General features: G+C 45.1%; 74 protein-coding genes and 1 other RNA gene. 49 read left to right on the top strand and 26 right to left on the bottom strand.

Going from position 1 to position 103,781, the window contains the following annotated elements; translation table 11 throughout:
- The 6 genes from Q5076_RS06665 to Q5076_RS06690 form a co-directional block, all read left to right on the top strand.
- Positions 1 to 1,199: S1 RNA-binding domain-containing protein (locus Q5076_RS06665; protein ID WP_303011884.1), on the top strand; the 1,199-nt coding region annotated here is incomplete at its 5' end.
- Positions 1,200 to 1,326: 127 nt separating this feature from the next.
- Entirely contained in the window at positions 1,327 to 2,259 is a 933-nt protein-coding gene (locus Q5076_RS06670) for a ribonuclease Z (protein ID WP_303011885.1), read from the top strand.
- A complete protein-coding gene (locus Q5076_RS06675; RefSeq protein ID WP_303011887.1) occupies positions 2,256 to 3,803 on the top strand; it encodes a L,D-transpeptidase family protein in 1,548 nt (515 codons plus the stop codon). The genes Q5076_RS06670 and Q5076_RS06675 overlap by 4 nt, the downstream gene beginning before the upstream one ends.
- Positions 3,804 to 3,828: 25 nt before the next feature.
- Positions 3,829 to 4,380, top strand: coding sequence for an RNA polymerase sigma factor (locus tag Q5076_RS06680; RefSeq protein WP_303011889.1), 552 nt, complete (start codon positions 3,829 to 3,831; stop codon positions 4,378 to 4,380).
- Positions 4,381 to 4,428: 48 nt separating this feature from the next.
- A complete protein-coding gene (locus Q5076_RS06685; RefSeq protein ID WP_303011890.1) occupies positions 4,429 to 4,809 on the top strand; it encodes a hypothetical protein in 381 nt (126 codons plus the stop codon).
- Between the two features lie 25 nt (positions 4,810 to 4,834).
- On the top strand, positions 4,835 to 5,305 hold the full coding sequence (locus Q5076_RS06690; RefSeq protein WP_303011891.1) for a hypothetical protein: 471 nt from the start codon (positions 4,835 to 4,837) through the stop codon (positions 5,303 to 5,305).
- Positions 5,306 to 5,546: 241 nt separating this feature from the next.
- Here the strand turns inward: Q5076_RS06690 and mazG are convergent, their stop codons facing one another.
- From mazG to Q5076_RS06725, 7 genes are all read right to left on the bottom strand, one after another.
- A complete protein-coding gene (mazG, locus tag Q5076_RS06695; protein WP_303011892.1) occupies positions 5,547 to 6,353 on the bottom strand; it encodes a nucleoside triphosphate pyrophosphohydrolase in 807 nt (268 codons plus the stop codon).
- A gap of 260 nt (positions 6,354 to 6,613) precedes the next feature.
- Positions 6,614 to 7,879 (bottom strand): DUF5074 domain-containing protein, encoded by a 1,266-nt coding sequence (locus Q5076_RS06700; protein WP_303011893.1) that lies wholly within the window; start codon positions 7,877 to 7,879, stop codon positions 6,614 to 6,616.
- Between the two features lie 21 nt (positions 7,880 to 7,900).
- Positions 7,901 to 9,370 (bottom strand): DUF5074 domain-containing protein, encoded by a 1,470-nt coding sequence (locus Q5076_RS06705; RefSeq protein WP_303011894.1) that lies wholly within the window; start codon positions 9,368 to 9,370, stop codon positions 7,901 to 7,903.
- 37 nt (positions 9,371 to 9,407) lie between these two features.
- On the bottom strand, positions 9,408 to 10,436 hold the full coding sequence (locus Q5076_RS06710; protein ID WP_303011896.1) for a PKD domain-containing protein: 1,029 nt from the start codon (positions 10,434 to 10,436) through the stop codon (positions 9,408 to 9,410).
- A gap of 30 nt (positions 10,437 to 10,466) precedes the next feature.
- Positions 10,467 to 11,615 (bottom strand): YncE family protein, encoded by a 1,149-nt coding sequence (locus tag Q5076_RS06715; RefSeq protein WP_303011898.1) that lies wholly within the window; start codon positions 11,613 to 11,615, stop codon positions 10,467 to 10,469.
- Positions 11,616 to 11,627: 12 nt separating this feature from the next.
- Positions 11,628 to 13,634: a TonB-dependent receptor gene (locus Q5076_RS06720; RefSeq protein WP_303011900.1), complete on the bottom strand. Its 2,007-nt coding sequence runs from the start codon at positions 13,632 to 13,634 to the stop codon at positions 11,628 to 11,630.
- A 512-nt stretch (positions 13,635 to 14,146) separates the two neighbouring features.
- Positions 14,147 to 15,199, bottom strand: a complete 1,053-nt coding sequence (locus Q5076_RS06725; RefSeq protein WP_303011902.1) for a DUF3810 domain-containing protein — start codon at positions 15,197 to 15,199, stop codon at positions 14,147 to 14,149.
- Between the two features lie 236 nt (positions 15,200 to 15,435).
- Here Q5076_RS06725 and Q5076_RS06730 point away from each other — a divergent pair, with 236 nt between their 5' ends.
- From Q5076_RS06730 to Q5076_RS06740, 3 genes are all read left to right on the top strand, one after another.
- The gene (locus tag Q5076_RS06730; protein WP_303011904.1) at positions 15,436 to 16,074 is read left to right on the top strand and encodes a hypothetical protein; all 639 of its coding nucleotides are present in this window, start codon (positions 15,436 to 15,438) and stop codon (positions 16,072 to 16,074) included.
- Positions 16,075 to 16,137: 63 nt separating this feature from the next.
- Complete coding sequence (locus Q5076_RS06735) at positions 16,138 to 18,774, top strand: valine--tRNA ligase (RefSeq protein ID WP_303011905.1); 2,637 nt, start codon at positions 16,138 to 16,140, stop codon at positions 18,772 to 18,774.
- Between the two features lie 115 nt (positions 18,775 to 18,889).
- Positions 18,890 to 20,788: an ATP-binding protein gene (locus tag Q5076_RS06740; protein WP_303011907.1), complete on the top strand. Its 1,899-nt coding sequence runs from the start codon at positions 18,890 to 18,892 to the stop codon at positions 20,786 to 20,788.
- A gap of 255 nt (positions 20,789 to 21,043) precedes the next feature.
- Here the strand turns inward: Q5076_RS06740 and Q5076_RS06745 are convergent, their stop codons facing one another.
- Positions 21,044 to 21,619: an RNA polymerase sigma-70 factor gene (locus Q5076_RS06745; protein ID WP_303011908.1), complete on the bottom strand. Its 576-nt coding sequence runs from the start codon at positions 21,617 to 21,619 to the stop codon at positions 21,044 to 21,046.
- Between the two features lie 136 nt (positions 21,620 to 21,755).
- Between Q5076_RS06745 and Q5076_RS06750 the strand changes: the two genes are divergently transcribed.
- From Q5076_RS06750 to Q5076_RS06785, 8 genes are all read left to right on the top strand, one after another.
- Positions 21,756 to 22,772, top strand: a complete 1,017-nt coding sequence (locus Q5076_RS06750; protein ID WP_303011909.1) for a FecR domain-containing protein — start codon at positions 21,756 to 21,758, stop codon at positions 22,770 to 22,772.
- 171 nt (positions 22,773 to 22,943) lie between these two features.
- Entirely contained in the window at positions 22,944 to 26,327 is a 3,384-nt protein-coding gene (locus Q5076_RS06755; RefSeq protein WP_303011910.1) for a TonB-dependent receptor, read from the top strand.
- Positions 26,328 to 26,333: 6 nt separating this feature from the next.
- Positions 26,334 to 27,878: a RagB/SusD family nutrient uptake outer membrane protein gene (locus Q5076_RS06760; protein WP_303011911.1), complete on the top strand. Its 1,545-nt coding sequence runs from the start codon at positions 26,334 to 26,336 to the stop codon at positions 27,876 to 27,878.
- 53 nt (positions 27,879 to 27,931) lie between these two features.
- Positions 27,932 to 29,290: an FISUMP domain-containing protein gene (locus Q5076_RS06765; protein ID WP_303011912.1), complete on the top strand. Its 1,359-nt coding sequence runs from the start codon at positions 27,932 to 27,934 to the stop codon at positions 29,288 to 29,290.
- A 76-nt stretch (positions 29,291 to 29,366) separates the two neighbouring features.
- Positions 29,367 to 30,899: a DUF4874 domain-containing protein gene (locus Q5076_RS06770; RefSeq protein ID WP_303011914.1), complete on the top strand. Its 1,533-nt coding sequence runs from the start codon at positions 29,367 to 29,369 to the stop codon at positions 30,897 to 30,899.
- A 125-nt stretch (positions 30,900 to 31,024) separates the two neighbouring features.
- Positions 31,025 to 32,596: a beta-N-acetylhexosaminidase gene (locus tag Q5076_RS06775; RefSeq protein WP_303011916.1), complete on the top strand. Its 1,572-nt coding sequence runs from the start codon at positions 31,025 to 31,027 to the stop codon at positions 32,594 to 32,596.
- A gap of 4 nt (positions 32,597 to 32,600) precedes the next feature.
- A complete protein-coding gene (locus Q5076_RS06780) occupies positions 32,601 to 35,732 on the top strand; it encodes a hypothetical protein (RefSeq protein ID WP_303011918.1) in 3,132 nt (1,043 codons plus the stop codon).
- Between the two features lie 117 nt (positions 35,733 to 35,849).
- Complete coding sequence (locus Q5076_RS06785; protein WP_303011990.1) at positions 35,850 to 38,033, top strand: alpha-N-acetylglucosaminidase; 2,184 nt, start codon at positions 35,850 to 35,852, stop codon at positions 38,031 to 38,033.
- A gap of 443 nt (positions 38,034 to 38,476) precedes the next feature.
- Here the strand turns inward: Q5076_RS06785 and Q5076_RS06790 are convergent, their stop codons facing one another.
- From Q5076_RS06790 to Q5076_RS06810, 5 genes are all read right to left on the bottom strand, one after another.
- Positions 38,477 to 38,923 carry a hypothetical protein gene (locus Q5076_RS06790; RefSeq protein ID WP_303011919.1) on the bottom strand — a complete coding sequence of 149 codons (447 nt, stop codon included), beginning with the start codon at positions 38,921 to 38,923 and terminating at the stop codon, positions 38,477 to 38,479.
- A gap of 60 nt (positions 38,924 to 38,983) precedes the next feature.
- Positions 38,984 to 40,090: a DUF6340 family protein gene (locus Q5076_RS06795; RefSeq protein WP_303011920.1), complete on the bottom strand. Its 1,107-nt coding sequence runs from the start codon at positions 40,088 to 40,090 to the stop codon at positions 38,984 to 38,986.
- Between the two features lie 241 nt (positions 40,091 to 40,331).
- Positions 40,332 to 43,652, bottom strand: coding sequence for a preprotein translocase subunit SecA (gene secA / locus Q5076_RS06800; protein WP_303011921.1), 3,321 nt, complete (start codon positions 43,650 to 43,652; stop codon positions 40,332 to 40,334).
- 194 nt (positions 43,653 to 43,846) lie between these two features.
- On the bottom strand, positions 43,847 to 45,421 hold the full coding sequence (locus tag Q5076_RS06805; RefSeq protein WP_303011922.1) for an alkaline phosphatase family protein: 1,575 nt from the start codon (positions 45,419 to 45,421) through the stop codon (positions 43,847 to 43,849).
- Positions 45,421 to 46,536 carry a DUF4105 domain-containing protein gene (locus tag Q5076_RS06810; protein ID WP_303011991.1) on the bottom strand — a complete coding sequence of 372 codons (1,116 nt, stop codon included), beginning with the start codon at positions 46,534 to 46,536 and terminating at the stop codon, positions 45,421 to 45,423. The genes Q5076_RS06805 and Q5076_RS06810 overlap by 1 nt, the downstream gene beginning before the upstream one ends.
- A 522-nt stretch (positions 46,537 to 47,058) precedes the next feature.
- On the opposite strand from Q5076_RS06810, the gene Q5076_RS06815 reads away from it, so the two are divergent.
- From Q5076_RS06815 to Q5076_RS06885, 15 genes are all read left to right on the top strand, one after another.
- Complete coding sequence (locus Q5076_RS06815; protein ID WP_303011923.1) at positions 47,059 to 47,790, top strand: type III pantothenate kinase; 732 nt, start codon at positions 47,059 to 47,061, stop codon at positions 47,788 to 47,790.
- Positions 47,777 to 49,063, top strand: a complete 1,287-nt coding sequence (locus tag Q5076_RS06820; protein ID WP_303011924.1) for an OmpP1/FadL family transporter — start codon at positions 47,777 to 47,779, stop codon at positions 49,061 to 49,063. Before Q5076_RS06815 ends, Q5076_RS06820 begins: the two co-directional genes overlap by 14 nt.
- A 117-nt stretch (positions 49,064 to 49,180) precedes the next feature.
- Positions 49,181 to 50,506: a M48 family metallopeptidase gene (locus Q5076_RS06825; protein ID WP_303011925.1), complete on the top strand. Its 1,326-nt coding sequence runs from the start codon at positions 49,181 to 49,183 to the stop codon at positions 50,504 to 50,506.
- Positions 50,507 to 50,549: 43 nt separating this feature from the next.
- The gene (gene lptC / locus Q5076_RS06830; RefSeq protein WP_303011927.1) at positions 50,550 to 51,167 is read left to right on the top strand and encodes an LPS export ABC transporter periplasmic protein LptC; all 618 of its coding nucleotides are present in this window, start codon (positions 50,550 to 50,552) and stop codon (positions 51,165 to 51,167) included.
- A gap of 3 nt (positions 51,168 to 51,170) precedes the next feature.
- On the top strand, positions 51,171 to 52,427 hold the full coding sequence (locus tag Q5076_RS06835; protein WP_303011929.1) for a hemolysin family protein: 1,257 nt from the start codon (positions 51,171 to 51,173) through the stop codon (positions 52,425 to 52,427).
- 119 nt (positions 52,428 to 52,546) lie between these two features.
- Positions 52,547 to 54,688, top strand: a complete 2,142-nt coding sequence (locus Q5076_RS06840) for a peptidylprolyl isomerase (protein ID WP_303011931.1) — start codon at positions 52,547 to 52,549, stop codon at positions 54,686 to 54,688.
- Positions 54,689 to 54,921: 233 nt separating this feature from the next.
- Complete coding sequence (gene rlmN / locus Q5076_RS06845) at positions 54,922 to 55,956, top strand: 23S rRNA (adenine(2503)-C(2))-methyltransferase RlmN (protein WP_303011933.1); 1,035 nt, start codon at positions 54,922 to 54,924, stop codon at positions 55,954 to 55,956.
- Between the two features lie 16 nt (positions 55,957 to 55,972).
- Entirely contained in the window at positions 55,973 to 57,013 is a 1,041-nt protein-coding gene (locus tag Q5076_RS06850) for a DUF4837 family protein (protein WP_303011936.1), read from the top strand.
- Positions 57,014 to 57,017: 4 nt separating this feature from the next.
- Positions 57,018 to 58,112 (top strand): 4-hydroxythreonine-4-phosphate dehydrogenase PdxA, encoded by a 1,095-nt coding sequence (pdxA, locus tag Q5076_RS06855; RefSeq protein ID WP_303011937.1) that lies wholly within the window; start codon positions 57,018 to 57,020, stop codon positions 58,110 to 58,112.
- 39 nt (positions 58,113 to 58,151) lie between these two features.
- Positions 58,152 to 59,393 carry a sigma-54-dependent Fis family transcriptional regulator gene (locus Q5076_RS06860; RefSeq protein WP_303011938.1) on the top strand — a complete coding sequence of 414 codons (1,242 nt, stop codon included), beginning with the start codon at positions 58,152 to 58,154 and terminating at the stop codon, positions 59,391 to 59,393.
- Positions 59,380 to 59,910 carry an LptE family protein gene (gene lptE / locus Q5076_RS06865; protein ID WP_303011939.1) on the top strand — a complete coding sequence of 177 codons (531 nt, stop codon included), beginning with the start codon at positions 59,380 to 59,382 and terminating at the stop codon, positions 59,908 to 59,910. Before Q5076_RS06860 ends, lptE begins: the two co-directional genes overlap by 14 nt.
- 5 nt (positions 59,911 to 59,915) lie before the next feature.
- Positions 59,916 to 60,668 carry a tetratricopeptide repeat protein gene (locus tag Q5076_RS06870; RefSeq protein ID WP_303011940.1) on the top strand — a complete coding sequence of 251 codons (753 nt, stop codon included), beginning with the start codon at positions 59,916 to 59,918 and terminating at the stop codon, positions 60,666 to 60,668.
- Between the two features lie 6 nt (positions 60,669 to 60,674).
- Positions 60,675 to 61,097 carry a preprotein translocase subunit SecG gene (gene secG, locus Q5076_RS06875; RefSeq protein WP_303011941.1) on the top strand — a complete coding sequence of 141 codons (423 nt, stop codon included), beginning with the start codon at positions 60,675 to 60,677 and terminating at the stop codon, positions 61,095 to 61,097.
- A gap of 247 nt (positions 61,098 to 61,344) precedes the next feature.
- Positions 61,345 to 62,730 (top strand): MFS transporter, encoded by a 1,386-nt coding sequence (locus Q5076_RS06880; protein ID WP_303011943.1) that lies wholly within the window; start codon positions 61,345 to 61,347, stop codon positions 62,728 to 62,730.
- Positions 62,731 to 62,769: 39 nt separating this feature from the next.
- Positions 62,770 to 63,120 carry a PqqD family protein gene (locus tag Q5076_RS06885; protein WP_303011944.1) on the top strand — a complete coding sequence of 117 codons (351 nt, stop codon included), beginning with the start codon at positions 62,770 to 62,772 and terminating at the stop codon, positions 63,118 to 63,120.
- A gap of 268 nt (positions 63,121 to 63,388) precedes the next feature.
- Here the strand turns inward: Q5076_RS06885 and Q5076_RS06890 are convergent, their stop codons facing one another.
- The 3 genes from Q5076_RS06890 to Q5076_RS06900 form a co-directional block, all read right to left on the bottom strand.
- Positions 63,389 to 63,673 (bottom strand): hypothetical protein, encoded by a 285-nt coding sequence (locus Q5076_RS06890; protein ID WP_303011945.1) that lies wholly within the window; start codon positions 63,671 to 63,673, stop codon positions 63,389 to 63,391.
- A 23-nt stretch (positions 63,674 to 63,696) separates the two neighbouring features.
- A complete protein-coding gene (locus tag Q5076_RS06895; RefSeq protein ID WP_303011947.1) occupies positions 63,697 to 64,767 on the bottom strand; it encodes a DUF4831 family protein in 1,071 nt (356 codons plus the stop codon).
- 145 nt (positions 64,768 to 64,912) lie between these two features.
- Positions 64,913 to 66,424, bottom strand: a complete 1,512-nt coding sequence (locus tag Q5076_RS06900; RefSeq protein WP_303011948.1) for an NAD(P)H-hydrate dehydratase — start codon at positions 66,422 to 66,424, stop codon at positions 64,913 to 64,915.
- 177 nt (positions 66,425 to 66,601) lie between these two features.
- Between Q5076_RS06900 and Q5076_RS06905 the strand changes: the two genes are divergently transcribed.
- Positions 66,602 to 68,146: a peptide MFS transporter gene (locus tag Q5076_RS06905; RefSeq protein WP_303011950.1), complete on the top strand. Its 1,545-nt coding sequence runs from the start codon at positions 66,602 to 66,604 to the stop codon at positions 68,144 to 68,146.
- 219 nt (positions 68,147 to 68,365) lie between these two features.
- On the opposite strand, the gene Q5076_RS06910 is transcribed toward Q5076_RS06905, so the two are convergent.
- The gene (locus tag Q5076_RS06910; RefSeq protein WP_303011952.1) at positions 68,366 to 68,941 is read right to left on the bottom strand and encodes an RNA polymerase sigma-70 factor; all 576 of its coding nucleotides are present in this window, start codon (positions 68,939 to 68,941) and stop codon (positions 68,366 to 68,368) included.
- A 137-nt stretch (positions 68,942 to 69,078) separates the two neighbouring features.
- On the opposite strand from Q5076_RS06910, the gene Q5076_RS06915 reads away from it, so the two are divergent.
- The 9 genes from Q5076_RS06915 to Q5076_RS06955 all read left to right on the top strand — a co-directional run bounded on the left by Q5076_RS06915 (position 69,079) and on the right by Q5076_RS06955 (position 82,265).
- Positions 69,079 to 70,095, top strand: a complete 1,017-nt coding sequence (locus Q5076_RS06915; RefSeq protein ID WP_303011954.1) for a FecR family protein — start codon at positions 69,079 to 69,081, stop codon at positions 70,093 to 70,095.
- A gap of 172 nt (positions 70,096 to 70,267) precedes the next feature.
- Positions 70,268 to 73,795, top strand: coding sequence for a TonB-dependent receptor (locus tag Q5076_RS06920; RefSeq protein WP_303011956.1), 3,528 nt, complete (start codon positions 70,268 to 70,270; stop codon positions 73,793 to 73,795).
- A gap of 10 nt (positions 73,796 to 73,805) precedes the next feature.
- Positions 73,806 to 75,824, top strand: a complete 2,019-nt coding sequence (locus tag Q5076_RS06925; RefSeq protein ID WP_303011957.1) for a RagB/SusD family nutrient uptake outer membrane protein — start codon at positions 73,806 to 73,808, stop codon at positions 75,822 to 75,824.
- Positions 75,825 to 75,938: 114 nt separating this feature from the next.
- Positions 75,939 to 77,417, top strand: a complete 1,479-nt coding sequence (locus tag Q5076_RS06930) for a sulfatase (protein ID WP_303011993.1) — start codon at positions 75,939 to 75,941, stop codon at positions 77,415 to 77,417.
- A 310-nt stretch (positions 77,418 to 77,727) separates the two neighbouring features.
- A complete protein-coding gene (gene hpt / locus Q5076_RS06935) occupies positions 77,728 to 78,264 on the top strand; it encodes a hypoxanthine phosphoribosyltransferase (protein ID WP_303011958.1) in 537 nt (178 codons plus the stop codon).
- Positions 78,265 to 78,297: 33 nt separating this feature from the next.
- The gene (locus tag Q5076_RS06940) at positions 78,298 to 78,867 is read left to right on the top strand and encodes an adenylate kinase (RefSeq protein WP_303011959.1); all 570 of its coding nucleotides are present in this window, start codon (positions 78,298 to 78,300) and stop codon (positions 78,865 to 78,867) included.
- A 21-nt stretch (positions 78,868 to 78,888) separates the two neighbouring features.
- The gene (obgE, locus tag Q5076_RS06945) at positions 78,889 to 80,046 is read left to right on the top strand and encodes a GTPase ObgE (RefSeq protein WP_303011960.1); all 1,158 of its coding nucleotides are present in this window, start codon (positions 78,889 to 78,891) and stop codon (positions 80,044 to 80,046) included.
- A complete protein-coding gene (pgeF, locus tag Q5076_RS06950) occupies positions 80,043 to 80,867 on the top strand; it encodes a peptidoglycan editing factor PgeF (RefSeq protein WP_303011962.1) in 825 nt (274 codons plus the stop codon). Before obgE ends, pgeF begins: the two co-directional genes overlap by 4 nt.
- Positions 80,868 to 81,602: 735 nt before the next feature.
- Positions 81,603 to 82,265, top strand: a complete 663-nt coding sequence (locus tag Q5076_RS06955) for a B3/4 domain-containing protein (protein WP_303011964.1) — start codon at positions 81,603 to 81,605, stop codon at positions 82,263 to 82,265.
- Positions 82,266 to 82,570: 305 nt separating this feature from the next.
- Here the strand turns inward: Q5076_RS06955 and Q5076_RS06960 are convergent, their stop codons facing one another.
- Positions 82,571 to 83,752 carry a lactonase family protein gene (locus tag Q5076_RS06960; protein ID WP_303011966.1) on the bottom strand — a complete coding sequence of 394 codons (1,182 nt, stop codon included), beginning with the start codon at positions 83,750 to 83,752 and terminating at the stop codon, positions 82,571 to 82,573.
- Positions 83,753 to 83,778: 26 nt separating this feature from the next.
- Positions 83,779 to 86,619, bottom strand: a complete 2,841-nt coding sequence (locus tag Q5076_RS06965) for a beta-glucosidase (protein ID WP_303011968.1) — start codon at positions 86,617 to 86,619, stop codon at positions 83,779 to 83,781.
- A 152-nt stretch (positions 86,620 to 86,771) separates the two neighbouring features.
- Here Q5076_RS06965 and ssrA point away from each other — a divergent pair.
- Positions 86,772 to 87,168: a transfer-messenger RNA gene (gene ssrA / locus Q5076_RS06970) on the top strand.
- A gap of 263 nt (positions 87,169 to 87,431) precedes the next feature.
- On the opposite strand, the gene Q5076_RS06975 is transcribed toward ssrA, so the two are convergent.
- On the bottom strand, positions 87,432 to 88,208 hold the full coding sequence (locus tag Q5076_RS06975) for a bifunctional 2-polyprenyl-6-hydroxyphenol methylase/3-demethylubiquinol 3-O-methyltransferase UbiG (protein WP_303011970.1): 777 nt from the start codon (positions 88,206 to 88,208) through the stop codon (positions 87,432 to 87,434).
- A gap of 75 nt (positions 88,209 to 88,283) precedes the next feature.
- A complete protein-coding gene (locus Q5076_RS06980; protein WP_303011972.1) occupies positions 88,284 to 89,771 on the bottom strand; it encodes a sigma-70 family RNA polymerase sigma factor in 1,488 nt (495 codons plus the stop codon).
- Positions 89,772 to 90,132: 361 nt separating this feature from the next.
- Here Q5076_RS06980 and Q5076_RS06985 point away from each other — a divergent pair, with 361 nt between their 5' ends.
- The 5 genes from Q5076_RS06985 to Q5076_RS07005 all read left to right on the top strand — a co-directional run bounded on the left by Q5076_RS06985 (position 90,133) and on the right by Q5076_RS07005 (position 96,225).
- On the top strand, positions 90,133 to 90,696 hold the full coding sequence (locus tag Q5076_RS06985; RefSeq protein WP_303011974.1) for a Crp/Fnr family transcriptional regulator: 564 nt from the start codon (positions 90,133 to 90,135) through the stop codon (positions 90,694 to 90,696).
- Between the two features lie 114 nt (positions 90,697 to 90,810).
- Positions 90,811 to 91,959 carry an acyltransferase gene (locus tag Q5076_RS06990; protein WP_303011975.1) on the top strand — a complete coding sequence of 383 codons (1,149 nt, stop codon included), beginning with the start codon at positions 90,811 to 90,813 and terminating at the stop codon, positions 91,957 to 91,959.
- A gap of 334 nt (positions 91,960 to 92,293) precedes the next feature.
- On the top strand, positions 92,294 to 93,385 hold the full coding sequence (gene dinB, locus Q5076_RS06995) for a DNA polymerase IV (protein ID WP_303011977.1): 1,092 nt from the start codon (positions 92,294 to 92,296) through the stop codon (positions 93,383 to 93,385).
- A gap of 156 nt (positions 93,386 to 93,541) precedes the next feature.
- A complete protein-coding gene (locus Q5076_RS07000) occupies positions 93,542 to 95,476 on the top strand; it encodes a heparinase II/III family protein (protein WP_303011979.1) in 1,935 nt (644 codons plus the stop codon).
- Positions 95,477 to 95,523: 47 nt separating this feature from the next.
- The gene (locus Q5076_RS07005) at positions 95,524 to 96,225 is read left to right on the top strand and encodes a DUF4627 domain-containing protein (RefSeq protein WP_303011980.1); all 702 of its coding nucleotides are present in this window, start codon (positions 95,524 to 95,526) and stop codon (positions 96,223 to 96,225) included.
- Between the two features lie 112 nt (positions 96,226 to 96,337).
- Here Q5076_RS07005 and Q5076_RS07010 read toward each other — a convergent pair whose 3' ends face one another.
- Positions 96,338 to 97,516: a C1 family peptidase gene (locus tag Q5076_RS07010; protein WP_303011982.1), complete on the bottom strand. Its 1,179-nt coding sequence runs from the start codon at positions 97,514 to 97,516 to the stop codon at positions 96,338 to 96,340.
- Positions 97,517 to 97,614: 98 nt separating this feature from the next.
- Positions 97,615 to 97,752 carry a hypothetical protein gene (locus Q5076_RS07015; RefSeq protein ID WP_303011983.1) on the bottom strand — a complete coding sequence of 46 codons (138 nt, stop codon included), beginning with the start codon at positions 97,750 to 97,752 and terminating at the stop codon, positions 97,615 to 97,617.
- Positions 97,753 to 98,046: 294 nt separating this feature from the next.
- Between Q5076_RS07015 and Q5076_RS07020 the strand changes: the two genes are divergently transcribed.
- Positions 98,047 to 100,827: a transglutaminase domain-containing protein gene (locus tag Q5076_RS07020; protein ID WP_303011985.1), complete on the top strand. Its 2,781-nt coding sequence runs from the start codon at positions 98,047 to 98,049 to the stop codon at positions 100,825 to 100,827.
- Here the strand turns inward: Q5076_RS07020 and Q5076_RS07025 are convergent.
- The 3 genes from Q5076_RS07025 to Q5076_RS07035 form a co-directional block, all read right to left on the bottom strand.
- Positions 100,822 to 101,580 carry a copper homeostasis protein CutC gene (locus Q5076_RS07025; RefSeq protein ID WP_303011987.1) on the bottom strand — a complete coding sequence of 253 codons (759 nt, stop codon included), beginning with the start codon at positions 101,578 to 101,580 and terminating at the stop codon, positions 100,822 to 100,824. The two genes, Q5076_RS07020 and Q5076_RS07025, sit on opposite strands and share 6 nt — an antisense overlap.
- Positions 101,581 to 101,771: 191 nt before the next feature.
- Complete coding sequence (rny, locus tag Q5076_RS07030) at positions 101,772 to 103,307, bottom strand: ribonuclease Y (protein ID WP_303011988.1); 1,536 nt, start codon at positions 103,305 to 103,307, stop codon at positions 101,772 to 101,774.
- 116 nt (positions 103,308 to 103,423) lie between these two features.
- Entirely contained in the window at positions 103,424 to 103,714 is a 291-nt protein-coding gene (locus Q5076_RS07035) for a cell division protein ZapA (protein ID WP_303011989.1), read from the bottom strand.
- Between the last annotated feature and the right edge of the window lie 67 nt (positions 103,715 to 103,781).

Genomic DNA, 103,781 nt, shown 5'->3' on the forward strand with positions numbered 1-103,781 from the left:
TGGAACAACAGAAGAAAGAAATTATCGGTAAACTTGAAAAAGGACAAGTTCTTGAGGGAACTGTCAAAAATATCACCTCTTACGGTGTATTCATCGACTTGGGCGGCGTAGACGGTTTGATTCATATTACCGACCTTTCTTGGGGACGTGTCAGCGATCCGAAGGAAGTTGTAGAACTGGATCAGAAACTGAACGTTGTTATCCTTGACTTTGACGATGAAAAGAAACGCATCGCTCTCGGTTTGAAACAACTGACTCCGCATCCTTGGGATGCTCTTGACCCGGATTTGAAGGTCGGTGACAAGGTGAAAGGTAAAGTTGTCGTTATGGCCGATTATGGTGCCTTCATCGAAATCGCTCCGGGTGTGGAAGGTTTGATTCACGTTTCGGAAATGTCTTGGAGCCAGCATTTGCGCTCTGCGCAGGACTTCATGAAAGTCGGTGACGAGGTAGAAGCTGTCGTGCTTACGCTTGACCGTGAAGAACGTAAGATGTCTCTGGGTATCAAACAGTTGAAACAAGACCCATGGGAAACTATCGAAGAGAAATATCCTGTAGGTTCCAAACATACTGCAAAAGTCCGTAACTTCACTAACTTCGGCGTATTCGTAGAAATCGAAGAAGGCGTTGACGGTTTGATTCACATCTCCGACCTCTCTTGGACTAAGAAGGTGAAACATCCTTCGGAATTCACGCAGATTGGTGCTGATATCGAAGTACAGGTATTGGAAATCGACAAGGAAAACCGTCGTTTGAGCCTTGGACACAAACAACTCGAAGAAAATCCTTGGGATGTATTTGAAACAGTATTCACTGTAGGTTCCGTACATGAAGGTACTATCATCGAAATGTTGGATAAAGGTGCGGTTGTCGCTCTTCCTTACGGTGTAGAAGGATTTGCAACTCCGAAACACCTTGTAAAAGAAGACGGTTCACAAGCACAGTTGGACGAAAAACTTCCGTTCAAGGTAATTGAGTTCAACAAAGATGCCAAGAGAATTATCCTGTCTCATAGCCGTATCTTCGAAGATGTAGCTAAAGCGGAAGAAAGAGCAGAAAAGAAAGCGGCTTCTAACGCTAAGAAATCATCCGGTAAGAGAGAAGATACTCCGATGATTCAGAATCAGGCAGCTTCAACTACGCTGGGCGATATTGACGCTCTCGCTGCATTGAAAGAACAGTTGGAAGGAAAGAAATAATCAGAATAGAATATTTCCGACGAAGGCGTCCTTGTTATAGGGACGCCTTTTTTGTTTGCTTTTTTGTGGTGAAATATTTCCCGTTCCTTTGCCGGATTGAATTTGAAATGCTTTATCTTTGCATAGAATGGAAAAATTTGAACTACACATATTAGGATGCGGTTCCGCTCTGCCTACTACACGCCATTTCGCGACTTCCCAAGTCGTGAATTTGCGTGAGAAGTTATTTATGATTGATTGCGGCGAAGGCGCGCAGATGCAGTTACGCCGTTCGCGGTTGAAGTTTTCCCGTCTGAACCATATCTTTATTTCTCATTTGCATGGAGACCATTGTTTCGGTTTGCCGGGATTAATCTCCACATTCGGGTTGTTGGGCAGAACTGCCGATTTGTATATCCATTCTCCCAGAGGGCTTGAAGAACTGTTCGCCCCGATGCTCGCTTTCTTCTGTAAGACATTGGCTTTTAAAGTCTTTTTTCATGAATTTGAAACGCAAAAGCCGGTGCTTGTGTATGAGGACCGTTCGTTGACGGTAACCACCATACCTTTGAAACACCGTATCCCTTGTTGCGGCTTTTTGTTTGAGGAAAAAAAATGCCCGAATCATATCGTCAGAGATATGGTTGATTTCTATCAAGTACCCGTTTACGAACTGAACCGGATAAAAAACGGGGCGGATTTCACAACCCCTGAAGGTGAAGTGATTCCCAATTCACGACTGACCCGCCCTTCGGCTCCGGCAAGAAAATATGCTTATTGTTCCGATACGATATATTTACCGGAAATTGCCGGGCAGATAAACGGAGTCGATTTGCTTTTCCATGAGTCTACGTTCGCACAGGCGGAACAGGCGAGAGCAAGAGAAACTTTTCACACAACGGCGGCACAAGCGGCGCAATTAGCCTTAGATGCCCATGTAAAACAATTGGTCATCGGCCATTTTTCTGCCCGTTATGAAGATGAATCAGTGTTGTTTCAAGAAGCGTCGGCCATTTTCCCGCAGACAATTTTAGCGAAAGAGAATTTGTGTATCGATATTGACGGAAGGGGGAACAAATGAAAACGAAGAGGCTTCTCCGGGGAATGATAGCGGGATTTCTTATTATCCTTGCAGCTTGCCAGAAAGAAAAAGTACAGCCGTCGCCCGTACCGGATTCGTTGGCCTCTTTTCAGGAACTGATAAATCCGGCTTATCGGATTAGCGCGGATAGTATCAACGAAGCCATTCATGCCCATTTGGCTGAGAATAAGCGGTTGACTCCCTGGGATTCGGTTCTGGTGGAGCATTACCGGAAAAAAGGAGAATACTTTTGGTTAAATGATTCATTAGTTTCCGACAAGGCAACTGTACAGGTGGCAGATTCCATGTTATATTGGCTGGAGAATATTTCAAGGCATGGCATTAATCCGGATTCTTACCCGGTAGACAGTATCCGTGAGGCATTGCAGCAGATACGGACCTTGCGTTTTCAGAAAGGAAGTACGATGAACCGATTGATGGCTGATGTGGAATACCGGCTTACGGCAGCTTATTTGTCTTATGTATGCCGGCTTCAGTTTGGCTTCCTGCCTCCCGAAAGGAGATGGAATGATTCGATAAATCGTATTCCTTTGAAACATTGTGGCAGGGAATTTGCGATGGCGGCCCTTGATTCTTTACGGGCGGATGCGAATGCGGCTTTTCGTCGCGCGCAACCTTCTTCGGGTCTTTACAAGAGGATGCAGGAAGAATTGGAACGTGTGAATAGTTGGGGAGATACGGATACTACAGATTATTATAGAAACCGGTTACTTGTAAATATGGAACGGGCCCGCTGGCAATACGCTTTGGAGCGGGGAAAGAAATATGTGATAGCTAATACTGCAGCTTTTATGTTGCAGGCAGTCAATGAAGAAACGGACTCTATTCTGGAAATGCGCATTTGTGTCGGAACCGTGAAAAATAAAACTCCGTTGTTGTCAAGCAGAATCTACTATATGGAGTTGAATCCGTATTGGAATGTCCCGCAAAGTATCATCAGGAAAGAAATTATCCCGGCTTATCGGAGAGATACTACTTACTTTACCCGCAATCGGATGAAAGTTTACGATATGAACGGCAACCGGGTGAATCCTCATACGGTCGGTTGGGCTAAATATGCGGGAAGGGGAGTGCCTTATACGGTAAAGCAAGATAATAAGAACGGCAATTCTTTGGGACGCATCATTTTTCGTTTTCCCAATCCGTATTCGGTCTATTTGCATGATACCCCTTCCCGCTGGGCTTTCAGCCGGAAGAACCGCGCAGTGAGCCATGGCTGCGTCCGGCTTCAGAAGGCTCTTGACTTTGCTTTCTTTTTGTTGAAAGAACCGGACGAACTGTTGGAAGACCGCATTCGTATAGCGATGGATATAAAGCCGGTGAGCGAAAAAGGGAAAAAACTCTCTATCAGTGAGGCCTACCGTGAGTTGAAACATTATAGCTTGGAACAATACGTACCTTTATTTATTGATTATCAGACAGTCTATTTGTCGGCAGATAATAAAATACGATATTGTGAGGACATTTATAAATATGATTCGTCCTTATTGGAGGCCATGAATAACCTACAATTGAAACCATAAATAAACATACAGAAAACGAGAGACTATGACCCCTTACAATGAACATGAAGTTCTGAAACTCCTTCAAGAAGAGAGTACGCAGCGGAAAGGCTTCGAAATGATTGTGGAGCAATATAGCGAGCAATTATATTGGCAGATTCGCAGGCTGGTACTCTCGCACGAAGATGCGAATGACCTTCTGCAAAATACTTTCATCAAGGCATGGACGAATATCGATTATTTTCGTGCTGAGGCGAGGCTGTCTACCTGGCTTTATCGCATTGCGCTGAATGAGTGCCTTACTTTTCTGAACAAACAGCGTGCTGCGGTTACTGTGGCTATGGATGCGCCGGAAGCGACGATAGTGCAAAAGTTGGAAAGCGATTCCTATTATTCGGGAGAACAGGTACAATTGTTGTTGCAGAAAGCATTGCTGACCCTGCCGGAAAAGCAGCGCATGGTGTTTAACCTGAAATATTATCAGGAAATGAAGTATGAAGAGATGTCGGAAATCTTCGGGACATCCGTCGGGGCGTTAAAAGCATCTTATCACCATGCAGTAAAGAAAATAGAGAAGTTTTTGGAAGAAGTGGATTAAACCTTTTAAAACAGACTGTGTCTAACAAAAAAGAGAGGAGAAAAACGTATGAAAGAAGAAGATATCCTATTAAAGAAACTTGGAAAGGAGAACTCCTTCAAGGTTCCCGAAGGTTACTTTGAAAACTTTACTTCAGAGGTGATGAAGAAACTTCCGGAGAAAGAAAAAGTAAGTTTTGAGGAAGAGCGTGTCAGTACATGGACAAGACTGAAACCATTACTCTATCTTGCAGCTATGTTTGTAGGCGCAGCCCTGATTATTCGAGTGGCATCGTCAGACCATAAACCGGTTCCGGCAGATGAGGTGGCGGTTAAAGACGCGGCGGATACGGAAATCGTATCCGATGAATTGCTTGATATCGCATTGGACCGCGCGATGATGGATGATTATTCGTTGTATGTCTATTTGAGTGACGCGAGTGTGGAATGATTTATTAAACCGATTGATACAGAAAATGAGAAAATTAATCACATTAGTTGTTTTGTTATGTGGTTTTATGCCTGTTCTTTGGGCTGTTGATGGATGTGAGCAACATTTATCCCGCGAAGAGTTCAGGGCAAGACAAAAGGCTTTTATCACAGAACAGGCAGGATTGAGTAAAGAAGAAGCAGCCAAATTCTTCCCTGTTTATTTTGAACTCCAAGACAAGAAAAAGAAACTCAATGATGAATCGTGGAGCCTGATGCGTAAAGGTAAAGGGGAGAAGGTAACGGAAACCCAGTATGGAGAAATCATTGGAAAAGTAGCGGATAACCGTATCGCTGCCGACCAGTTGGACAAAACTTACCTGGATAAGTTCAAAAAGATTCTTTCTAATAAGAAAATATTTCTCGTGCAGCGGGCGGAAATGCGGTTTCATAGAGAAATGCTGAAAGGAATGAACCGTAACAGAGGTGGCGGAGGGCATGACCCGAAGAAAAAGTAAAGCTGTCTTGTTTATTGGTTCGCAAGTTAGATACAATAATCTCCCCGTTTTATCCTTGAATCATGACAATCAAGGTAAGACGGGGAGATTTTCTTTTAAAAGTTTCCGGATAAGAGTCTTCGGGCTGTAAGATATCCGATTGGCGCCATGCCATTTGTTTTTTTGAGGCCGTTCCGTTTTAAAAGGGCACAAAGCCATCCGGTGAATGATTGGTTCCGTTTCAGGTAAATTCCGGAGACGCCTAATCCGATACTTCGTCTGAATGTTCTTTCCTCTTTGCCTCATTCCAGATGGCATCCATTTCTTCGAGAGACATGTCTTTCAAGCTTTTTCCTTCCTTGATGGTATGTTCTTCCAAATAGTTAAAGCGACGGATGAACTTCTGGTTAGTACGTTCCAGCGCATTATCCGGATTGATTTTATAAAGACGTGCCGCATTGATGAGACTGAACATCACGTCGCCGAATTCAGCTTCCGCCTTGTCTTTATCCATATTAGCCACTTCATTCTGGAATTCTTCGATTTCTTCCTTCACTTTATCCCAAACCTGTTCACGCTCTTCCCAGTCAAAACCTACATTATGGGCTTTGTCCTGAATGCGGTAAGCCTTGATAAGTGAAGGGAGGGCGGAGGGAACGCCGCTCAATACACTTTTGTTGCCGTCTTTCTCTTTCAGTTTCAGTTGTTCCCAATTCTCGGAAACCTGGCCTGCCGTTTCCGCCTTTACCTCTCCGAATACGTGCGGATGCCGGAAAATCAGTTTATCGCATAGTTTGTCGCAGACATCTTTCATGTCGAAGTCTCCTGTTTCCGAACCTATCTTGGCATAAAAAGCCACATGTAACAACACATCGCCCAATTCTTTACAAATCTCTTTCTTGTCATCCCTCATCAGGGCATCACAAAGTTCGTACGTTTCTTCTATGGTGTTGGGACGCAGGCTTTCATTCGTCTGTTTACGATCCCACGGACATTTCACACGCAATTCGTCGAGGATGTCCAGGAAGCGCCCGAAGGCTTCCATCTGTTCTTGTCTGGTATGTGACATTTTATTCATTTTATTTAATAGTGCTGCAAAGATATGATAATTATGCAACAAAAGAGAATGTCTTAAAATAGAAATTGAAAGTTGAAAATCTTATGAATTGAAACTTTAAAAGTAAAAATCCCCCTATTCTTGCCTTGTACTGTGATGGATTAAGGCTGAAATAGGGGGATGTTATCACTTATCAATATAAGTAAGGCTGTCCCGTTTTGAAACGGGTCCTCTTTTGTTCTGAGCGGCCTTTGTGGAGTCTTTCCTTGTGATTAATAGAATTTCGACATCGGATAGATTCCGTTGGGGTAACTCGTCTTGCCGGCGATGTTCTGTACGAGTTTCGGTTCGTCGCCGCTGATATCATACACCAGTATGTTACCGGGAGAAATGACCGATTCGTCGTATTCTTCCGATACGGCGACATAGAGGTATTGTTTTACCGGGTCGGCCACTACATTGCAGTTGAGATATTGTGCGGCAGGTTCGTCGGCTTGCGTGTCGATATATGCCGGTTCCGGTTTCCAGGTCTTGATTGATGTGCGGCCCACGGTTGTTGAACCCGCGGCATGGTAAATGTGTTCCCCGCACAGTGTGATACCCGATGAGTTCCTGAATTCTGCCGAAATCTCGGAACTGATTGCTTTGGTTTGAGTGACAGTCCAACTGTCGAGGTCGACGAAGTGCAGGTAATTGGAACCCTCACCCAGTCGTCCGCAGGTTCCTATAATCAGTCCGTTATCTCCGTTTTTGCAAATTCCACTGATGAATTCTCCCTTTTTCAGTTCCAACTCACGGTTAACCTCATCTTTACCTTTGACGAACTCTAACAGTTTGGTCGTAGTCCAGAAACCGCTTGCACACGAATAGAGGCGGTCACCGACAACCACCATGCCGCGTGTTGAAATCATTGCTTCGAGATTATGTACCGGACTACCCTGGTTGGCGAGTGCGTACGAACCTTTGATAATGACATTTTTTCCGGTTTTGCTGTTAAAACGGAACAACCCTTGCGAGTCCGAGAAGTAGATATTTTCCTCGTCCATTACAACAATATTGTGTACGCCCATTATCGGCATGTACTCGGAATCGCCGTTTGTCTCGGGAGGACGCGGAAATTGGAGTTGGGCATGTGTGAACACTTTTTCTTTTTTCAGTGTTACGGCATTGGTGATAATCAGCACACCGTCCCCTACAGTCGGGTGGAACTGGTCGTCGCAGAGAATGTATAGTTTCCCGTCGCACATATAGAGGTCCTTCGCGTCGTTACCGAGTTCCGTACCGTTCACGAGTTTGTAGATATCTTCTTCAACGGTTCCGTCGGGTGCGATATAAGTCAACGAACCGTTCTGGTTAGTCCGCGAACCTCCGTTCAGGATTAACACGCCATCGGGAGCGGCATATCCTCCGAGAGTTTCGGTAGGTTCGTCACCTCCGGGTTCTTTGGGGATTTCGTTGTCCGGTTCATTGTCCGAGCAGGCTGTCAGCAGCATCAGAAAAGACGCCGCCGACAGGAAATAACGGATTCTTTTTTTCATCGTCAAAAATATTTTATTGAATTATCGGCTGACCGGAAAAAATGTTCCGGCTGGGAAATTGGTGTAGTCCTCATATTGTTGAAGCGGTTTGCCAGAGGCGGAATCGACTACCCAAATATGGTTTGTCGTATAGAATGTGCCGAAACCTTTGATGGTATTAACATAAAGGTTGCCTGTAACAGGATGGACAGCCAGACCGTTGTAAAGTTGTACGGCATCGTCATCACCGAAACCGACGATGTCTGCAAACCATTCGGCAGCCGGTTTTACGACTATTATCGTACCTCCTTCGTCATCCGGTTCCTCTTGGATTTTGGAAAAATCCAGATGGTAAATCGTAGTGCCGTCCGCATAATAGAAATCATCCCCGTGAGTGGTGAATGCTACGCCTGAGGCTCCGACGTCTTCGAGTTTAGTTTTCCCGACACGGCGTTGATCGATTCCGTCGGGATATGCAGGGTCGACTTTTCCGATTGCCAAATCGCCGAGTCCGAAAGTGAAAATCCATAATTTATTGTCGTCGGAAGTCCGGATACCGTAGACATTACTGAGGTCGTACTTCGGGACATAAGGTAATCCGATTTTGGTGATTTGGTCTTTTTCCGGACTGATTTCCCATAGGTACGTCCTTATCGTGCTTGCCTTGTATGAATAAACCTTGCCGTTCAATACGGCGAACGGGCTTTGAGGAGCTCCTTCTGAATCTTTTATTTTCGTCAATGCCGGATTTCCCTTATCGGAAATGTCGAGCCGGTAGATGGCAACCTTGTCGCGGATGTAGATGTGTTGCTCGTCAAGTACGGCAATATGGGTAGGCCAGTCCAGTGCCGAGAGTTGCTCTTTGCTGAAGGAAACTTCCTTTTTCAATGTTTTGGCATCCATGACAACCAGCATACCGTCATTTTCAAATTTTGTGCCGACAGCATTTTCATCGCCATTCTGGGAGATGACATAGATTTTTCCGTCGTGAAACGCCATGTCCTGCGTGACGTTGCCCAACTCGGTACCGTTCACCGTTTTATAAGCATCGTCGAAAACATACCCTTCGGGCGAGATATAAATTAACGAACCGTTCTCGGTCGTCATATTGCCTTCGTTGAGCACGAAGGCGCCGTTGGGATTGTCGAAAGCGTTAAGGCAGTATAAATCGACCGACACGGCAGTTTCCGCTCCATCTCCGGTGGCCGTAAGAGTCAGAGTCGCCTGGGTCTGGGCATTCTCCGTCGCCATGATATCGATGCTGCATTCGTTTTCGTCAACCGTGACTGTCCAACCGTCGGGAAGTGTTCCTGCTGAAACCGACGAGACGTTGGAAGCTGAATATTTCAGTTCGAATGTCTGACCTGGGATAATGAATACCGGTGTTTCAGCGTCTATTCCGGTTACCAGTTCGAATTCGGGAGACAGAACCGGTTCCTTGTCATTGTTACAGCCGCCGAGTGACAATGTCATGCCCAGCAGCAAACTCCATAATAATGATTTTCTTCTCATTGCTTTTATAGATTTATTAAGTTTCAGATAATAAATGTCATTTTTTTAAGGTAGAACTCTCGATGTTTATTTTTAGCAAGTGCAAGTCCTCGACACCCATGATTTCGGTGGAATTCTCCCCGAGCCAACCATTCGACTGGTTAACACCCGTGTAGATACGTATGAAGTCCGCTCCTGGGAGGTCCGCCGGATTTCCTTCGGCGTCCACTGCCCATCCGATATCTATTGCTGAGGCGTCGGAAATGTTCGTCTCATTGTCGGCATATCCGTAAGTGAATTTGTAAAGTACAAAATTATTGCCCTCCCCGGAGAGGTCGAGCCCGTTCTGCGGTAACCGGGTTCCCTGGAATACCAATTCCTCTTCTTCAATCCATTGCGGGAAATAGGACTGTTTGTGATAGCTGTTTTTCGCAATGTATCCACTGCCGCCCTCATTGTCTGTCCAGCGAATATATTGTTCCGATTCACCGGAAGGTTCCGTGTCGGGACGATGGTAAGTGATTTGGTAGTTCCCGACAGTCCGGATGTCGTTGCCCGCAGCCTGCAATTTCTCGAACCACGGTTCCCGGCCGTCCGAATGGGCGCTACCGGCAATCTCGTACCACTCATTGTCATCGGGCCGTCCATTGCCGTTGGCATCGTAGGCAACCTGGATAATACCTGGTTCACTGCTGCCGTATTCTGTCTGCCCGCTGGCGTAGAATGCATTTCCGAGTACCCGGAAATCGCATAATCCCGGTTTGTTTTCAATCGTATGGTTAAATCCCACAACAATATAGCCACCGAATCCGCCCAACGAAATCATTCCCCGATTATTATTCCCGATGGCTTCGAGCGCCTTACGATTCATGTCCTCCTGCGTGTCTCCTGTTTCATACTCAGGCATTGTATTGATGAATTGTCCTGCAGCAGGGCGGTAGTCTAGTACTTTTGTAATATACGGCGAGGATTCTTCCGGAAGCGGTGCCCCGGAATCGTTCTCATCACTACAGGCGGTGTTCATACCGGAAAGCAGTACTGTCCAGAGCAGCACAGGATACATGCGTTTGAATAATCTCTTTTCCATTGTGTCAATTATAAATTCGGTTGTATAGAGTTAATAAAATTCATATTCGGAGAAAGCGATATGTGCCGGGATGTCTCCCGTGCGGGTTTTCCATTGCAGTTTTCCTTCCGGGGTAAAACAATAGAGGTAGCCCGGCGTCACGTAATTGGTTGCATCGCAGACATATATTTCTTTTGTTTCGGGGTTCACTGCCAGTCCGTAAGGCAGAGTGATTTCCTTATCGGTACCGTCAGTAATGAAGTTACCTGGCAATCGTTCTTCCTTTGCAGTGTCGTAGACGGCATACGAAATCTCGTTTGTTCCCGTTGTGTAGTTCCATTCGGTACTGATTGCGTAGAGCCGGTCATCGTCAATACACATCTCACTGGCGGCAATACCCAAGTTACCGATAACCTTTTCTGTCGTGGCGTCGATTACGAAGATATCCGAGCCTGTTCCGTAATAATCACCGCGTGAACTGACATAGATACGGCCATAACGGTCTTTCTCCATGCGGTGCAGATTGATGGCGACGTCAATGGTGTTTACCACCTCGAACGATTCCAAGTCAACGACCGATACTGTGCGGTCATAGTTCGGGAACCGGTAACCGCCCGAGTTGGCGACATAGAGCCGTCCGTTCGCAATAACCATTTCTTCGGGCTGGTAACCCACAACCACTTCGCGGGTGATGCGCAACGTTTCAGTGTCGATTTCCACTACCTTCCCCGGCCGGGCTTCGGGGTCGATTTGCACCGGTCCCGCATAAGAGCTTACATAGGCCTTGTCTCCTTCGAAGACGATGTAACGGCAGTTCGGGATGTCGATGCTGCCGATGTGCCGTGCTGTGTAGACATTCATCACTTCAATCATGTTCGAACAGTTCACCACGACGTACAGCCGGTTGCCATGAATAGCGATATCATTGCCCACATCACCCAGCTCTTTCACCACATCGGGGTTGCGCTCCGGATAGATGTTGCGCAGGTAACCGCCCGTGCGGGCGTCGAAGTGGTCGATGGTACATTTGTTGCTGCCCATGTTACCCTCATTGACAAGGAAGAATCCTTCGATATGTTCCGGGTCTGTCGGCGCTGCAACGAAATCCGCTTCGGAACGAATCATCGGTAATTCTTTCCGGCATCCGGAAAACAGCAGGGCGGCAAACGCGACAGTTATGACAAAATATCGTTTCTGCATATTTCGTTATGGTTAAAAGGTATATTGTACAATCAGTTTGAAGTTGATGCCCGGCATAGGGTAGCAGGTAACTACTTCGTATTGCTGGTTGAGGACATTGTTCATTTCGAGTGTCGTTTTCAGGTCGTTATCCCGTAACCGCCAGTTCTTCGCTATCGAAAAATCGCTGGTGTACCACGGCAGTTGGTAGTTATAAGGGATATTTGCCTGCGACGAATAACGTTCGCCCGTATAGATGAAGCTGTAGCTCGCTTCCCATGTACGCCATGCGGCATTCAACACCGCCGAGCCGCTGTGCCACGGGATATAAGGAATCTGTCCGCCGTAAAACTCACTTGCGGGGTCGGTGAAATCCTGCGCTTTCTGATAAGTGTAGTTCAGACGTCCGGCTATCGAGAAATTCCGGCCGATAACCCAATCTGTCTGGATTGCGGCATCTATTCCGCGAATCTCCACGTTACCCAGGTTAACCATAGTCCAGCGGAAAAAGTTCGAGGTCGGTGTCGCTACGATTTTATTCTCTACTTCATTATAGTAAACATCGGATTGTACCTCCAGCGACCGTAACCATATGCCGGAGAAACGGCGTGCATAAGTGAATCCCACATTATATTGGGTCGTGAATTCGGGTTCGAGGTTCGCGTTGCCGACAAACGTATAGTAGAGGTCATTGAGTGTCGGCATGCGGAAAATGCGTTTGTAAAAAGCGCGCAGGTTCAGGTTTGTCCGTTCGAACGGGCGCCACGAGAGGATGACTGTCGGCGTGAGTTTCCGTTTGTCGGGAGCCGTTTTACCTGAAGTACGATCATGGACCAGCGTTCCGAGCAGGCTTGCCTGCAACTCCACGCGATCGAAATGCATGGCGGTAGCCGCAGCCGCCAGTATCGTATGGCGACGGGGATAAACGAAATCGCGCAAATCGGCGTTCAACAGATTGAACTGGTAATCGACCGAGAAATTTGCCTCCCACCATGGAAAAATCGTGAAACGGTTGGCAGCGGAAAGATACGTCTCTTGTTGGTAATAATGGTTATCGGTGTACATCAGGGATTCATCTTTGTTCGGGTCGGCCAGATAATGCAGATAGTCGTAAGCGTATTTGGCATTCGTCAACAGACTGTACCACGGTGTGAAGTCCTTTTTGAACGCTCCCTGTACGAAGAGATTGGTATCCCACTGGCGATCTTCGTGCGAGAACTTGTTACGGACGATTGCACCCGGATATCCGCGTTCCGAATTGTAAAAATAGGCTTTTGTCCGCCAGTATCCCCGGTCAATCCGGCCATAGAGGCCTCCTTCCACCCGTACGGCGTTCACGTCGCCGTTCTGCCGCACGGCGGTTGTGTCGTAACCCTCTTGCATGCGGTAAGAGAATTTGTAACGGCCTGACGAGCGGAGGTATTCCGCACTAAGAGAACTGTTCACCCGTCTGCCGAGTTTCTGTTCCCAAAGCAATGCGGGATTGACTACACCGAACGAGCCGGTTTTGAACGAGGCTTTCAGGTGACGGCTTTCTCCCTCTTCAAACTTCGGCGTCCGCGATTGCAGATAGATGGAACCTGAAGAGCCGAAATCTTTGGCAGGCTGTAACACGGCGCTTTTCTGTCCATTATAAAGTGTCACCGATTCCATATTGTCGAGCGAGAACCGTCCCAAATCGACCGTACCGTTCTGGGCGTTACCCAGTTCGATGCCATCGTAAAAGACCCCTACATGGTTGGTTCCCATACTGCGGATGTTCACGGTCTTCAACCCTCCGACACCTCCGTAATCCTTGATTTGAATGCCGGAGAAATAACGCAGGGCATCGGCTACATTGTGTGAATTGAGTCGGTGGAGCCGTTCGCCTGACAACTCTTGGACGGGAATTACTTCTCGGCGGACAATACGGCCCGTTATGATAACCTCTTCTACATGTTGAAGGCTGTCGAGACGGTTTTGGGCGTATGTTGAGTTTAAGTTCCCTGTCCCCGTAAGAATCAGGAGAGACAGCGATACCTTATAATATCTGTCAAACATATACTATAAATTTAAACACCCGTTCTTTGGATACGGGTAAATCAACCGAATTTATTGGCAAGTCTTTTGACTGACTACTCTCTTGAAACTTTCCCGATACCATAGGGTATCAGTAGTGCAGATTCTCAGAAATCTAGTGGAATTTTACAACAGTTAAGTCACTTGAGGACTTTACCTAAGTGGTCTATTCCTTTAATTCTTTATGAATTTATAAATTAAATCGAAACAAATTAGTTAACGGTTTCTAAAAAACTGTTGTCAATCATTGACAGCCGTTCGTCATCTATTTTTTAGCGCCGCAAAAGTAAGCAATCGTTTTTGATTCTCCAAACCTTTGATTATTAACTTACAAATTCTCTCTTTCAATACGAGGTGTGTTATGGCAGGTCATTTTTTTAAGCCGTATCTTCGATAAACTTTCCGGTAGTAATGAAAAGTACGGGTAGGGACGGTTTGTTTCCATCGGTACGGATGTCGGGATATGATGTCTCTGAACCGGGTATAATTCATTTTTATTTATTCTTCCATTCCCGGTAAGAAATCAGTAATCCTACCACTTCCGAATAGTTCTGCAGACCGCTCTCAATCCGGTTCCCTTTCAGGTAAAGGTCATACATCCAGTCTTGTACGGCCCCGATCAATGGACTGTATTTAGCTGCCCAATATGCCTGGTTATTCTTCGCCAACTCGATGATTTCCGGGCGGATACGTTTAAAAATCCGGGTATATTCTTCCTCCGGAAGTAATCTCCGCGCATTGCCCAATACATGCCCCAATACGGAAAAGTAGCCGGAAAAACGGATACCTGCCGCCTTTGAACGGGTACAAACCTGATAGGCATAGAAATTGGCTTCCGCTTCGCTGGTGATACCAAGCAGATGAGCCAGTTCGTGAGCATATGTAGCCGGATAATTGACGGGAAGTAAATCTCCGTTCAAGGTAAACTCGCAAAAGAAAGGGCCCATGCTGCCGGTGACTCCCACCATTGAGATAAAAGGAGTGAACAACATGGTTTTCGCCCTGGGTCGTTCGTGGGGAGGGCGGTGTACGCCCAGACTATCGCTCAATAAATTGTATGACTTTACGGTTTCCTCACGTACGAGATTTTCGTTGATGCTGCTTATCGGAGTGTACGAACCGTTCAGTAAAGTAATATATTCGTCTATGAACCCTTGGAAATTTTCGGAAGTATAAGCCGTGTAAGGAATCCCGGTCCGCAGATAGAAATTCTTTTGGGAATAATTCAATCCCCATGCCAGATAAAACCAGACATAAACCCATAATAAATATTCACCGTCATGCAACAGAATCTTTTTCCAAGGCAATTTTTTGCACAGACGACCGTAGATAGGGTAAATGAGTACTCCGGCAATACTACAGAAAATGAATAAGTCCCCTATGGCGAAAGGGAATAGGTTCGAGAAAGCAGACAGGATATAAGAAATAAAAGGGTAGACCGTTTCCGAATAAATGGCAGCCAAAGCAGGAATCCATTGGGTCAGCCATACCAGGCTTAATAAAATTCCTAAGGCTGAATATCTTACGATTGGCTTCATGTTTCTCATTTGTTTTATATCGATTGGCAAAAATATGCATTAAATAAACGTCACGCGAAAAAATACCCCTATATTTGCAAAAAAACTGTTAACCATGATTCTTTCCTTTGTCAGGGTTTGTGTGTGGGAAACCGTTATTGGAAATATAATGCAGGATACTTTCCGGCAGGAGAGGGGTTTTTCTTGCCGGAGTAAGAATCTGATGGGTGAAGAAAAATTTGGCAAATATAAAAGAAGATAAAAAGATGGCTACAACTGAAGAAATTGAGAAATATTGCCGGAATTGCGTATCGCGTGATTTTGTGAATGGAAAAGGGCTTGTCTGTAATCGTACGAGAGAACTTCCGGCATTCGAGGGAGAATGTGGCGACTATCGGAAAGACGAAGAGTTAGAGCGGATGGCGCCTCCCAAGCCGGAAGACTTTCCGGTGGCAAAAACGCGAGAAGAACTGCTTGCCGAAGAAAATCTTCCAAAAGGCGTGTTATACGCAGTCATAGCCTGTATCGCGGGAGCGGTGGCATGGGGATTAGTCTCTGTTTCCACCGGTTATCAGATAGGGTATATGGCTATCGGTATCGGTTTCCTTGTCGGATTTGCCATGCGGCAGGGAAAAGGAATACGGCCCATTTTCGGAATCATCGGTGCAGTGCTGGCGTTGATTAGTTGTGTATTGGGCGACTTTTTTTCTATCGTCGGATACATCGCCAGAGACTACGGCATGGCATATACGGATGTCCTGTATCAGGCAGATTATGCCGAAATATTTTCTTGGATGGTAGAAAACCTGGCGTCCATGACTATTTTATTCTACGGGTTTGCTGTTTATGAGGGATATAAATTCTCTTTCCGCCCACAGAATCAGCCGGAGGGTGGCAAGATTTGAATTTTAATTATTAATTTTGCACCCGTTATTACTGAATATACATTATTATATACATAAAACGATATGGAATTAGCAAGTAAGTACAATCCCGCCGACGTGGAAGGAAAGTGGTACCAGTATTGGCTGGACAATCATTTATTCAGTTCGAAACCCGATGGTCGTGAACCCTACACCATCGTCATTCCTCCTCCCAACGTCACCGGTGTGTTGCACATGGGACACATGCTTAATAATACCATTCAGGATATTCTGGTTCGCCGTGCCCGTATGGAAGGCAAGAATGCCTGTTGGGTTCCGGGGACGGACCATGCTTCTATCGCTACCGAGGCAAAGGTGGTAAATAAACTTGCGGCACAGGGCATTAAGAAAAACGACCTGACCCGTGATGAATTCCTGAAACATGCTTGGGACTGGACAGACGAACACGGAGGCATTATTTTAAAACAGCTCCGTAAACTCGGCGCATCCTGTGATTGGGACCGTACTGCTTTCACGATGGACGAAAAACGCAGTGAAAGCGTAATCAAGGTATTTGTCGATTTATATGATAAGGGACTGATTTACCGCGGTGTACGTATGGTAAACTGGGACCCGAAAGCGCAGACCGCCCTTTCGGATGAGGAAGTCATCTACAAGGAAGAGCACGGAAAGCTCTATTATCTCCGTTATCAAGTGGAAGGTGATGCGGAAGGCCGTTACGCCGTCGTAGCGACTACCCGTCCGGAAACGATTATGGGTGATACTGCAATGTGCATCAACCCGAATGACCCGAAAAATGCATGGCTGAAAGGAAAGAAAGTGATTGTACCTCTGGTGAACCGTGTCATTCCCGTAATCGAAGATGATTATGTGGATATCGAATTCGGAACCGGCTGTCTGAAAGTAACCCCAGCCCACGATGTAAACGACTATATGCTAGGTGAAAAATACAATTTGCCCAGCATTGACATATTCAACGATAATGGTACGTTGAGCGAAGCGGCCGGCATGTATGTCGGTATGGACCGTTTCGACGTTCGTAAACAAATCGAGAAAGACCTTGAAGCGGCCGGATTGCTGGAAAAAACGGAAGCATATACAAACAAGGTTGGATATTCGGAACGTACCAATGTGGTTATCGAACCGAAGCTCTCCATGCAATGGTTCCTTAAAATGCAACATTTCGCAGATATGGCATTGCCTCCGGTGATGAACGATGAGTTGAAATTCTACCCTGCCAAATATAAGAATACCTACCGTCATTGGATGGAGAACATTAAAGACTGGTGTATCAGCCGCCAGTTATGGTGGGGACACCGTATTCCCGCTTATTTCCTGCCGGAAGGCGGTTATGTGGTGGCAGTTACTCCGGAAGAAGCTTTGGCGAAAGCCAAGGAGAAGACTGGCAATGCAAACTTGACGATGGAAAACCTCCGTCAGGACGAAGATTGCCTGGATACGTGGTTCTCCTCTTGGTTGTGGCCTATTTCCTTGTTTGACGGCATCAATCATCCGGGTAATGAAGAGATGAAGTACTATTATCCGACGAGCGACCTTGTGACAGGACCGGACATCATTTTCTTCTGGGTAGCCCGCATGATAATGGCCGGCTACGAATATGAAGGACGGATGCCGTTTAAGAATGTCTATTTCACCGGTATTGTCCGTGACAAACTGGGACGCAAGATGTCTAAATCCCTCGGTAATTCTCCTGACCCGCTGGAGTTGATAGAAAAGTATGGCGCGGACGGCGTGCGTATGGGAATGATGCTCTCCGCCCCGGCTGGAAATGACATCCTTTTCGATGATGCCCTCTGTGAGCAAGGACGTAATTTCTGCAACAAGATCTGGAATGCTTTCCGTTTGATTAAGGGATGGACGAACGGGATGGGAAATGTTCCGATTCCGGTTGAGTCTCACATTGCGGTTCAGTGGTTTGAGCAGAGACTGGATGCGGCTGCAGTGGAGGTAGCTGATTTATTCTCCAAATACCGTTTGAGCGAAGCATTGATGCTGGTCTACAAACTGTTCTGGGATGAATTCTCTTCCTGGTTGCTGGAGATTGTAAAACCGGCTTATGGACAACCGGTCAACGGATTTGTATATGATGGAGTGATCACCTCTTTCGAATACCTGCTTGAACTGTTGCACCCCTTTATGCCGTTTATCACGGAAGAGTTGTGGCAGCAATTGCGTGAACGCAAACCGGGTGAAAGTATCATGGTGGCTCCTTTATGGCAGCCGATTGAGGTGAATGAAAACTTCCTGCAAGAGTTTGAAACGGCGAAGGAAATAATCAGTAATATCCGTAACATCCGTTTGCAGAAGAACATCGCAATGAAAGAATCGCTCGAATTGCAAGTCATAGGCAGCCATCCGGTAGAAAAGATGAATCCGGTCATCAGCAAGATGTGTAACCTTTCTTCCATCACCGTAACGGAAATTAAACCGGAAGGAGCCGCTTCATTCATGGTGGGGACTACGGAATATGCGGTTCCGTTGGGCAACCTGATTGATGTGGAAGCGGAAATAGCCCGTATGGAAGTGGAGCTGAAACACAAAGAAGGATTCTTGCAGAGCGTCTTGAAAAAACTCGGCAATGAGAAATTCGTCAATAATGCTCCTGCCGCTGTTATCGAAATGGAACGCAAGAAGCAGGCCGATGCGGAAAGTATCATCCGTTCTTTGAAAGAGAGCATTGCAGCTTTAAGGAAATCGTAATCCTTTGATACTTAATTTTGTATAATAAAAGGCATCTCAAATCGTTTTGAGATGCCTTTTTTTTGCACAAAAGAAATTAATGCTATCTTTGCTCCTTTATAATAGAATATCACAAATGAAACAATCGCTGCGGGACATTTTATTCTTCCTTGGATTCTTTCTTCTCGTTGAAGGATGCCTATCGCCTGTGTCGGCGCGGGGCCGGAAAACAAAAAAGGAAGTGTTGGTTCTGAACTCCATTAATTTCAATTTACCTTGGTCCAAAGACTTTTACTGGTGCATCCACGAAGCTCTTCAACGGCAGGGCGTATCGGTCAAAGCGGAGTCGCTTTCCGTACCCGCTTTGGAGAATGAAATGGAAGTCAACGCCCTGATTACCCATTTGCGCCAGAAATATCCGGTTCCTCCCACCGCTATCGTGCTGATTGGAGACCCGGGATGGATAGTCTGCCGGGAACTATTCAATGATATATGGAAAGAAGTGCCGGTGATTGTGACAAATGCCCGCGAACGTCTGCCGGCATCCCTTGACGTTTTGTTGTCACACGCCCCTTTGACGGAAGCCAATAGTGTTTCCGCCGACGAGTGGAGACGCGGATATAATTTGAGTACCCTGAAACTGCACTATTATGTAAAGGAAACGGTTGATTTGATTTATCAACTGATACCTGACATGAAACGTCTGGCATTCATCTCCGATGACAGGTATATCAGCGAGGAAACTCGTGGCGATGTAAAGAAAGCTGTGGAGGAGAATTTTCCGGACCTGCAACTGGAGCAGCTCTCCACCGTTCAGTTGTCTACGGAAATGTTGCTGGACACCTTGCGCAGTTATAAACAGAATACGGGAATAATTTATTATTCCTGGTTTGAATCGCATAATAAAGATGATAACAGCTATCTTTTCGACCATATTCAGGAGGTAATCACCAATTTCACTTCGTCCCCCCTGTTTCTGCTTTCCTCCGAGGACTTGTCAGACAATACTTTTGCGGGAGGATATTATGTCTCGGCAGAATCATTTTGCGAATCTTTATTGGAAATACTTGACCGTGTCCTGGAAGGAGAGCAGGCGCGCAACATTCCCGGCAAAGAGGGAGGGAAAGGCAGGGCCAACCTCTGCTATCCGGTGTTGAAATTCCACAATATCCCTCCTTCCCGTTACCCGGACGATGCAGTTTACGTCAATAAGCCCAAAACCTTTTTCCAAGAGTACTACTTTCCCATCCTTGCCTGTTCTTTTTTCCTGCTGATATTGGTTATAGCCATTGCCTATTACATTCGTATTCTTCGGAAAGCGTACAGCCGCCTGCATGAGGCGATGGAGAAAGCGGAACAGGCCAACCAGTTGAAATCGGCCTTTCTAGCTAATATGAGCCATGAGATACGTACTCCCCTGAATGCCATTGTAGGGTTCTCGAATATGCTCCCCGACATAGAAGACCGTTCAGAAATGCGCGAATACACAGACATCATCGAAACCAATACAGACCTGTTGCTTCAGTTGATTAACGATATTCTGGACTTGTCAAAGATTGAAGCCGGTACATTTGATTTTTGTCCTTCATGGATTGATTTGAATCAGACAATGGAAGAAATCGGGCAAAGCGTCCGGCTGCGTTTGAAAAGCAGTGACGTAACCTTTGAGTTTACCGAGCGTTTGCCGGACTGTCTTTTTTATATAGACAAGAATCGCCTGATACAACTACTTTCCAACTTTGTCAATAATGCCGTTAAATTTACCCGGAAAGGTTCTATCCGTATGGGTTATCGTCTGACAGATGTCAATACCATCCGTTTTTATGTATCGGATACCGGTTGCGGCATGTCCCGCGAGCAGTGCGAACACGTGTTTGAACGATTCGTAAAGTACAATCCGTTCATACAGGGGACCGGTTTGGGACTTTCCATCTGCCATATGATTGTCGAACGCCTGGGAGGAAAAATAGGGGTGGATTCGGAAGAAGGCAAAGGCTCTACTTTCTGGTTTATGTTGCCTTATAGAAAGAAATGAATTCATCCGTCCATTGAATTCATTTCCCTTGTTGCAAACTTCCTTTTCCTTGCTTTCCGACTTGTTTTTATCCGGAAGCAATCTATAAATGCAAGTTGCGTTTATAGATTGTATCAGGGCAGACGCAAGTTTGGCGTTAGAGGAAAAGATAGTTTATCTCTGATACAACGGAAGTGATCCGTTAATGCATTGTAAGATAAGCGGCGGCAGTCGGGGAGGTGTTTGGTGAGGAAGAACCTGGATATCCCGTTCTCTTTAAGGGAATAAGAATGGCAGCAATAACGGCAGATAGTCTTTTAAATCCATGCGCAACTGCTTTAGCGCTTGTTGGATACGGTAGTCCACCGTTTTGGGAGATACTCCTAAAGCTTCGGCAATCTCTTTGTAACTCATATCCTTGAAACGATGCATCACGAACGCCTCCCGATAACTTTCCGGCAGTCCGGCAACAGCCTGTTCAATGCGGCTGGTGAGTTCTTCGAGTTGATAGTAGTCCGTATCTTGCAGCATTTCCTGCATTTCTTCATAGAAACGGGTGTCGGCACGTTGGGTCGCATCTATGTGTGCCAGTTTGTTCAGTGCCCTCCGATAGACCATTTTGAACAGGTAGGAATTTAATGAAGACTCGATAACCAGTGTTTCCCGGTTTTCCCAGAGCCATAAAAGGGAATCTTCTACAATTTCTTCCGCATCTTCCAACTCTACGAAACGGTGGCCGTAGGCACACAGCGCCGGATAATATTTCCGGAACAGCGCATCAAATGCTTTCAAATCTCCGCGTTGGAGTGCCGATAATAAGAAATCATTGTCCGATAGGTGGTTCTCTTTCATGTATTAGTTTTCATAATTCTGTTGCAAATATAACTTTTTTATGAGAAAACAAAGATTTTCTGAAAAAAAATGGATATCGGTTTAGGAATCTGTCCCGTCTCTCCTGTCTTATAACAAAAGGCAAGAAAAATAAGATATGGATAAATTGGATAGAAATAGAATCGAAGAGCTGCTTCCCCGTTATTGTGACGGACAGGTGACGGAAGAGGAACGTTTGCAGGTTGAAGCTTGGATGGATGAATCGGAGGAAAACCGGCGGACGGCAAAGCAGGTACATGCACTTTGCCTGGCTGCGGATACTGTTCAGGTCATCAAGAAAGTCGATACGGAGAAAGCTCTGTCGAGGGTAAAAAGCAGGATGACAGGCAAGAGGAAAACGACGTGGTGGGAATGGGTGCAACGTGCAGCCGCTGTTTTATTCATTCCGCTTCTCGTCATGTCTGTCTTGCCGTATTGGAAAGGAGACGGGCGAGAGTTGGCGCAGATGATGGAAGTAAAGACCAATCCGGGAATGACTACTTCGCTGACCTTGCCCGACGGTACGCTCGTTTTCTTGAATTCGGAATCGACGTTGGCTTATCCTTCACGTTTTGACGGTGATGCGAGAAATGTAACTTTGCAGGGGGAAGCTTACTTTGAAGTGGCTAAAAATCCGGAGAAAAAATTCATTGTTTCTACTTCGCACCAGTCACAGATAGAAGTGTTGGGCACACGTTTTAACGTAGAGGCGTATGCGAAGGACGGCAAGGTGCTGACAACCCTGGTGGAAGGGAAAGTCGGCTTTATCTTCACCAAAGACAATGTATCGAAAAAAATCCTGATGGACCCCGGACAAAAGCTGGTTTATGATTCGGCGGATAGCGAAGTCCGGCTTTATGCGACTTCCGGAGAGTCGGAAACCGCCTGGAAGGAAGGAAAGATTATATTCAGGAATACTCCTTTGGAAGAAGGGTTGCGGATGTTGGAAAAACGCTATAATGTAGAGTTCATCCTGAAGAATGAACGTCTGAAAGGAGACTCGTTTACGGGTACGTTCATGAATCAACGTTTGGAACGGATTCTGGAATATTTCCGGTTGTCTTCCCAGATTCGCTGGCGGTATCTTGATTCACCGGACATAACGGAAGAAAAGAGCAAGATAGAAATATATTGATAAATTCACCTTAAATACAGTAGTAACATGAAAGACAGACCTCCTTAAATAAAAAAACATACGGGATGATATTGGCGTATCTTCCCGTATGAAAATCGGTAAATCTTTTTGATGCTTGTTTGGCGACAAGCTTAGATAAACTTTTTATTAACTTTAAGTCATCACAAATTTATGCAAAATTATTTTAGCATCCAATTATTATGGGTGATAAAGTCGCTTTGGCGAGTTTCCAAAAAAATCCCATTATCTATGAGACTATTGATTTTATTCTTAGTATGCTCTGTCGGGCTAAGTTACGCTGCTGACGGTTATGCGCAGAAAACTATGATTAGTATTGATGTCCGGAATCAGCGGGTAGAGGATATTTTGAAGGAGATTGAAGAACAGTCGGATTTTGATTTTTTCTTCAATAACAAGCATGTCGATTTGAATCGCCGCGTATCCGTATCGGCTAATAAAAGTAATATTTTTAGTGTGTTGAAGGAAGTTTTTGCCGGTACTGACGTGAAGTATTCGGTGTTGGACAGGAAAATCATATTGTCTGCAGGAACGCAGGCGCCGCAGCAGGAAAAGGCGGTTACAGTAAATGGGATGGTTACCGATCCCGCCGGTGAGCCTGTCATTGGTGCCAGTGTACTGGAGAAAGGCGTGAAGGGAAACGGGACGATAACCGATTTGGACGGGAATTTTACATTGAAAGTCAGTTCGGAAAGTACGGAACTGGAGATTTCTTATATTGGCTACCAGGCGCAGGTTGTGAAGGTGGTCCCCGGCAAGAAGCTCTCTGTCATATTGAAAGAAGATACGAAAGTGCTGGATGAGGTCGTAGTGGTGGGTTATGGCACACAGACCAAGAAAACGCTGACGGGTGCTGTTTCCATGATGGATATGAAAGATATTGAAGCGACTACGGTAACTACGGTTTCCCATGCTTTGGCGGGCAAGGCGGCTGGATTGAAGGTCAACTTGCAGTCGGCGCAGCCCGGCGGAGGTTCTAAATTCCGTATCCGCGGCGAGGCTTCGACAGGAGCGGGCAACGAGCCGTTGTTCGTTATTGACGGTTTCCCCGTCAGTTCCGGTAGTTCCCTGGCTTCCGGCAATATTTATGAAGCGGGCACGACGGACAATATTTTGGAATCGTTGAATCCGGATGATATCGAGTCCATTTCCGTATTGAAAGATGCGGCTTCCACCGCTATTTACGGTGCGCGCGCCGGACACGGGGTTATTCTGATAACTACCAAGAGAGGGAAAAGCGGCAAACCGACCATTTCTTATTCAGCTTCCGGTTCGGTACAGAATATACGTGCCAATTATGATATGCTGGATGCTGCGCAGTTTATGGATATGTACAACAAACAGACATACGAAAAGTATCTGGTTCAGTACGGATTGGGGATTTATGAGGGATACGTGAAGTCCAGCGAGACTCCTACGGGTTATACTCCCGGCTATACCAACGACCAGTTGAAATACGTGAGGGGTACGGACTGGCTGAAAGAAGTGACCCGCCTGGGATATATGCAGCAGCATAACCTTTCCATCAACGGAGGTTCGGAGTCAATGCGTTATATGGCTTCCGTCAATTATATGGACCAGGATGGTGTTGTGAAAAACAACGGTACAAGCCGTTTTTCCATGCGTTTGAATTTTGATTATGAATTTAACAAATATGTATCGGTAGGGGTGACTTCCAGTTATTCGCAGAACAAATATGACAATGTTCCTCTGGGAGACGGGGAGAATGAGAACTCCGGTATTTTGACCGCCGCTATCCGTGCGAATCCTGCTTTGCCTGTTTATGACGAAAACGGAGATTATTATATTGACCCGCGTCGTGCAACAAGTCCTAACCCGGTTTCTTTACTGGAAATTACCGATAAAACGACCAAAGACCGTATCATGGGGACGGCTTTTGTTGCGGTTAAACCTGTTTCGGGCCTGGAATTGAAGTTTAACCTGGGTGCAGACCGCAGATTCCAGAAACGCTCTAATTATTTGCCGAAAACGACCTTGGAGGGAGAACGCAATTTGGGTTCCGGTTATATTAGCCAAGAAGATTCGCAGGACTATCTGATGGAGCTGACTGCTAGCTATTCAAAGGTTTTCAAGGAGCATAACTTGAAGGTATTGGGCGGATATTCTTTCCAGAAGTTCACCACGGAAGGAGTTTCTGCCGGAAATACGGAGTTTCTGATTGACGGTTTTTCATATCATAATCTGGGAGCCGGCGGGGCAGCGAAACCGACGGTCGCTTCCTGGGCGTCCAAAAGTAGCCTGGGTTCTTATTTCGCCCGTTTGAATTATATGTATGCCAATCGTTATTTGTTTGAAGCGACGTTGCGTGCCGACGGGGCTTCCAATTTCGACCCGGATAACCGTTGGGGATTTTTCCCTTCCGTGGCGTTGGGCTGGGTGATGAGTGAGGAAAAGTTCATGGAAAAAACACGCTCGTGGTTGTCTAATCTGAAATGGCGTTTCTCTTATGGGCAAACCGGTAATTCCAACGTGGGCAATCATGTGACGGATGCTTATAGCGTAGGATATAATTATGTGATAGGAGGTTCGGAGAAGAAAGGCGTATATGCTTCCAAACTGGGAAATCCGTTGCTGACGTGGGAGACGACCAGCGAGTTTAATGCTGGAGTAGACTTAGGATTCTTCAATGACCGGATCCGGTTGACTGCCGAATACTTTAATCGCCGCATTACGGATTTGCTGGTATCCGATAAGAAACTGCTTTCTTACCATGAGGTAAACAAGATTGCGGCTAATGCGGGCGCTACGAAAAGCCAGGGTGTGGAGATTACCCTGAACACGACCAACATATCCACTAAGGATTTTACTTGGAACTCGACCCTGACGCTGGCACATTATAACGATCGCTGGGACGAACGGCCGGCTGACTGGAAACCGAACTCTTACGAACGGGTGGACGATCCTATCCGGGCATGGTGGTCGTATGAATCCGAAGGCATTCTGCAGGTGGGTGAGAAAGCGCCTGCCGCACAGGCGGATTTGCTTCCGGGACAGGTCAAGATTAAAGACCAGAATAATGACGGTGTCATCAACGACAATGATAAAGTGTACGTAGACAACGGTGACCCGAAACTGACATTCGGCTTTAACAACTCTTTGCGTTACAAGAATTTTGACTTTACCATTTATTTTTATGGGGAGACCGGACGTAAGAGAGGTGCTTCTTATCTGGAAGACTGGACGCAGGCAGCCCAAGGGGCGAATGTCTCTACGTATGTATATAATTCATTCAGTAGCCAGAACACGACGGCTACCGATCCTTCTTTCTTATACAGTGCTTATGGTTACGGTGACTTTTATGTGAAGAACAGTTATTACATCCGTTGTGGAAATATTACTTTGGGATATACTTTGCCGTTGAAGAAGAAGTTTTTGCAGAGCTGCCGTATCTATGCAGACGTGAATAACCCGTTCGTTATAACCAACTGGACGGGGCTGGACCCGGAAACGGATAACGGAACCTATGCTTATCCGAATGTAACTTCTTATAGTTTAGGTATTAACATTAAGTTTTAAGTCATTATGAAAAATATATTCTATAAACTTTTATTTGTTTGCACTGCGTTGCTGTCTTTGCAGGGTTGCGCACTGGAAAATGAAATATACGATGAAATCAATCCTGATATATTCCCTCAGTCGGCAGACGATGTCGATGCTCTCGTAACGGCGAGTGCTTATAATGTTTTCTGTTCCGACCAATATAACGGGATTTTTGCCGTAGCCACGGGATATATTACCAGTTCGGATATTGTGACCGACCAGATGGAATGCTCTTGGGAGGGATGGCTGCAAAAGTACAACTCGTATGAGGCGGGCTATTGGTATGTGGACGGTGACGCGGGTACGATGGGAAGGGCGATTTACCAATTTGCCAACAGGCTCTCTTCCATGATGCTGACAAAAGACCGCATTAAGGATGTCGATATGGAACAGACTCTGAAAGACCGTTATACGGCGGAATTGGAGTGCGGAATGGGATTCCTTGCCTTTTTGCTTTACGATATTTACGGGACTATTCCATTGCCTGATTTGGAGACATTAAAAGACCCGACTGCCGATAAAATATTGCCGAGGGCGACGGAGGAGGAAATGCGCGAGTTTATCGTAACCAACCTGACTGAGGCGGCGAAAGTGCTTCCTTACTCGTATGAAGCCGCAGATTACGGGCGTTTTACAAAAGGACTGGCTAATACGCTGTTGTTGAAATATTATATGCGTGTGGGAGATTGGAATGCGGCTGTGGAAATCGGTGAGGAACTGACTACGAATAAGGAGTATGGTTATGCGTTGGTAGATAATTATTATGATTTGTTCAGCCTGGAAACGGAACAGAATACGGAAGTGATTTTTGCGGCTCAGGCAATTGACGGCTCTATGGAGAACAACTGGTTCGCACATGTGCTTCCGGGTGATTTTCCGACGGCGTCTGGTGTCTCTAAATGGAACGGTTTCAAAATGGCGTGGCCTTTTTACCAGTCTTATGAGCCGGGAGACAAACGTCTGGAAAGAATCTATGGCGAATATACCGGTGATGACGGCAAGGTGCACAGTTATGAGAATGACCGGCTCAATGGCTCTATGGGGGAAAACCTGTATTTGGGTGCCGTCCCCATGAAATATAGCCTGGATGGGGTAAAAGGTGAGAATAATCAGATAGATTTGGTCGTTTACCGTTACGCCGATGTCATTACGTTATATGCGGAGGCGTTGGTGCGCAAGAACAATACAGTTAGCCAGACTTCTTTGAACTATCTGAATGAGGTGAGGGTAAAACACGGCGGGTTGACGGCTTACCGCATGTCTGAGGTCTCTGACCCGGATATATTTTTGGATAAGATGCTGGAAGAACGCGGACATGAGTTTTATTTCGAAGGAGTACGCCGGCAGGATTTGATTCGTCACGGTAAGTTTATCGAGAAAGCGATAGAGAAAAACCGGTTTGCCGGCCAGTCGACGGAAAAGGTAGCTACAATGGCGGACGGTAAGTATAAATATGAATTATATCCGTTGCCTCTTGCACTTATTACGGAGGGACAAGGAGTTATTAAGCAAAATCCGGGATATTAATCCATGGGTTCGCGAAAAATTTGATTAACTGAATTAACGTAAAAGTCTAAAATATGAAACAAATAAGAACAATTATCTTTTTCCTGTCGGTGATGGTGTTAGGCGTTGCTTGCCGGGAAGATGAATATGAATTGAGTATTCCTGAATCGGGAGTCAGCTTGGGATTGCCGACTGAAGGGTCCCTTTTGAATTTGAATGATGAATCTGTCACTTCTTTCACATTTTCATGGAACGGGATATGTGAAGGCGGAAACTCTTTGGTATTCAGTTCGTCTCCTTATCTGTTGGGGGATACGGTATTGGTCCATGTGGGCGAAGTGAGTGAGTATGTGATGGATGTACTGGATGCGGATGTGTATTTTTCTGCTTTGGGAGTAGGAGGCGGCAAAACGGGGACTGTCTACTGGACTGTGAAGCCGACTGCTAAATTGAGCGTTGCCGCAACGGAGATTCGTTCGTTTACCGCCCAGCGTATCCAGACGCAGTTAATTGCTCCCGAAGACCAAGCTGTAATTGTACTGGATGCGGATACGCCGGACGAAGCGGTTTTGTTCTCCTGGCAGGTAGACGGGGAAGAGGCCGGTACGGAATATCAGTTATATTTCAGCATGGACAGCGGAATGGAAGGGGATGTGGTGAAGGTGGATGCCGGAGACACAGGAGAGTTTTCACTGACTCAACAGGAGTTGCAGGATGTGATTACCCGGTTGCCCATCTCGCTGTTCGGACAGAATACCATTTATTGGAATGCGGCAAGGAAAGCGGACGGAACTTTTGTTTCACGTACTTCTCAGGTGTTGAAGTTGACAGGCATGATGATATTTACGGATGTGCGCGGAGATGAAAGGATTACTTACCGTGTCGCTAAAGTGACTTATTCTACCGGTGAGGAGGTTATCTGGCTGGCGGAAAACCTGCGTGCGACGAAGTATCCTGACGGAACAGACATTTCTTTGGCCGACGGTGATTATTGGAATGCTCCTACTGACGTCCCGGAAGAGTTCCAGAAGGCTTATGGCAAGTATTATTCAATGAAGATAGTGGACAAGATAGTTCCCGACGGTTGGAGGATGCCGACTTTTGAGGATTATAAATTATTGCTGAATGAGGCCCTGCAGACGGGAAGTGCGGATGTCCTGAAACATCAGACTTATTGGAATTGGAGTGAAGCTGCTTCTGATAATGCCAATGCGTGGGGAATCGGATTGGTTCCGGGCGGTTATGTCCCGTATGTGGGAGCAAACGAGAAAGTGGCTCATTACAATGAGGCGGAAAACAACTGTTACCTGTTGACCCGGGACTTGTCCAACCAGATTGTGTTGTTCAGCGATTATGGCATGAGAACGAAAGAAATATATAATGTGGATGCATGGGGAGGTGCTCCTGTACGCCTTATTTATATCGGAAAATAAAAATAAATGTAAAAAAAATGACATTATGAACTTAATGAATAAAAATATGATTTCCTTTATAACAGCAATATCTTTTATGATGTGTGCTTGCACGGACACGACTGTGATTCCTGTCGGCGATTATGATGGCATGAAAGGCTCCGAGGGGGATAATCCCGATACCGAATGGGTGGTAAGTTCGATTGAACCGTTAGCGAATCCTGACAGAGGGTATCATCTGGAATGCCGGTATTTTGCGTATAACCTAGAGAATCCGTTTAATTCGGGAGAGGTATATCCCAAAGGGTTTGTCGATGATCGGGAAATAACGTACAGTTCGACAGACGGAAGCACTAAAATTGTGCAGCAGTATATTTATTTGACGGATTATGCCAGAAAGGACATTGATGAACAGGGGATGGAGAATATCCAGAAAGTCTTTGATGGATTGAGAGATAAAGGATATAAGGCGATATTGCGTTTTGCCTATAACTGGTGGGGAGAAAATCAATATAATGATAACTGGCAGAATGAGGAGGAAGCGGAAGAATGGATATATAGGCATATTGAACAATTGGCGCCGGTCTTGCAAAAAAATATCGGGTTGATTGCTGCCATGCAGGCCGGTTTTCTGGGTCGTTGGGGAGAATGGCATAATACAAGCGTATTGACGGGACCTAATGCCCAACGTGTAAAGAACGGGGTCGTGAACAGGCTTTTGGCTGCCGTTCCGGAGCCTTATAATATTGAGATGCGTTATCCGAGTCATAAGAATGCCTTGACTTTGGACAACGATGCTTACCGGACTACCCGCCTGGGATATTGCAACGACTTTTTTACCGCTGGCGAGCATGCTTTAGCGGCGGGTAATGATTTTGTTCCGGGCAGTGAGGAGTATAATCAGGTGGCGGATGAGTCTCATCAGATATACGTTAGCGGGGAAATGCCTTATCCGGAAGAATCGGAATGGGGATTGTCGGACTTGATAAGCCGTACCGGAACATTGAAAATATTCCGTGACCATCATTATTCGGCGTTTGATATTACTCAGAATGAGAATATTAATATTTATTCGTGGAAGAACAGTTCCGTAACCCCGGATGAGCTGACCCGTAATAAGATTCTTTTTGACGAGAGCTATTTTATGGAGGACGGCAAGAAGGTGGCACGCACGTTTTATGAGTTTGTACGTGACCATTTGGGATATCGTATCAATGTGAAGAAAGCGGAGTTGAGTGCGGAAAACGGGAATCTGGCTTATAAGATTGATTTGACCAATACTGGTTTTGCTACTGTGATGAACCCGAAAGAGGTCTGGCTGGTGCTGGTTTCGGAGGAAGGCGATGAGGTCCGGGAGTTGAAGGAGCTGGATGTCGACCCGAAGGGCTGGCAGCCGTATGATGCAGTGAAAAATGACTATGAAGTTCTTACGCATACGCTGGAAGGCACGGCTGAAGTATCGGGGTTGAGCGGTAAATATAAGGTGGGTATCTGGATGCCGGAGGTTGCGAGCGAACTGAAATATAACAGCAAATATGCCGTGAAATTTGCCGTGTCCGAACAGATGATGCCTTGGAACGATGAAGCTGGCAGGTATGCAGTGAATGTTATCGGTGAGGTTACTTTCTAATCGAGAGCAGTGAAGTGATAAGTTAAATGAAAATGAAACCGTATTAAACGGAGGCGGGAATTGTCTTCGGGCATCTCTGATGGTAGAGAATCTTTTTAATACGGTTTCTTTATATGAAAAACAATATGAGACAAATTCTTTTATTATTCTGTTTTCTTCCTTTGATAGTGTGCGGACAAACAAAGGTTACCCCCATTTTGCCTTTACCCGATCATATAGAATATAAGGAAGGGACTTTTCTTTTTCCCGAAGAACTTCGTGTCTATACGGAACAAGCTGTTTCTACTTTCCGGTATATGAAGGCGGAGTTGGAAAAAAGATTCGACATTCGGGTAAAGCAGACCGGACAGCAGGAAAATGCGGATTGCGTTTTATTGAACACACGTCGAAACAGTCAGTCGGAAGCATATATTCTAACCGTTAAATCAACATATATAGAGATGCAGGCGGATGATGAGACCGGCCTGTTTTACGCTTTGCAGTCATTGTTCCAATTGATGGAAGCGAGCCGTGAGCGGCCTGTACGGTTGGCTGCTCAAAGAGTGAAGGATATGCCGCGTTTTAGCTGGCGTTCTTTTATGTTGGATGAGGCCCGTTTCTTCAAAGGAGAAAAAGAGGTGCTTCGGTTGTTGGATGTGATGGCGCAACTTAAAATGAATGTTTTTCACTGGCATTTGACGGACGATCAGGGCTGGCGGATTGAAATCAAGAAGTACCCGTTGCTGACGAAAATCGGGAGTAAGCGGAAGGATTCACAGTCCGGAGGATTCAACAGTAAAACGTATATAGGAGAGCCTCATGAAGGATTTTATACGCAGGAACAAATCAGGCGAATTCTGGCTTATGCCAAAGAACGACATATTAAGGTCGTTCCGGAAATCGAGATGCCCGGCCATGCTTCGGCTGCCATCGCTTCTTATCCTTGGTTGAGTTCGTCGGATGAGAAGATTGAAGTGCCGGTTTATTTCGGTAAACTTTATTCCGTGTATAATGTCGTTGACCCGAAGGTGAAGGCTTTTCTCAAAGATGTAGTCAGTGAGGTGATAGATTTGTTTCAATGTGATGTTATTCACATCGGAGGGGATGAAGTACGGTTTAACCAGTGGGAGGCCAATCCAGCGGTAGTGGCGTATAAGAAGGAAAAGGGATTCGCATCATTTATGGATATTCAGATAGAGTTTACCAATTATATGTCGCGTTTCATCCAAGAGCGCGGATGCAGTATGATGGGATGGAATGAGATATTAGGCAAGAACCTGCATAAGGATGACAATATCGCTTTTGCCGACCCTAGTCAGAAGATTGCTTCCAATGTGGTTGTCCAATTTTGGAAAGGGGAACTGGATGAAATGAGGAAGGCTGCTGAAAACGGATACCGGTTGGTGAACTCATTTCATGCATATACTTATCTGGATTACAGTTATGAGGATATTCCCTTGCGCAAGGCATACGAGTTTGAACCTATTCCTGCAGGGCTTCCGAAAGAGTATGAAAAGAATATAATCGGTATCGGTGCACAGATGTGGGGGGAATTTATCCCGACTGTCGAACGCATGAATGAGCAGTTGTATCCTCGTATCGCCGCTTTGGCGGAGGTTGCATGGAGCAGCAGGAAGGAGGGTTATGATAATTTCCTGTCCCGTCTGGACCTGGTGAAGGATAGATGGAGAAGTTTGGGCATACACATCAAAAATTGAATATATGTATAAATGGGTGGCAATTTTAGGGTTTCTGTTGATTGGCTGTGGAACGGGGCATGCCCAGTATCAGCATGAGACAAGACAAGTGTTAATGAGTGGAAAACGGGTGATTCAAGTTGGCGATTCCGTATCTGTTGATGTCAGGTTCGCTTGTTCTTCCGGTGGAAAGACCCGGAAATATTTGCGCGTGGTCGGCGGCGGGCAGATGCCCGGTCGTTTTAAAGAACGCGGCGAATCGCTTTTTCGGGATATGGAGTACCGGATTGACGATTGCCTGGATTCGGTGCAGACGAAAAAAGACCCTTACGCTCTCTGCTTTCAGGCAGAAGGGGAGCCTTTTGAGCAATGCGCTTATTATAGGATAGCAGGCAAACGGCTCGGTTCCAAGCATTTGGACGTAGAATTGCATGCCCAAGCGGAAAGTCTGCGGTTACTTCGGGACGGGAGCATGGGAGTGGAACTACAAATCTATTATCCACGGCAGGGGAGACATCCGTTGGATGTGTATGATTCTCCGGATACGGTATTGGCGGCTTCTGTTCCGGCCGGTACTTATCGGTACAGGAAATTCAAATATGCTTTTGCCCTTCCTGAGGAGCCGGCTGCCGTATTGCTGAAAGTGGGAGGAAAGGGATTTTCCGGGATTTGCAGGATGGAGGCACCGATTGTCAAAGCGGCGGGGAAAGTCATTGACGGACTTGGTTTTATGCCTTATGACCGACGTCCTGATAAAGCGGATTATTGGGTCGGGGTCAATTTGGTTAGTAAGTATTGGCCGGTTTGGAGTTTGAGGTTTAATGGGAAAACCGTTTTTGAAGGAAAGGTTTTCGACCGGGCTTCCAATGTGGCGGATTTTTATATTCCATTACCGGACTCTCTTCCGGGAGAAGGGAAAATCACTCTGGTGCTGGAAGATGAAGCGCATAGGGTGCACGTTCCTTATGAGATGGTTTCGATGGAAATCATAGAGGAGACTGCAAATGATTTTGAGATAGTCAGTCTGCCGCGCCATATTGCTTTGGGTGATACTGCCGGAGTGCTGATAGAAGTGAACAGGCCGGGAATAGGGTTGGAATTGGCTTCTAATGAGCATTATGAGTGGTTGCCGCAGCCTTTGCGTTTTGTTGATACGGGATTGCATGTGCTTCGTTTCCGTACTTGTGGAGTGGGAACGGACGTTCCGGTCACTATATCCGATGGAAAACAAAGCCGGACAGTCGGAATCGGGGCGATTCTGCATCGCGGCGGCCGGCAGGTTTATCTTTCTTCCGGGGATGAAATCTACATGGACAAGGTTCCTGAGGTGTATGGTTATTTTTTTAAGTGGTATTTTAAAGCGCGTATCGGCAATTGGTACCAGTTCCGTCCTTCTTACCAATGGAGCGGTTTCCGCCGGTCGGATGAGAGGGTGATGTCCCGTTACTTCCGGTTGCTGAATGAGATGAATGTTCCTTTCGCGTGGCAGGTGGAAGGTCGTACTCTGGCGGGTGGAGAAATCAATCCTTCGTTATCGCTTTTGTATTCTCCGCTGTTTAAAGGTAAACAGGCGCATGAGAATGACGGGGGGTATTATTATTGGCAACATTTTCAGGATGAGGGATTGTTTACCGATATACGGGCGCGTTATTTGCCGCTTGGCGGAATTTTTGCCAAACACCGGCCTATTTATACGGATAAGGGAAAATTTGTGCATTATAATCCGTACGGTGTGAAGGATATGGCGGACGGGGCGGCGACACTGGTACGGCATTTGGCGGGTTCGCGAGGAGAGAGTACACGGCATACCGGTCCGTCTACTATGTTCCGGTATCTGTTGCAGGCAGGCTACCAATGGGTTGGAGCGGAACAGATGTATGGACCGGAGGAGACAATTATGTCGGCTTTGCGTGGTGCTTCCCGCGCTTACGGGAGGCAGGATTACGGTTCGTTGCATGCCATGCAGTGGGGCTCATCTCCTTTTACGGCGCCCGAACATGCTTTGCGCATGTACTTGTCTTTGGCTACGGCTTATATGCATGGCTCTTCGCATTTGAATACAGAGGAAGCGTTGTGGACGGATGAGTATGCCAACGACCGTTATTCGGAGTCGGGAAAACAGCATCGGCATGCTCAAAACCGGATGCTTGATTATGTTGAGACGCATTCGCGGACGGGAGAGCTGAAAGCGAATATTGCGGTACTGCAAGGGCGTAATTGCCCATGGAAATGTTTCGGACGCACTTCTATGTGGTCACAGAAAGAGGAGAAATGGCAATTTGGTAAAATCAATGAGAGCTTTGATTTGCTGAATGTGTTCTATCCGGACAATATCTTGGATGCGTGTGCTCCGGAAGGATGGTTTACTTCGACTCCTTACGGTCCGGTGGATATTCTACCCATTGAAGCGGATGACCGGGCGATGCAACGGTATCATGTGCTTGTCTTTCTGGGATGGAATACGTATCATGCGGATGATTTTCGCAGGATTCGCCGTTTTGTAGAGCAAGGCGGGACGGTGGTGCTGTCGGCGGCTCATTTGAATGAGAGTCTGCAACCGGATGAGGCTCCCGTTTTCCCGGAGGAGGATGAAGAGGTACGTTTGCTGTTGGGGGACAATTATCGTTCATTACAGTCTAAAACGGAAATCTGTAAAGGGAAAGGAAAGGTGATTTATTATCCGCAGGTTCTTTATCCGTCCGAGCCCGGAATCCGTGCCGATTATGAGAAGACACTCCGTGAATTAGCCGGGGCGGAGGTTGAGAAAGAAGCGGATAAAGGGTTTGTCGAGGTCGGCCGGGATGTTAGTTTTACTGTTTGGGATGCTCCCCAAAAGAGAACGCTTTATCTTTTAAATGTAGATTGGGTTTCCGGACAGGAAACACATCAGGCGAAATTACTGTTGGGAGGCAGACAGTTTACGGTTGACGTACGTCCTTATCAGTTGGAGACGGTCCATATCGCTTCAGGACTTGCCGTTTTGCCATTATCGAATACTACGGATATTTTGTCTATTGAAAGACAAGCGGACGGATGGAGTATAGTTGTGCAGGCGGTAGGGACGGATACGTTAAAAGTTTTTGATAGTATATCCGGAAAAGTGTCGGACTGTGCGATTCCGGTTCCGGGAGTGTCTACGGTGAGAATAAAGGATTGAATATAGCGGTAGCGGGGTTGCTGCAATTTATAATTTGGCTATCTTTGCGGCGTTGTACAAGTATTTTGTTTATAATGATATATTACTTACTTGAAAAACTTAATGGAACAGTGTATGATGAAAAACTTTGTTAACTTTATTTTACTTGTATGTCTTGTTTGCAGTTGCCGGTCCGAGTATTCTCCTGTTGATTCTTTGGCAGACCGTGTAACAGAAGGTACATCGAAAAACCGGATTGTCTTTCGGCTGGAACCGAATGCGGATAATTCGGGAGAGGATTATTTTGAAATAGATTCCGATGACGGCAAGGTTCTGATAACGGGAAATACGGATTTGTCATTGGCTACGGGGTTGAACTGGTATTTGAAGTATGTGGCCGGCATTCATCTTTCATGGAATAACCTGTCGCAGAAATTACCGGAGATATTGCCTCTTCCTCAAGGAAAAATCCGGCAGGAGACTGCTATGCGGAACCGGTATTACCTGAATTATTGCACTTATTCTTATTCTATGGCCTTTTGGGACTGGGAACGTTGGGAGAAAGAGATTGACTGGATGGCGTTGCATGGCGTCAACATGCCTTTGAGCATAGCGGGAATGGAGGTTGTCTGGTATAACTTGCTGAAACGTGTCGGATATACGACGGAAGAAATCAACGAGTTTATTTCCGGTCCTGCTTTCATGGCTTGGTGGCAGATGAATAATCTGGAGGGGTGGGGAGGCCCGAACCCTGACAGTTGGTATCGGCAGCAGGAAGTGCTTCAGAAAAAAATAGTTGCCCGTATGAGGGAACTGGGTATCGAACCTGTTTTTCCGGGTTATGCGGGAATGGTTCCCCGTAATATCGGTGAGAAGTTGGGTTACCGGATTGCCGACCCGGGAAGGTGGTGCGGTTTTCCCCGTCCGGCTTTTCTCTCTTCGGAAGACGAGCATTTTGAATCTTTTGCGGCTATGTATTATGAGGAATTGGAGAAACTTTACGGAAAGGCCAAGTATTACAGTATGGATCCTTTCCACGAAGGTGGAAATACGGAAGGAGTGGATTTGGCAAAAACCGGAAATGCTATCATGAAGGCCATGAAAAAAGCCAATCCCGATGCGGTCTGGATAATTCAGGCATGGCAGGCGAATCCCCGTGAAGCTATGATTGGTGCTTTGGATTCGGGTGATTTGCTGGTGTTGGATTTGTACAGTGAGAAGCGTCCTCAGTGGGGAGACCCAAGTTCGATGTGGTATCGCGAAAAAGGATTCGGAAAGCATGACTGGCTTTATTGCATGTTGCTCAATTTTGGTGCTAATGTCGGTTTACACGGGCGTATGGAGCAGTTGGTGAATGGATATTATGATGCATGCACGCATGCTAATGGAAAGATGTTGCGCGGAGTGGGGGCCACTCCTGAGGGAATTGAAAATAATCCGGTAATGTTTGAGTTACTGTATGAGTTGCCTTGGCGTGCGGAACGTTTCTCACCGGACGAATGGTTGCAGGGATATTTGAAAGCTCGTTATGGCGGAGTGTTATTGCCGGAGGTACTGGAGGCATGGAGAGCTTTGGAACATACGGTATATAATGCTCCTAAGAATTATCAGGGTGAAGGGACGGTGGAGTCTTTGCTGTGTGCTCGTCCGGGGTTCCATCTGGACAGGACATCTACCTGGGGATATGCGAAATTGTTTTATTCGCCTGATTCTACGGCAAAAGCGGCAAATCTGTTGCTTTCAGTTGCAGACCGGTATGAGGGGAATAATAATTTCGAGTATGATTTGGTAGATATAGTGCGGCAGAGTGTAGCCGATAAAGGCAATGTGTTGCTTGAAGGGCTTTCTCAAAGTTATGAAAGGAAAGATAAAGAAGGGTTCCGTGAACAAACCCGGAAATTTCTAGACCTTATTCTATCGCAGGATGATTTGTTATCTACCCGGAAGGAGTTTTCCGTATCTTCCTGGATTGATGCTGCACGTTCTTTGGGGAATACGGATGAGGAGAAGGATTTGTACGAGTGGAATGCTTCTGCATTGATTACCGTATGGGGAGATAGCATTGCCGCCAATGAGGGGGGATTACACGATTATTCCCATAGGGAATGGAGTGGACTTTTGAAGGATTTGTATTATCTGCGTTGGAAGGAGTTCCTTGAACGGAAACAGCAGGAGTTGGAAGGAAAGGTTGCAGATGAGACGATTGATTATTACGGAATGGAGAAAGCTTGGGCGGAAAGTACAGGAAAGGCAGTTACCCGTTCGGACAGGAAGCCTGTTATAGAAACTGCAAAAGCTGTGTACCGGTCGGTTTTTCAATGATAAGTTACAGATTGTAACATACGAGCATAAAAAGACTGCATCAGACTCTATTTTTGAGTAATGATGCAGTCTTTTTTATTGCTGTTAAAGGTGTCAAGTTTTAGCTTAAAGGCTCATCTTCCCTAAAAATGAGTTTTGACACCTCTTTGTTATCTTTAAACCTTCTCTAAAAAATATGGCTTGTCTGGGATATTCCTATAAAGAACACGTCAGAAGACATTGTCAGGCTTCTTCCGGAATATCGTATCCCAATGGATAGAATTTAGCCAACAATACAGAATATTTACAATAAAAATAGCATATGAGATGATTATAACTAGTCATCTACATATGCCATCTTACTTTTTAAGACATTTACTGAATATCCCTGTCTGCCGGAATGAGGGAATTATAATCCGTTTACACAGGACTTTTTCTCTTAAGAGGGTATTGTCCGGTGTATGTTACTTTTCTAATAAATCTTTCAGGAAATCGTCAAGTTCTTTATCCAGCCCTTTTAGCAATTCATCATTTACCAATAACGTATCGTCGTCTATCAGCAATAATTCGGCTACCGTTTCCTTATCTTCATCCACCAGAACGAAAGAATAGGGTTTCAGTATCGTTATTTTGTCGAAATCTCCGGCATCTTTCATTTTGCTGAGAATGCTACGCAGAATCGGTTCTACGTTTTCGACAAAATCATCTCCTTCATAGGTGGCCCATTCTTCAACCATGACATTCGCCAGTTCTTCATCATCGTCATTATAAATATTCAGTTGTCCCGATACCTGGTCCGGCTGTAAATGCATATCGGTTACAATTGTTTGTTCACAACTGCATGTATATTTGCTTACAGCCTTTTGGATGGCCGATTCAATGATAGATAGTGATTGTTGGCTTAATTTCATGGGTTCCTCCTTTTTATTACTCAAAGGTATAAAAAAAATAATAATTGGTATATGATTTCTTTAAAAATCATCCTCAAATCGGCTCATTTGCATTTTCAGCTTGGGCAACTGGCTGTTTCTTTCTTTCAATTCGGCCAAATACATGCTGGCGAGGTAGTAATTCGGCATTTCGTTGATATTGGGTTGAAGTTGGACGGAACTGTTTTTCGTTTCTGTCTTTTTAGCTAATTGTCGTGCTTTTTCCGCCCATTCTTCAGCTTTTGCCAGACTATCCTTCATTTCATAATAGACGGCGATGTTGAAAGCGGCCCTCATCTTTTTCTTATCGCTCTTACTTGCTTCAAAGGATTGTAGCCAGAGTCCGTACGCATCATCCCATGAATTTTCACGGGCATAGATGGCTGCGTCGCGCATATGAACGGAACCGCCCGTATATAAGTAGCGGGTTCCTCTTTTCCAGATTGGAACCAAGTGTTTTACCGGAACTGTTCCTGCGAATTCCGCTGCTTCCTGTAACATTTGTTTTTCGGGGATGATACGTGCAGCCGCTTCCGTGACTGAGCTGCCGAATTCTTCCCAAAAGATGCTGTCGCTGGGATGCAGCGTGTTCATCGGGGTACTCCTTCCGGGCAGGTAAACCCGGACAGTGGGATATACCTTCACGTCTACCGTTCCCTGATAACAGTTGAAATCCGGCAGATAGCGGATGGTTTTGGTTGCTTTGATTTGCAGGTTTTCCATTGCAATGATGAGGTCTACTCCTAAATTAGAGGCGAGTTGGCTGACTTCTTCCGCACTCAACGTGTTTTCACGGGGCAATTTGTCGTTTGCTCGCAACGCGGAGTCACAAATCACCACTTCATCGAAATAATTCTGATTCGCGATTTCCTCTGCCAAGGATTCGGCTGCGATTCTGGGGTCACCGTTGGTATAGGTATTTGCACGGCTTATTTCGGGAAGGTTTTCTTCGAGCTTTTCCGTCTGGGTTATCAGTTTGTTGTCCGGCATGTTGCCAGTATTGTTTACAACGGCTACTTTCCGGAGTTGAGAAGGAAAACTCAAATCGGCCGCCTGCAGGTAATCGATAGATATTTGTTCCAAACTCTGACAACTGCTTAATGTCAGTATGAGCAATGATATTAAAGCGAGTGAATAGGATTTTGCCATAGTTCTGATTTATTTAGTAAGTATGTTTCCTGAATTATCCTATATTATTGGCGGATAATTATCATGAATCATTCTCATTGTTCAAATTAATTTGGACACACAAGGTACTTAATTCGTTTCTGTATTTAGTTTAGACAAAAGTAATATTTTGCCGGAACAAATGAAAGCCCCAAACAGTTTTTAACCGTTTGAGGCTCTTATTTAGAGGGTTTAAGTTTCCAGTGGAAACCTTCTCTGTTTTTTAAACATTTCTTCCGTGGCAGTTTTTATACTTCTTGCCGCTTCCACATGGGCAGGGGTCGTTGCGTCCTACCGTCTTTTCTGCACGAATCGGTTCGCGTTTTTGCTGTTCACGGGTATCGCGGCTGGCAGCGGCTTGTTGGTTCGGGTCGTTCAGGTCTTGTTTGTTCTCGCGATACTTGCTCATATCCTGACGTTGTTCCGGAGCAGCCTGGCGCACTTCTACGCGGCGTGCGGAAGATTCGTCCGGAGCTTCCTGTACAGGGATTTGCCCGCGCATCAAGATGGAAACTGTCTGGTTATTGATTTTGTTTACCATTGAATCGAACAATGTCACGGATTCCAGTTTGTAAATCAATAACGGATCTTTCTGTTCGTAACTTGCATTTTGTACGGAATGTTTTAGTTCATCCAGTTCGCGCAGGTTCTCTTTCCATGCTTCGTCAATCACATGCAGGAGGATTGATTTCTCGAACGCTTTCACTACTTCCTTGGATTCGGATTCGTATGCCGCTTTCAGATTGCAGGATATGTTGTACATGCGTTTTCCGTCCGTGATAGGAATCAGGATGTTTTCATACATGTGTCCTTGGTTTTCATATACCTGTTTGATAACCGGGTTGGCTATTTGTGCCAGGCGTTCAGTTTTGCGTTTGAAGTTCTCCATAGCGATGTTGAACGTTTTCTCTGCCAGTTTCTCTTTTTTCTCGTTACGGAATTCCTCTTCAGTGAACGGAGTTTCCATAGCCAGTGTTTGGAGCAGTTCCATTTGGCATCCTTCGTAATCGTTGTTCTCAATCGCATTAGCGCAGCGGTCCCAAATCATGTTTACAATATCCATGCCGATACGTTCGCCCATCAAGGCATGGCGGCGTTTGGTGTAGACAACCGTACGCTGTTTGTTCATAACGTCGTCGTATTCCAGCAAGCGTTTACGGATACCGAAGTTATTTTCTTCTACTTTTTTCTGTGCCCGTTCGATGGAATTGGAAATCATTTTATGTTCAATCATTTCGCCTTCCTGGAAACCGAGTCTGTCCATCACGCTGGCAATGCGGTCGGAAGAGAACAGACGCATCAGGTCGTCTTCCAGCGATACGAAGAATACGGAAGAACCCGGATCACCTTGACGTCCTGCACGACCGCGTAACTGACGGTCTACCCGGCGGGATTCGTGACGTTCCGTACCGATGATTGCCAGACCTCCCGCTGCTTTTACTTCCGGGCTTAGTTTGATATCGGTACCACGGCCCGCCATGTTGGTGGCGATGGTGACCGCGCAACTCAAACCGGCTTTTGCTACAATCTCCGCTTCTTTCTGATGTAGTTTCGCATTCAATACATTGTGCTCAATTTTGCGCATGGTCAGCATCTTGCTCAACATTTCGGAGATTTCTACGGAGGTTGTTCCCACCAATACCGGACGTCCCGCCTGAACCAGTTTCTCTATTTCTTCAATGACTGCCTTATATTTTTCGCGTTTGGTTTTGTAAACGCGGTCGTTCATATCTTTTCTCGCAATCGGGCGGTTGGTCGGGATAACGACAACATCCAGTTTGTAGATATCCCAGAATTCGCCGGCTTCCGTTTCGGCCGTACCGGTCATACCTGACAATTTGTGGTACATACGGAAATAATTCTGTAGCGTAATTGTCGCGAATGTCTGGGTGGCTGCTTCTACTTTTACACGCTCTTTGGCCTCAATGGCCTGATGCAATCCGTCGGAATAACGGCGGCCTTCCATGATACGTCCCGTCTGTTCGTCTACAATCTTCACCTGTCCGTCGATAACTACATATTCGTCGTCTTTTTCGAACATGGTATAGGCTTTCAACAATTGGTTGATTGTATGAACACGTTCTGATTTGATGGCGTAGTTCGTTAATAACTCGTCTTTCTTCTGGAGTTTTTCTTCTTGGGTGAGGTCCGGTACATTTTCCAGTTCCGAGAGTTGTCCGGCGATGTCCGGCAAAACGAATAATGTAGGGTCTTCGGAGTTACCGGTAATCAGGTCTACGCCTTTGTCGGTCAAGTCTACACTGTTTAGCTTTTCATCAATAACGAAATATAACGGATCAGTAACCTCATGCATACGCTTGTTGTTCTGTTCCATATAGATTTCTTCCGTTTTCAGCATACCGGCTTTGATACCTTGTTCGCTGAGGAATTTAATCAGCGCCTTGTTTTTGGGTAGCGCCTTATGGCTGCGGTAAAGAGAAAGAAAACCTTCTTCCACCTCTTTTTTATCGCCGGACGCTATTAGTTTTTTGGCTTCGGACAAATATTTTGTTGCCAGTACTTTTTGTGCTTCTACCAAGCGTTCTACCAGCGGACGGAGTTGTTCGAACAGTTGATCGTCTCCTTTGGGGACAGGACCTGAAATAATCAAAGGGGTACGGGCGTCGTCAATCAATACGGAGTCGACCTCATCGACAATGGCGTAGTTGTGTTGGCGTTGTACAAGGTCTTTCGGGCTGATAGCCATGTTGTCGCGCAGGTAGTCGAAACCGAATTCGTTGTTCGTACCGAAGGTGATGTCTGCGAGGTATGCCTGGCGGCGTGCGTCAGAGTTCGGCTGGTGGCGGTCGATACAATCTACGCTCAAACCGTGGAACATGTAGAGCGGTCCCATCCATTCGGCGTCACGTTTGGCGAGATAGTCATTCACGGTTACCACATGTACGCCGTTTCCGGTCAATGCGTTCAGGAATACGGGAAGGGTGGCTACCAATGTTTTACCTTCACCGGTTGCCATTTCCGCAATCTTGCCTTTGTGCAGCACTACGCCGCCGAATAACTGTACGTCGTAATGAACCATATTCCATACGGTATCGTTGCCGCCGGCCATCCAATGATTCCGGTAGATTGCTTTGTCACCTTCAATGCGTACGAAATCTTTGGTTGCGGCTAATTGGCGGTCAAAGTCCGTAGCGGTCACTGTTATTTCTTCGTTTTCCGCAAAACGCTTGGCGGTCGCCTTTACGATTGAGAAAGCGACGGGCAGTACTTCGTCCAGCGCTTTTTCATATTTGTCAAGAATTTCTTTTTCTATCTTGTCGATTTGTACGAAGACTTCTTCACGGTCTTCCAGTTCGAGGGTTTCGATACTTGCTTTTAATTCTTCTACTTTTGCACGTTCGGTTTGAGCCGATTCGCGGATGTATTTTTTGAGTTCTTCCGTTTTAGCGCGGAGGGCGTCGTTGTCCAGTTTTTCAATCTCCGGATAGGCGGCTTTGATTTTCTCTACCCAGGGCTTGATTTCTTTCATGTCTCGTGTGGATTTGTTTCCGAAAATCGAGCTTAAAAATTCATTAAATCCCATGTTATATTATTTAGTTTATTATTTGTCATTTTCTTGTTACAGATTTTGCAGGTTGTGCGGATTGTATCCGACAGAAAAACGAATTTCATCGTAATCTGTATGAATCTGCCTAATCTGCGGCTTTAAATCTCTGCAAAGTTACATTAAAATGCTGATTTATTTATGCTTTGCACTCTGTTTTTGTGAGGTTTCTTTTACCGGAGGTCGGCAATCGGGGCGGAAGCGCATGCGTTGGGTGCGCGGATACGCATGAAATGTGCCAGTGTAGGTGCGATATGGTCGATGGTTACCGGAGTCTGTATAATTGCCGGTTTAACGGAATATCCCATAAAAATCAACGGTGAGGGGATATAGGAATGACGCACCACTTTATTTTCATTGCCGTTTTCATTGACAATGGACCATCCGGGGAGCACGTCGATTACGAGGTCCCCCGAACGTTTGCGGTGATAGCCGTTACGTATTTTATGGATTTCCGGAGTCCATGAACCCAACAGGAGCCTGTGGGCGGAATAGGCTTCGTTCACTCCGCTGAACTGTATCAGGAATTCGGCAGATTTTTGCTGTATTTCCGTTAAGTTCAGATTTTTGCTTTCCAGCAACTTATGGTTAAGGTAAATTTGTTGGTTGTGGTAGGTCTCTACATATTTGCCTTCTCCGTAAGTAGCCATCAGGTACATGTTTAATAAGGCGGCGCAACGGTTGAGGTAGAACTCTCCGCCAGGAATCTTATATAATCCGGAATCTGGCGATTCGTTGTCCGTGTAGCCGGTTGACGTGATGAAAATGAGCACGTTCTGCAATCCGACTTTTTTGTCGAGTACCTCAAGCAGATTGGCAATGCTCCGGTCGAGACGTACATAGGTGTCCTGGATTTCCATAGCACATTCCTGTACGGATTTGTGTGCGTAGTTACCTGCGTAATAAGTGAGCGCCAGTAAGTCGGTGATGTCGTCCATACCGAGCAAACTTTTGTTTAACGCCTCTTCTGCAAGCGCGTTCACCTCATCGTTTACAAAAGGGCTTGTGATAAAACGCCGGTATTTGTTGTTGCGGTCGTCATCAAATTTATATTTGAAAAGCATGTCCCGCCAATCTGGCAGAAAAGTGTACATTTCCCGTGGAAAAACAGGTTCCCATGTAATATTGGCGATACGGAAATCGATAGCGTGGTGGTCGTTGTATTGGCTTGCCCACCAGGGAAATTCTCCGTAATAGGTGGTCCCGCTCCATTTCCCGGTGTTGGGATTCAGCCAGAATGCACCGTTACCGGCGTGTCCGGCAGAAAAAATTGCGGCATCGCAATTCGGAGCGATGGCATATACAAGTCCTTTGCCTTGTGTGGCTATCTTGAGTTCGTCGGCAATGGTAGAGGTCAGCAGTTTGGTCGGTGCGGCTGTCCGGTCTGTGTAATATCCCATAAAGGCCGTGTCGTCCGTACTGTTGACAGGGCGAAGGGTGGAAACGTCCATCCAGCGTTTGGAAATGATTCCGTTTACGGAGGGAGTCGTACCGCTGTAAATGGCTGCCACGGCGGAAGCCCGGTCTACGCTGCTGAAAGTATATTCGGCATTGTGAAATACTCTTCCCTCTTTCCACAGACGTTTGAAACCTTTCTCGCCGTAAAGTGACGAAAAGGCTTCCAGGTAGTCCGTACGTAATTGGTCAATCGTTAATCCTACTACTAATTTGGGGGCAGCAGGGAGTGACTGGGCTTGTAGCCCGGTAAAAGTCAGTACGGTGATGAGGGAAGTCAGTAATCCTTTCATTATTTCTTTTTAGATGTCACAATCAGGTTGCTTGCTGAACGTATCAGCAAACTGAGTGCCAAAGGTACAACAGCAAAGTCAAATCTTTGCGGAATTAGTGGAAAAAGCACTATAAAAAGTGTTAAAACAATAAGATTGAAAGTCAAATACCAGCATTTCTTTCTTTTTCGGATACAATAAATGATATAGGGAAGGAAAAAAAGCTGTCCCGGATGGAAGACGAACAGCAGGTAATTGGAGCTGACGGCAGGATGTTGTGAGAAGAGGGCCAAAAATGCGAGGATGCAACCTGCGGCGCCTGCCGCTCCGAATATAATGAGGTCGATTCCCCAAAGTCCTGTCCGTCGGCGGATACCGTAAATTGTGGCGGCTGCGGTCAACATGAACAGGATGAGCGAACATTGCAGCGGAGTAGGTGTCCAGCCGTTCCGGGATGTTTCCGGAATAGCGTCTATGATGAGTTCGTGGGTGCTGACGAGCGGGCGTTGAATGGAATCGCCGATAATTTGCGCACCGGCAAAGGCGTCCATGAGGTAGAAAGGGGCGAACATCATTTGCCGTTGGGTAATGGGATGGTCCGCTTCGCTTCCGATACATAAGTCGATGCCGAAGCGCGCCCACGGATGCCCTTTGCAGTATTGGCGGACAATGTCGCGGAAAGAACGGGAACCGTCTTGGGGTTCTGTAGGGTAAACCACTTTTCCTGCAATACTTTCTTCTATCTTGTCGCGCGGGCGGGTTGCGCAATTGTCATAAAAGAAATTATAGCGGTATATGCGGTTTTCCGGACGGTAGTTTTCTTGCAGTAGCCGGATTAACCGGTCTTTTTCTTCATCGGTCAGGTTCAGCGTTTGTTGCCATACGCTACGCCCGAAGAATTCGTATTCGGAAGCGAAACGGGCATAGTCGGTTACCCCTAACAGGTAATCCGTCTCTCCTAGTGAAAAGCGGAAAATGAAGTTCGGTGTATTGAAATTGAATAATCCGTAATTGAATACGATGTCCACTCCCTGCGAAAGGTTTTCGTAACGGATGGCCGTGTGTCCGAATAAAGAATATATTTCTTCTCCGGGGGCACAGGTCAGCAAACTTAGACGAATGGAATCATTATTCATGGCTGCCGTTTTCCCAAAAGGCAGGAATGACAGGAAAAAGAAAAGAAGTATATGAATAACCGGGTGTTTCATCAGGCTGTTTATTTCATTTTAATTCGGTGACGAATATACGAAGAATAGTTGGCAGGACAATCGTTTGTTTAGAAAAAACAATTCGTTATGGGGATAATTTGAGCCGGTTGTCCGGAGTTATATAATATAATTAGGTGTAATGGTTGGATAAGGGGTATGAATGCATGTGGATTATGTGCGGGAACGGGCAGGAATGATTGGGGGGAATGTGTGTAATGGAAGATGTTACGGATAAGCTGTGCAATAACGTGTCTTGTTTTGCAAGCGTGGGAGCTTTGGGGAGGCTTTTGTGTCGGGATACGGCAGATTATGGGAGAGGAAGATGATGAAAATACGGGATTTCTGAAAATCCGGGAATGAAAAGAAAGGAACTTGAAGATAATTCTTTCCAGATGTTTCAACTTTTCTTTTTTTTACTTTACCTTTGCGCCCGCTAAAGATGGAAAAAGATTGAATTTAATTATCGACATAGGGAATACAACTGCAAAGATTGCCCTTTTTAATGATAGGGAAATGGTGGAAGTGCTGACCGACTCCAATCAGTCATTGGATTGCCTGGAGCCTCTCTGTGCCAAGTATCCGATTCAACAGGGGATTGTCGCTACTGTGATTGATTTGAGCGAACGGATTCTTTCCGAATTGGCGGCTTTGCCTTTTCCATTGTTATGGCTCAATCACAAGACTCCGCTTCCTGTGACTAATCTATATGAAACTCCCGAAACGTTGGGATATGACCGGATGGCTGCCGTAGTGGGGGCAAACGAACGGTTTCCCCATAAAGATATCCTGGTTATCGACGCCGGCACATGCATTACTTATGAGTTTATTGATTCGGAAGGACGATATCATGGCGGTAATATATCTCCCGGCATGCAGATGCGTTTCAAGGCGCTTAACCGGTTTACGGGACGTTTGCCTCTCATTGGTGCCGACGGGCGTAAACTCCCGATGGGACGGGATACTGAAACGGCTATACGTGCGGGAGTCTTGAAAGGGATAGAGTATGAAATTTCAGGTTATATTGAGTCTATGAAGCATAAATATCCTGAACTTTTGGTTTTTTTAACGGGCGGAGATGATTTTTCTTTTGATAGCAGCGTAAAAAGTATCATCTTTGCAGATAGATTTTTAGTGTTGAAAGGATTAAATAGAATTTTAAACTATAATAATGGTAGGATTTAAACACACACTTTGTGCGCTTTTGCTCACGATGGTTACCGGAATGGCAATTGCTCAAAATAATACAAACTCTCCTTATACACGATACGGCTATGGCGACTTGTCCGATCAGAGTTTCGGAAATAGCAGGGCGATGGGAGGAATTGCCTTTGGGCTTCGGGACGGAGCGCAGATTAATGCCGTAAATCCTGCTTCATACACAGCCATTGATTCATTAACGTTTTTATTTGAAGGGGGAGTCAGCCTGCAAAATATGAATGTAAGCGGCGGCGGTGTAAAATTGAATGCCAAGAATTCCAGCTTTGACTATTTGGCCATGCAGTTCCGTTTACATCCCAGAGTGGCGATGAGTGTGGGATTGTTGCCGTTTTCAAACGTGGGATATTCCGTGGCGGATTCTCAGACATCGGGCCAAGGTGACAATACGTTGAGTTATTCCAGAAGTTTTACGGGAGATGGCGGTCTGCACCAGTTGTATGCCGGAATAGGTGTAAAGGTGTTTAAAAATCTTTCGTTAGGTGTGAATGCCTCTTATTTCTGGGGAGATATAACCCGTTCTACAACTGTACTTTATCCGTCAACGACGGATTCTTATTCTTATATCCAGCAGATGGGGTTGTCGATTTCCGACTATAAGTTGGATTTCGGTGTGCAGTACACGCAGGATATCGATAAGAAACATTCGGTGACAATCGGGGCCGTGTATTCTCCCAAGCATAAGTTGAATAATGATTATACGGCAACGACGCAGAATAGTACGACGGTCTCACAGGATTTGAATGCGACTTTTGAGCTTCCCGATATGTTCGGTGTGGGATTTACTTATAACTATGACAAACGTTTGACTATCGGTGCGGATTATAGTCTGCAACAATGGTCGAAAGCTAAATTCGGCATAAATGCGGTCGATGATAAACGTGTAAATGAAGATTTCAATGAAACTTATGCTTATTGTGACCGTTCTAAGATATCTGTGGGTGCGGAATATATCCCCAATTTGATGGGGCGTTCTTATTTGGCTCATATCAAATACCGTTTGGGAGCGTATTATACGTCTCCGTATTATAAAATCGGCGGTAAGAAAGCGGCCCGTGAATATGGCGTGACAGCCGGTTTCGGCTTGCCCGTTCCCCGTTCCCGTTCTATTCTCAGTATTACCGGGCAGTTTGTCCGTGTAAAGGGACTGGAAACGAATATGGTGAATGAAAATATTTTTCGCGTAAGTATCGGGTTGACGTTCAATGAACGTTGGTTCTTCAAACGCAGGGTTGAATAAAAAGGATGGGGATGTATGAACCATTTGCCGCTGTTATGTATTTATTCTTAGCGGAAGTACTAAAAATGAGGAGAGAATAGACGACTATATTATACTAACAACTAAAATTTAAATACAATGAAAATTAAAACGCTTGTAGCTATGTTGTTCCTTTCGGCAGGGGCGACTACTGTGGTAGCACAGGATGCGACTAACTGTAATTCAAACAGTAGTATATCGCATGAAGCTGTGCGTGCAGGTAACTTTAAAGATGCGTATACTCCTTGGAAAGCTGTGTTGGAAAACTGTCCTACACTTCGTTTCTATACTTTTACAGACGGATATAAGATTCTGAAAGGTTTGATGGGACAAATCAAAGACAAGAATAATCCGGATTACCAGAAATATTTTAATGAATTGATGAATACGCACGATTTGCGTATCAAATATACTCCGGACTTCCTGGCTAAGGGGACGAAAGTCTCTTCTGCAGAAGAAGCGCTGGGAATTAAAGCGGTGGACTATATTGCCTTTGCTCCGAAGATTGACGTGAACCAGGCCTATCAATGGTTAAGCCAGTCGGTAAATGCGGTGAAGGGTGAGTCTGCAGGTGCTACATTGTTTTATTTTCTGCAAATGTCGTTGGATAAGTTGAAAGCGGATCCCGCTCATAAGGAGCAGTTTATACAGGATTATCTGTCTGCTTCCGAATATGCGGATGCTGCGATTGCTGCCGAAACCAATGAAGCTAAAAAGAAGGTTTTACTTGGTATCAAGGATAATTTAGTCGCTTTGTTTGTGAATAGCGGTACTGCCGATTGCGAGTCCTTGCAAGGAATTTATGGCCCGCAAGTGGAAGCTAACCAGACTGATTTGGCTTACTTGAAAAAAGTAATCGAAATCATGAAAATGATGAAATGTACGGATAGCGAAGCTTATTTACAGGCATCTTTCTATGCTTATAAAATAGAACCTACGGCTGAAGCTGCTACGGGATGTGCTTATCAGGCATTCAAGAAAGGAGATATCGACAATGCGGTGAAGTTCTTCGACGAAGCAATCAATCTGGAAACGGATAATGCGAAAAAAGCGGAGAAAGCATACGCTACCGCTGCGGTGCTGGCTTCTGCTAAAAAACTGTCTCAAGCAAGAACCTATTGCCAGAAGGCTATCGGCTTTAATGAAAATTATGGTGCTCCGTATATCCTGATTGCCAATCTTTATGCAATGAGTCCTAACTGGAGCGATGAGTCGGCCCTGAATAAGTGTACATATTTCGCTGTGATTGACAAATTGCAACGTGCAAAACAAGTGGATCCGAGCGTTGCAGAAGAAGCCAACAAATTAATCAGCAGATATTCTGCCCATACTCCTCAAGCGAAAGACCTCTTTATGTTGGGTTACAAGCAAGGCGACCGTATCACTATCGGCGGCTGGATTGGGGAGACTACAACGATTAGATAAAACCATGTTGCGAAAACGAAGTAACCGTTTATTGCATAAAAGCATGAGCATAACAATTGTCTTGGGGACAATTGTTATGCTCCTTTTATTTCCCTCCTGCGGTGGTAAGCAAAAGGCTACGGGAGAAGCTATCACCGAGCGCGATTCAATGCCGGTGATGCAGACATTGGGGGTTACCACCCTGATTTCCGATTCGGGTGTGACCCGTTATCGGGTGAATACGGAAGAGTGGTTGGTTTTTGACCGTAAGAAGCCTTCTTATTGGGCATTTGAAAAAGGAGTGTACCTTGAACAGTTTGATTCGATTTTTCATGTAGAAGCCAGTATAAAAGCGGATACTGCCTACTATTATGACAAGGAAAGACTCTGGAAACTGATTGGAAATGTGGATATACAGAACCGGAAGGGAGAACGTTTCAATACGGAATTGCTTTATTGGAACGAGGCGACCCAGAAGGTGTACTCCGATAAATTCATACGTATCCAGCAACCGGACCGGATTATTACCGGGCACGGCTTTGATTCCAACCAGCAAATGACGGTTTATGTCATCCGCAATATTGAAGGTATTTTTTATGTGGATGATAAAGCGACTGCTCCTCCTCAACCGGAAACAAAAGTGTTGCCGGCGGATTCTGTGAAAAAAGATTCAGTGAAATAAGCTATGGATGTTTATATTTCTCTAATAATCACTATGGCTTTCTCCGCTTTCTTTTCAGGAATGGAGATTGCATTTGTGTCGGTGGATAAACTGCGTTTCGAGATGGAACGCAAGGGTGGAGTAACTTCCCGTGTCCTTTCTATCTTTTTCAGGAATCCGAATGAGTTTATTTCCACTATGCTGGTAGGAAACAATATCGCATTGGTTATCTACGGTATTTTGATGGCACAGATTATTGGCGACAATTTGCTGGCCGGTTTGATTGATAACCATTTTCTAATGGTTTTGGCGCAGACTGTTATTTCTACATTGATAATCCTGGTGACAGGAGAATTTCTTCCGAAAACCTTATTTAAAGTCAATCCTAATCTGGTATTGAATATTTCCGCCATTCCACTTTTTATTTGCTACATCGTTTTATATCCCGTCTCTAAGTTGTCTTCAGGATTGTCTTGTCTTTTTCTGCGTATCTTCGGGGTGAAAGTCAATAAGGACGCTTCCGATAAAGCTTTCGGCAAAGTGGATTTAGATTATTTCGTACAAAGCAGTATTGATAATGCCGAAAATGAAGAAGAGCTGGATACGGAAGTGAAAATCTTTCAAAATGCACTTGACTTTTCCAATATTAAGATTCGTGACTGTATTGTTCCGCGTACCGAAGTCGTTGCCGTTGATCTTACCGCTTCGTTGGACGATTTGAAAAACCGTTTTATAGAATCCGGCATTTCCAAGATTATTGTATATGACGGCAATATTGATAATGTGGTCGGGTATATTCATTCTTCGGAAATGTTCCGGGCGCCGACCGACTGGCATGAAAATGTGAAACAGGTGTCGATTGTGCCTGAAACGATGGCTGCTAATAAATTGATGAAACTGTTCATGCAGCAGAAAAAGACGATAGCGGTAGTCGTTGACGAATTCGGCGGTACGTCCGGTATCGTTTCATTGGAAGATTTGGTTGAAGAGATTTTTGGTGACATAGAAGATGAACATGACAACACATCTTATATCTGCAAGCAGATAGGCGAACATGAATATATATTGTCCGGCCGTTTGGAGATTGAGAAAGTAAATGAAACGTTCGGACTCGATTTGCCCGAATCCGATGAGTATCTGACCGTGGGAGGCTTGATTTTGAATCAGTATCAGAGTTTCCCGAAGTTGCATGAGGTTATCCGGGCAGGACGTTATCAGTTCAAGATAATCAAGGTGACTGCAACGAAAATAGAGCTTGTACGCTTAAAAGTCATGGAATAATGATGATTACAGAGAAATTTTTAGCCAATAAATAGAAGCATATTAGCATTTTTTGTATCTTCGTGCGCTAAAATGACAGTTTGAAGAAATAATAATAAACATAAATCGTATTAATCAAAATGGCAACATTACAAAACATTAGGTCGAAAGGACCTCTATTGGTGATTGTTATCGGCTTGGCGCTGTTTGCTTTCATTGCGGGAGACGCATGGAAGGTGATGCAGCCTCACCAGGCACATGACGTTGGCGAGGTGAACGGAGACGCTCTTTCCGCTCAGGAGTATCAGAATTTGGTAGAAGAATATACTGAAGTCGTGAAACTTATGCGTGGAGTGACCGCCTTGAATGACGAACAAACCAGCCAGGTACGTGATGAAGTATGGCGTTCCTATGTTAACAATAAACTGATTGAGAAAGAAGCAGAGGCATTGGGACTGACTGTTTCCGCTGCTGAAATCCAGGATATTCTGAAAGCAGGTGTTCATCCTCTACTGAGACAAACTCCTTTCCAGAATCCGCAAACCGGGAATTTCGATAAGGATATGCTGAACAAATTCTTGGTGGAATATGCCAAGTTGAGCGAGTCGCAGATGTCAGCACAATATGCGGAACAATATCATAACATGTATAAATACTGGTCGTTTATCCAGAAAACATTGATTCAGAGCCGCCTGGCTGAAAAATACCAGGCATTGGTTTCCAAAGCTCTTATCTCTAATCCGGTGGAAGCACAGGAAGCTTTTGATGCAAGAGTGAATCAATATGATTTATTGCTGGCTGCTGTGCCTTATTCTTCCGTAGTGGATTCTACTATTGTAGTAAAGGAATCGGAATTAAAGGATTTGTATAACAAGAAGAAAGAGCAGTTCAGGCAATATCAGGAAACTCGCGATATCAAATATATTGATGTACAGGTGACTGCCAGTGCGGAAGACAGGGCTGCTATCCAAAAAGAAGTGGACGAGGCTACTGCACAGTTGGCTGAAACGACAAGCGATTATACTTCTTTCATCCGTTCCGTAGGTTCGGAAACTCCTTATGTGGATTTGTTTTACAACAAGACTGCCTTCCCGTCGGATGTAGTGGCACGTTTGGACTCCGCTTCTATCGGTTCGGTTTACGGGCCTTATTACAATGGCGGTGACAATACTATCAATTCTTTTAAGATAATTGCCAAGACTGCTGCTGCCGATTCCATCGAGTTCCGCCAGATTCAGGTGTACGATGCGGATGCTTCAAGAACAAAGACTTTGGCAGACAGTATTTACAATGCTATCAAAGGCGGGGCGAATTTTGCCGACCTTGCTAAGAAATACGGACAGACCGGTGATTCTAACTGGATGACCTCCGCCCAGTATGAAGGAGCGCAGATTGAGGGCGATAACCTGAAATTTATCTCTGCCATCAATAATACAGGTGTGAACGAAGTGGTGAATTTACCGTTAGGACAAGTCAATGTGATTCTCCAGGTGACTAATAAGAAAGCCGTGAAAGATAAATATAAGGTAGCGGTTGTTAAACGTGAAGTGGAATTCAGCAAGGAGACTTATAATCGTGCTTACAATGATTTTAGCCAGTTCATTGCCGCCAATCCTTCTGTAGAGAAGATGGTTGCCAATGCTGAAGAAGCCGGATACAAACTTCTTGACAGGGCTGACCTTTATAGTTCGGAACACGGTATAGGTGGTGTGAGAGGTACAAAGGAAGCTTTAAGATGGGTGTTTGACAAAGCGGAACCGGGTGAAATCTCAGGTTTGTATGAATGCGGTGAAAGCGATCACATGATTGTAGTAGGCCTGGTAAGTATCAAACCGGAGGGATACCGTCCGCTTAGAGCTGTACAGGAACAGTTGAGAGCTGAAATTGTGAAAGATAAGAAAGCAGAAAAGATTATTGCTGATATGAAGGCTGCTAATGCGGCTTCGTTCGACCAGTACAAAACCCTGCCCAATGCTGTCAGCGATTCGTTGAAAATGGTTACGTTTGCCGCTCCGGCTTATGTTTCCGCATTGCGTAGCAGCGAACCATTGGTCGGCGCCTATGCTTCCGTTGCTGACATGAACCAGTTGAGCGCTCCGATTAAAGGTAATGCCGGGGTGTATGTATTGCAGATGTACGGCAAAGATAAGCTGAATGATACGTTCAACGCTAAAGATGAGGAAGCTACGTTGACTAATATGCATGCGCGTTTCGCCAGCCGTCTGATGAATGACTTATATCTGAAAGCCAACGTGAAAGATACCCGTTACCTGTTCTTCTAAAGAATATTTGTTACAGAAAGAATACGAAGAACAACAGGACTTGATTGATATTTCGGACATAAATTATACGTTTAAAAATGGTACGTATAGTTTATGTCCGATTATTTTTATCCGTTCTCTCTGTCACCTTAATGGCCGGATAGGTGAATTTTGTTAACTTTTACATTGTCGCTATACGGAAATCGACTTTATTTCCTTACATTTGCAAATATAAACCATGAACGGAAAGAATAATGTCTAAGTATCCTCTTTTAGGTATGACTCTCGCAGAGCTTCAGTCATTGGCGAAAAGACTGGGGATGCCAGGGTTTGCAGCCCGGCAAATCGCATCTTGGCTCTACGGTAAAAAGGCGGCCTCGATTGATGAGATGACTAATTTGTCATTGAAGTTTCGGGAGTTGCTCAAGCAGGAGTATGAAGTGGGAGCAGAGGGACCGGTAGATGAAATGCGTTCCGTAGACGGTACGGTGAAGTATTTGTATAAGGTCGGTGAAGGGCATTTTGTGGAATCTGTATATATACCGGACGGCGACAGGGCTACTTTGTGCGTCTCTTCACAGGTAGGTTGCAAGATGAATTGTAAATTCTGCATGACCGGAAAGCAAGGATATACGGCTAATTTAACCGCGAACCAGATAGTCAACCAGATTCATTCGTTGCCTGAACGGGACAAACTGACAAATGTTGTCATGATGGGAATGGGAGAGCCGCTCGATAATCCGGATGAAGTATTGAAGGCGCTGGATATACTTACCGCTTCGTATGGTTATGGTTGGAGTCCGAAACGTATAACTCTCTCTACTGTCGGATTACGGAAAGGACTGAAGCGTTTTATTGAAGAAAGCGATTGCCATTTGGCTATCAGCCTTCATTCTCCCCTGGCTGTCCAGCGTGCCGAACTGATGCCGGCGGAAAAAGGTTATCCTATTTGCGAGATTGTGGAACTGTTAAAAAACTATGATTTTAGCAAACAGCGCCGACTTTCATTTGAATATATTGTTTTTAAGGGACTCAATGACTCTCAGGTTTATGCCAAAGAGTTGTTGAAACTGTTGCGCGGTTTAGAGTGCAGGATTAATCTGATTCGTTTTCATGCTATTCCGGGAGTGAATCTTGAAGGGGCGGATATGGACACGATGATTCGTTTCCGCGATTATCTGACTTCACACGGGCTTTTCACTACCGTCCGCTCTTCGAGAGGAGAAGATATTTTTGCTGCGTGCGGCATGCTCTCGACTGCAAAACAGGAAGAAAATAATAAGAGTTAATATAAAATCCAACATCATGAAAAAGTACTTTTTTTATTTAAGCATGGCTTTGATAGCCTTTTCAGTGGCTTCTTGTAGTCTTAGAGGAAATCATACTTCCAGCGGACGTGCATACGAACTTTTGGTCGTGGTAGACCAAGGTGTTTGGGAGCGTGCGGCAGGAAGAGCTTTACATGATGTGCTCGATTCCGATATGCCCGGTTTGCCCCAATCGGAGCCCTCTTTTCGTATCATGTACACTTCACCGAAAAATTATGATTCTACTTTGAAGTTAATCCGCAATATCATCATTGTGGACATACAGGACATCTATACGAAGCCATCTTTCAAATATGCCAAGGATGTGTATGCTAATCCGCAGATGATATTAACCATCCAGGCGCCGAACGAAGAAGAGTTCGGGAAATTTGTGAAAGAGAACAAGCAGACCATTATCGACTTCTTTACCCGTGCGGAGATGAACCGTCAGATAACTGCTCTGGAAGAGAAGCACAGCAATTTCATCTCTCATAAGGTGGACAGTTTATTCGGATGCGACATTTGGATTCCTGCCGAGCTGGCCAATTCAAAGACCGGAGAGGATTTCTTCTGGGCTTCTACCAATACGGGTACTGCCGACCGTAACTTCGTAATATATTCTTATCCTTATACAGACAAGGATACATTTACTAAAGAATATTTCGTGCATAAGCGTGACTCTGTGATGAAGGTTAACATTCCCGGTTTCAAGGAGGGAGTTTATATGTCGACCGATTCTTTGTTGACGGATGTCCGTCCGATTAATGTGCAGGACACTTATACGCTGGAAGCCCGCGGGTTATGGCGCATGAAAGGTGATTTTATGGGTGGCCCGTATGTATCCCATACCCGGTTGGACGAGAAAAACCAGCGGATTATTACAGCAGAAATATTTGTATATTCACCGGATAAAATGAAACGTAACTTGGTTCGCCAGATGGAAGCATCTCTTTATACATTGAAATTGCCGAATGAGGTTCAGCAAAATCAGATTCCATTAGGAGGGGTATCCAAGGAAGCAGGACAGACTAATAAATAAAAACATGGAAGATTACAAAATAAAAATCGGTATTACCCAAGGAGATATTAACGGGGTTGGTTATGAAGTGATTCTAAAGACATTTGCCGACCCTGCAATGTTGGAATTATGTACTCCTGTTATCTATGGCTCGCCGAAAGTGGCTGCCTATCATCGCAAATCTTTGGATTTGCCGACTAATTTCAGTATAATCAATTCGGCTTCCGAAGCGGGGCATAATCGTTTGAGCGTCGTTAACTGTACGGACGACGAAGTGAAAGTGGAATTTGCGAAACCGGACCCTGAAGCGGGAAAGGCTGCATTGGGAGCTTTGGAGCGTGCTATCGAGGAGTATCGTGAAGGGCTGATTGACGTCATTGTAACGGCTCCGATTAATAAACATACCATCCAGTCGGAAGAATTCTCTTTTCCCGGACATACGGAGTATATCGAAGAACGTTTGGGAGACGGGAATAAATCATTGATGATTCTGATGAAAGATGATTTCCGGGTAGCCCTGGTGACGACGCATATCCCTGTCAGGGAAATCGCGACTGCGATAACCAAAGAACTGATTCAGGAAAAGCTGATGATATTCAACCGCTGTTTGAAACAGGATTTTGGCATAGGCGCTCCGCGCATTGCGGTATTGTCCCTTAATCCTCATGCCGGAGACGGAGGGTTGTTAGGTACAGAGGAACAGGAAGTGATAATCCCGGCGATGAAAGAGATGGAAGAAAAAGGAATCCTTTGTTATGGGCCTTATGCTGCCGACGGATTTATGGGAGCGGGTAATTATACACACTTCGACGGGATATTGGCAATGTACCATGACCAGGGACTGGCCCCGTTTAAAGCTTTGGCAATGGATGACGGAGTGAACTACACCGCCGGCCTTCCGGTGGTACGTACTTCTCCGGCTCATGGGACAGCTTATGACATCGCAGGAAAAGGGATTGCCAGTGAAGATTCTTTCCGCCAGGCGATTTATGTCGCTATTGATGTTTTTCGTAATCGCCGGAGAGAAAAGGCTGCCCGTACGAATCCGTTACGGAAACAATATTACGAAAAGCGGGACGATAGCGATAAGCTGAAACTGGATACGGTAGACGAAGATTAAAATTTGTTTGGAATATCCTTAAACTCACAACTCAAGAAGATGACAAGAGCGGAGATACAACAGGTCAAACAGCGTTTCGGTATCATTGGAAATACGGAAGCGTTGTCGCGTGCCATAGATGTTGCCATTCAGGTAGCTCCTACCGATTTGTCCGTGCTGATTACCGGGGAAAGCGGTGTCGGAAAAGAAAGTTTTCCTCAAATCATTCACCAATACAGCCGGAGGAAACACGGGCAATATATTGCTGTCAACTGCGGGGCTATTCCGGAGGGGACGATTGATTCGGAATTGTTCGGTCATGAGAAAGGAGCGTTTACCGGTGCGATTGGGGAACGGAAAGGGTATTTCGGTGAAGCAGACGGCGGTACGATATTCCTTGACGAAGTAGGAGAGTTGCCCATGTCGACGCAAGCGCGTTTGCTTCGTGTGCTGGAGAGCGGCGAATTTATCAAAGTCGGTTCGTCCAAAGTGCAGAAGACGGATGTGCGTATTGTTGCGGCTACGAACGTCAATCTTACCCAGGCTATCGCAGAAGGGCGTTTTCGGGAAGATTTGTATTATCGTTTAAATACGGTTCCTATTCAGATACCCCCTTTGCGTGAGCGCGGGGATGATGTGCTTTTGCTGTTCCGTAAGTTTGCTGCGGACTTTGCCGAAAAGTATCGGATGCCGGCTATTCAATTGACGGAAGATGCCAAGAAAGAACTTTTGGCTTATCCGTGGCCGGGTAATGTACGTCAGTTGAAGAATATCACCGAACAGATTTCCATCATTGAGACCAACCGGGAAATTACAGCCGCTATTTTGCAGACTTACCTCCCTGTCCAGAATACGCAGCGGCTTCCCGCACTGACGGGAATACGTGAAAGTAAAGGGTTTGAAAGCGAGCGTGAGATACTCTACTCCGTTCTGTTCGATATGCGCCAGGAAGTAGCGGAATTAAAGAAGATGGTGCATAATATGATGGCCGAACGTACGGGACGGGTGGGACAAGTGGAGCAAGTCGTTACTACTCCGGTCGTGACTGCACAGCAACAGCCTTCCATGCCTGCTATTATCCGTCCGGTGCAGCCGTCGGCTGTCTGTACGAAAGACGATGATGAAGATATCCAGGATACGGAGGAATATGTAGAGGAAACCTTGTCATTGGATGAGGTAGAGAAAGAAATGATACGTAAGGCGCTTGAAAGACATCATGGAAAGCGAAAGAGCGCTGCGCAGGATTTGAAAATTTCCGAGCGTACGCTTTATAGAAAAATAAAAGAATATGAATTGGATTAGAAAGATAACATCACGTGTTTTGCCGCTTATGGTTTTGTCGATAGCGGCTATCGCATGCACTGTTTCCTATAAGTTTAACGGTTCGTCTATCAATTACGATAAGGTAAAAACCATTTCAATCGCCGATTTTCCTATCAAGTCGGAATATGTGTACGCTCCGTTGGCGACAAAGTTCAATGAAGACTTGAAAGACATCTTCATCCGTCAGACACGTCTGCAATTGCTGAAACCCAGTCAAAATGCGGATTTGCAGATTGACGGGGAGATTACGGGATATAATCAGTATAACCAGGCGGTGTCTGCCGACGGTTATTCTTCGGAAACGAAGTTGACTATCACGGTGAATGTGCGTTTCGTGAATAACACAAACCACGCCGAAGACTTTGAACAACAGTTTTCCGCTTTCCGTACTTATGATTCCAGTCAATTGCTGACGGCTGTGCAGGATAATTTGATTGCGGAAATGACTAAAGAGATAACCGACCAAATATTTAATGCGACTGTCGCAAACTGGTAATTCAGATGACTCCTATGAACTTTCAACAATGGATTCAGCATCCAGAGACGCTGAATAGGGATACTTTGTATGAATTGCGTAACATGCTTGCGAGGTATCCTTATTTTCAATCGCTTCGTTTGTTGTATCTGAAAAACTTGTATATCCTCCATGATATCAATTTTGGCGCAGAGCTCCGTAAAGCGGTATTGTATATTGCCGACCGGCGGAAATTGTTTCAATTGATTGAAGGAGAACGGTTTGCCATCCGGTCACGGAAAAAAGGGACAACCCTTGCCGAAGTGTTGAAAGATGAGCCTTCGGTAGACCGTACATTGGCGTTGATTGACGCCTTCCTGTCTACGGTTCCCGAAGAGGTGACCGGTCAGACGGGATTTGATTATTCAATGGATTATACGGCTTATTTGTTGGAAGATACTGCCGCGGTGGGACAAGCGGAAGAGGAAGCGCCCAAATTGAAAGGACATGAGCTGATTGACGGTTTTATCGAGAAGAGCGAAGGAGATGCGCTTTTGTCTCTGAAATCTCCGAGGGAAGAGACAGAAGTGGCGGTTGCTCCTTCAAATGAAACCGGCGAGGAGGAAGATGACAGTTGTTTTACCGAGACTTTAGCTAAAATCTATGTTAAACAGCAGCGATATTCGAAAGCTCTTGAAATAATTAAAAAATTAAGTTTGAAATATCCAAAAAAAAATGCTTACTTTGCAGACCAAATCAGATTTTTGGAGAAATTGATTATTAACGCTAATTCAAAATAACTAAAAATGTACTTATTATTCGTTATCTTAATGGTTATTGCAGCCCTGTTGATGTGCTTCATCGTGCTGATTCAGAACTCAAAAGGAGGCGGACTTGCTTCCGGTTTCTCTTCATCCAACGCTATTATGGGCGTACGCAAGACTACTGATTTCCTTGAAAAAGCAACGTGGGGTTTAGCTATCTTCATGGTTGTGATGAGCATCGCCACCGCTTATGTCGTTCCTCATTCTACTGCAGTAAAAGATGCGGTATTGGAACAAGCCCAGAAAGAACAACAAACTAACCCGTATAATTTGCCTGCCGGTACTGCTGCACCGCAAACAGATGCTGCTACGCCTGCAGAGTCCGAACCTGCTACGGAAGCCCCGGCTTCTACAGAGACACCGGCGTCTGCTGAAACGCCTGCCCCTGCTGCGGCGGAAAAATAATCCGGTACGGTTGGTTTGATAAGAAATATCGGATAAAACCGTTGAGAAAGAGATGTGGATGAATTTCCGCATCTCTTTTTTGTTGTCCGGACATGAATACGGATTCTTTATGGCGGAGGCAAACGGGATTTGATAACCTTTCTTTTGAAGAAAGGCAGATTTCTTTGCTTAATTGGCGCATAAGTCAATATTTATGTGTAAGTTTGTTGGTCACAACAGATTATTAATTAATTTTTTTAATATAACAATGACAGAACAATTGAAACAGAAATTGAATGATTCGGCACTGCTTCGCTGGAGCGTTCTTGCATTGGTCGCCTTTACGATGTTGTGCGGCTATTTTCTCACCGACGTCATGTCTCCGTTGAAACCTATGCTTGAAAAAGAGTTATTATGGGATAGTCTTGATTATGGCATATTTACCAGTGCATACGGTTGGTTTAATGTATTTGCCTGTATGTTGATTATAGGTGGAATCGTCCTTGATAAAATGGGAGTGCGTTTTACGGGAATGGGAGCTTGTCTTTTCATGGTAGTAGGATGTGGATTGAAATATTATGCCATTTCCACGACTTTCCCGGAAGGAGAAATGCTCTTTGGGATGAGGATGCAGGTGGGACTGGCCGCTTTGGGATATGCCATTTTCGGTGTCGGGGTGGAGATTGCCGGTATCACTGTTTCAAAAATCATTGTAAAATGGTTTAAAGGCAAAGAGATGGCCTTGGCTATGGGGATGGAGATGGCAACCGCCCGTTTGGGGACGATGTTGGCATTGGCAGTGACTGTTCCTATCGCTTCATTCTTCGGAGATACGGATAGTGAGGGAGTTTTCCATGCAAATATTCCTGCGCCGTTGTTGCTTTGTCTTATTATGTTGTGTATCGGTACCATCGCTTTCTTTATTTATACCTTTTATGATCGTAAGATTGATAAGGAGATAGAGGAAAACGAAGAGCCGGAAGAACCGTTCCGCATGAAAGATATCTGGGTGATAATGAGTAATAAGGGATTCTGGCTGATAGCGTTACTGTGTGTATTGTTTTATTCGGCAGTATTTCCTTTCTTGAAATATGCCACTGATTTGATGGTTCAAAAATATCATGTAGACCCGGAATTGGCGGGAATCATTCCCAGTTTATTGCCGCTTGGGACATTGTTCCTGACCCCGCTTTTCGGAAATGTATATGACCGTATCGGCAAAGGGGCGACATTGATGATTCTGGGTTCTGTCTTGTTGATTTTTGTACATGCCATGTTCGCATTGCCCTTTTTGAATGTATGGTGGTTTGCCACCATCGTGATGATTATTTTAGGAATCGGTTTTTCCCTGGTACCTTCGGCGATGTGGCCTTCCGTTCCTAAAATTATTCCGGAAAAGCAGTTGGGTACGGCTTATGCTTTAATTTTCTGGGTACAGAACTGGGGATTGATGGGAGTTCCTGCTTTGATTGGTTATGTATTGAATGAATATTGCAAAGGCCCTGTAGTAGACGGTATGCAGACGTATGATTATACTTTGCCGATGTGGATATTTACGGCATTTGGCGTGGCGGCTTTATTCTTTGCATTCATGCTGAAAATCGAAAATAAGAAAAAAGGATATGGCCTGGAAGATGCCAATATTAAGAAATAGGTTAATCCGGATGTGTGAAACTAAAATCAGAAATAAAAGATGGCGGTAAAGGAGAAAGTCAACCTGTTGGAGGTAATTCCTTGTCGTAGTGAATATATTACGGTTGAAAAAGAAGGAGAGACGATTGTGCTCTCCTTTCCTCGTTTTAAATATACATGGATGCAACGCTTCCTGGTTCCGAAAGGAATGTCGAAAGAGCTTCATGTACATTTGGAAGAGCACGGGACGGCTGTATGGGAATTGATAGATGGAAAACGGACCGTTCGTGAGATTATAGAAGAACTTGCCGGGCATTTTCAGAACGAGGCAGGCTATGAGTCACGTGTGTCTGCTTATCTTTGCCAATTGCAAAAAGACGGTTTTATAAAGTGGATAGTCGGCAGATTATGATTGATTCCAGAGATATTCCCGGCGGGTGAAAATAATATTGGTGAAAAATGAAGAGTAAATTCACTGCGAAAGCCGTATTTACACCTTATCGGGGTAGAAAAGGAATATTCGATACATTCCGTATCTTGCAACTTGGTGAAAGGAGAGTTTACTCTTTTCACAGGCAATCAATCACCCTTCATTTTTATTTATGAATATCCCTTTGAAAATTCCGTATATTCTGAATATCCTTGGAAAGAGTAAAGCATTTAACGAATACCTTCCCTATTTATCGGATAAAAATGGCCCATAATATAACGGCGCTTGCAATTAGAATTCCCATAATGACGAGCGTCCCCCATACAAAATAACTGTTGTCCCGTTCCTTTTTCTTATTGGAATCACGGATAATGTAGTCCATTTCTTCCGGAGTAGTGTCCGGAAGAGAACAAGACCTATTGGCACGGTTCAGATGCCTTCGTTTCTCATTGGTACGCTCACGTCTTAGTCGGGATTCCTCCCTTCCTTCCCGAAGCCGGCGTATCATGTCCAGCATGTGGCCTTCACCGCCCATATCGTATTATTTTTAATGTTTTTCTACTTGTTTTCTTCCCTGTCCACTTTCAGCAGTCCGCCGGTATTCGGGTCAAAATAGACTTTGATTGTTGAGTTCTTGTTGAACAATACCGGAGCCAGATATTCTATGATACCGAATTGCGTGACGGGGATTTCCCCTTCATAAAGTTTTTTCTTGCCATCGGTCAGAGTTATCAATGCTTGTCCGGGTACATTATAGGCGACTCCTTCCAATTCTTTTTTCTTCTTTTCATCGTCTTGCGGTATTTTCACCGTTTTCAAGTCTTTCAGACTGATGTAAAAAGGAGACCCAGCCAAGTCATTATCAGCCACTATGCCCAGCTTCTTGGAAAAACGGAAAGCAACCTCGTTATTGAACTCCTTGTCCGGAGTGAGGCGAATAGTAAATGTTTTTTCTTCCTTGTTCCGTATTCCAGAAAACATTTTTGTCATGGCGTCTTCTTGCACGTTCAGGTTGTCCAACATGATTTTGAGTTGTGCGCCGTCCGAAGGCATATTGTCCGCCTGCCCGCGTAACAGGGCATTTTTACTTTCACGGATATTGTAGATTTCTTTAGCTACCAGTTCAGCCATTTTGGCTGTAGAGCTAGCCATCAATATTTCTTCGGTGAGAAAATCGCGGGGATTTGCTTTCTTCTGAATGGCCGGAGCAACGGGCGGCGTTGTCTTCTTGGCAGGATTGTTCTTGCTGTAAGGAACGTTGATTGACTTTACAATGCCGTTTTCCGTTAATTCCATAAGGGGGGCCACTGTCTTGTCTTTCAATTTTACAAAATAAGTAGCTTCACTGTTAGGAACTCCTACCGATTTAACCTTGATGCTGTTCAATTCCCAATATTCTTCGGGGTCGGCGGATACGTTAGTCAGTCTTAGGTAACGGTCTGCATATTTACTGAACTCCCCTGGAGTATAACTGATTTTATTGACTTTTATTTCGAGTTCTATCTGTGTTTTAGGGAGGCTATATACTACTCCGTAATCTTTTCCTTGAGTGACGCCTGTCAGTACTTCTGTCTGTGCATAAACAGAGGTTGCCATTAATAGTCCCGTTGCTAAAATTAACTTTTTCATATTTTAGGAATTATGATTTCTTGAATTATGATTGATGAATTTTGAATCCGAATCGGCTGTTTCCGTACCGTCGCAACTGTTTAAAACCCATAAATCAAAGTTCAAAGTTAATGAAGTTATTGAAAAAACTATAAGTTCTTAACTTTTATTCGCTTACAAGTCGCCATGCCATAGGCAGACAGGCGATAATGTCACTCGCTATTAGTCCCACCATACCTTGTTTCTTCTGTGCAAAGTCACCTGCCAGCCCATGAATATAAGTACCGATTTTAGCAGCATCCTCCGAGGGATAACCTTGCGCCAGCAGAGCCAGAATAACCCCGGTCAATACATCTCCGCTGCCTCCGGTAGCCATTCCGGGATTTCCTGTCGGGTTAAAATAACACTTACCTTCAGGAGTGATGACGGTGGAATAAGCCCCTTTCAAAATGATGTGTACATTGGCTGCACGGGCCAGTTCGCAAGCTTTAGTCAGCCTTTCGTAAGAATCCTGGCATTTGCCGGTTAGCCGTTCCAGCTCTTTCGGATGCGGAGTAAGAATAGAGCCTTTCGGCAGATGAGTCAGTGCATGGCGATGGTTCGCGAGGATATTGAGTGCATCGGCATCCGCTACTATGGGAGTCTGGCAATGTTCGAGTTGTTCGAGTAAAGCGGCTTCCGTCTCTTCGTTCCTTCCCAGTCCCGGACCTATGCCGACAGCTTGGTAATCGTCGGTGTCGGTAGGTACGGCAAAACAAGTTTCGTTAGCGTCCGTTTCCACCATAGCTTCAGGGACGGAAGTTTGCAGAATATCGTTGTTACATGCCGGGGCGTGTACGGTCAGCAATCCTACTCCCGAACGGAGACAGGCACGGGCAGCCAATATGGATGCTCCTGCCATTCCTTTCGAACCGGCAATCAACAGTGCGTGGCCGAAGTTCCCTTTGTGGGCGAATTGCCGGCGGGGCTTAATCAGTGCCCTGATTTCTTCCGTTTCCAGCATCTCGTAATTCGTTTCAGTCTTCTCGATGCCCTCTTCGCTCAGTTGGATGTCCAATATATCCCATTCTCCTACATACTCCGTGTTTTCCGCAAAGAGGAAAGCCAGTTTGGGAAGTTGAAGGCTTAGCGTGACATCGGCCCGGATGATATTGCTTTTTACGTTGAATGTATTTTCTTCTCCCATCAGCCCGGAAGGAATATCGATAGCCACTACTGTTGCAGGAGAAGAATTGATATACTTCACTACGGCTGCGAACCCTCCGCTCAACGGTTTGTTCAGGCCCGAACCGAATAACCCGTCGATGACCAGATGATTTGAAGTCAGGACCGGAGGAACAAACTGCGTGCTGATTTCATGGAAAACCACTTCTTCCATCATTTCCACCAGTTCCTTATTGGTCTGGCAGTCGGGTGAGAGATTTCCTTTGGGGTTAAAAAGATAAACTTCTATTTTATATCCTTTCTCAGCCATCATGCGGGATACGGCAAGAGCGTCTCCTCCGTTATTGCCCGGTCCTGCAAATACAGTGACAGGCATTTCCGGATTCCATCTGTCTGTAATAGCCTTGGTCAGGGCTGTCGCGGCACGTTCCATCAAATCTATTGACGCAACCGGTTCGTGCTCAATGGTGTAAGCATCCAATTTCTTGATACTGCTGCTCGGAAATATTTTCATTGTAATGTTTTTTTAGTTTTCAAACTACAAATGTACATGATTCTTCCGACTTTTTCCATTTGTTGTGAAAAGAAAAGCGATTAAATCAATATTCAATGAATGTTTGGATGAGACGTTGGCTTGTTTATGTTTATTTTTCCTACCTTTGCAAGGTATAAACCACTAAACACATTAATCATGAGTACATTGAAGGGGCATCCGAAAGGCCTTTATTTGATTTTCGCAACCAGCACGGCAGAACGTTTCAGTTATTATGGAATGCGTGCTATTTTTATTCTTTTTCTGACGCAGGCGTTGTTGTTTGATAAAGAAGCGGCAGCATCTATCTATGGCAGTTACACAGGATTGGTTTATTTAACTCCCTTGATTGGCGGATATATCGCCGACAAATACTGGGGAATTCGCCGTTCCGTATTCTGGGGAGCAATGATGATGGCAATCGGGCAGTTCCTTATGTTTATGAGTGCTTCTACGCTTGATAATACAGGGCTGGCACACGGGTTGATGTATGGAGGGCTCGGACTTTTGATTCTGGGCAACGGTTGCTTCAAGCCTACAGTCTCCTCTTTGGTAGGACAGCTTTACGAACCGGGTGACAGGCGTCTGGATGCGGCATACACCATTTTCTATATGGGAGTGAATGTCGGTTCTTTTGCAGCCCCTTTGATTTGCGGATATTTAGGCGATACAGGCAATCCGGCTGATTTTAAATGGGGATTTCTGGCAGCCGGAGTCATGACATTGTTTACCCTCGTCCTTTTCGAGACCCAGAAGAATAAATATCTTTTCTCCCCTTCCGGCGAGCCAATCGGTATAATTCCTGATGCCAGACGCGAAAGAAAAGAAGATAAAATCGAGCATATTTCGCATCCGAAAATGGATAAACGTACCAAAATGCGCAATGCCGTCATCATCACCATCCTTACCGTTGCCTTATTATCCTTTTTCAGTTACGCATTTGAAGGGGATTGGGTGAGCATCGGTATTTTTACCGCTTGCATAGTCTTCCCTGTTCTTATCCTGTTAGACGGTTCTTTGACAAAGATAGAGCGGAGCCGGATTTTTGTGATTTATATCGTCGCCTTTTTCGTGATTTTCTTTTGGGCGGCTTACGAGCAGGCAGGTGCTTCTTTAACGCTTTTTGCAGCCGAACAAACCGACCGTACTGTTTTCGGTTGGGAAATGCCGGCTTCCTGGTTCCAATCTTTCAATCCGCTTTTTGTTGTTGTACTGGCTTATATTATGCCGGGAATATGGAGTTTCCTGAATAAGCGGAAGATGGAGCCGGCTTCTCCGACGAAACAGGCTATCGGCCTGTTGCTGCTTTCTTTAGGTTACCTTTTTATTTGTTTCGGGGTAAAAGATGCGGTTCCGGGAGTCAAAGTCAGTATGATTTGGCTGACAGGGCTCTATTTCATCCATACAATGGGTGAGATAGCCTTATCGCCTATCGGCTTGTCGATGGTAAACAAATTGAGCCCGCTACGTTTTGCTTCCCTGATGATGGGAATCTGGTATCTTTCTACCGCTACGGCTAATAAGTTTGCCGGTATGTTAAGCGGGCTTTATCCGGAAGCGGGAAAAGTGAAATCCATTTTCGGTTACCAGATTGCCACCATGTATGATTTCTTTATGGTATTCGTCATCATGTCGGGTGTCGCCTCCTTGATTCTGTTCCTCCTTTCGAAGAAATTACAGAAGATGATGCATGGAGTGGAATAAGATGCAAAACTTATGACACTTAGTGACGAATGCAAATTCCACGTGAGTCTACGGGATAATCCGCAGGAATATCCGTGCCCCCTGTTCCCGGCCGAAGCATAGAGGCAACGATTTTTAATCAGGCGGTTAATCAGGTTGGGAAATAAAAAATAGGAGAGGAGATGAATGTCGCAAAAAGACATCCGTCTCCTCCTTTGTTTTTCCGGTGAAGATTGGATTTTACCATGAATAATCGAATAAAACAGAAAGGACGAATAAAAGATCGGAAAGGTCTTTTCGGAGCAGTTTAGTTGCTTGCTGTATGCGGTAAGCGACAGTTTTAGCTGAAATCTTGAATTTATCCGCAATTTCCTTATGGCTCATTCTGGTAAAACGGTGAAGGATGAAAGTCTCGCGGTAAGACTCAGGCAATGCCCTTATCGCCTCTTTTATTCTCTTGGAGATTTCCGTGAGATGATAGGGGTCTATGTCTTGTATGATACTTTCCATCTCTTCATAAAACATGGTATCGGCCAGGTTTTTCCTGTTCTTTTGTTTGATGCTGTTCAGTGACCGGTGATATACGGATTTAAGTAAATATTTTCCTAACGGACTCTCTGTCTGAAATGTTTGACGGTGTTCCCAAAGCCATAAAAGAACGTCTCCTGCTATTTCCTTCGCTTCTTCATATTCAACAAACCTGCTTCCGTATGCGCAAAGGATTGGATAGTATTCTTTGAAAATACATTCAAAGGCCGTAACGTCTCCTTTTTGAAGTGCGGTTAACAAATGTGTATCTTTATTTATACTTTTCATGTCTACAATTATATAATATAATCGCAATTATTTTTCAAAATAAACAATATTTAACCAGATTGTGTATTAAAGTTAAACTCCATTTTGTGATTGGTATTTTTTTTCTCCCGGTTGTCTCTTTACTAAAACGGAGTATAATGGATAAAATAAATCAGGAAAATCTGCTTATCAAATACTATGACGGCAATGCGACGGAGGAAGAAGTCCGGGAAATAGAAGCTTGGATAAGAATGTCCGACGGGAATTATAAGAAAGCCAAAGAGATATATACACTTCTCCTGGCGGCAGACACGAAGCTGGTTACCGATAAGATAGATATGGAAAAGGAATTGTCACTGGTGAAAGCCCGGGCAAAAAGAACCGGACGCCGTATCTTCTGGTGGAAGTCTGTACAGCGTTTTGCTGCGATAATGTTTATCCCGATGGCCATTACGATATTCCTGTTGTTAAGTCGGCCGGCTCCGGATTCCGCCGCTGGTGCCCAGATGCTCGAAGTCCGGACCCTGCCGGGCATGGTGACTTCCTTTAGGTTGCCGGACAGCACGCTGGTCTATTTAAATTCATCCTCCTCTTTGCGGTATCCTTCCGTCTTTACCGGAGATACCCGTGAAGTAAGCCTGAGTGGTGAAGCATATTTTGACGTGACGAAAAATCCTGCCCGCAAATTCATAATTTCAACCTCTCAAAACTCCAAAGTGGAAGTTTTGGGAACCCGTTTTAATTTGGAGGCGTTCGACGACATGGATGAAGTGATTACGACGCTGGTAGAAGGCAAGGTAGAATTCGTATATCAGAAGGCGGACAGTAAACGCAAGGTGGTAATGAATCCGGGGCAGAAAATCGTTTATAACAAAAAAGACGGACATGTCCTGCTGAAACACACCAGTGGAGAGTCGGAATTATCTTGGAAAGACATGAAAGTCGTCTTTAACCAGACTCCTTTAGCAGATGCCTTACACATGTTGGAAAAACGTTATAATGTAAAATTTGTAGTAAAAACATCCGAATACGAAAAGTACACCTTTACCGGAACGTTTACCGACCAGTATGTAGAGGAAATCCTGGAAAACTTTAAAATATCATCGGGCGTCCGTTGGCGGAGCGTCAAGGCTGAAAACGAAAATCAAAGAAAGAAACAAATAGAAATATATTGAGCCTTTTTATGTTTAACTGATTAATTTTAATACTATGAAACGTTACCATCCCCCCTGAAACCAAAAAACATACAGACAGATGTTGGCGCATCATGTCTGTATGCGAAAGTCTTTAAACTGTTTAGAATGTAAACAGAGTAAATTATTTCTTAACTTAAATTCTTGCAAAGATATGAAGAAAAACAGTTATGACCAACAATTGTGGGCGGATAATCCCGTCTTTATTGTTTGGGAAAAAGTCCCGTTGTTTATGAAGTTACTTTTCGTTTTCTGCTTTTGTTTTGTGGGCGTTTTATGTGCCAACGACAGCTATGCCCAACGTACTATAATGAATGTAAATGCGCAAAATGTGACTGTGAAAGAAGTCCTCGCCCAGATTGAAGAACAGTCGGATTTCAGTTTTTTCTACAATGACAGCCATGTTGATGTCAATCGGCGGGTATCGGTATCTGTCGATCAGAGCGACATATTTACGATATTGAATGAAGTATTTAAAAATACGGATGTCAAATATGTCGTGCGCAACAAGAAAATAATATTGTCTACCCGGACGGCGGAAGCGCTGGCGGTCAAACAGACAGTACAAGTGAAAGGAAAGGTCGTGGATATCTTAGGCGAGCCTGTAATCGGGGCTACGGTTATGGAAGACGGCACCCAGAATGGAACGATTACGGACATTGACGGACAGTTCACCTTGAATATAATGCCTTCCAGTACCACGGTCACGGTATCTTATGTCGGCTATGTGACGCAAACCGTAAAAGTACAATCCGGCAAGCTCCTGTCGATTATTCTCAAGGAAGATTCCAAGACATTGGATGAAATCGTAGTTGTCGGTTTCGGAACACAGAAAAAAGTAAACCTGACCGGTTCGGTATCCACGGTCACTGCCGACGATTTGTTGTCCCGTCCGGTTTCTAACATAAGCCAGGCATTGCAAGGATTGGTTCCGGGAATGAACTTCTCCTATGGCTCAGACGGCAATGGCGGTGAAATCGGCGCTGAAATGAATGTAAACATTCGCGGTAACGGTACGATTGGCGATGGCTCCAACGCCTCTCCGCTCATTTTGATAGACGGCATGGAGGGAAACATGAATATGCTGAATCCGAATGATATCGAAAGCATCTCGGTACTCAAAGATGCGGCAGCCTCTTCTATCTACGGTTCCCGTGCACCGTTCGGTGTGGTATTGATAACGACCAAAAAAGGAAAAGCGGGGAAAATGAACGTTAATTACAATAATAGTTTCCGCTGGTCGCAGGCCATCAATCTTCCGGAAGTCGCAGATGCCTATACCTACGCCAGGTATTTTAATAAGATGCAGTTGAATGATGGTAAAACGGCTGTGCAGTTTGACGAAACCCGCCTTCAGGCTATCAAGGATTATGCCGCAGGAGTGATAACCACCACTACCCAGCCGAACAGAGAAACCCCTACTATCTGGGACTGGATTGGCAATACGAATACAGATTGGTATGATGTGGTATTCGGCGGTACGGCATTCTCACAAGAACATTCTCTCAGCGTCAGTGGCGGTACGGAAAAAATCCAGTATTATTTCTCCGGGAACTATATGGGGCAAGAAGGAATGATGGCGATTCGCCGTGACAAATTGCAGCGCTATGCGGTGACAAGCAAGATTAATGCGCAGCTTTATCCGTGGTTAAGCATGAATTATAGCATGAAATTCATGAGAAAGGACTATACCAAGCCTACCGCAATGACTGACAATGTCCTTTATCAGAATATTGCCAAACGTTGGCCGATGGAACCTACGGTAGACCCGAACGGTTATCCGATGGGTAACACGATTATCCGTCCTATTCTTTACGGAGGTGACAATAAGTCGCAGACCGATTGGCTGTATCAGCAATTCCAAGTGGTTGTAGAGCCAATCAAAGACTGGAAGATTTTCGGAGAAATCAATTATAAGGTAATAGACGCCTTCACCCATACGGATTATCTGGAAGTGCCGCAGATGAACGTGGCCGGCGAACCGTATGCCGGCGACACTTGGAATACGTCGAAAGTTACTGAAGGTGCAGAACGCACCAACTATTTCAATACGAACGTCTACAGTGAATACAGCAAGACCTTTGCCGATGTACACCACCTGAAAGCGATGGTCGGATTTCAGGCGGAAGTAAATAAATGGAGACAGTTGCAGGCGACAAAATTAGATTTGATATCAGAATCCATTCCCAATATCAATGCGGCTACGGGAGAAGCGACAATCGATAAGTCGAAACTGACCCATTGGGCTACAGCCGGTTTCTTCGGGCGGTTGAATTACGACTATAAAGAACGTTATCTGTTGGAAGTGAACCTTCGTTATGACGGAACTTCCCGTTTTGCGAGAGATAAGCGTTGGAACCTGTTCCCTTCTTTCTCCGCCGGATGGAATGTGGCGCGTGAGGCATTTATGGAACCCTACAACAATATCGTCAACACTTTGAAGATTCGCGGTTCATGGGGAGAACTGGGAAACCAGAATACGGAAAATCTGTATCCCTATATCCAGTTGATGAAGTTTGTCGCCCAAGACCCCAATTCCAATTGGCTGATAAACGGCACCCGCCCCAACACGGCAGATGCGCCGGACTTGATTTCAGCATTGTTAGGCTGGGAGACTATGCGGTCATGGAATATCGGTTTTGACCTGGGAATGCTGAACAACCGCCTGACCATCAGTTTTGACTGGTTCAACAGAAAGACGATTAATATGGTCGGGCCGGCTCCCGAACTCCCCGCGACACTGGGGGCGGATGTGCCTAAGATGAACAATGCGGATATGCAATCTCTCGGTTTCGAACTGGATTTGGGATGGAGAGACCGCATAAAAGATTTTGACTACGGGATACACTTGTTGCTTTCCGACGACCGCCAGAAGATTTTGAAATACCCCAATAAGACAGGAAAAATAGACACTTGGTATGTCGGGAAATACATAGGCGATATCTGGGGATTCGAAACAATCGGCATAGCCAAGAGCCAGGAAGAGATGGATGCCCATCTGGCCGGATTACCCAACGGCGGACAGTCGGAACTGGGCAGCAACTGGGGTGCGGGCGACATCATGTACCGCGACCTGGACAATGACGGTAAGATTTCCGACGGCTCCACTCTCGACGACCCGGGTGACAAAAGAGTTATCGGCAACTCTTCTCCGCGCCTCCGGTTCGGACTCGATTTGACTGCCGCATGGAAAGGGTTCGATGTACGCCTGTTCTTCCAGGGAGTGGCGAAACGCGACGCCTGGTTAAGCGATAACATGTTCTGGGGAGCCACCGGCGGTATCTGGCAATCGGCATGCTTCACCTCCCATCTGGATTTCTTCCGGGAAGAAAGTGACGATTTCTGGAGTGAAAACAAAGATGCCTATTTCCCTCGCACATTGGTTGACAACTATGAAAAGAATCAAAAGGTACAGACCCGTTATTTGCAGAACGCCGCCTATATACGGTTGAAGAATCTGCAAATCGGATATACCTTACCTAGTAAGATAACCCGGAAAATAGGTATTTCGAACCTGCGGATTTTCTTCTCCGGAGAAAACCTGTTCACTCTAACAGGACTGCCTGAAGGATTTGACCCGGAAACAATCAATACCGGGTATGGAGCACAAGACGGCACTACGTCGGGAAAGACTTATCCGTTGTCCCGTACCTTCTCTACAGGCTTTAGTGTTAACTTTTAATTGACGATATATGAAAAAGATAATTCAATACTTGTTTTTATTGGCGGGAGGGAGCTTGACGCTTGTTTCTTGCAATGACTTTCTGGATAGAGAACCTCTGGATAGCGTGACCCCGGACAACTTCTTCTATACGGAAAATGATTTGGCCGCTTATGCTGTAAAGCATTACAATTTCACTACCCATGAAGGCTTTAACGCCGGAATCTGGAAAAATGACAACGGAACCGATAACCAGGCCGCTACGGACTATGACAACAAATGGATTCCCGGCCAATGGAAAGTTCCTGAATCTTACAGTAACCCTGAGTCCAACGACCCTTGGAACTTTGCAGCCATCCGCGATGCCAATTATTTCCTCGAAATCGTAGTGCCCCGTTTTGAGAAAGGAGAAATAGAAGGTTCGGAAGTAAACATCAGGCACTACATCGGTGAAATGTATTTCCTGCGCGCTAAAAACTACTTGACAAAACTGGAGACCCTCGGTGACTTTCCGATAATCAAAAACACACTGCCGGACGAAAGCGAGCCTCTGACGGAAGCCAGTAAACGCGAACCCCGGTATAAAGTGGCACGTTTTATTCTGGAAGACCTCGACCGGGCCATCGAAATGTTAACCAATGACATTTCGGGCGGGAAAAACCGTATTACAAAAAATGCAGCCTTGCTGTTAAAATCAAGAGCCGCTTTGTTTGAAGCCTCCTGGCTGACTTATCATAGAGGGACCGCTCTGGTGCCGGGTGGCCCCGGATGGCCGGGAAAAGCGGAAGATATTGAAGGCTTTGATATTGATACGGAAATCGCGTTTTTCCTGAAAGAAGCGAAATCGGCGGCAAAAGAAGTGATAGGCAACGCGGCTCTGGTAGAGAACACCGCGAAAGATTGCAATGATGAAACAGTTAAAACAGACGAAGATATATATAAGATGAGCAACCCCTATTTTGCTCAGTTCTCAGCAAATAGTTTAGAAGAATATTCGGAAATACTGCTATGGCGTTCCTATAACCTGCTTGAGTACGGAATTGTACATTCGGCTCCTTTCTATATCCGTGTGGGCGGAGATACCGGTTTTACCCGCCAGTATGTGGAAAGCTTTCTTTGCCGGGACGGCAAGCCGATATATGCGTCCGACCAGTATAAAGGCGACAAATCGCTGTTGGATGTACGCAAGAACAGAGATTTGCGTTTGCAGCTATTCTTGATGACACCGGGTGAGACCCTGAGCCCGAATATCATGGACGGCACTCCCGATTTGCTTCCGGACGCTCCGCAAATCCTGGAAATAAAAGAGAAAAGATGTACGACAGGCTATCAGGTACGCAAAGGACTTTCCGGAAATTGGTATCGTGACGGCAATACGGCGATTGAAGGCTGTCCGATATATCGTGTGGCAGAAGCCTACCTCAATTATATCGAAGCAGACTGTATGGAACATAACGGAACTTCCATCAGTACCGAAGCTGCCGGTTACTGGGGAGACCTCCGTGAAAGAGCGGGACTTCCGAGAGACTATACGGTGACGGTGAACAGTACAGACCTCTCTAGGGAACTCGACTGGGCCGTATATTCGGCAGGGGAACAAGTCACTCCTCTGTTGTACAATATCCGTCGTGAACGGCGTTGCGAGCTATTGGCGGAAGGCATGCGCATGAGAGACCTGAAACGTTGGAGAGCGTTGGACCAAGTTAAGAATTTCGTGATTGAGGGAGTGAACCTGTGGGAATCCAATTTGCAGTATGCATATATGAAAGACGGGGAAAATCTTCTGGTGCCGGAAGGAACGGAAGGAAAAACATCCAATGTGTCCAGCCCTGCTAGCAGTAAATATCTGTGCCCTTACCGTGCAGTGAAAACAAACAACCTGATGTACGATGCAGGATATTCATGGTGCGAGGCACATTATCTGGACCCTATCGCTATTACGCATTTCAGGATTACCGCCTCAAATCCCAACGACCTGAGTACCTCTGTTATATATCAGAATCCCGGATGGCCCACCGCAGCCAATGAAGGACCTGTTAGCGTGAATTAAAAATATCGGAAAAAGAACTGCATCTGACAGACAAAGATGCAGTTCTTTTTGTTATGCCAAAGATTGTATATGAAAAAAATAACTTCGCTGTTATACCTGTGTTTCATAGGTAATATGGCTAATGCGTATGCCGACAAGCGTCCCAACATCCTGCTGTTTCTGGTAGACGATATGGGATGGCAGGACACCTCCGTGCCGTTCTGGGAGCAAAAGACGGCATACAATGAAATTTATGAAACTCCCAATATGGAACGGCTTGCGCGGAAAGGCATGAAGTTTACGCAGGCTTATGCCAACAGCATCAGCTCCCCCAGCCGTGTCAGTTTGTTTACCGGCATGAACAGCGCATGCCACAGGGTTACCAACTGGACATTGGAACGCGGCAGTTCTAACGACGCCCCTAACGACAGTCTGGTTTATCCGCAATGGAATGTAAACGGATTCTGCCAACAGGATAAAATTGAACGTTGTACATACGCAACATCCTTGGCACAAGTGTTAAAAGATAACGGATATTATACGATACATTGCGGTAAAGCGCATTTTGCCGCACGCACCACGCCCGGAGAGAATCCGCTGAACTTGGGATTTGACGTAAACATAAACGGCGGTGCGGCCGGCGCACCCGGCACGTACAAAGGAATCACGAATTTCGGAAATGCGTGTGAAGGGCGCCTGCCAAACCGGTTTGCAGTTCCCGGATTGGAAGAATATTACGGAAAAGACATCTTTCTGACCGAGGCGTTGACCCTGGAAGCCATAAAAGCCCTTGACAAAGTGAAGCGGGAAGATAAACCTTTCTTTTTGTACATGGCGCATTATGCCGTGCACGTACCTCTGGAAAAAGACATGAGATTCTATGAAAAGTATAAAGCAAAAGGATTGCCGGACAATGATGCTGCTTATGCGGCGTTGGTCGAAGGAATGGACAAAAGCCTGGGCGATTTGATGGATTATCTGGAAAAGAACAGCTTGGCGGAAAATACCGTTATCCTTTTCATGTCGGATAATGGCGGGCTGGCATCGGAAAAATATTGGCGCACGCCGCTGTATGTGCAAAACGCGCCGCTTAGCAGCGGAAAAGGTTCGGCGCGTGAAGGAGGTATCCGCGAACCGATGATTGTGTATTGGCCGCAAGTGACTGCTCCCGGTTCGGAATGCGACAACTATCTTATCATAGAAGACTTTTTCCCTACGATTCTGGAGATTGCCCGAATCAAACATTATGAAACCGTGCAGCGTATAGACGGGATAAGCTTTGTCCCTTTGCTGAAAGGTACCGGCGATTCGTCGGAAGGCCGGGCGCTTTATTGGAATTTCCCGAATGGCTGGGGAGAGCCGGGACCGGGATTCGGAGCCAGTTGCACGATTCGTAAGGGCGACTGGAAACTGATATATTACTATGGTTCGCAGAAAAAAGAATTGTTCAATCTTGCGGAAGACATCTCGGAGAAATGCAACCTTGCGGAGAAATACCCCGACATAACCGGGAAATTATCCGAAGAACTGGGCACATACCTGCGGAAGAACAAAGCACAGCGTCCTTCATTCAAAGCCACGGGAAAACCGGTTCCTTGGCCGGACGAAATCTGACGGGCCGCAGAGACATATTTATCCTGGCGGAGAATGACAACATCTTGTCCGAAGCGGAAATGGGTTGTTTCTGATATCCGGTACGGGTCCGTATCGCGGTTCTCCGCCGGCCGTCTGCCCTCCGGCTTTTGCAATAAATGATTTTCCCCGGCATCCGCTTCTTCTTTTCATCTGAAAGTTACTCCCCTCTCCGGGATGGGCAGACCGTTGTCCGTCGCCGGCCGTCCCCCTGTTATAAAACTTTGGATAACTATTGCCCGGATGAGACAAAAATCGTACTTTTGCGACAACTTTTTTAAAATAACCGGTTATGGATACCATTCAGATAAAAGACAAGCAATTTACTGTTTCCATTAAGGAACAGGACATCCGGAAAGAAGTGATTCGCGTGGCGGGTGAAATCAACCGTGATTTGGCGGGTAAGAATCCGCTTTTTCTTAGCGTCCTGAACGGTTCGTTCATGTTTACTGCCGACCTCTTGAAACATATCACAATCCCTTGTGAAATTTCGTTTGTAAAGCTTGCCTCCTATCAGGGAGTGACCTCTACCGGAGTGATTAAAGAAGTAATCGGACTGAATGAAGACATCGCCGGGCGCACCGTCGTAATCGTGGAAGATATTGTAGACACGGGGCTGACCATGCAGCGGTTGCTTGAGACATTAGGCACACGCAATCCCGAATCCATCCATATAGCCTCCTTGCTGGTGAAACCGGAAAAACTGAAAGTCGATTTGAATATCGAATATGTGGCGATGAAGATTCCGAATGACTTTATTGTGGGTTACGGGTTGGATTATGACGGTTTCGGGCGTAACTATCCCGACATTTATACAGTAGTGGATTAAATTCAAATACAAATTAATTTTTAGGTAAAAAAGATGTTGAATATTGTAATTTTCGGTGCTCCGGGTTCCGGAAAAGGAACACAAAGCGAGCGTATCGTAGAAAAGTATGGAATTAACCACATCTCGACAGGAGATGTGTTGCGTGCGGAAATCAAGAATGGCACAGAGCTGGGTAAAACCGCTAAAGGCTATATAGACCAGGGACAGTTAATTCCCGACGAATTGATGATTGACATTCTTGCAAGCGTGTTTGACAGCTTCAAGGATAGCAAAGGCGTAATTTTTGACGGTTTTCCGAGAACAATCGCACAGGCGGAAGCATTGAAGAAAATGTTGGCTGAAAGAGGCCAGGACGTTTCCGTGATGCTCGACCTCGAAGTGCCCGAAGATGAGCTGATGGTACGTCTCATCAAACGCGGAAAAGACTCCGGCCGTGCCGATGACAATGAAGAAACCATCAAGAAACGCCTGCATGTGTATCACTCGCAGACCGCCCCGCTGATTGACTGGTACAAGAATGAACAGAAATACCAGCACATTAACGGCTTGGGTACTATGGAAAATATCTTTGCCGACATCTGTAAAGCAGTAGATAATTTATAATCCTATCTTACTTTAAACTATATGGCTGAATCGAATTTTGTTGATTACGTAAAAATCTACTGCCGCTCAGGCAAGGGCGGGAGAGGTTCTACGCACATGAGGCGCGAGAAATATTGTCCTAACGGGGGTCCCGACGGGGGTGATGGCGGAAGAGGAGGCCATATTATCTTGCGTGGCAATCGGAACTACTGGACGTTGCTTCACTTGAAGTTTGACCGTCATGCGATGGCGGGCCACGGTGAGTCGGGAAGCAAGAACCGCAGTTTCGGCAAGGACGGTGCGGACAAAGTGATTGAAGTTCCCTGCGGGACAGTAGTCTATAACGCGGAAACGGGAGAATATATTTGTGACGTGACGGAAGACGGGCAGGAAGTAATCTTGCTGAAAGGCGGCCGTGGCGGTTTAGGCAACTGGCATTTCAGGACGGCAACCCGGCAGGCGCCGCGTTTTGCGCAGCCGGGCGAACCGATGCAGGAAATGACGGTCATTATGGAACTGAAACTGCTGGCCGATGTAGGGCTGGTAGGATTTCCCAATGCGGGAAAATCAACCCTGCTTTCTTCCATATCGGCTGCCAAACCGAAAATAGCCGACTATCCTTTTACTACGCTCGAACCGAACCTGGGCATCGTATCCTATCGTGACGGAAAATCATTCGTGATGGCAGACATACCGGGAATCATCGAAGGAGCGAGCCAGGGAAAAGGATTGGGATTGCGTTTTCTGCGCCATATCGAACGTAACTCATTGCTTCTGTTCATGGTTCCTGCGGATAGTGACGATATCCGTAAGGAATATGAGATTCTGCTGAATGAGCTGCGCACCTTCAATCCGGAGATGCTGGACAAGCAACGTGTATTGGCCGTTACGAAAAGCGACATGCTTGACCGGGAACTGATGGACGAGATAGAACCGACCCTGCCTGCAGGCATTCCGCACATATTCATTTCATCGGTTTCCGGGCTGGGCATTCCGGCCCTGAAAGATATCCTGTGGGAAGAACTGAACAAAGAAAGCAATAAGATAGAAAATATCGTTCATCGCCCGAAGGATGTGGCGCGTTTGCAGCAGGAACTCAAAGATATGGGTGAAGATGAAGACATCGCTTATGAATATGAAGACGAAAGCGATGACGATATCGATTATGAATACGAAGAAGAAGACTGGGAGGAACAATGATTTCACTCACGGAAGATAAAAGAATGTTGGGGTATGAACTGCTGAGTTCGCATCCCGACATTTTTCATTTTGTCACGACCCGGCAAGGAGGGTATGGCGAGGGAGCTTATGAGTCTTTCAACTGTTCGCATTACTGCGGAGACAATCCGGAGCATGTGCGCCTGAATAGGGAACGCCTTCTGGAGTCGGCGCCGCAATCTTTTGCCGAGCTGGTAATTCCCGTCCAGGTACATGGAACGCGGATTCTGCGGATTGACGGCGCTTTCCGTGACTTGTCTCCGGAACAGAAAGAGCAGTCCTTACACGGAATAGACGCCTTGATTACTTCCGAAGTCGGATTCTGCATTTGTGTCTCTACGGCAGACTGCATACCGGTCTTGATTTACGATAAAAAGCATCGGGCGGTTGCAGCCGTACATGCCGGGTGGCGCGGAACGGTAGCGTATATCCTTCGTGAGACTTTGGAAATGATGAATCGCTCTTTCGAGACAAAGGGAGAAGACGCGATAGCCTGTATCGGTCCCGGTATCTCGTTGAGTGCGTTCGAAGTGGGTGAAGAAGTGTATGAGACATTTGATAAACAAGGATTTGACATGTCCCGTATTGCCTGGTGGAACAGGGAGACGGGAAAACATCATCTTGATTTATGGGAAGCCAACCGGATGCAATTGACGGCATTCGGCATTCCGGAAAGCCAGATAGAATTGTCGGGTATATGTACGTATGCTCATTATCATGAATTTTTTTCGGCGCGCCGCATGGGAATCCGTTCCGGGCGTATCTTGTCCGGAATTATGTTGTCGTCTTCCCAAAGGATATGACTCGGAATCCGTATCGTACGGAGTAGAAGCCGGACAAGTAAACTTATTTAGTTTAAAAAAATATTGGGTAAACTCACTTAGGTATAACAAGCGAGGTTGTCAACTCAATCCAGTACAGTAACAGAAGATACAAATTTTTGCACCATCTCTAAAATGACAACTCATACAGGAATAACAAAGGGACAAGTAAACTTATTTAGTTTTAGAAAAATATTGAGTAAACCAATTTTAGGTATAACAAGCGAAGTTGTCAACTCAATCCAGTGCAGTACACTTTAATCGTAAGCTTAGTCAGTTTCAATAGATGAAACGTTTTGTTTCACCGCCGGAAACTATAGTTTCCATTGCATGAAACTGTAGTTCCCTCATTGTTGAAACTGTAGTTTCTCACTGTTGAAACTATAGTTTCTTCCTGCTGAAACTTCAGTTTCTTTCTGCTGAAACTTTAGTTTCTCCGGCATGAAACTTTAGTTCCGACAGGTGAAAATCTGTATAAACCTGTATGTCCTTCATTTCAAGCCCTTTACTTCATAGGACAGATATCGTTGGCATGGGATGCATGCTGTCGGCATTTCTCTTCCGGCTTGTGCCAAAGAAAGCTAATCACGACTCTGAAAAAGGAAGATTTAGCCGGTCATATCGTTAATAAACCGTAGAATAAGTAATGCATATTGGTACAAAATATTTATTTTTGCAGCGGAATGACATCCGGTATGGATAATAATTATTTAAGTTATGTACACTATTTCGATATCTGAGGAAATAAAGGCTGCCTGTCCTGTATTTACCGGGGCAGCCGTATATGCGACGGTGAAAAATACGTCCTTTAGCGAAGGGCTGTGGAGAGAAATCAACGCTTTCACAGAACAACTGACTGCTACGACGCAAATGGAAGATATCAAACGCCAACCCGTGATTGCCGCTACTCGTGAGGCTTACAAACGGTGCGGGAAAGACCCCGGACGTTACCGTCCGTCGGCGGAAGCGTTGCGCCGTCGCCTGATGCGTGGCATTCCTTTGTATCAGATTGACACCTTGGTAGACCTTATCAATCTGGTTTCCCTCCGTACCGGTCATTCCATCGGCGGTTTTGATGCCGACAAGATACAGGGAAATCACCTTGAACTTGGTATCGGTAAGGCTGGAGAGCCTTTTGAAGGTATCGGAAGAGGAATTCTGAATATTGAAGGATTACCGGTCTATCGCGATGCGGTAGGCGGCATCGGGACTCCCACCAGTGATAATGAGCGGACTAAAATGGATATCGGGACTACTCATATTCTGGCGATTGTGAATGGGTATAATGGAAGAGAGGGGTTGGAAGAAGCTGCTGAAATGATTCGGTCTTTGTTGAGAGAATATGCGGAATCGGACGGCGGTGAAATATCCTTTTTTTGATTTACGATATTCACGAGGAGACACTCCCGTGATTTTGCTGAACAGACGGGAAAATGGATGAACATCTGAAAAGTTACAGATTATAACTGATAAACATAGAAGAGCTGTATCATTACTCAAAAGTAGAGTTGATACAAGCTCTTTTTATTGCCGGTGAAGATGGGCGAGTTTCAGATGAAAAGTTCATTTCCTCTAAGATTGAGTTTGGGTACACCTCATGGGACGCTCCTATTATAAATCCGTTAAAAAGATAGCTGGAAAGATGCGGGATATGTTTAACGGAATCTTCTATCGGTTACCGTAATTTACAATACGAACTTTATGCATACCGGTCTGTTTATCTTTATATCTTTATGTATATCACTCAACAGCCCCGTATCCATATTTCTTTCGTACACCTGAATCACATTATTGTCCCGGCATGCAACGAGCAGAAACTTCCCGTTTGGCGTGATGATGAAATTACGCGGATGAATCCCTGTAAGTTGATAGCCTGTTTTCGTCAACATTCCGTTATCCGGATGAATCCGGAAGATAGCGATACCATCTGCTTTCAAGCGATTACTGGCATATAAGAATTTTCCATCCGGGCTGATATGAATGTCTGCACTTCCTTTGGCTCCCACAGTATCAGCGGCTATCGTTTGAATCTCTTTCAGGTTTCCGTCTTCATATTCAAATGCAATGACTGTGCCCGATAATTCATTTATCAGATAAGCATAGTTACCGTTCGGGGCAAATGTCAGATGGCGAGGGCCTGAACCGGCTTTTACTTTGTAGGCTGTCGGTTGTCCTTCTTTAAGGAAGCTCTCTTGACTGGTGATATCTGCATTCGGGTTGATGATATATTTATGTATTTGGTCTGTTCCTAAATTATCAGCAAACAGATATTGTCCGTCCGGGGTAATCCGGACGCAATGCATGTGCGATTTTTCCTGTCTTTCCTTGTCTAGTCCCGAACCTTCGAACTTCAGGATTTCGGAAGCGGGAAGAAGTGAGCCGTCTTTTGCGATTGGAAAAATGGAAATGCTTCCGCCGCTGTAGTTGGCTGTTATCACGTTCTTCCCGGCAATGATGACATAGCAGGGGTCTCCTTCGTTTGTTTTTTGAGTGTTCAGTAGTTGAAAAGTGCCCTTTTCCTTATCGAAAGCCACAGCATTGACAGCGGCTCGTTCGTCATTGAACTCACTGACCGCATAGATGAACTTGCCATCGGAAGATGGAACAAGATAGGAGGCATTTTCTATTTTTATTCCGCTTAATGGGGTTGCCGTTCCGGTTTCTTCATTGAAACGGAAACTGTATAACCCGTTCTCGGCTCCTGATGTGTAAGTTCCTGCCAGCGTGATTAATTCATTTGCTGTTGTCGGGGTAATTTTCATATCTGTTCTTTTTTTAAAGGAACAACTGCTGAGGCTGATTCCGAGTACGCAAATAACGGCAAATGCTTTGCATACGGATATGGGGATTTTGAACGGCTCATTCATGTATGGGAGGTGTTATCGGTTGATTTTTATTTTCGTAACTGGGGCAGTTTTACTTCTGCCACTCCTACCCGGTCATCCCCTAAGACGATACGCAGGTCACTTGCCATTGTTTCCTTGAAATGGAAAGTATGCAGTTTGCCATACTCTTCTACAGTGCCGGAATATACGGTAAGAAACTGTCCTCCTCCGCTGGATAATTGGATTTCGAAATCGGTTCTTAATTTATTTTCACGGTTGAATGCAATGGATATGCTGTTTATCTTAGTGTCGTTCTGCAGGGAAAAAGTGATGTAGTCGCCTTTGTTACCTTCCCAGGAAGTTGATAAATCATTATCGATAACCTTACCGGCAGTTTCCTGATTGGTACTTGCACTGATGGGGGAGTCGCTTGAGGACGCCTGTGCGGTCGGCAGTTTCCCGCTTTCGACAACGGTTAATGTGCCGTTCAGGCGGATGTCTGTAGAAGAGGCTCCTGCCATCAGGCTGAACTCGCCCGGTTCTACCACCCAATGCATGTCTGCGTTCAGCAGTTCCAATGCTTTGCGGTCGATAGAGAAGCTCACTTCTTTGGTCTCTCCCGGTTTCAGATGGATACGTTCGAATCCGGCAAGGTTCTTTTCATAGGTGGTGACACTGCTTAAAACATCCCGTATGTAAAGTTGTACTACTTCGTCGCCTGCACGTTTGCCGGTGTTGGTAATTTTGCAGGTGACGTAAGCTTTTTGATTCGGGGTGATAACGGCGGGAGATATTTTAAGGTCGGAATATTCGAAGGTGGTGTAACTCAGTCCGTAGCCGAACGGATATAATGCGCCGTTGACACGTGACATGTTGCCGGATAGTCCGGTAGTTTTTCCTCCATCAACTTGTGAGGACGGTTTGCTGGGAAAGTTGAAGGGGATTTGTCCTACTGTTTTCGGGAAAGTTACAGTCAGTTTTCCGCCGGGATTGTAATCGCCGAAAAGTACGTCGGCTACTGCTTTCCCGCCTTTAGACCCCGGATACCAGGCTTCGAGTATGGCAGGCACGAACTTGTCCGCCCAGTTGATGGAAAGCGGACGTCCGTTGATAAGGATTAGGACGACAGGTTTTCCTGTGGCTGTCACCGCTTTTAGCAATTCGAGTTGACGGCCGGGAAGTTCGAGGCTGCTGCGGGATTTGTTCTCTCCGCAAGTGCGCTGCCCGCCTCCCAGTACAACAACCGCTACATCTGCCTCTTTTGCCTGGTTGACTGCTTTTTCTATTTCTTTCTGTTCTTCGTCCGTCAGAGGGTAATCTATCAGTTCCGATTCGGGCCAATTGGCGTCTACCAACTCGCAACCTTTGGTGTAAAGCACTTCCGCTTTTCCTTTCATTTTGTCTTGGATGCCTTTCAGCACGGAAGTCACTTCTACTGCCAATGGACCGTAGTGGGTCAGGGCATATGAGTGTTCATCTGCATTCGGGCCGCAAACCGCTATCTTTCGGATGTTTGAAGCATCCAACGGTAATGTGTTCTTGTCATTTTTCAACAGTACGATTGATTCGCGTGAGGCTTGTAAGGCTACCTCTTCGTTTTCTGCTTTTTCCACTTCTTCATCCGCTCCTTTCAAATCGGTCTGGTAGGGATGGTCGAATAATCCGACGAGGAACTTCACCCGTAAAATATCACGTACCCGTTCATTGATGACTTCTTCGCTCAATCCTCCTTCTTTTACCAGTTCTCTCAATGGCAAGACGTAGGAGTCCGGAGAACGGAAGGTGCATCGTACATTCAGCCCTGCTTCCACGCTTTGGCGGACAGCTTCTTTCATGTCTTTGGCTGTTCCGTGTTTGGTGTAGAGGTATTCTACTGCATCGCTGTCGGAAACTACGTATCCCCGGAATCCCATCTCTCCGCGCAGGCGGGTAGTCAGCCAGTAATAGCTGCTTTGAACGGGAAAACCGTCATAATCGTTGTAGGAGCTCATTATGCCGAGCAATCCCGCTTCGCGGATTACTCGTTTGAAAGGGTAGGCATGTATCATTTCCACTTCGCGCGGGGACATTTGCGGGTCGACACGTGCCATGCCTTCGCGCGCTCCTTTGTTGTTGCTGTATGCGATGAAGTGTTTTCCGGTTGCCGCTATCTGGTAATCGTGCTGCATTCCCCGTACCATTTCGATACCCAGTTCGGCTACGAGATACGGAGATTCTCCGTAGACTTCTTCGTAGCGTCCCCAACGTTGGTCGCGCCCTACGTCAAGTATCGGGGCATATACATTGGTATAGCCCAACATGCGCGCTTCCCGTCCGGTGATTAGTCCTATCTGGCGGATAAGCTGGCGGTTCCATGTGTGTCCCAGTCCTAATTGGGTGGGGAAGTTGGTGGCTTTATAGCTTTCCACTCCGCGTATGCCTTCATTGGTGAAGTCGACGGGGATGCCGAGACGTGTTTCTTCTATGAAGAACCGTTGCACTTCATTCAGTGCCCAGGCATGTTTGGAAGCCGGCCATACGTATTCGTTGTCCGACGGCGGAAGTCCCCATTGCTGGAAACCGTTCAGGTGTTCGTCAATTGCGCCGATTCCGTCTTTCCAGATTTGTTTTTTCCATTCGGGAGTTGGAAGGTCGTCTTTTAATACCCGTTTGTATCCGTAAAGGGTTACCATCTGGCATGTTTTTTCTTCCAGCGTCATCTGGCTGAGCAGGTCTTCTATGCGTGCGTCGATGGGAGCTGAGGAGTCTTCATATACGTCTTTAATACCGTTTTTGTTGAAATCTATCCATCCTTTTTTATACATTTCGGTACGGACAGGTTTGTAGGTAGCGGGTATTCTACTTGTCTTTTGTGCCGGGAGGATTGCACAACTTCCTAGAAATAAGGCTGTAAATAAAACTTTTCTCATGATATCTTTTTGTGTTAGGTATAAAATTGTTCCGTAAAGATACAGCTTTGATATAATATTTGCTAACGTATCCTCGTAATTTAAAAAACATTTCTTACCTTTGTGCTTTGGAAAGGCGTTTCGAAATCGCTATTTCATATTCATAAGAATTTGGGCTTGACTGGATTTGACAGCGGGCAGAAATGGTGAGTAAGCATGCAGTGGGTCGGTAATTTCCACTTAAATCTCAGTTATCAAAATTTTATCTGGCGAAACTAATTACGCTCTTGCTGCTTAATCGAATCACAGTAGATTAGCTTAATCCAGGCACTAGGTGCCAGGACGAGACATCACTCGGAAGCTGTTGCTCCGAAGCATTCCGGTTCAGTGGTGCAGTTACATCGGGGATAGTCAAAGGCGGCCTCGCACTTTTGATGAAACTTTAGAGGATAAGGCAGGAATTGATGGCTTTGGTTCTGTTCCTGCACGAAAATTTAGGCAAAGATAAGCATGTAGAAAGCTTATGATTTCCTCGTTTGGACGAGGGTTCGATTCCCTCCAGGTCCACAGAAGTCTGACGAAAGACAATGAAAAATCCTGTAATTCTCTGAATTACAGGATTTTACTTTTGTAAGATGATGAATTAAAATGAATATAAAAGAAAGTTTTTGGTTGGAGAAATCATTGGACTTAAAATATGTCCTTCTCCAAGTCCAACAGACTTCATTCTATTTTATTGATATTCAATATTTTATATTTGTATAATCCTCTGATTATTAAGACCTTTGCGTCATTGAAATAATAATTGAAAGTGATGTAATATGGTATCAATTTTATTCCTTCTTTAATATATAGAAGCAACTTGTACTAAAGAAATTGCGAATGTATGGTATATTGGCAATGACCTTGTTCAGTTTCTGGGGAGTCAATCGGAATTTGATTTCATAATGGGGATTAATGAAATACAATTGTTCGTGGATAATTTGATATCCACTTTTGTTAATGATGTTTTTGAACTGCTCAATGGTGCATTTTGTTTTTCTTATTTCCAAGAGTTCATTTACGGTATCGTCTTTCTCTCCACATCCTTTCAGTAACTTTTTATAGATGAAACGGGGCAATAGATGGATAAACGGAAGATGTGATATTATTTTGCTGGATGCGATTTGTTGATGCCCTCCAAAAGGCATTTGCCAAGCGGGGAAAGCCACAAAAATGATTCCGTCGGAAGATAAAAAAGAAGCCAAGTCAGAGAGAAAAAGAACTTTGTCGTGTATGTGTTCTATTACGTCATGGCAAATTATGAGGTTAAAATTGTATGTCAATTCTTTTAGCTTGAAGATGTCGGATACTATAAATTTTCCGTTCCTTCCTTTTTCCTTGAAAAAAAAGTTGGCTTGTTCTATTCTTGAACTTGCTATGTCCACTCCTGTAACATTGCAATTTAATTCGGCAAAGGGAAGTAAATTTCCTCCTTCCCCACATCCCACCTCCAATATATTGTTGGGAATGCGTTTCATTACTTTTTGGATGTATGGAATATAGTATTTTTGGCATGTATATGCTTGCTCCTCAAAATAGCATTTACGGTTTGTATGTCTTTGTTGCATGTTCTCTTTACTTTATTTATCACACTATTTATATGATAAGGAAAAGAGGGAAAGACTGCATACGTTTTGCTCTTTTTACCAAGAAAAGCGGATACCAATCGGAAGAGATATATCCAAAGGTCTTTGAGTTCGGATTGTATTCGGACTTCCTTTGGGGTTGAAATAATAATGAAGGCTTGGCTCTGCATAAATTCCCACGGAAGGAGTTATCTGATATTGGAAGCCTGCACTGACATCTATAGACCATTGTAAAGGAAGGTCTGAGTTTTCTTTTTGAACGGTTATTTTGTTATTTTCTATAATAGTTTCTTTTGTTATTGCTTTTATGGGAACTTCTAATATTGTTCCGGTTGAACTGTATATTGACATGTTTCCTCGTTTCCATAGTTGAAAAGTACCTTTTAAGGGTATTCCCAAATAGTTTATATATTGCATCTTTTCTGTGTAATATTCTCTTTGTGTCGTGAACTTTGATTTTAATAAAGTATAGCGTATTCCGGTTTCTATCCCCCAGCGTTCGTTTATGCTTTTATGCAAAGCTACGGATAGGGTGATAGGTGTATAATGATACACTTTCTCTTCTATTTTAATTTCTTCAGGTGCACCAGAGGATATATCGCCGGGAATGGTGGAATGTTTCATTTTGTTGTATGATTTTCCACCCGAATATGATATTGAAACATTCCAGTAGGATTTATTTTTCAAAGTGGGTATGACGCTTGTGTTGTATCCTCTTTTAGTTTTTTCCTTTTTAGCCGTATCTTTACTCTGTTCTTCTTTAAGATTTTGAAATGAATGGGATACTGTTATAGTGTCTTCGGAAGTAGAACTATGCCGTGCCGTATCTAAAACAGATGCAATGGGAGTCTGTCTTGGAGGATTGGATGGATATGAATGTTTTACAGAATCGTTTACGGTTTTCATGGAACTGTTATCTTCTTTTGCCATTTCTGTATATTCGGCTTCTTTTAAAGTCTTGTTGTTTAGAATAAACCATATACTTAACGGGAGTATAATCATTATAAGTATGAGTAATCCATATTGTGTTATAAGTTTTTTCAACATCTCTTTAGCCCTGAAAAGTTGGGAAGATGATGAATGTGTTGCTATTCCCAACAAAGAACTGATTTCTTTATGGGACATACCTTCTACTACTGATAATTTGAATATCTTTTGATAGCCTTCGGGAAGCTGTTCTACAAGTTTTATTAAGTCGGTATAGGAAGGAAGGTCTTTGGGCTGTATTTCATCAAGGGGTTCTTCGGTTTTTTCTAGTTCTGATAAAGAGATGATAGTTGATGTATTACGTTGATTGATGTATTTAAGGCATATATTTTTTACGATTGTCCTTATCCATCTGTCTAATTTATTAGGGTCTTGTAATGAACCGATAGAGGTGAAAATGATTATGAAGCTATCATGTATCAGGTCTTGTGCGATTTGTCTGTCAGCAACATAGAAAAGGCAAACTCTTATCATTTTATTGTAGTATTTTTGATAGAGTATGCCAAGAGCCTGTTTGTCTCCTTGACAACACAATTCTATAAGCCTTTTATTATTCATGCACCTTATAACTTTGTAATAAATAAGATATAAGGAGCCGGAAAAGACTGCATGTCTTTTCCGGCTTTAACATAATTTTATGGTTAAGTTGTGTTCTCATACCTTTTTGGGGTACTTCTTTTTGGGGGTGGCTTACACCCTGGTTTTCTTCTGTAAATCCCATTTCCCTGTATGGCTCGGCTATGGGTATCAGTTCTTTGCCGTGTGGGAAATAGGTGTCTATCCGTTTTCTGATGAGCCGGCTTTACAATTGCCAGTTCTTCTGTTTTTTAGAGGAGGCAAACAGATTTCTTTGGCCGGCGGTTATATATAAATCAATATTTATCCGTAAGTTTGCACTGATGGAAAACGATTAAGGATTATGACGAATGTAATAGATATGATGAGTTCTTTGTATCCGGTTTCCGATGATACAATACAAATGCTGAAAGAAAATGTGACAATCTGCCATTTCCCTAGAAAATACCTGTTGATAGAGGCCGGTAAATATGGCAGGTCGGCTTATTTTATTGAAAAAGGAATGACTCGTTCTTTCTGGCTGGTGAATGGGGAAGAGATAACTACTTCTTTTTCGTGTGAAGGAGGAATTGTGTTCAGTATGGATGAGTTGTACTATAATAAGATGAGTGAGGAATTTGTTGAAACCCTTGAGGAGGTTGTCGCTTATAAAATATCTCTGCCTGATTTGCTCCGGCTTTTTCAGACTAATATAGAATTGGCTAACTGGGGCAGGATTATCCATCAGAACGAGTATCGGCGTTTGCACCGTTCGCATAAGGAACGTCTGACATTATCGGCAAGGGAGAGATACGAGGAGTTCAGGCAACAGTTTCCACAGATATGCCAACGGGTACAATTGGGATATATCGCTTCTTATTTGGGAATAACGCTTTCTACTCTTAGCCGTCTCAGAAGTCGGAAATAACTCTTGTGCGGAGTAAAATTTTGATGTAGGACAATTTTTAAAATGTACGGGTTCAGTAACTTTGGGGCCTTATTGATAATGTGAAAAACAATCATTTAAAATTATAAATTTATCATGCAAAAAATTGCTTCTTCTGCTGTATTTGCAGATACCAAACCTCATTACGAGCTTCTTGACGGCTTGAGGGGAGTTGCTGCACTTCTGGTTATATGGTATCATATTTTTGAAGGCTTTGCAACGAGTCCCATAGACCAACGGTTTAATCACGGGTATCTGGCTGTCGATTTTTTCTTTATCTTGTCGGGGTTTGTGGTAGGATACGCTTATGACGACCGTTGGAAAACAACGATGAATGTGAAAAACTTTTTTAAGCGAAGGTTGATTCGTCTGCATCCGATGGTTGTATTGGGAGCTGTTTTGGGAGCTATAACATTCTACATACAGGGGTGCGAGAAGTGGGACGGTTCGCATGTGGCTGTTTCCATGCTGATGCTTGCCATGTTTCTTAATTTGTTTCTGATTCCTGCATTGCCCGGTTCCGGGTCTGAGGTTCGTGGAAACGGTGAAATGTATCCTTTGAATGGTCCGAGCTGGTCTTTGTTTTTCGAGTATATAGGGAACATCCTGTATGCGTTGTTTATCCGCCGGTTATCAACAAAACAGCTTACGGTGCTTGTCGTCCTTGCGGGAGCCGGATTGGCTTCGTTTGCCGTATGCAACCTTTCCGGTTACGGGCATTTGGGTGTCGGGTGGACGTTGGCGGATTATAATCTGCTCGGAGGTTTTCTTCGTTTGTTGTTTGCCTTTTCCATCGGATTGCTGATGTCGCGTGTTTTTAAACCGGTTAAGATTAGGGGCGGTTTCTGGATATGCAGTTTTTCGATTGCCGTTCTTCTTTCCGTTCCGCATATCGGCGGCATGGAATCTCCGTGGATGAACGGTATTTATGATTCCGTATGTATCATTGTCTTTTTCCCGATACTTGTCTATTTGGGAGCTTCGGGGAAAACCACGGACAAGGGGAGTTCTATGATTTGCAAATTCCTGGGGGATATATCTTATCCTTTATATATCGTTCATTATCCTTTTATGTATCTGTTTTATGCGTGGTTGTGGAGTGGTGAGAAACTGGCGTTTTCTGAGGTTTGGCCGGTGGCTCTGATTTTATTTTTCGGGAATATCCTGTTGGCATACCTTTGTCTGAAATTGTATGACGAGCCTGTAAGAAGATGGTTGACTAAAAAGTTTCTTGCTAAGAAATGAGACTATCATTTTGACTTCCGGCAGCCCGTGTGACGTACGGGTTGAGGCAAATATATGAGTTTCCCGGTCGGTTAACTGATTGTTGACAGGCCGGACGATGTTTTCGTCATTCTCTGTGGTGTCAAGGATAAGACCGATGGAGAATGATTTTTTGCCGCTATGCAGGTTTGTATCGAGTCTTCCGTTGGGGGCGGGCATGAGTAAATGAACTTCCTGTTTCTGGTTTTGCGGTTGTTTTCCTGGTTGCCGGATTCTCTTTTTTATTACCGTATCTATCGGTTTTATTAGATTATCCCGGCTAATTTGCGTAAGTTTGCTATGGTAATCAGGTAACATGGCTCAAAGAAAGATTATACATATCGATATGGACGCTTTCTATGCTTCTGTGGAACAGCGTGATAATCCCGAACTTCGTGGTAAACCGTTGGCTGTCGGCCATGCCGAAGAACGGGGAGTTGTAGCTGCTGCCAGTTATGAGGCCCGGCGTTATGGGGTTCGTTCCGCCATGTCTTCGCAAAAAGCGAAACGGCTTTGTCCCCAATTGGTTTTTGTACGGGGCAGGATGGATGTTTATAAATCCGTTTCCCGGCAGATTCATGAGATATTTCACGAATATACGGATATGATTGAACCTCTTTCGCTGGATGAGGCCTTTCTGGATGTGACGGATAATAAGAAAGGAATTTCTTTGGCGGTAGATATAGCGAAAGAAATAAAGATGAAGATTCGTGAACGGCTGGGGCTGGTGGCATCGGCGGGGGTATCTTATAATAAATTTTTGGCGAAGATAGCTTCCGATTATCGGAAACCGGACGGGCTTTGTACGATTCATCCGGAACAGGCGCTCGATTTCATCGCCCGGCTTCCTGTCGAATCGTTCTGGGGAGTAGGGCCTGTTACGGCGAAGAGAATGCATTTGCTTGGAATCCATAACGGCCTTCAATTGCGGAAATGTTCGTTGGAGACATTGACCGCGCATTTCGGAAAGGTGGGCATGCTTTATTACGAATGTGCGAGAGGAATTGACGAGCGTCCTGTTGAGGCGGTACGTATCCGTAAGTCTATCGGATGTGAACGTACATTGGAACAGGATATTTCTACCCGTTCGGCTGTTATCATCGAACTTTACCATGTAGCGGCGGAGTTGGCAGAACGGTTGCAACAGAAAGATTTTAAAGGGAATACGCTGACTCTGAAAATCAAATTCCATGATTTCAGCCAGATTACCCGAAGTATGACCCGGTTTCAGGAGTTGACGACTCTGGAACGAATTTTGCCGCTTGCCAAGGAGCTGTTGAAAAGCGTGGAATATGAACGGCATCCGATTCGGCTTATCGGGCTTTCCGTGTCTAATCCGAAGGAGGAGGTTGATGAGCGGCACGGAGTGTGGGAACAGTTGAGTTTCGAATTCAGTGACTGGGAGTGAATGAGGGGGGCTGCGTGTCGAAAACCGGGTGGAAAATAGGCTTTTATAAATGCCGGCAGGAAAATCTGTACTTTTTTGTCATTAGGTTCGTATGATTTGCCCACCTTCTTTTAAGACGGATGCGCTATCTTTGCCCTACTTAAATGAATAAATACCATGAATCGAATGAAACATTTACTTTGTGTTCTTTTTGCGGTGGCTTTGGGGAACTTTTCTTTCAAGGCCAATGCTTATACGGAACGTAATATGTTGCAAAAAGCAGCAGACGAAGCTACCCTGAAAAATGTATTGGTGATGAAACAGGCTTGGGTTCCTTATCCGGCTTATACGGACCGTGCGGCTTGGGACTCGTTGATGGGACCGAATAAACAGCGTCTTATCGAAGCCGGTGAGAAACTTCTCGATTATAAATGGCAGTTGATTCCTGCCACTGCTTATCTGGAATATGAACGCAGCGGAAACCGCAAGGTGATGGAAGTGCCTTTTGACGCTAACCGCCGGGCATTGAATACGTTGATGCTCGCAGAGCTTGCAGAGGGAAAAGGACGTTTTATCGACCAGTTGCTGAACGGGGCTTATATGAGTTGTGAGATGAATTCATGGGTCTTATCCGCACATTTGCCCCGTCAGAGCAGTAAACGTTCGCTTCCCGACTTCCGCGAACAGATAATCGACCTTGGTTCGGGCGGTTATGGGGCTCTGATGGCATGGGTACATTATTTTTTCCGCAAGCCTTTTGACAAAATCAATCCTGTCGTGTCCCTGCAAATGCGTAAGGCCATAAAGGAACGTATCCTTGACCCTTACATGAATGATGATGAGATGTGGTGGATGGCTTTCAACTGGCAGCCGGGCGAGATAATCAATAACTGGAATCCGTGGTGTAACTCTAATGTTTTGCAGTGTTTCCTCCTGATGGAGAATAATAAGGATAAACTGGCTAAAGCTGTTTACCGTTCGATGAAATCGGTAGATAAGTTTATCAATTTTGTGAAGTCTGACGGTGCTTGTGAAGAAGGTACTTCTTATTGGGGACATGCCGCCGGTAAACTTTATGACTACCTTCAAATCCTTTCCGACGGCACAGCAGGCAAGATATCCCTGTTTCAGGAACCGATGATTCGGCGGATGGGTGAATATATGTCGCGTTCTTATGTGGGCAACCGCTGGGTTGTGAATTTTGCCGATGCATCCGCACAGGGCGGAGGCGACCCTTTATTGATTTACCGTTTCGGCAAAGCCGTGAATAGTGATGAAATGATGCATTTTGCCGCATATTTGCTGGACGGTAAGAAACCTTATGTCACGATGGGTAATGATGCTTTCCGTTCGCTTCAATCACTGCTTTGTTGCAGTGAGCTTGTCAAGGTAACTCCTCAACACGATATGCCGGACGTGACTTGGTATCCGGAAACCGAGTTCTGCTATATGAAAAATAAAAACGGCATGTTCGTGGCTGCCAAAGGCGGGTTCAACAATGAAAGCCATAATCATAATGACGTCGGTACGTTTTCCTTGTATGTAAATACGATTCCGGTGTTTATTGATGCGGGTGTGGGGACTTATACTAAAAAGACATTCGGCAAAGACCGTTATACCATCTGGACGATGCAGAGCAATTACCATAATCTGCCGATGATTAACGGAGTGCCTCAAAAGTTCGGTCAGAACTACAAGGCGACCCATACTGCTTGTAACGAGAAAAAGCGTGTTTTCTCAGCCGATATTGCTGCTGCCTATCCGGCGGAAGCTAAAGTCAAGAGTTGGGTCCGTTCATATAAGCTCGATGACCGTAAACTGACTGTTAATGATGATTATGTGTTGGACGAGGCGCTGGAACCGAATCAGTTGAACTTCCTGACTTGGGGGGATGTCACCTTTCCGTCGCCGGGCAAGATACGAATCGAGGTGAAAGGACAAAAAGTAGAGATGACTTATCCTTCCCAGTTTAAAGCCGGATTGGAGACTATTTCATTGGACGACCCGCGGCTTTCTAATGTTTGGGGGAAAGAAATCTATCGCATCACACTAAAGACAGAAGAAAAGAAAGCGGCTGGAAAATATGAATTTGTCATTCAACAAGTAAAATAAGATTGAAAAGTAAATATATAAGGTATTAACATTTAAATTGCAGTAAGATGAGAAAAGTATTATTTGTCAGCCTTTTGGCTATTGTGGGAATGAGCGTAAACGCCCAGAACCTGATTAAAAATGAGAAATTTGCTACTGAAGTAAAGACTAAAGTGACTAATCCCAATAAGGCTACTGCAGGGGAATGGTTTATTATGAACAATGAAGCGGACGGAGCGACTTCCATTACTTGGAAACAAACGGGGGATGCCAAATATCCGAATGCGATGATGATAGATAATTCGGGAGCTGCCAAAAATATCTCTTGGTATAAGGCGTTTTTGGGGCAACGTATTACCGATGGACTGGAGAAAGGAATCTATGTTCTTACTTTTTATGCAAAAGCAAAAGAAGCAGGTACTCCGGTGGGCGTTTATATCAAGCAGACAAGTGAAGAAAAAGGAGAGAACGGTAAATATAATACAACTTTCTTCATGCGCAGGGACTATGATGCGGATGCACAGCCGAATGCTTCGGGAGCACAGTATAACTTTAAAATTAAGGATGCCGACAAATGGACGAAGGTAGTGGTTTATTATGATATGGGACAGGTGGTAAATTCCATCAGCAGCAAAAAAGCCAATGCAAACCAGGAAGTGTCTGACACGGATGATGATGCGGCTATCCTGAAAGATTGCTATGTGGCTATCCTCGCTCAGGGTAAAGGCGGCGTTGTGGAAATCAGTGACGTGACATTGAAAAAGAAATAAAGAAGTGTAGAAAGAAAAAGGGTTTAATATTAGGTTAATAAGAAAGACGGGGTGATAAAGTAGGGATACTTTTCCACTCCGTCTCTTTTATCTTTATAGACGTCGGGACGGCTTATCCGATTCCGAGTTTCTCTTTTAATTTTTCCGGCAGGGAATCCTTGTGTACCATGATACAGATTGTTTTGGCGCGTACATAACTTTCAGACATATTCAGGTAACCTCCGCATTTGTTGCTTTCCGCTCCCCATGAATTTTTGGTTATATAATATTTCGTGCCGTTCCGGTCTTTTGCTATGCCGGTGATGTGCATTAGATGGTCGTCGGTGGTAACGAACTTTTCATAGCCTTCCTGGCGTATCTCCGGTGTTACGTCGATTTCGGGGTAGGGATGTTCGAATTTGAAGACTTCTTCCAAACGTTGGTATTCCGGCATTTTCTCAAACCGTGCGCGGTCGGTGCTCGAGTAGTCTTTTATATCTTCCACTTGCGGGTTAATGGCAATGCCGTTTTTGAAAGAAAAGCCTTGTTCGCTGACATCTCCGTCCCAACAGACGGTGTATCCCTTGTTTAATGCACAGTCGATGGCTTCAATCAATTCGTCTAACGGAAGGTTATACATTGGCTGGTTTTCCCAGTTGTCCGGCACTTCGGGAGAAAATGCCTCATAATATGGTTTGTGGGTGAAACTTGTCAGCTCGATGTAGTCATCCATATTCAGTCCCAGGCTTTCGGCAAATGACAGTGGCGTGTATTCTGTTCCTTTGTATGTAAATCTTTCCGGTAACTTGCCTAAGTAAACATCGAACAAGTTATCAATCAGCAAGTTGAATTGCGGAGTACGTTTTTTAGAGGCGATATTCGCATCTGTCAAGGTTTTGAAATAGTATGACAACTCCCTGTGATTATGTTCTTTATTGTCTCCTGTCAGGCCGGGATATGCTTCTTCCGGCACAATCCCTACTTGTTTATAAGCGTTTTTGAAAGTGTGCGCCAGGCTTCCTTCTCCGACATTTCCTTTTCCGCGACGCAGGAAATTATCTTCCATCTGGTTCATGTATTTTTTGCGGACGATAAACATTTCCGATAAGTCATACTCTCCTTTTCCCATACGGAGCAGTTCCGACTCCATGAAGGAAGCAGTGGCAAAAGCCCAGCAAGTGCCGCTGGAAGCCTGGTCTTTGACAGGAGTGGCCTGGTGGGATACAACGGTTGTGAATTCATAACCGGGTGTTTGTGCGAAAGAGGTTGCAGTTAACGCGAACAGTGCAACCGACAGGAGTAATTTTTTCATAATATAGTGTGTTTTCTTACCTTTAAACATACAAAAGTATAAAAAAAGCGAGGATACTCGAAAGTTCCCCGCTTTTTTAATATAATTAGTGTGTTTATTTACATGGCAATCTGCTGTGACAGCAGTTTTTGAAGTTTACCGTTCAAGGTTTGGCACATTGCGCCGTTTCCCATTGCTTGATAGCGTTTAATACGGTACTGTAACATCATAATTTTTTCATTTGCATTCTTTTTCATAATTTGTTTCCTCTTTTTTTGCCCTCCACGTTTTGAAGAGCGGTTTTACATCTCATTTTCTTTATTAACACTGCAAAGGTACGAAATGTTTTTGAATTATATGCTGTAAAACATAAAAACATTCTTTTTCTTTTGATTTTTCTTTTTATGAGGAGTTTCGGGTGAGGCTCATATTACAAACCTACTACATACATTCACAAGGACTTATATCCTTTTTTTGAAAAAAAGTTGTAATTTTGTGAATGTACCTTTTAAAGGACATAAAAAACGGTCACATATTTATTTTATTAAGCTATGAATAAGAATACACACATCCGTCTGTTGTTTATCCCGATTCTGTCGGTTGTATTGTTGGCTTGCGGTGAGTCTCATTTTCTGAAAGAGGAGACTTACCGGAACCGGGTGATTCAGGATTTTGAGCAGAAGCGGCAAGCGCTTCCTCATGGAGATTTATTCGCAATCTTTTCAGATGCGACTTTGACTGTAGCTGAACGTGAGGCGTTGATGTTTTTATATGCTTATATGCCTATAGGGGATATTACGGATTATTCCGGTGAGTATTATCTGGAAAATCTCCGTCTTTCCGGACAGGTCCGCAGGGAAATGCCTTGGGGCAAAGAGGTGACCGATGAACTGTTCAGGCATTTTGTCTTGCCTATCCGTGTGAACAACGAGAATTTGGATGATTCTCGGAGTGTGTTTTATGAAGAGTTGAGGGAGCGTGTGAAGGGGCTTTCGATGAAGGATGCGATTCTGGAAGTAAATCATTGGTGTCATGAGAAAGTGGCGTATCGTCCGAGCGATGCCCGGACCAGCTCGCCTTTAGCTACGGTGAAGACCGCTTACGGACGTTGCGGTGAAGAGTCTACTTTTACGGTGGCTGCACTTCGTTCCGTCGGAATTCCTGCACGCCAGGTTTATACTCCCCGTTGGGCGCATACCGATGATAACCATGCTTGGGTAGAGGCTTGGGCGGACGGTAAGTGGTATTTTCTCGGCGCTTGCGAACCGGAGCCGGTTTTGAATCTGGGATGGTTCAATGCTCCTGCCAGTCGTGGAATGTTAATGCATACAAAGGTATTCGGACGTTATGACGGGCCGGAGGAAGTGATGCTTGAAACTCCCAATTATACGGAGATTAATGTAACGGAGAATTATGCTCCGACAGCGAAAGCGACTGTCTTGGTAACTGATGCGGACGGTCGGCCTGTTTCCGGGGCAAAGGTGGATTTTAAAGTCTATAATTATGCGGAGTTTTATACGGTAGCTTCCAAATACGCCGGTACCGACGGCCGGGTATCGTTGACTGCCGGAAAAGGAGACATGTTGGTATGGGCTTCTGACCGGGGAATGTTTGGCTTTTCCAAGTTGTCGTTTGGTAAGCAAACGGAGCTGACATTAGTTCTCGATAAAAGAGAAGGAGATGTTTTTGAAACGGATATTGATATAGTGCCCCCGGTTGAGAATGCCGATTTGCCGGGCGTGACGCCGGAACAACGGGCGGAAAACGATTGTAGGTTGGCACAGGAGGATTCGCTCCGTAATGTTTATATTGCTACTTTTCCGACTGCAGGACAGATTGATTCTGTGATATCCGGTTTAAAAGAGAAAGTTTCCCCGTGTGTCAGGAAAGTTCTGCACTCGTTCATTACGGATTCCCGCGGGAACCACAAGGTGTTGGTCCGTTTTATTCAGGAAGCTGACCGGCAAAGGAAACTCATGAAAGGGATTGCTCTGCTCCGGATGCTTTCAGAGAAAGATCGCCGTGATGTCAGTTATGAAGTGCTGGAAGACCATTTTCTGCATACGAGAGATGTCTCCGATGATTTATACGATTGCGCTTTGTCGGCATGTGCGACCTGTACCGACGTTTGTCCGGCGGAAGTGAAGGATATTCTCAATCCGCGTATCGGTACGGAAATGCTGACCCCGTACAGAGCCTTTTTCCAGTCGAAATTTACGGAAGCACAAGCCGATTCTTTCCGTATTCATCCTCAATTGCTGGTGGAATGGGTAAGTAACCACATTGCGGTTGATGAAAAAAATAATTCCCAACGCATTCCGGTTTCCCCGGAAGGGGTCTGGCGTTCGCGGGTTGCGGATTCTTATTCACGGAATGTCTTTTTTGTGGCGTTGGCACGTAGCATGGATATTCCTGCCCGTATGAGAGATACCGACGGATGTGTAGGATATGTGCTTTTTTCAGACCGGAAACGTGTTCCGGCAGGTGAGTTTGTGAAAGCGGACTTTGATAAGAAAGAGAGTGTACGGGCTTATGAAGGATTTTACCGTCTGTATGATGGAAAAGAACCGATAGCCTGCGGTGACGACAGGGCTAAATACTACAATAAATTTACCATTTCCAGAATTGTTGACGGAAGGCCTGAATTGATAAGTTTTGATGAAAATAATCCGGACGAAAGAGTTTCCGGCATATTGGATGCAGGATATTATTTATTGGTTACCGGTACGAGGCTGGCCGACGGCAGTGTGCTGTCGAGGATTTCTTCTTTTGTATTGCCGGCGTGTACGTTGCCTTCAGGCAAAGTGGGATTCGAGCCGACGAAAGTTCCCTATCATTTGCGGGAATCGGGGGAAAAAGTAGCCGTAATCGGTAACTTCAATTCCGAATCCCTTTTCACACCGGTGAAAGGAACGGGAGAAAAAACGGAACTTCTGTCTGAACAAAGTTTGTTACAGGCATGTGGCCGCGGATATTTTGTGGTCGGGATTCTCGGTCCGGGACAGGAACCTACCAATCATGCTTTGCGTGATATTGCCGTTTTTAAATCCGAACTGGAGAAATGGGGAAGGAAGCTCGTGTTGCTTTTCCCGGATGAGGCCCGGTATAGAAGATTCCTTCCTTCCGAATTTCCCGAATTGCCTTCTACGGTGATTTATGGCATAGATACCGGCGGCATTTGCAAACAAATCATAGAGGGCATGAAATTGAAACATCAAGATAGTTTGCCGGTATTTGTCATTGCCGATACATTCAACCGGGTCGTTTTTGTTTCACAAGGATATACTATCGGTTTGGGAGAACAATTGATGAAAACCGTTCGAGGATTATAAAGTTCTGCCTGAGACCGCTTGAATCGTATCCCTGACTCTTTGTGCGGTAGTTACGTCTCGTGCGTATTCGTCGATATGTACGGTACCGCCCATAGATATTGATTCATTCCTGTAAATCATTCCGCTCTTGATGCTTTCCCTGGCGGAGAAGTGGAATTCATGTATCTTTGTCTCCTGGGCGATTCGGTTAATGTTCTTTTCGTTAACTCCGCAACCGGCCAGCAGGATAATTCTTCCTGCTGCCTGTTCTTGTAACTTTCTGAGCAGGGGAATACCTGATTCGGCTGTGGGTTGTTGCCCGGAAGTAAGAATACGGTTACATCCCAGTTGGATGATTTGTTCCAATGCCTGTTCCGGGTTACGGCAAACATCGAAAGCCCTGTGAAAAGTTACGGACAACCCTTGTGAGGCTTTCATTAATTCTTGCATGATGGCGAGGTCAATTTCTCCACCGGCAGTCAGGCAACCGAATACGACTCCGTCAGCTCCCAGTTGTTTTGCCATTTCTATGTCTTTCAACATCGTCTTGACTTCAATGGGAGAATAGAGAAAATCTCCGCTTCGGGGGCGGATTATGACATGTAGACGGGTTGTTTTGAGTATCTCGCGTGCCGTAATGATTTCCCCGTAAGAAGGGGTTGTTCCGCCTTCCGGGATGCCGGCGCATAATTCTACCCGGTCTGCTCCGCCGTTCTGTGCAGCCAGGCAGCTTTCTACGGAATTGGCACAAACTTCGAATTGGAATTTATTCATTGTTAACGGGAATTTGGTGGAATGAAAGTTACACCGACTCTTACAGGAAACGTTGTTGCCCGGACACGGTTATCAACATTCGCTTTGTATTTGCAGAAATCTGCGTAATCAGTGTTTTTAAACGGTTGGCTATTAAAAAAAGGGCGAAATAATTCGCCCTTTTCCGTATTGGATATTTTGGTATTCCGGTTTTATTTAGCGAAACTGACCGCGCGTGTTTCACGGATAACGGTAATCTTCACTTGTCCCGGATAGGTCATCTCATCTTGGATTTTCTTAGCGATTTCGCCGGACAGGCTTTCCGTTTGTTTGTCGTCAATCTTGTCAGCACCTACGATTACGCGAAGTTCGCGTCCTGCCTGGATGGCATAAGTCTTGGTTACGCCCGGATAGGACATTGCTAGTTGTTCAAGATCATTCAGGCGTTTGATGTAAGCTTCCACGATTTCGCGGCGTGCACCCGGACGTGCGCCGGAAATGGCGTCGCAAACTTGTACGATAGGAGCCAGCAGGCTAGTCATTTCCGTTTCGTCATGATGAGCGCCGATGGCATTGCAGATATCCGGTTTTTCTTTATATTTCTCGGCTAGTTTCATACCCAGTAAAGCATGGGGCAATTCCGGTTCTTCATCGGGTACTTTACCGATATCGTGCAATAATCCGGCACGTTTTGCCTTTTTAGGATTCAGTCCCAGTTCCGATGCCATTACCGCACAGAGGTTGGCGGTTTCCCGTGCATGCTGCAATAAATTCTGACCGTAAGAGGAACGGTATTTCATTTTACCGATAATGCGAATCAGTTCGGGATGCAGTCCGTGAATACCGAGGTCGATGGTCGTCCGCTTACCGGTTTCTATAATTTCTTCTTCTACCTGTTTGCGTACCTTGGCTACCACTTCTTCGATACGGGCAGGATGGATACGGCCGTCGGTAACGAGCTGATGTAATGCCAGACGGGCAATTTCACGGCGAACCGGGTCGAAAGCGGAGAGGACAATCGCTTCCGGTGTGTCGTCTACGACAATCTCCACGCCGGTCGCAGCTTCCAGAGCACGGATATTGCGTCCTTCGCGTCCGATGATGCGTCCTTTAATCTCGTCCGATTCGATGTGGAACACCGTCACGGAGTTTTCGATAGCGGTTTCCGTAGCTACCCGCTGGATAGACTGGATTACAATCCGTTTTGCTTCTTTGCTGGCAGTCAGCTTCGCATCGTCCATGATATCGTTGATATATGACTGTGCCTGTGTCTTGGCTTCTTCCTTCAACGATTCTACCAGGCGTTCTTTGGCTTCTTCCGCAGATAAACCGGAAATAGCTTCCAATTTCTCGATTTCCTGTTGTTGCAACCTGTCTAACTCTTCTTTTTTCTTATCGACGATGACAAGTTGCGCTTCCAGGTTCTCCTTGACAGCTTCGGCTTCCATCTTCTTGCGTTGGATTTCTTCCTGACGCTGGCCGAGCACCATTTCACGTTGTTTCAGTTTGTTTTCCGCCTGTTGAATCTTTTGATTCCGTAAAGCTACTTCTTTTTCGAGGTCTGCTTTCTTGTTCAGGAACTTCTCCTTCACTTCCAGCAGTTTGTTTTTCTTAATTACTTCCGCTTCTGTCTCCGCTTCTTTCAGGACATTGTCGTATTTGGATTTCAACACATACCGGAACAGGATGTATGAAAGTATCCCTCCTACGATGAAGCAAGCAATTGCTGTTGCTATTATTGCTATCATTTTACATTATAATTTAAGTATATAAATAAAAACGCACCGCCAAATATCTAAGCAAACTTCTTGCTCGGATATTGTGCAGTGCGTGGTTGTTTTTTCTTTTATCAGTGAATGACCGGCTATTTCTCTTTGAAATAATTGTCCAGTAATTCTGTCAGTTCTTTTACCTTCTCCGCATACGGACCGGTATCATTACGTTGCATCAATTGCAGTTTCTCTAATGAAAACTGATAAGCTACCATGGCGATAATCTTTTCCGGTTCCACACTTTTGTATGCTTCCCGGTATTTATTAAGCCTGATGTTTACCTGTTTGGCAGCTTCCCGCACCATTTCTTCTTCCTCACGGTTGATAGTTAACGGATAGTTTGAATCTGCTATCTGCAGGTTTATTTTTATTTTATCGTTCATACATCTTCTTCCTATTCATTCAACAAAGCGATGCATTTATCGACTTCACGCACTAATTTTGACAATC

It is taken from the genome of uncultured Bacteroides sp., assembly GCF_958445495.1.
Taxonomy (GTDB): Bacteria; Bacteroidota; Bacteroidia; order Bacteroidales; family Bacteroidaceae; genus Bacteroides.

What these genes read in the sequence shown, in the direction of transcription:
- Q5076_RS06670 (WP_303011885.1), top strand. Translation starts at nt 1,327, where the DNA reads ATGGAAAAATTTGAACTACACATATTAGGATGCGGTTCCGCTCTGCCT.
- Q5076_RS06675 (WP_303011887.1), top strand. Translation starts at nt 2,256, where the DNA reads ATGAAAACGAAGAGGCTTCTCCGGGGAATGATAGCGGGATTTCTTATT.
- Q5076_RS06680 (WP_303011889.1), top strand. Translation starts at nt 3,829, where the DNA reads ATGACCCCTTACAATGAACATGAAGTTCTGAAACTCCTTCAAGAAGAG.
- Q5076_RS06685 (WP_303011890.1), top strand. Translation starts at nt 4,429, where the DNA reads ATGAAAGAAGAAGATATCCTATTAAAGAAACTTGGAAAGGAGAACTCC.
- Q5076_RS06690 (WP_303011891.1), top strand. Translation starts at nt 4,835, where the DNA reads ATGAGAAAATTAATCACATTAGTTGTTTTGTTATGTGGTTTTATGCCT.
- mazG (WP_303011892.1), bottom strand. Translation starts at nt 6,353, where the DNA reads ATGTCACATACCAGACAAGAACAGATGGAAGCCTTCGGGCGCTTCCTG.
- Q5076_RS06700 (WP_303011893.1), bottom strand. Translation starts at nt 7,879, where the DNA reads ATGAAAAAAAGAATCCGTTATTTCCTGTCGGCGGCGTCTTTTCTGATG.
- Q5076_RS06705 (WP_303011894.1), bottom strand. Translation starts at nt 9,370, where the DNA reads ATGAGAAGAAAATCATTATTATGGAGTTTGCTGCTGGGCATGACATTG.
- Q5076_RS06710 (WP_303011896.1), bottom strand. Translation starts at nt 10,436, where the DNA reads ATGGAAAAGAGATTATTCAAACGCATGTATCCTGTGCTGCTCTGGACA.
- Q5076_RS06715 (WP_303011898.1), bottom strand. Translation starts at nt 11,615, where the DNA reads ATGCAGAAACGATATTTTGTCATAACTGTCGCGTTTGCCGCCCTGCTG.
- Q5076_RS06720 (WP_303011900.1), bottom strand. Translation starts at nt 13,634, where the DNA reads ATGTTTGACAGATATTATAAGGTATCGCTGTCTCTCCTGATTCTTACG.
- Q5076_RS06725 (WP_303011902.1), bottom strand. Translation starts at nt 15,199, where the DNA reads ATGAGAAACATGAAGCCAATCGTAAGATATTCAGCCTTAGGAATTTTA.
- Q5076_RS06730 (WP_303011904.1), top strand. Translation starts at nt 15,436, where the DNA reads ATGGCTACAACTGAAGAAATTGAGAAATATTGCCGGAATTGCGTATCG.
- Q5076_RS06735 (WP_303011905.1), top strand. Translation starts at nt 16,138, where the DNA reads ATGGAATTAGCAAGTAAGTACAATCCCGCCGACGTGGAAGGAAAGTGG.
- Q5076_RS06740 (WP_303011907.1), top strand. Translation starts at nt 18,890, where the DNA reads ATGAAACAATCGCTGCGGGACATTTTATTCTTCCTTGGATTCTTTCTT.
- Q5076_RS06745 (WP_303011908.1), bottom strand. Translation starts at nt 21,619, where the DNA reads ATGAAAGAGAACCACCTATCGGACAATGATTTCTTATTATCGGCACTC.
- Q5076_RS06750 (WP_303011909.1), top strand. Translation starts at nt 21,756, where the DNA reads ATGGATAAATTGGATAGAAATAGAATCGAAGAGCTGCTTCCCCGTTAT.
- Q5076_RS06755 (WP_303011910.1), top strand. Translation starts at nt 22,944, where the DNA reads ATGCAAAATTATTTTAGCATCCAATTATTATGGGTGATAAAGTCGCTT.
- Q5076_RS06760 (WP_303011911.1), top strand. Translation starts at nt 26,334, where the DNA reads ATGAAAAATATATTCTATAAACTTTTATTTGTTTGCACTGCGTTGCTG.
- Q5076_RS06765 (WP_303011912.1), top strand. Translation starts at nt 27,932, where the DNA reads ATGAAACAAATAAGAACAATTATCTTTTTCCTGTCGGTGATGGTGTTA.
- Q5076_RS06770 (WP_303011914.1), top strand. Translation starts at nt 29,367, where the DNA reads ATGATGTGTGCTTGCACGGACACGACTGTGATTCCTGTCGGCGATTAT.
- Q5076_RS06775 (WP_303011916.1), top strand. Translation starts at nt 31,025, where the DNA reads ATGAGACAAATTCTTTTATTATTCTGTTTTCTTCCTTTGATAGTGTGC.
- Q5076_RS06780 (WP_303011918.1), top strand. Translation starts at nt 32,601, where the DNA reads ATGTATAAATGGGTGGCAATTTTAGGGTTTCTGTTGATTGGCTGTGGA.
- Q5076_RS06785 (WP_303011990.1), top strand. Translation starts at nt 35,850, where the DNA reads ATGAAAAACTTTGTTAACTTTATTTTACTTGTATGTCTTGTTTGCAGT.
- Q5076_RS06790 (WP_303011919.1), bottom strand. Translation starts at nt 38,923, where the DNA reads ATGAAATTAAGCCAACAATCACTATCTATCATTGAATCGGCCATCCAA.
- Q5076_RS06795 (WP_303011920.1), bottom strand. Translation starts at nt 40,090, where the DNA reads ATGGCAAAATCCTATTCACTCGCTTTAATATCATTGCTCATACTGACA.
- secA (WP_303011921.1), bottom strand. Translation starts at nt 43,652, where the DNA reads ATGGGATTTAATGAATTTTTAAGCTCGATTTTCGGAAACAAATCCACA.
- Q5076_RS06805 (WP_303011922.1), bottom strand. Translation starts at nt 45,421, where the DNA reads ATGAAAGGATTACTGACTTCCCTCATCACCGTACTGACTTTTACCGGG.
- Q5076_RS06810 (WP_303011991.1), bottom strand. Translation starts at nt 46,536, where the DNA reads ATGAATAATGATTCCATTCGTCTAAGTTTGCTGACCTGTGCCCCCGGA.
- Q5076_RS06820 (WP_303011924.1), top strand. Translation starts at nt 47,777, where the DNA reads ATGGTAGGATTTAAACACACACTTTGTGCGCTTTTGCTCACGATGGTT.
- Q5076_RS06825 (WP_303011925.1), top strand. Translation starts at nt 49,181, where the DNA reads ATGAAAATTAAAACGCTTGTAGCTATGTTGTTCCTTTCGGCAGGGGCG.
- lptC (WP_303011927.1), top strand. Translation starts at nt 50,550, where the DNA reads ATGAGCATAACAATTGTCTTGGGGACAATTGTTATGCTCCTTTTATTT.
- Q5076_RS06835 (WP_303011929.1), top strand. Translation starts at nt 51,171, where the DNA reads ATGGATGTTTATATTTCTCTAATAATCACTATGGCTTTCTCCGCTTTC.
- Q5076_RS06840 (WP_303011931.1), top strand. Translation starts at nt 52,547, where the DNA reads ATGGCAACATTACAAAACATTAGGTCGAAAGGACCTCTATTGGTGATT.
- rlmN (WP_303011933.1), top strand. Translation starts at nt 54,922, where the DNA reads ATGTCTAAGTATCCTCTTTTAGGTATGACTCTCGCAGAGCTTCAGTCA.
- Q5076_RS06850 (WP_303011936.1), top strand. Translation starts at nt 55,973, where the DNA reads ATGAAAAAGTACTTTTTTTATTTAAGCATGGCTTTGATAGCCTTTTCA.
- pdxA (WP_303011937.1), top strand. Translation starts at nt 57,018, where the DNA reads ATGGAAGATTACAAAATAAAAATCGGTATTACCCAAGGAGATATTAAC.
- Q5076_RS06860 (WP_303011938.1), top strand. Translation starts at nt 58,152, where the DNA reads ATGACAAGAGCGGAGATACAACAGGTCAAACAGCGTTTCGGTATCATT.
- lptE (WP_303011939.1), top strand. Translation starts at nt 59,380, where the DNA reads ATGAATTGGATTAGAAAGATAACATCACGTGTTTTGCCGCTTATGGTT.
- Q5076_RS06870 (WP_303011940.1), top strand. Translation starts at nt 59,916, where the DNA reads ATGACTCCTATGAACTTTCAACAATGGATTCAGCATCCAGAGACGCTG.
- secG (WP_303011941.1), top strand. Translation starts at nt 60,675, where the DNA reads ATGTACTTATTATTCGTTATCTTAATGGTTATTGCAGCCCTGTTGATG.
- Q5076_RS06880 (WP_303011943.1), top strand. Translation starts at nt 61,345, where the DNA reads ATGACAGAACAATTGAAACAGAAATTGAATGATTCGGCACTGCTTCGC.
- Q5076_RS06885 (WP_303011944.1), top strand. Translation starts at nt 62,770, where the DNA reads ATGGCGGTAAAGGAGAAAGTCAACCTGTTGGAGGTAATTCCTTGTCGT.
- Q5076_RS06890 (WP_303011945.1), bottom strand. Translation starts at nt 63,673, where the DNA reads ATGGGCGGTGAAGGCCACATGCTGGACATGATACGCCGGCTTCGGGAA.
- Q5076_RS06895 (WP_303011947.1), bottom strand. Translation starts at nt 64,767, where the DNA reads ATGAAAAAGTTAATTTTAGCAACGGGACTATTAATGGCAACCTCTGTT.
- Q5076_RS06900 (WP_303011948.1), bottom strand. Translation starts at nt 66,424, where the DNA reads ATGAAAATATTTCCGAGCAGCAGTATCAAGAAATTGGATGCTTACACC.
- Q5076_RS06905 (WP_303011950.1), top strand. Translation starts at nt 66,602, where the DNA reads ATGAGTACATTGAAGGGGCATCCGAAAGGCCTTTATTTGATTTTCGCA.
- Q5076_RS06910 (WP_303011952.1), bottom strand. Translation starts at nt 68,941, where the DNA reads ATGAAAAGTATAAATAAAGATACACATTTGTTAACCGCACTTCAAAAA.
- Q5076_RS06915 (WP_303011954.1), top strand. Translation starts at nt 69,079, where the DNA reads ATGGATAAAATAAATCAGGAAAATCTGCTTATCAAATACTATGACGGC.
- Q5076_RS06920 (WP_303011956.1), top strand. Translation starts at nt 70,268, where the DNA reads ATGAAGAAAAACAGTTATGACCAACAATTGTGGGCGGATAATCCCGTC.
- Q5076_RS06925 (WP_303011957.1), top strand. Translation starts at nt 73,806, where the DNA reads ATGAAAAAGATAATTCAATACTTGTTTTTATTGGCGGGAGGGAGCTTG.
- Q5076_RS06930 (WP_303011993.1), top strand. Translation starts at nt 75,939, where the DNA reads ATGGCTAATGCGTATGCCGACAAGCGTCCCAACATCCTGCTGTTTCTG.
- hpt (WP_303011958.1), top strand. Translation starts at nt 77,728, where the DNA reads ATGGATACCATTCAGATAAAAGACAAGCAATTTACTGTTTCCATTAAG.
- Q5076_RS06940 (WP_303011959.1), top strand. Translation starts at nt 78,298, where the DNA reads ATGTTGAATATTGTAATTTTCGGTGCTCCGGGTTCCGGAAAAGGAACA.
- obgE (WP_303011960.1), top strand. Translation starts at nt 78,889, where the DNA reads ATGGCTGAATCGAATTTTGTTGATTACGTAAAAATCTACTGCCGCTCA.
- pgeF (WP_303011962.1), top strand. Translation starts at nt 80,043, where the DNA reads ATGATTTCACTCACGGAAGATAAAAGAATGTTGGGGTATGAACTGCTG.
- Q5076_RS06955 (WP_303011964.1), top strand. Translation starts at nt 81,603, where the DNA reads ATGTACACTATTTCGATATCTGAGGAAATAAAGGCTGCCTGTCCTGTA.
- Q5076_RS06960 (WP_303011966.1), bottom strand. Translation starts at nt 83,752, where the DNA reads ATGAATGAGCCGTTCAAAATCCCCATATCCGTATGCAAAGCATTTGCC.
- Q5076_RS06965 (WP_303011968.1), bottom strand. Translation starts at nt 86,619, where the DNA reads ATGAGAAAAGTTTTATTTACAGCCTTATTTCTAGGAAGTTGTGCAATC.
- Q5076_RS06975 (WP_303011970.1), bottom strand. Translation starts at nt 88,208, where the DNA reads ATGCAACAAAGACATACAAACCGTAAATGCTATTTTGAGGAGCAAGCA.
- Q5076_RS06980 (WP_303011972.1), bottom strand. Translation starts at nt 89,771, where the DNA reads ATGAATAATAAAAGGCTTATAGAATTGTGTTGTCAAGGAGACAAACAG.
- Q5076_RS06985 (WP_303011974.1), top strand. Translation starts at nt 90,133, where the DNA reads ATGACGAATGTAATAGATATGATGAGTTCTTTGTATCCGGTTTCCGAT.
- Q5076_RS06990 (WP_303011975.1), top strand. Translation starts at nt 90,811, where the DNA reads ATGCAAAAAATTGCTTCTTCTGCTGTATTTGCAGATACCAAACCTCAT.
- dinB (WP_303011977.1), top strand. Translation starts at nt 92,294, where the DNA reads ATGGCTCAAAGAAAGATTATACATATCGATATGGACGCTTTCTATGCT.
- Q5076_RS07000 (WP_303011979.1), top strand. Translation starts at nt 93,542, where the DNA reads ATGAATCGAATGAAACATTTACTTTGTGTTCTTTTTGCGGTGGCTTTG.
- Q5076_RS07005 (WP_303011980.1), top strand. Translation starts at nt 95,524, where the DNA reads ATGAGAAAAGTATTATTTGTCAGCCTTTTGGCTATTGTGGGAATGAGC.
- Q5076_RS07010 (WP_303011982.1), bottom strand. Translation starts at nt 97,516, where the DNA reads ATGAAAAAATTACTCCTGTCGGTTGCACTGTTCGCGTTAACTGCAACC.
- Q5076_RS07015 (WP_303011983.1), bottom strand. Translation starts at nt 97,752, where the DNA reads ATGAAAAAGAATGCAAATGAAAAAATTATGATGTTACAGTACCGTATT.
- Q5076_RS07020 (WP_303011985.1), top strand. Translation starts at nt 98,047, where the DNA reads ATGAATAAGAATACACACATCCGTCTGTTGTTTATCCCGATTCTGTCG.
- Q5076_RS07025 (WP_303011987.1), bottom strand. Translation starts at nt 101,580, where the DNA reads ATGAATAAATTCCAATTCGAAGTTTGTGCCAATTCCGTAGAAAGCTGC.
- rny (WP_303011988.1), bottom strand. Translation starts at nt 103,307, where the DNA reads ATGATAGCAATAATAGCAACAGCAATTGCTTGCTTCATCGTAGGAGGG.
- Q5076_RS07035 (WP_303011989.1), bottom strand. Translation starts at nt 103,714, where the DNA reads ATGAACGATAAAATAAAAATAAACCTGCAGATAGCAGATTCAAACTAT.